87 protein-coding genes (1 of these 87 only partly in view) are annotated in these 115,343 nt (G+C 45.7%); 60 read left to right on the top strand and 27 right to left on the bottom strand.

The window, feature by feature from the left end; genetic code table 11:
- The 3 genes from KUA49_RS14360 to dusB all read left to right on the top strand — a co-directional run.
- Positions 1–1,160 carry the 3' portion of a DUF2851 family protein gene (locus tag KUA49_RS14360; RefSeq protein ID WP_218413224.1) on the top strand. 133 nt of this gene lie to the left of the window's left edge, so the window shows 1,160 of its 1,293 coding nt (coding positions 134–1,293); its start codon lies off the left edge, out of view; it ends in the stop codon at positions 1,158–1,160.
- Positions 1,161–1,179: 19 nt separating this feature from the next.
- Complete coding sequence (dprA, locus tag KUA49_RS14355) at positions 1,180–2,310, top strand: DNA-processing protein DprA (RefSeq protein WP_218413225.1); 1,131 nt, start codon at positions 1,180–1,182, stop codon at positions 2,308–2,310.
- 92 nt (positions 2,311–2,402) lie between these two features.
- Complete coding sequence (gene dusB, locus KUA49_RS14350; protein ID WP_118152516.1) at positions 2,403–3,389, top strand: tRNA dihydrouridine synthase DusB; 987 nt, start codon at positions 2,403–2,405, stop codon at positions 3,387–3,389.
- Between the two features lie 574 nt (positions 3,390–3,963).
- Here dusB and KUA49_RS14345 read toward each other — a convergent pair.
- From KUA49_RS14345 to ruvB, 6 genes are all read right to left on the bottom strand, one after another.
- Positions 3,964–4,644, bottom strand: a complete 681-nt coding sequence (locus KUA49_RS14345) for a hypothetical protein (protein WP_118081390.1) — start codon at positions 4,642–4,644, stop codon at positions 3,964–3,966.
- Between the two features lie 89 nt (positions 4,645–4,733).
- A complete protein-coding gene (locus tag KUA49_RS14340) occupies positions 4,734–5,363 on the bottom strand; it encodes a hypothetical protein (RefSeq protein ID WP_118081388.1) in 630 nt (209 codons plus the stop codon).
- 1,417 nt (positions 5,364–6,780) lie between these two features.
- Complete coding sequence (locus KUA49_RS14335; protein ID WP_022459668.1) at positions 6,781–8,004, bottom strand: site-specific integrase; 1,224 nt, start codon at positions 8,002–8,004, stop codon at positions 6,781–6,783.
- Positions 8,005–8,451: 447 nt separating this feature from the next.
- Positions 8,452–8,886, bottom strand: coding sequence for an rRNA maturation RNase YbeY (ybeY, locus tag KUA49_RS14330; RefSeq protein ID WP_006848933.1), 435 nt, complete (start codon positions 8,884–8,886; stop codon positions 8,452–8,454).
- 19 nt (positions 8,887–8,905) lie between these two features.
- Positions 8,906–9,391 carry a pantetheine-phosphate adenylyltransferase gene (gene coaD, locus KUA49_RS14325; protein ID WP_203051479.1) on the bottom strand — a complete coding sequence of 162 codons (486 nt, stop codon included), beginning with the start codon at positions 9,389–9,391 and terminating at the stop codon, positions 8,906–8,908.
- A gap of 48 nt (positions 9,392–9,439) precedes the next feature.
- Entirely contained in the window at positions 9,440–10,474 is a 1,035-nt protein-coding gene (gene ruvB, locus KUA49_RS14320) for a Holliday junction branch migration DNA helicase RuvB (RefSeq protein WP_203051480.1), read from the bottom strand.
- Between the two features lie 364 nt (positions 10,475–10,838).
- Here ruvB and KUA49_RS14315 point away from each other — a divergent pair, with 364 nt between their 5' ends.
- Entirely contained in the window at positions 10,839–11,810 is a 972-nt protein-coding gene (locus KUA49_RS14315; protein WP_203041686.1) for a bile acid:sodium symporter family protein, read from the top strand.
- Between the two features lie 127 nt (positions 11,811–11,937).
- Here KUA49_RS14315 and KUA49_RS14310 read toward each other — a convergent pair whose 3' ends face one another.
- The 3 genes from KUA49_RS14310 to KUA49_RS14300 form a co-directional block, all read right to left on the bottom strand.
- A complete protein-coding gene (locus tag KUA49_RS14310; RefSeq protein ID WP_218413494.1) occupies positions 11,938–13,521 on the bottom strand; it encodes a S41 family peptidase in 1,584 nt (527 codons plus the stop codon).
- 153 nt (positions 13,522–13,674) lie between these two features.
- A complete protein-coding gene (locus tag KUA49_RS14305; RefSeq protein ID WP_218413493.1) occupies positions 13,675–15,666 on the bottom strand; it encodes a DNA topoisomerase IV subunit B in 1,992 nt (663 codons plus the stop codon).
- Between the two features lie 158 nt (positions 15,667–15,824).
- Entirely contained in the window at positions 15,825–16,976 is a 1,152-nt protein-coding gene (locus tag KUA49_RS14300) for an N-acetyltransferase (RefSeq protein WP_218413492.1), read from the bottom strand.
- An 859-nt stretch (positions 16,977–17,835) separates the two neighbouring features.
- Here KUA49_RS14300 and KUA49_RS14295 point away from each other — a divergent pair.
- Complete coding sequence (locus KUA49_RS14295) at positions 17,836–18,552, top strand: sensor histidine kinase (protein ID WP_218413491.1); 717 nt, start codon at positions 17,836–17,838, stop codon at positions 18,550–18,552.
- 66 nt (positions 18,553–18,618) lie between these two features.
- On the opposite strand, the gene KUA49_RS14290 is transcribed toward KUA49_RS14295, so the two are convergent.
- Positions 18,619–19,491, bottom strand: coding sequence for a hypothetical protein (locus tag KUA49_RS14290; protein ID WP_203051485.1), 873 nt, complete (start codon positions 19,489–19,491; stop codon positions 18,619–18,621).
- 259 nt (positions 19,492–19,750) lie between these two features.
- On the opposite strand from KUA49_RS14290, the gene KUA49_RS14285 reads away from it, so the two are divergent.
- From KUA49_RS14285 to KUA49_RS14275, 3 genes are all read left to right on the top strand, one after another.
- The gene (locus KUA49_RS14285; RefSeq protein ID WP_218413490.1) at positions 19,751–20,740 is read left to right on the top strand and encodes a sensor histidine kinase; all 990 of its coding nucleotides are present in this window, start codon (positions 19,751–19,753) and stop codon (positions 20,738–20,740) included.
- A gap of 122 nt (positions 20,741–20,862) precedes the next feature.
- On the top strand, positions 20,863–22,086 hold the full coding sequence (locus KUA49_RS14280; RefSeq protein ID WP_153093847.1) for a transposase: 1,224 nt from the start codon (positions 20,863–20,865) through the stop codon (positions 22,084–22,086).
- A gap of 3 nt (positions 22,087–22,089) precedes the next feature.
- A complete protein-coding gene (locus tag KUA49_RS14275; RefSeq protein ID WP_318331695.1) occupies positions 22,090–22,545 on the top strand; it encodes an ATP-binding protein in 456 nt (151 codons plus the stop codon).
- Here the strand turns inward: KUA49_RS14275 and KUA49_RS14270 are convergent.
- Together KUA49_RS14270 and KUA49_RS14265 are read right to left on the bottom strand one after the other, a co-directional pair.
- Positions 22,480–23,184, bottom strand: coding sequence for a response regulator transcription factor (locus tag KUA49_RS14270; RefSeq protein ID WP_218413145.1), 705 nt, complete (start codon positions 23,182–23,184; stop codon positions 22,480–22,482). The two genes, KUA49_RS14275 and KUA49_RS14270, sit on opposite strands and share 66 nt — an antisense overlap.
- Positions 23,185–23,323: 139 nt before the next feature.
- The gene (locus KUA49_RS14265; RefSeq protein WP_218413146.1) at positions 23,324–24,661 is read right to left on the bottom strand and encodes an acetylxylan esterase; all 1,338 of its coding nucleotides are present in this window, start codon (positions 24,659–24,661) and stop codon (positions 23,324–23,326) included.
- Positions 24,662–25,093: 432 nt separating this feature from the next.
- On the opposite strand from KUA49_RS14265, the gene KUA49_RS14260 reads away from it, so the two are divergent.
- Entirely contained in the window at positions 25,094–26,635 is a 1,542-nt protein-coding gene (locus KUA49_RS14260; RefSeq protein WP_218413147.1) for a carboxylesterase/lipase family protein, read from the top strand.
- A 321-nt stretch (positions 26,636–26,956) separates the two neighbouring features.
- Positions 26,957–29,494, top strand: a complete 2,538-nt coding sequence (locus KUA49_RS14255; RefSeq protein ID WP_218413148.1) for a glycoside hydrolase family 31 protein — start codon at positions 26,957–26,959, stop codon at positions 29,492–29,494.
- An 867-nt stretch (positions 29,495–30,361) separates the two neighbouring features.
- Here KUA49_RS14255 and KUA49_RS14250 read toward each other — a convergent pair.
- The 4 genes from KUA49_RS14250 to KUA49_RS14235 form a co-directional block, all read right to left on the bottom strand.
- Positions 30,362–31,834: a class I SAM-dependent methyltransferase gene (locus KUA49_RS14250; protein WP_318331624.1), complete on the bottom strand. Its 1,473-nt coding sequence runs from the start codon at positions 31,832–31,834 to the stop codon at positions 30,362–30,364.
- 614 nt (positions 31,835–32,448) lie between these two features.
- On the bottom strand, positions 32,449–33,207 hold the full coding sequence (locus KUA49_RS14245; protein WP_089543082.1) for a succinate dehydrogenase/fumarate reductase iron-sulfur subunit: 759 nt from the start codon (positions 33,205–33,207) through the stop codon (positions 32,449–32,451).
- A 15-nt stretch (positions 33,208–33,222) separates the two neighbouring features.
- Positions 33,223–35,205: a fumarate reductase/succinate dehydrogenase flavoprotein subunit gene (locus KUA49_RS14240; RefSeq protein ID WP_117663575.1), complete on the bottom strand. Its 1,983-nt coding sequence runs from the start codon at positions 35,203–35,205 to the stop codon at positions 33,223–33,225.
- 32 nt (positions 35,206–35,237) lie between these two features.
- Entirely contained in the window at positions 35,238–35,921 is a 684-nt protein-coding gene (locus KUA49_RS14235) for a succinate dehydrogenase/fumarate reductase cytochrome b subunit (RefSeq protein ID WP_203051768.1), read from the bottom strand.
- 233 nt (positions 35,922–36,154) lie between these two features.
- On the opposite strand from KUA49_RS14235, the gene mnmG reads away from it, so the two are divergent.
- The 7 genes from mnmG to deoC all read left to right on the top strand — a co-directional run bounded on the left by mnmG (position 36,155) and on the right by deoC (position 42,822).
- On the top strand, positions 36,155–38,026 hold the full coding sequence (mnmG, locus tag KUA49_RS14230) for a tRNA uridine-5-carboxymethylaminomethyl(34) synthesis enzyme MnmG (RefSeq protein WP_203051767.1): 1,872 nt from the start codon (positions 36,155–36,157) through the stop codon (positions 38,024–38,026).
- Positions 38,027–38,241: 215 nt separating this feature from the next.
- A complete protein-coding gene (locus KUA49_RS14225) occupies positions 38,242–38,772 on the top strand; it encodes an adenine phosphoribosyltransferase (RefSeq protein WP_203051766.1) in 531 nt (176 codons plus the stop codon).
- Between the two features lie 69 nt (positions 38,773–38,841).
- On the top strand, positions 38,842–40,689 hold the full coding sequence (uvrC, locus tag KUA49_RS14220) for an excinuclease ABC subunit UvrC (RefSeq protein ID WP_218413149.1): 1,848 nt from the start codon (positions 38,842–38,844) through the stop codon (positions 40,687–40,689).
- 51 nt (positions 40,690–40,740) lie between these two features.
- Positions 40,741–41,193, top strand: a complete 453-nt coding sequence (gene dtd, locus KUA49_RS14215; protein WP_218413150.1) for a D-aminoacyl-tRNA deacylase — start codon at positions 40,741–40,743, stop codon at positions 41,191–41,193.
- A 21-nt stretch (positions 41,194–41,214) separates the two neighbouring features.
- Positions 41,215–41,475 (top strand): hypothetical protein, encoded by a 261-nt coding sequence (locus KUA49_RS14210; RefSeq protein WP_218413151.1) that lies wholly within the window; start codon positions 41,215–41,217, stop codon positions 41,473–41,475.
- Positions 41,472–41,798 (top strand): nucleotide pyrophosphohydrolase, encoded by a 327-nt coding sequence (locus tag KUA49_RS14205; RefSeq protein ID WP_203040370.1) that lies wholly within the window; start codon positions 41,472–41,474, stop codon positions 41,796–41,798. The genes KUA49_RS14210 and KUA49_RS14205 overlap by 4 nt, the downstream gene beginning before the upstream one ends.
- 88 nt (positions 41,799–41,886) lie before the next feature.
- Positions 41,887–42,822, top strand: coding sequence for a deoxyribose-phosphate aldolase (deoC, locus tag KUA49_RS14200; RefSeq protein ID WP_218413152.1), 936 nt, complete (start codon positions 41,887–41,889; stop codon positions 42,820–42,822).
- Between the two features lie 99 nt (positions 42,823–42,921).
- Here deoC and KUA49_RS14195 read toward each other — a convergent pair whose 3' ends face one another.
- Positions 42,922–43,899 carry a polyprenyl synthetase family protein gene (locus tag KUA49_RS14195; RefSeq protein WP_218413153.1) on the bottom strand — a complete coding sequence of 326 codons (978 nt, stop codon included), beginning with the start codon at positions 43,897–43,899 and terminating at the stop codon, positions 42,922–42,924.
- A gap of 107 nt (positions 43,900–44,006) precedes the next feature.
- On the opposite strand from KUA49_RS14195, the gene polA reads away from it, so the two are divergent.
- The 3 genes from polA to KUA49_RS14180 all read left to right on the top strand — a co-directional run bounded on the left by polA (position 44,007) and on the right by KUA49_RS14180 (position 49,767).
- Positions 44,007–46,769, top strand: coding sequence for a DNA polymerase I (gene polA / locus KUA49_RS14190; RefSeq protein WP_218413154.1), 2,763 nt, complete (start codon positions 44,007–44,009; stop codon positions 46,767–46,769).
- Between the two features lie 234 nt (positions 46,770–47,003).
- Complete coding sequence (locus KUA49_RS14185) at positions 47,004–47,690, top strand: hypothetical protein (RefSeq protein ID WP_203051760.1); 687 nt, start codon at positions 47,004–47,006, stop codon at positions 47,688–47,690.
- A gap of 7 nt (positions 47,691–47,697) precedes the next feature.
- Entirely contained in the window at positions 47,698–49,767 is a 2,070-nt protein-coding gene (locus KUA49_RS14180) for a WD40 repeat domain-containing protein (protein WP_218413155.1), read from the top strand.
- Positions 49,768–49,873: 106 nt separating this feature from the next.
- Here the strand turns inward: KUA49_RS14180 and KUA49_RS14175 are convergent, their stop codons facing one another.
- Positions 49,874–50,983, bottom strand: coding sequence for a transposase (locus tag KUA49_RS14175; protein ID WP_237474194.1), 1,110 nt, complete (start codon positions 50,981–50,983; stop codon positions 49,874–49,876).
- A gap of 386 nt (positions 50,984–51,369) precedes the next feature.
- On the opposite strand from KUA49_RS14175, the gene KUA49_RS14170 reads away from it, so the two are divergent.
- The 3 genes from KUA49_RS14170 to KUA49_RS14160 are packed head-to-tail and all read left to right on the top strand — an operon-like array spanning position 51,370 to position 56,057.
- Positions 51,370–52,533 (top strand): IS4 family transposase, encoded by a 1,164-nt coding sequence (locus tag KUA49_RS14170; protein ID WP_218413642.1) that lies wholly within the window; start codon positions 51,370–51,372, stop codon positions 52,531–52,533.
- Between the two features lie 54 nt (positions 52,534–52,587).
- Positions 52,588–55,143, top strand: a complete 2,556-nt coding sequence (locus tag KUA49_RS14165; protein WP_218412481.1) for a caspase family protein — start codon at positions 52,588–52,590, stop codon at positions 55,141–55,143.
- A gap of 41 nt (positions 55,144–55,184) precedes the next feature.
- Positions 55,185–56,057, top strand: coding sequence for a DUF4384 domain-containing protein (locus KUA49_RS14160; RefSeq protein WP_203040364.1), 873 nt, complete (start codon positions 55,185–55,187; stop codon positions 56,055–56,057).
- A 101-nt stretch (positions 56,058–56,158) separates the two neighbouring features.
- On the opposite strand, the gene KUA49_RS14155 is transcribed toward KUA49_RS14160, so the two are convergent.
- Positions 56,159–58,900 (bottom strand): transglutaminase-like domain-containing protein, encoded by a 2,742-nt coding sequence (locus KUA49_RS14155; protein WP_218412480.1) that lies wholly within the window; start codon positions 58,898–58,900, stop codon positions 56,159–56,161.
- A gap of 214 nt (positions 58,901–59,114) precedes the next feature.
- On the opposite strand from KUA49_RS14155, the gene KUA49_RS14150 reads away from it, so the two are divergent.
- Positions 59,115–59,885, top strand: coding sequence for a copper homeostasis protein CutC (locus KUA49_RS14150; RefSeq protein WP_218412479.1), 771 nt, complete (start codon positions 59,115–59,117; stop codon positions 59,883–59,885).
- Positions 59,886–59,992: 107 nt separating this feature from the next.
- On the opposite strand, the gene KUA49_RS14145 is transcribed toward KUA49_RS14150, so the two are convergent.
- On the bottom strand, positions 59,993–61,342 hold the full coding sequence (locus KUA49_RS14145; RefSeq protein ID WP_218412478.1) for an alpha-L-fucosidase: 1,350 nt from the start codon (positions 61,340–61,342) through the stop codon (positions 59,993–59,995).
- A gap of 325 nt (positions 61,343–61,667) precedes the next feature.
- Between KUA49_RS14145 and rd the strand changes: the two genes are divergently transcribed.
- The 26 genes from rd to KUA49_RS14015 all read left to right on the top strand — a co-directional run bounded on the left by rd (position 61,668) and on the right by KUA49_RS14015 (position 92,916).
- Positions 61,668–61,832: a rubredoxin gene (rd, locus tag KUA49_RS14140; protein WP_203040360.1), complete on the top strand. Its 165-nt coding sequence runs from the start codon at positions 61,668–61,670 to the stop codon at positions 61,830–61,832.
- Between the two features lie 69 nt (positions 61,833–61,901).
- A complete protein-coding gene (locus tag KUA49_RS14135) occupies positions 61,902–62,291 on the top strand; it encodes a desulfoferrodoxin (RefSeq protein WP_203040359.1) in 390 nt (129 codons plus the stop codon).
- 224 nt (positions 62,292–62,515) lie between these two features.
- Positions 62,516–63,535, top strand: coding sequence for a hypothetical protein (locus KUA49_RS14130; protein WP_318331623.1), 1,020 nt, complete (start codon positions 62,516–62,518; stop codon positions 63,533–63,535).
- A complete protein-coding gene (locus tag KUA49_RS14125) occupies positions 63,492–65,681 on the top strand; it encodes a hypothetical protein (protein WP_218412477.1) in 2,190 nt (729 codons plus the stop codon). Before KUA49_RS14130 ends, KUA49_RS14125 begins: the two co-directional genes overlap by 44 nt.
- Before the next feature lie 128 nt (positions 65,682–65,809).
- Positions 65,810–66,913 (top strand): redox-regulated ATPase YchF, encoded by a 1,104-nt coding sequence (gene ychF, locus KUA49_RS14120; protein ID WP_089543063.1) that lies wholly within the window; start codon positions 65,810–65,812, stop codon positions 66,911–66,913.
- 6 nt (positions 66,914–66,919) lie between these two features.
- Positions 66,920–67,780 carry a prolipoprotein diacylglyceryl transferase gene (gene lgt, locus KUA49_RS14115; protein WP_218412476.1) on the top strand — a complete coding sequence of 287 codons (861 nt, stop codon included), beginning with the start codon at positions 66,920–66,922 and terminating at the stop codon, positions 67,778–67,780.
- 161 nt (positions 67,781–67,941) lie between these two features.
- On the top strand, positions 67,942–69,054 hold the full coding sequence (locus KUA49_RS14110) for a C1 family peptidase (RefSeq protein WP_218412475.1): 1,113 nt from the start codon (positions 67,942–67,944) through the stop codon (positions 69,052–69,054).
- 779 nt (positions 69,055–69,833) lie between these two features.
- Positions 69,834–70,478: a hypothetical protein gene (locus tag KUA49_RS14105; RefSeq protein ID WP_218412474.1), complete on the top strand. Its 645-nt coding sequence runs from the start codon at positions 69,834–69,836 to the stop codon at positions 70,476–70,478.
- A gap of 6 nt (positions 70,479–70,484) precedes the next feature.
- The gene (gene rpoN, locus KUA49_RS14100; protein WP_217762860.1) at positions 70,485–72,023 is read left to right on the top strand and encodes an RNA polymerase factor sigma-54; all 1,539 of its coding nucleotides are present in this window, start codon (positions 70,485–70,487) and stop codon (positions 72,021–72,023) included.
- 73 nt (positions 72,024–72,096) lie between these two features.
- Positions 72,097–72,705, top strand: coding sequence for a phosphatase PAP2 family protein (locus tag KUA49_RS14095; RefSeq protein WP_203040353.1), 609 nt, complete (start codon positions 72,097–72,099; stop codon positions 72,703–72,705).
- 59 nt (positions 72,706–72,764) lie between these two features.
- A complete protein-coding gene (gene purE / locus KUA49_RS14090; RefSeq protein ID WP_006848250.1) occupies positions 72,765–73,271 on the top strand; it encodes a 5-(carboxyamino)imidazole ribonucleotide mutase in 507 nt (168 codons plus the stop codon).
- 52 nt (positions 73,272–73,323) lie between these two features.
- Positions 73,324–75,192 (top strand): 4-hydroxy-3-methylbut-2-en-1-yl diphosphate synthase, encoded by a 1,869-nt coding sequence (locus tag KUA49_RS14085; RefSeq protein ID WP_218412473.1) that lies wholly within the window; start codon positions 73,324–73,326, stop codon positions 75,190–75,192.
- 239 nt (positions 75,193–75,431) lie between these two features.
- On the top strand, positions 75,432–76,139 hold the full coding sequence (locus KUA49_RS14080; RefSeq protein WP_218412472.1) for a response regulator transcription factor: 708 nt from the start codon (positions 75,432–75,434) through the stop codon (positions 76,137–76,139).
- 91 nt (positions 76,140–76,230) lie between these two features.
- Positions 76,231–77,037 carry a hypothetical protein gene (locus tag KUA49_RS14075; RefSeq protein WP_218412471.1) on the top strand — a complete coding sequence of 269 codons (807 nt, stop codon included), beginning with the start codon at positions 76,231–76,233 and terminating at the stop codon, positions 77,035–77,037.
- A gap of 20 nt (positions 77,038–77,057) precedes the next feature.
- Positions 77,058–78,272 carry a sensor histidine kinase gene (locus tag KUA49_RS14070; protein WP_218412470.1) on the top strand — a complete coding sequence of 405 codons (1,215 nt, stop codon included), beginning with the start codon at positions 77,058–77,060 and terminating at the stop codon, positions 78,270–78,272.
- Positions 78,273–78,509: 237 nt separating this feature from the next.
- Positions 78,510–78,818, top strand: coding sequence for a DUF3874 domain-containing protein (locus KUA49_RS14065; protein ID WP_318331622.1), 309 nt, complete (start codon positions 78,510–78,512; stop codon positions 78,816–78,818).
- A gap of 498 nt (positions 78,819–79,316) precedes the next feature.
- On the top strand, positions 79,317–82,178 hold the full coding sequence (gene leuS, locus KUA49_RS14060) for a leucine--tRNA ligase (RefSeq protein WP_218412469.1): 2,862 nt from the start codon (positions 79,317–79,319) through the stop codon (positions 82,176–82,178).
- A gap of 78 nt (positions 82,179–82,256) precedes the next feature.
- Positions 82,257–83,213 (top strand): YitT family protein, encoded by a 957-nt coding sequence (locus KUA49_RS14055; RefSeq protein WP_203051118.1) that lies wholly within the window; start codon positions 82,257–82,259, stop codon positions 83,211–83,213.
- An 82-nt stretch (positions 83,214–83,295) separates the two neighbouring features.
- Positions 83,296–83,910, top strand: coding sequence for a non-canonical purine NTP diphosphatase (locus tag KUA49_RS14050; RefSeq protein WP_256624820.1), 615 nt, complete (start codon positions 83,296–83,298; stop codon positions 83,908–83,910).
- A gap of 36 nt (positions 83,911–83,946) precedes the next feature.
- Positions 83,947–85,626, top strand: coding sequence for a CotH kinase family protein (locus KUA49_RS14045; RefSeq protein ID WP_218412467.1), 1,680 nt, complete (start codon positions 83,947–83,949; stop codon positions 85,624–85,626).
- A 12-nt stretch (positions 85,627–85,638) separates the two neighbouring features.
- Complete coding sequence (locus KUA49_RS14040) at positions 85,639–86,556, top strand: glycosyltransferase family 2 protein (protein WP_218412466.1); 918 nt, start codon at positions 85,639–85,641, stop codon at positions 86,554–86,556.
- A complete protein-coding gene (locus tag KUA49_RS14035) occupies positions 86,553–88,553 on the top strand; it encodes a Por secretion system protein (protein ID WP_218412465.1) in 2,001 nt (666 codons plus the stop codon). Before KUA49_RS14040 ends, KUA49_RS14035 begins: the two co-directional genes overlap by 4 nt.
- Positions 88,554–88,571: 18 nt before the next feature.
- A complete protein-coding gene (locus KUA49_RS14030; protein ID WP_218412464.1) occupies positions 88,572–89,564 on the top strand; it encodes an acyltransferase family protein in 993 nt (330 codons plus the stop codon).
- 122 nt (positions 89,565–89,686) lie between these two features.
- A complete protein-coding gene (locus KUA49_RS14025; protein ID WP_218412463.1) occupies positions 89,687–90,784 on the top strand; it encodes a glycosyltransferase family 2 protein in 1,098 nt (365 codons plus the stop codon).
- On the top strand, positions 90,718–91,722 hold the full coding sequence (locus KUA49_RS14020; protein ID WP_218412462.1) for a glycosyltransferase family 2 protein: 1,005 nt from the start codon (positions 90,718–90,720) through the stop codon (positions 91,720–91,722). The genes KUA49_RS14025 and KUA49_RS14020 overlap by 67 nt, the downstream gene beginning before the upstream one ends.
- 48 nt (positions 91,723–91,770) lie before the next feature.
- Positions 91,771–92,916, top strand: coding sequence for a glycosyltransferase family 1 protein (locus KUA49_RS14015; protein ID WP_218412461.1), 1,146 nt, complete (start codon positions 91,771–91,773; stop codon positions 92,914–92,916).
- Positions 92,917–93,149: 233 nt separating this feature from the next.
- On the opposite strand, the gene nadA is transcribed toward KUA49_RS14015, so the two are convergent.
- The 3 genes from nadA to KUA49_RS14000 all read right to left on the bottom strand — a co-directional run bounded on the left by nadA (position 93,150) and on the right by KUA49_RS14000 (position 96,411).
- The gene (nadA, locus tag KUA49_RS14010) at positions 93,150–94,142 is read right to left on the bottom strand and encodes a quinolinate synthase NadA (RefSeq protein ID WP_203040339.1); all 993 of its coding nucleotides are present in this window, start codon (positions 94,140–94,142) and stop codon (positions 93,150–93,152) included.
- Positions 94,143–94,682: 540 nt separating this feature from the next.
- Positions 94,683–95,768 carry a glycosyltransferase family 9 protein gene (locus KUA49_RS14005; RefSeq protein ID WP_218412460.1) on the bottom strand — a complete coding sequence of 362 codons (1,086 nt, stop codon included), beginning with the start codon at positions 95,766–95,768 and terminating at the stop codon, positions 94,683–94,685.
- A 37-nt stretch (positions 95,769–95,805) separates the two neighbouring features.
- Positions 95,806–96,411, bottom strand: coding sequence for a DUF4254 domain-containing protein (locus tag KUA49_RS14000; RefSeq protein ID WP_203051111.1), 606 nt, complete (start codon positions 96,409–96,411; stop codon positions 95,806–95,808).
- Between the two features lie 249 nt (positions 96,412–96,660).
- Between KUA49_RS14000 and KUA49_RS13995 the strand changes: the two genes are divergently transcribed.
- From KUA49_RS13995 to KUA49_RS13965, 7 genes are all read left to right on the top strand, one after another.
- Entirely contained in the window at positions 96,661–96,897 is a 237-nt protein-coding gene (locus KUA49_RS13995; RefSeq protein WP_004342032.1) for an acyl carrier protein, read from the top strand.
- A gap of 22 nt (positions 96,898–96,919) precedes the next feature.
- Complete coding sequence (gene fabF, locus KUA49_RS13990; RefSeq protein ID WP_203051110.1) at positions 96,920–98,182, top strand: beta-ketoacyl-ACP synthase II; 1,263 nt, start codon at positions 96,920–96,922, stop codon at positions 98,180–98,182.
- Complete coding sequence (gene rnc, locus KUA49_RS13985; protein ID WP_218412459.1) at positions 98,172–99,269, top strand: ribonuclease III; 1,098 nt, start codon at positions 98,172–98,174, stop codon at positions 99,267–99,269. Before fabF ends, rnc begins: the two co-directional genes overlap by 11 nt.
- A gap of 194 nt (positions 99,270–99,463) precedes the next feature.
- Positions 99,464–100,972 (top strand): GH3 auxin-responsive promoter family protein, encoded by a 1,509-nt coding sequence (locus tag KUA49_RS13980; RefSeq protein WP_218412458.1) that lies wholly within the window; start codon positions 99,464–99,466, stop codon positions 100,970–100,972.
- 63 nt (positions 100,973–101,035) lie between these two features.
- Entirely contained in the window at positions 101,036–103,015 is a 1,980-nt protein-coding gene (locus KUA49_RS13975) for an Ig-like domain-containing domain (protein ID WP_218412457.1), read from the top strand.
- Positions 103,016–103,021: 6 nt separating this feature from the next.
- Positions 103,022–103,834, top strand: a complete 813-nt coding sequence (locus KUA49_RS13970) for a DUF3108 domain-containing protein (protein ID WP_203051106.1) — start codon at positions 103,022–103,024, stop codon at positions 103,832–103,834.
- 15 nt (positions 103,835–103,849) lie between these two features.
- A complete protein-coding gene (locus KUA49_RS13965) occupies positions 103,850–105,694 on the top strand; it encodes a calcineurin-like phosphoesterase C-terminal domain-containing protein (RefSeq protein WP_218412456.1) in 1,845 nt (614 codons plus the stop codon).
- Between the two features lie 127 nt (positions 105,695–105,821).
- Here KUA49_RS13965 and cysS read toward each other — a convergent pair whose 3' ends face one another.
- A complete protein-coding gene (gene cysS, locus KUA49_RS13960; RefSeq protein WP_218412455.1) occupies positions 105,822–107,312 on the bottom strand; it encodes a cysteine--tRNA ligase in 1,491 nt (496 codons plus the stop codon).
- 442 nt (positions 107,313–107,754) lie between these two features.
- On the opposite strand from cysS, the gene KUA49_RS13955 reads away from it, so the two are divergent.
- The 3 genes from KUA49_RS13955 (at position 107,755) to KUA49_RS13945 (ending at position 112,858) form a co-directional block, all read left to right on the top strand.
- On the top strand, positions 107,755–109,260 hold the full coding sequence (locus tag KUA49_RS13955) for an acetyl-CoA hydrolase/transferase C-terminal domain-containing protein (protein ID WP_218412454.1): 1,506 nt from the start codon (positions 107,755–107,757) through the stop codon (positions 109,258–109,260).
- Positions 109,261–109,907: 647 nt separating this feature from the next.
- On the top strand, positions 109,908–111,005 hold the full coding sequence (locus tag KUA49_RS13950; RefSeq protein WP_218412453.1) for a helix-turn-helix domain-containing protein: 1,098 nt from the start codon (positions 109,908–109,910) through the stop codon (positions 111,003–111,005).
- Between the two features lie 209 nt (positions 111,006–111,214).
- Entirely contained in the window at positions 111,215–112,858 is a 1,644-nt protein-coding gene (locus KUA49_RS13945) for a hypothetical protein (protein ID WP_203051100.1), read from the top strand.
- Positions 112,859–112,975: 117 nt separating this feature from the next.
- Here KUA49_RS13945 and KUA49_RS13940 read toward each other — a convergent pair whose 3' ends face one another.
- From KUA49_RS13940 to KUA49_RS13930, 3 genes are read right to left on the bottom strand one after another with little or no spacing between them, the layout of a single operon-like run.
- Positions 112,976–113,536, bottom strand: coding sequence for an RNA methyltransferase (locus KUA49_RS13940; RefSeq protein WP_203040326.1), 561 nt, complete (start codon positions 113,534–113,536; stop codon positions 112,976–112,978).
- A 39-nt stretch (positions 113,537–113,575) separates the two neighbouring features.
- Complete coding sequence (locus KUA49_RS13935; RefSeq protein ID WP_089543038.1) at positions 113,576–114,007, bottom strand: SufE family protein; 432 nt, start codon at positions 114,005–114,007, stop codon at positions 113,576–113,578.
- The gene (locus KUA49_RS13930) at positions 114,007–115,272 is read right to left on the bottom strand and encodes a peptidase U32 family protein (protein WP_218412452.1); all 1,266 of its coding nucleotides are present in this window, start codon (positions 115,270–115,272) and stop codon (positions 114,007–114,009) included. The genes KUA49_RS13935 and KUA49_RS13930 overlap by 1 nt, the downstream gene beginning before the upstream one ends.
- Between the last annotated feature and the right edge of the window lie 71 nt (positions 115,273–115,343).

Here is a 115,343-nt window from a genome sequence, read left to right as displayed (position 1 = left end):
ACGCTAAAATCAAGATTAACGGTACGCTGTGGGTGGGCAACGTGGAGATTCACGACAAGGCGAGCGACTGGTATCTTCATGCCCACGACAAGGATGAGAGATACGACAACGTGATTCTGCACGTCTGCGGCACCATCGACGTGGAAGCCCGGAACTCGAAGGGTGCCCTGCTGGTTCAGATGCAGCTCGATATTCCGGATCATGTGCTGAAGCACTATCAGGAGCTGCTCACCATCGACCAGTATCCTCCTTGCTATCAGATTATTCCATCGCTCTCGAAACTCACCGTGCATTCGTGGATGAGTGCTCTGCAAACCGAGCGCCTTTCGCAGAAGACGGAGGCGATAGAGGAGCGTGTGCGCCGCTGCAACGGCGACTGGGAGAATGCTTACTTCGTGACTCTGGCCAGAAACTATGGTTTCGGAATCAATGGCGATGCCTTTGAGCAGTGGGCGCTGAAACTGCCTCTGAGGGCGGTGGATCATCACCGGGATGACCTCTTCCAGATAGAGGCTATCTTCATGGGGCAAGCGGGATTGCTGGAGCTGAACACCATTCCCGAAAGATATCAGAAAGACGCCCTGAACGACGGGTATTTTGCGAGATTGAGAAATGAGTATCTTTATCTCTCGCACAAATTCTCGCTGCAGCCGATGGATTACAAGCTATGGCGTTTTCTGAGACTTCGCCCGCAGAACTTCCCGCATATCCGCATTTCGCAGCTGGCGAATCTTTATTATAACCGCCGTGCGGGATTAAGCCAGCTGCTGGAGGCTTCTACGGTGAAGGAGGCAAAGAAGGTGCTTGCCACCAGCGTTACGGGGTATTGGGAAACTCATTATACCTTCGGAAGCACGAGCATCCGCAACGAGAAGCACCTCTCCCCTTTCTCGCTCAATCTGCTCATCATCAACACCGTGGTTCCTATTCTCTTTGCTTACGGAAGGCACCGGGGTGAGGAGAAATACTGCGACCGTGCCTTCGATTTCCTGGAGGAGCTGAAGGCTGAGAATAACCATATAGTAAGGATGTGGCAGCAGTGCGGCCTGGAGGTGGAGAACGCCGGTGATAGCCAGGCGCTTATCCAGCTGAAGAAAGAATACTGCGACAAGAAGGAATGCCTTAGGTGCAGGATTGGGTATGAATACTTGAAAAGATAACTAATTATTTTTTAAGATTATGGGTGACCAACAGGAAATATTAAATACTATACTCTTAACAAGGCTGAATTACTTTAGCCTTGCGGGAATGCTGGAGCTATATAGAAAGGTGGGCTCCGCCACGCTCATCCTTGAGCATAAGAACGACCTGAGAGACATCCTGCCCGATGCCTCGGATAAACTCGTGAACGCTATCCAAAACTGCGACGAGGCTCGAAAACGGGCTGAAGAGGAACTGGAATACGATATCAGATACGGAATAGAACCGATAACGATGAACGACGAACGTTATCCGCAACGACTCAAGGATTGCGATGATGCGCCGCTCATGCTCTTCTATAAAGGCAATGCCAACCTGAACCAGCAGCGGGTTATCAATATCGTGGGCACACGCCGCTGCACTCCTTACGGCGAGGACCTTATCCGCCGCTTTATTACGGATTTGAAGCAGCTCTCACCTCGTGTGCTCATCGTGAGCGGCTTAGCCTATGGCGTGGATATCGTGGCGCACCGGCAGGCACTCGCCTGCGGCTACGAAACCGTGGGCGTACTGGCGCATGGCTTGGACGACCTCTACCCACGCCAGCACCGGGAAACGGCTGCCAGAATGATAGAGCAAGGCGGTTTGCTCACCGAATTCCTCACCCAAACAAATGCAGATAAAATCAACTTCGTGCGCCGCAACCGCATCGTGGCAGGAATGTCGGATGCCTGCATCCTGATAGAGAGCGCCGCCCATGGCGGAGGTCTCATCACCTGCGATATTTCACAATCCTACGGCAGGGATGTTTTTACCTTTCCTGGCCGTATCGGGGACGCATATAGCGAGGGGTGCAACAATCTGATAAGAAACAACGGGGCAGGTCTCATCACCAGTGCCGCCGACTTCATCAAGGATATGGGATGGCAGGATGATGCTACGCTGATGCGAGCCAAGCAGCAAGGCATCGAGCGCAGCCTCTTCCCGGAGTTATCGCCCGAGGAGCAACTCATCGTAGATGTCCTCTCCAAGACCAACGACCTGCAAGTGAATCTCATCTCCGTAAAGACGAATATCGACATTTCTCGCCTCACTTCCCTCCTCTTCACATTGGAGATGAAGGGAGTCATCAAGACCTTTGCAGGAGGAATGTATCATCTTTTGAAGTAGTATATTCTTTATTTTCAGAAAAAAGCAGTAACTTTGCAGCCGCAAAAAAGAAGATATACATCATAGGAATAAGAAGATTTCACTCGAAACTCATGAAAATAGGTAATATAGAATTTGGGCCTCAGCCCCTCTTCCTCGCTCCGATGGAAGACGTAACGGATATTGGCTTTCGCATGCTCTGCAAGCGATTCGGAGCTGCCATGGTTTATACTGAGTTCGTATCGGCGGAAGCCTTGGTGCGAAGCATCAAGAGCACAGTCAGCAAGCTTACGATAAGCGATGAGGAGCGCCCTGTGGGCATTCAGATTTACGGCAGAACCACCGAGGATATGGTGGAAGCTGCCAAGATTGTGGAACAGGCGAAGCCGGATGTGATTGATATTAACTTCGGTTGTCCGGTGAAAAAGGTTGCCGGAAAGGGTGCGGGAGCCGGAATGCTCCGGAATATTCCGCTGATGCTGGATATTACAAGAGAGGTGGTGAAGGCGGTAAACGTGCCCGTAACCGTGAAAACCCGATTGGGTTGGGATTGCGAGAACCTCATCATCACCGACCTTGCCGAGCAGCTGCAGGATTGCGGAATCCAGGCGCTCACCATCCACGGCAGAACCCGTAGCCAAATGTACACCGGAGAAGCCGACTGGAGCCTCATAGGTGAGGTGAAGAACAATCCCCGCATCCATATTCCTATCATCGGCAACGGCGACATTACGACCCCGGAAGAAGCCAAGCTTGCTTTTGAGCGTTATGGTGTGGATGCGGTGATGATAGGCAGAGCCACTTTTGGAAGACCTTGGATTTTCAAGGAAATACGTGATTATCTGGATAATACGGGTGCAGCCCCACTCACCGTAGATGAGAAGATTGACCTCCTGGAGGAGCAGCTTCGCATCAACGTGGAGCGCATCGACGAGTACAGAGGCATTCTCCACACCCGTCGCCACCTAGCCGCCTCCCCTATCTTCAAAGGCATTCCCGATTTCCGCCAGACGAGAATCGCCATGCTGAGAGCCACTACCGTGGAGGAATTGAAAGAAATATTGAAAGAATGCCGAGAGAGAATCAAGGCGATAGAATAAATTTTAGGCACGGATTATTTTTAGGCACGATTTATTTTTAGGCACGATTTATTTTTAGGCACGGATTACACGGATTACGCGGAGGCTTGCGCCATGTATTTTTTAGAAAAATTCTGCTAAAATATGCCGAATAGCTAAAAATGAGCGATTTACAAGTGTTTCACCTCAATAGAGGTAATGACTTGGTAATAGTTTTAACTTCTGTATTATACATAAGTTTGCATTACTTGTCAAACAACTCTTTTCGGTGACAAAGGTACAACATTTATGTGGATTGATGAAAATCATATCCATTTTTTAGATTTTATTTTCAGTTGCTGCCATATACGTACTACTCAACACCCCTTGGATGTGTCAAATCCGCAAAATATTGATGATTTTGGCTATATTTATGCTACAAAATAGGCTATTATGTCAAATGAGTACTTGAAATTCATTTTTAGGGGCTGAGTAGTAACAAGAACATCTGAGACCTACAGAGAATGAACCGCCAACCTGTGGGGAGGGATAAATTGAAAAATGCTTCCATACTGCGAAAGTACGGAAGCATTTGTATGGGGGAAAAGACAAAAGATTATTGCAGACTCTTGTCAAGGATTTCAAGAAGAATGGTAGGGTCCTCGTGGATTTGCTCAGCAGTGAGTCCTCTCTTTTCCACTTCTTCAGCGACGGCAGGATAGTCCTTGAATTTATCCTTTATCTTTTTCAACAGTTTCTTTTGAGAATATTTTTCTCTTTTGGAATTAATTTTTTTATCCTCAAATAACATCCAATAGTAAACATGCTTGCCGCTATCAACCATATAGTGATATCCCCTACAGCCCAAGTAAACGGTATTATTTGTCCATATACCAGTAAACGACCTGCTGTGGGTGGAACTTTCAAAAGCAAACGGCTGCATATAGCCCGTAACATGTTTACCCTTGTAAATTTCAGTTGCCATAAAAGGGAATGTAGGGTCATCTTCATTAAGAACGAAAGTTCGCTTCTTGCCGTCTTGCATAGCATTGTCCACCACAAGGGATTTAATGTCTACGATTTTGTATTTTACATCCTTACCATTTTGTGTTTCACTGAAATAGATGTTTTTTTTCATGAAGTGGATGTCGTTCTGCAAATAGCCGTTGAGCACAGTACCGTCTTTAAGAGTCAGCACTGCCTTAGGCCATGAAACTTTCTCTTTAGGTTTCTTTGCGTTTGCTATTGTCGCAAACGAGAACACCATTAAAAAGATGATAAAAAGTAACTTTTTCATATGTACGTTTATTTAATGTTTCGATAGATATTTTTAACACTACAAAAATTTGATTACAAAAACTTTGTCATAAATCATAATCAAGGAAGTTATTCCAAAACTTCATCAAGTTTTCTGACTAATATAGTAGGGTCTTTACGAATCTCTTTCATACTTAGACCTTTGAGTATTTCCTTTATCTGAGGATAACCTTTAAAATACATTTTTAGCACAGTCTTTTGACCAATTCCTCCAATGCTATTATCCTTCAAATAATAGGTTCTTGCAAAGTCCTCATTCTTGGCTTTGTAATAAAACATGATAGCCAATCTGTAAATACTTCCCGATTTCACATGGGTAGCTGTGTTTATATAGTGAATATAGGCAGAAATGTTTTTCCCCTCATAAACTGGCTGAAGGAATACCGGATTTTTGTAGAGTTTCGGATTCTCTTTATAAGACATGCTCATTCCCATCTGGGCAACCATCGGAATCCAGTTTTCCCATTCTCCAGCCTTCTTGTTATAGTATTTTATCTCTTTTACATCAGTAGATGCGAAGTCTGCCTTCTCACCATCAGTTTTTTTGATTCTGAACTCATGGTAATTGTCTACATTAAAGGAAAACTTCTTAATGTCACCTTTCACAAAGGTGCCGTTGTTCAAGGTTACTTCTGCATTCTGAGCTTGAACTATTCCACAAAGAAGAATAGCAAGAAACATAAAAATCAACTTTTTCATACGCATGACTATTTAATTTTGTTTCAATTTAAATTAATTGTTTTGCTTATAAAGATAGGATGCTTTTCTTTAACTGCCAAAGAAAAAGAATATTATTAACACAATTATATAGATATATAACAAAATTTAGCATATAATGGCAGTAATTGCAGTTGGTATACTCATTTTCTGCGACCATCGGGAGCAAAAATTCTCCACCCTCATGGTGGAGCGAGGAGTTTTGGGGTTCCCGAAACATAACCTCGCTCCCTCCTCTAAGAACAAAAGACGAGATATTTGCCTTTCGGCTTTCCATGCCCAAGGTTGCAGACCTTAATTCTCTCAATTTACGCCAAACATCAAAGCTGCCACATTGAAAGAACAAGGTCACAGACACAAGCTACTTTGTACATGGAGTTTGCAAAGGAAAAGGTGATATTTTCAGTGTGAAACTTGCCAAGTGTTTCAGTTGTGTGTTGTTGATTTCCTTTGTGAACTATGCCGAGTGTGCTGTGTGTCCTCGGTATAGTCTGCATAAATCTAATGCCATGCTAAAACACTGCGGAGGTTCGCCCAAGTGGCTGGAGGCGCAAAGCCTCCAAGGAACGTTGCTGCAACCATTTCGGAGAATAGAGCGGTTGCCAATTAATCCACAAGCACATTTTACAGCGTACCAAGTGAGGGCATGTAAAACGTTGAATTGTTGAAGATAGGTGTTATCTTTATGAGAACCAACCACTTATACCCTCAACAAACTCTCAACAAATAGCTCTACACAACAAATTACTGGGCAAAAAAGAAAGAAAGGAATGGTGTTCATGGTTTTCTCTTTTCAACATTATCTTTCTTTTGTTGAGAGATTTGTTGAGAATATGTTGAACCGTAAATGCCTGATGTTCAATACTTCTTTCATCATATTCAACAATTCAACAAAAATAAGGGGTGTTTTGTCCGTCATTTTTAGGAACAGAACTCATCCCCCTACAAGTAAGAATGTCATGCTTATGCTTCAGTACTTATTCACGACAGTACGACAGCGCCAAGCCAACAAACAAGCAAGAGGACATTCAACTAAAGGCGGTTGTTCTTCTATTGAGTTGTAGGATAATGACACTACTTTTCTCTTTTGCCCCGTACAATCTCTTGAAGATGGTGGCACGAAACCGAGCGGCCCCGTATGAGTTTATACGGAAGCAAAGGGCAACAATCATCGGAAAGCCATACAACGTTTGCCAAATGCCATTGGAAGTTTCCTGTTTCTGTTGGACTTCCGACACCGTCAATAAACCATCCTTGTATATTGACCTTATCACAGCATGGAGTTTCATGGCGGTGACATGAAGCATATCAACCAATTCACCCTCACTCATCCACAAGTCTTGCAAGTTGGACGGAATGGATAACATTCCATTTCCGTCCACGGTGATTACAGTCCTTTTCATGCCATTCCCCCCATTGTCGGCATATGCCCCTTGATTCGACTTTCAAAAGCTGATATGTCATGCTCCAATTTAGTACTTGTCACCTTTGCGTAAATTTGTGTTGTGGCGATGTCCGTATGTCCCAGTATCTTGCTTACACTCTCTATCGGCATACCGTAGTTTAAAGCCAAAACTGCGAACGAATGCCGGCTTACATGAAATGAAATTCGCTTCTTGATGCCACACATTTTTGCCACTTTCTTTATACGCTTGTTTACCATGTCAAGTGAGCCAATATTAAACAAGTGCATATCTTTTCTCAATGGCTTGTAACGTTCAATTATCTGTATGGCTGCATCTATCAGTTTAATTTTGAATGGTACGCCTGTCTTTTGACGCTGAGAAACTATCCATGGAGACCCACTTATAATGGCAACATTGTCCTCTGTAAGATTCTTGATGTCAACGAAAGAGATACCTGTCCAACAACCAAACATAAACAAGTCTCTCGCAAAAGCAAAGTTGGGATTTTCCAACTCTATTCCTGCAAATATGTCCAATTCTTCCTCTGTCAAGAACTCACGCTCCTTGTGGTCTGGGTCAACGTGGTACATGGCAAACGGATTTCTCTGTATCTTGCCGTTGTAGTGTGCTGCCGTGACGATATGCTTCAATGGTATGGAGTATATCCAAATGGTAGATTGCGTGAGTCCAATGACATTCTTCAAATACAGACAAAAATCACGGATGAACTCCTCGGTAAGCTCATTCATGGACATATCGCTGCGCTTGTACTGAAATTTGATGAACTCGGCAACGTACTTTCTTACCGTCAGATACTTGCGGTAGGTTCGGACAGCTCGGTCTTTTCCCACGCGTTGGGCAAAGGCTGCGTTCTCCTTGTCAAAAGCTCTGAGTAATGTCTCATACTCCGTACCTATGCCTTGATATGCGTTTCTCACCATTTCAGCGGTAACGAACGCCTCACGGTCGGAAAGCCGTTGGTAATGCTTAGCGATTTGAGCCTTGATGTTATCAAGCGCAAAGTTCACCTCATTGGCTTCCTTGCTTCTGCCTTTGGCTCTGTTGCCCTTGGCATCCCATATCGCCTTGGTCACGCTCAGCTTGCAACTGAACTGTGCGATAGTTCCGTTGATTGTCACACGTCCCATGATAGGGACAATTCCGTTTCTCTCCTTGCTTCCGTTTACATAGAAGACTGTCTTGAATGTACTTCTCATAATTCCTTGCTTTTTGTTCTGTGCAAAATTAAATCATGAGAGTTGCATGGCAAATTCACAACCTGTGCAGAATTGAGAAGTAAAAACCGAAGCCGTTAAAAATGCTTATTAGAGAGTTTCTTTGAGGTAATGACTTGAAAGCGTTTCTACTTCTCAAATCCGCCATTTTCGCATTTCCTCACGAACGTCACTTAAAGCCAACAACTGCCACAACCACTTGAAACTCAAAACAAAAGCCCAAATCTGCTATTTTTTGCTTTTTTAGTCATTCTTTTTCCGAAAAATCCGTGTAATCCGTGCCTAAAAATCTGACGAGAAACATCACCAAGACAAACAGCTCGCATCATTAACCACATGAAGGAGTTAACAGGTTAACAGTTAACAGCTGTATTTTCTATACTTTCCCAAGGATGAGAGGGGGATGACGCCTCACATTCTGAGGGGAATTTACTTCTTCAATATAGAAGCACCTTCGAGCAGGGCTAATGCCTTGTTCTCGTTCTCCTCCATGATTTCGCGCTCTCCCGGACCTTTGTCGTTAATTCCGCAGAGGTGCAGGATGCCGTGGATGATGACGCGGTGAAGCTCATCATCGTAGGTCTTGCCAAACTGCTCGGCATTGGTACGAACCGTATCCAGCGAAATCACGATGTCGCCATTAATCACATCATCCTCATCGTAATCGAAGGTGATGACATCGGTATAGTAATCATGACCCAGATACTCGTTGTTCACTTCGAGAATCTTCTCGTCATCTACAAACATATAGCCTATCTCTCCCACCTTGCGGCCATGAGAGGCAGCTACCTTGCGAATCCAGGCACTGGTGTCGCGCTTCTTGATCTTTGGCATTTTCACGCCATCTACATTGTATGTTATCATACGCTTCTTCCTCCTATTTTTATTTTATTTTTGGTAAAAATTCATCTACTTCTCTTCCGAAGAACCTCAATTCCCTAACCAGCGTTGAGCTGATGCTGCTGTATCTTGGGTCGGAAAACAGCAGGATGGTTTCTACGCCGCCCAACTGCTTGTTGATATCCGCCTGCTCTCGCTCGTACTCGAAATCCTTGGCAGAGCGGACGCCGCGAACCAGGAACTTGGCTCCCAGGCGATGCGCCAGGTCGATGGTGAGGTCATCATAGGCAACCACCTCCAGGCGATAGCCCTTGGATGCATCCTCTGCATCTACCAGCTCTGCACATTCCTTCGGGAAAACCTTTCTGATATCTTCTACACGCTTCGAGATTTCCTCGCTGGCGTGCTTCAGCTTGCTCATCGCTACTGCTATCACGAGCTTGTCGAACATGGGCAAGGCACGCTCGGCGATGTTCTGATGTCCTATCGTAAATGGGTCGAATGTACCCGTAAATATCCCTATTCTCATCAATCTCTAATCATTAATCACTAATAACTAATCACTAATAACTACTCATTATTCAAACAGGTCGCCCTGCATGATGTTGCTTCCATACGGATTCCTGCCCAGATGCTCATAGGCAAGCTTGGTGGCCATACGTCCACGAGGCGTGCGCTTGATGAAGCCTTCCATGATGAGGAATGGCTCGTAAACCTCCTCTACGGTGCCGCCATCTTCGCCGATAGCCGTGGCAATGGTGCTTACGCCCACCGGACCTCCACGGAACTTGTCGATGATGGTGGTGAGAATCTTGTTGTCTATCTCGTCCAAGCCATACTGGTCGATGTTCAGTGCCTTGAGTGCCACCTGAGCTATCTCGAAGGTGATGGTTCCGTTGCCCTTTACCTGGGCGAAATCACGCACTCTTCGCAATAAAGAGTTGGCAATACGAGGGGTTCCGCGAGAGCGGCGGGAGATTTCTACTGCCGCCTCATCTTCTATAGGCACATTCAGGAGCATCGCACTTCGCTTGATAATCTTCTGAAGCGTCTCAGGGTCGTAGTATTCCAGATGCAGATTGATTCCGAAACGGGCACGGAGCGGAGCCGTGAGAAGACCGCTGCGGGTGGTGGCTCCCACGAGGGTAAACGGATTCAGATCTATCTGGATGCTGCGTGCCGAAGGACCCTTGTCTATCATGATGTCGATGCGGTAATCCTCCATCGCCGAATAGAGATACTCCTCTACCACTGGCGAGAGGCGGTGAATCTCGTCGATGAAAAGTACATCGTTAGGCTCCAGGGAGGTAAGGATACCTGCCAGGTCGCCCGGCTTATCGAGCACAGGGCCTGATGTAATCTTGAAGCCCACGCCCAGTTCGTTGGCGATGATGTTACTCAATGTGGTCTTACCCAATCCCGGAGGACCGTGTAAGAGGGTATGGTCGAGCGGTTCGCCACGATACTTGGCAGCCTCTACGAAGACTTCGAGATTATCCACCACGCCATTCTGTCCGCTGAAGTCGGAGAACTTCAGTGGGCGCAGTGCTTTCTCGAATTCCTTTTCGGCAGGCGAAACCATCTGTTGTCTTATATCAAAATCTTCGTTCATTCTATGACTATTATCGATAATATGGTGCAAAGTTACACATTTGTTGCGGAATTAAAGAAGAAAAGCCTAATTATTTTGCTTGTATTTTTGCTTGTGATTTTGCACAATCCAAAAAGATTCGTGCAGAATTGCAAGCGTTATCTATTAAAAATGTTATAATTTGTCATTTTCTTGGCAAATAATTTGTTTATTCGATAGAAAAGATGTACTTTTGTACTCGATATTGAAAGAGAGGAAAGGAAAGAGAGGAAAGAAAGAGAGACAATAAATAACAATAAAAGAGAGGAACAGAAAGAAACAGAGAGAAATATTGAGAATAGAAAAAATATAGAGAAATATCAGGATTTTTTAAAAGAATAGAATTATGCTTAGATTTTTTCAAGGGCTCAGCCGTTGGCTGGCCAATTACACATCTATTTTTGTAATAGGTGTAGCAGTATTTACATTCTTCTTCCCACATACCTTCGACTGGGTGCGCGGAACTACCCAAACCGTGATTCTCGGTATCATCATGCTCACCATGGGCTTGACCCTGACCACCAACGACTTCAAGATTCTGGCTCAGCGCCCGCTGGATGTGTTCATCGGTGCCTGCGCCCAGTTCATCATCATGCCGGGCGTGGCTTATACCCTGGTGCATGTGTGGCATCTTGACCCAGCCCTGTCGCTCGGCATCCTGCTGGTGGGTTGCTGCCCCGGCGGCGTATCGAGCAACATCATGAGTTATCTGTGTCATGGTGACGTGGCTTTTTCTGTGGGAATGACCTGTGCCTCTACGATTCTTGCGCCAGTAATGACTCCGCTGCTGATGAAGATTACGGCAGGCGAGATTATCCATGTAGATGCTGTGGGAATGTTCATCAACATTCTGATAGTCACGATTATTCCTGTGGCCATCGGCTGCGCCTTGAATTATATCTATGGCAAGAAGGATTGCTTCCCTACCATCCAGAGTCTGATGCCGGGCATCAGCGTAACGTGTCTGGCGATCATCGTGGGAGGCGTGATTTCTACGGTTCACGATGATTTGGTGGCTCGTGGCTTATCGCTTTTCCTCTGGACTTTTGCCGTGGTTTTCTGCCACAACACCCTGGGTTATCTTCTGGGCTGGCTTGCCGGAAAACTGGCGGGCTTCAATACTGCCAAGAAGCGTACCATCAGTATTGAGGTGGGAATGCAGAATGCCGGCCTTGCCACGGTTCTTGCTGGCAATTTCTTTGCTGCCCAGCCTCTCGCCGTATTGCCTTGCGCCATCAGCTGTGCCTGGCACAGTATTTCGGGCACCATCCTTGCAGGAATCTATCTGAAATGGGATCGCATGCATGAGAAGAAGTAAATGAATCCGGAAAAAGATAAATGCACAATAAAAGGTCGTGAAGTTCTATCAGAAACCTCACGACCTTTTCTTATATCATTACCTCACGGGTTAACAGGTTAACAGTTAACAGCCGTTTTTTCTATAGTTACTTCCCTGTGGTCAGCAGCTTCACGGCACGCTGAACAATCTCGTTGGTCTCGTTCCAAACCTGGAAGTATTGGCTCATATCCCAAATATCTCTTGCCACAAGTGCCTTCAGCTGCACGGCCAGATATTTCTTCGTCTGAACCAATTCAGCCTCATCCTTCGGCTCTATCTTCTCCTTCTTGCCCTCGGCGATAATCGCATCGATGAGCGAAGAAGGAACCTCGTAGCTTGCCAGGAACTTATTAAAATCCTTATACTGATTCTTCAATTCCTTGCGATGCGCATCGATGAACTTCAAGCTCTGGTTGATGACGATGCTCTTGGCTGCCAACTGGCGATGCATCTTGGTGTACTTCGTTGTGTCCAGCGGCACAAAATAATCGGGCATGATTCCGCCGCCACCATAAACCACACGATGCTTGCGCAATGTGTAATACTTCAAGCTGTCAGAAAGGTGGATGCTGTCCTGATTGGTGAACTCGCCGTGCTTGTATCGCTTGTCGAGATCCATCGCATAATCCAGTCTATCACCTTTTTTATATGGCTTCTGGATGCATCTGCCGCTAGGCGTATAATAATGGGCGATGGTGAGGCGAATCTCGCTGCCATCATCGAAGGTGAGCGGACGCTGCACCAATCCCTTGCCGAAGGTTCTGCGACCAACCACTACACCACGGTCCTGATCCTGGATGGCTCCGGAAACAATCTCAGCGGCAGAAGCGGTAAACTCGTTGGTGAGCACCACCACCTTGCCCTTGCGCCATCTGCCGTTCGCCTGCGCCTTGTACTCCTGGCGTGGAGCCGCACGACCGCTGGTATAAACGATGAGATCTCCCTTTTCCAGGAACTCGTTGGCTATCTGAGCCGCCGTCTGAAGATAGCCGCCGCCATTATCCTCCAAGTCGAAAATCAAGTCTTTCATACCCTTCTTCTTCAGCGAATCCATCGCCATGGTCACCTCCTTATGACTGGTGAGGCCGAAGCTTCCCAATCGGATGTAACCGATGCCCGGACGAATCATGTAAGCCGCATCCATCGTGGTTACAGGAATCTTGTCGCGCTTCACCTTGAAGGTAAGCTTGTCCTTGATGCCACGGCGCACGATGGTAAGATTCACCGTGGTTCCCTTAGGACCGCGGAGGCGCCTCATGATTTCCTCCTTGCTCATCTTCACGCCCGAAATGGCGGTATCGTTTACGGCAACGATGCGGTCGCCGGCAATGATACCCACCTTCTCTGATGGTCCGTTGGTAACCGGCTGGATAACGAGCAGGGAGTCATCTACCATATTAAACTGAACGCCGATGCCGTCGAAACTTCCGTTCAGCGGTTCGTTCATCGCCTTGGTTTCCTTGGCTGTGGTGTAGGAAGAATGAGGGTCGAGCTTTTCGAGCATACCTCTGATGGCATCCTCCACAAGCTTGTTCTCATCCACACTATCCACATAGAGGTTGATGATGGCGATTTCCGCCCTACCCAACTTCTCTATCGGGCTATTCTTGCCCATCTTGATACGCAGCTGGGCACTGGCAGAAGTTACTGCCAGGAACGCCAGGAGCGCTATAAATAGATATTTCTTCATTTACTTTGAACTTATTGTTTAGAAAAGAGAGAATCCTTCAAGAGTTAACAGGTAACAGTTAAAAGTTAACAGGTTAACAGTTAACAGCGCTTTTTTCAATGGTTACCCCTTGAAAGCACTTGAATTCTTCACTCTTCGTTCTTCACTCTTCACTTAATCCAGCGGTGCTGAGTCTTCCTCCGGAATATCCTCCTCAATCACCAGGTTGTCGATGATGAAGTTCTGACGTTCCATCGTATTCTTACCCATGTAGTACTCCAGGAGCTTCTGCACCTGGTCGGTCTTGTGCAGCGTTACCTGCTCCAATCGCATATCCGGACCTATGAAATGGGCAAACTCTTCTGGCGAAATCTCTCCCAATCCCTTGAATCGGGTGATTTCCGGGTCAGGACCCAGCGCCTTGATGGCTTGCTGGCGCTCCTCATCACTGTAGCAGTAATGCGTAATGAAATCGCCCTTCTTCTCCTTAGGTCCCAGTTTGGCATCGGCATCAGCCACCGCCTGCTTGTTCTTGATTTTGGTTCGCTTGTTGCGCACTCGGAACAATGGAGTCTGAAGCACATACACGTGGCCCTTCTTGATGAGGTCAGGGAAGAACTGCAGGAAAAAGGTGATGATGAGCAGGCGGATGTGCATTCCATCTACATCGGCATCGGTAGCCACAATCACCTTATTATATCTCAATCCGTCCAATCCGTCCTCGATATCCAGGGCTGCCTGCAGCAGGTTGAACTCCTCGTTCTCGTAAACCACCTTCTTGGTCAGGCCATAGCAGTTTAACGGCTTGCCTCGCAGCGAGAACACCGCCTGAGTATTCACGTCACGGCTCTTGGTGATGCTTCCGCTGGCAGAATCACCCTCGGTGATGAAGATGGAACTTGCCTCCTTCAGCTCGTTCTTGGCATCGCTGAAGTGGATGCGGCAATCGCGCAGCTTGCGGTTGTGGAGGTTCGCCTTCTTGGCACGCTCACGAGCCAGTTTGGTAACGCCCGCCATCGCCTTGCGCTCACGCTCGCTCTCCTTGATTTTATTCTCCAGAATCTCAGCCACGTCCTTGTGGATATGCAGATAGTTATCCACCTCCTTCTTCAGGAAATCGCCCACATACTTGTTAATGGTTTCGCCGCCATTCGGAGTCATCGTGGTGCTACCCAACTTAATCTTCGTCTGACTCTCGAACACCGGTTCCTCTACGTTCAGGGCGATGGCAGCCACCAGTCCGTTACGGATATCGCCATACTCATACTTGCCAAAGAACTCCTTGATGGTCTTGGCTATATGCTCCTTAAAGGCACTCTGATGGGTTCCGCCCTGGGTGGTGTGCTGACCGTTCACGAAAGAATAGTATTCCTCACCATACTGGTTGGTATGGGTAAAGGCTATCTCGATGTCTTCGCCCTTCATGTGGATAATCTCATAGAGGCCCTCGTTGGTCATATTATCCGTAAGGAGATCCTTCAAACCGTGACGGCTGAGGATGCGGCGGCCATTGTGCATGATGGTAAGACCGGTGTTCAGATAAGTATAGTTGCGGAGCATGGTTTCCACGATGTCGTCGTGGAAGGAATAGTTCTTGAAGAGGGTGTTATCAGGCTCAAAATAGATGAAAGTACCATTCTCATCTTCAGTATCCTCGGTAACATCGCTCTGCAGAATACCTTTCTCAAACTTCAGATGGCGCACCTTTCCCTCACGGAACGACTTCACCTCGAAATGAGAGCTGAGGGCGTTCACCGCCTTCACACCCACTCCGTTCAAGCCCACACTCTTCTTGAACGCCTTGCTATCATACTTACCTCCGGTGTTCAGCACGCTCACCGCCTCAACGAGTTTTCCCTGCGGAATGCCTCGGCCATAGTCGCGCACGCTGACACGCAGATGGTCTTCGATGTCGATTTCGATGCGGGAACCGGCGTTCATCTTGAATTCGTCGATGGAGTTATCCACCACCTCCTTCAGGAGCACATAAATACCATCCTCCGGCAAGTTACCGTCGCCCAAACGACCGATGTACATACCCGGACGGGTTCGCACATGCTCCATATCGCTCAGATGTCGGATGTTGTCGTCGGTATAAGCCACCGGCTGCTGCTCCTGCTGTTGCTGCTCCTGCGGGGCATTCAATTCGTTATTATCTTCTGACATAGAATCCTCCTAGTTATAAAATTTAGGAGGAGTTAAGGAGCTATGATTCAAAAACATCTGTCTTAACTCCCTAACTCCTTGACTCCTTGTTATTTAATTATCTTCTTGATTACTATTTGATAATCTCCTTGATTACTATTCAATAATCTTTTCGATATCTATTTGATAATCTTCTTGTAGCATTTTCTGCGCTTGTGCATCACTGGGGTCAAAGCTCCCCACTGTCCCTGCACGCCGGCATTGGTTTCCAGCTCAACCTGGGTTTCACCCCATTCTATGCCGTACTTCTGGTACCAAGGAATCAGGTCGGCAAAGAGAAGCGCATTGGCACCCTTGGCACGATATTCAGGAAGAATACCGATGAGGAGGAGGTCAACGATGTTGGTCTTGTGCTGCTTGATGGCTCTCAGCACGTGGAACCAGCCGAAAGGCAGCAATCTGCCACGGCGGCACTTTCTCAGGGCATGAGCCAACGACGGCATGGTGATTCCCACACCAATGAGCTTATGCTCTCCGTCCGTCCAATCCTCGATGCAGGTGATGAGGTTGAAGTCGAGGAAACCGAGATACGACTTGATAAGCTGGTCTATCTGCTTCTGCGAGAGTTCGGAATATCCATAGAGATCCTTGTAGGTATCGTTGATGAGATCAAAGATTTTCTGACCCATTCCGCCCTGGAAAACATCCTTCTTGGTAAGCTTGCGCACATGCAGATTATAGCGTTTCTCAATCATCATCGCAATCTTGGCGTACTTCTCAGGCACCTCATCCGGCACCATAATCTTGAACTCCACGTATTTGTTGTCCACCTCGAAACCCTCCAGGGCCTCGATGTGCTCCGGATAGTAAGCGTAATTATAGATGGTAGGCATGGTGCCGAGCTGGTCGAATCCCCAGACGAGCATACCCTCAGGGTCCATATCGGTAAATCCAAGCGGACCTACCACATCCTCCATGCCTTTCTCGCGGCCATATTTCTCAACGGCATCCAGAAGAGCCTTCGAAACCTCACGGTCGTCGATGAAGTCAATCCATCCGAATCGGACGGATTTCTTTCCCCACTTGTTGTTTGCCTTATGGTTGATGATAGCAGCAACGCGACCTGCCAGCTTTCCATCCTTATAGGCAAGATAATACTCTGCCTCGCAGAACTCGAACGCAGCGTTCTTGTCCTTGCTCAGGGTATTCATTTCGTCGCTGAAAAGATTAGGCACATCGTATTCGTTGCCTTCGTAGAGGTCGTAGTGGAAGTCGATGAACGTCTTCAAATCCTTCTTGCTTTCGACCTTTTTAATTTCAATTAATGACATGATTTCAAACTAGTTTGCAATATTATAGGATGCAAAAATAGCAATATTTCGCCAAACGACCAAATATTGCTATCTTTATTTTCAGTTTTTTAGAGATTTAGACATTGAAAGACAAAGGCGAATTCAACAAGCAAGTGAAAAGGTATAGCTTTTCCGGCATTAGAAACGTTAGCCAATTGTTAGATTTATGTTAGATTTTTATTAATATGGCTAAAAATGTGGTATTTTAAGATAAAATGTGTAATTTTGCACTTAGAAATATCTAAAAGAAATGAAACAGAAGAATAATAAATATGTAATAACTGCTATCGTTGGATTATCCGCAGCATTTATGATGCAAATGCTGTGGATAGTTGGTGGCTTCCAGTATACTATATCTAAAATAAAATCAGATGTGAATGAAAAACTGGAGCAGGCGTTATTCACCGAGGCTGAACAGAGGGCTTGTTTGTATCTGAAAAGTATAGCTGTATCTCCTTCTAATTCCGATAAGCCAGATATTACATATTTTGAAACAGAGCTCAATAAGGAAACAAAATCTAACATATCTTTACCTAAACTGAAAGCTATTTTAGATAAAAGTTTACCATCTGATTACTCCATTATATTATATAATAATGATAAGGAGCATTATTATGGTGGTGATAATAGAGCTATTCAACTATCTGTAAAGTCTTCTGTTTTCTATACAAGAACGGACCAATCGCAAGCTATTCAGATTGAGTTAACCAATCCTTATTCTATTTTTTTTGAGGAATTAGGTCTTTTGGCACTTGCTTCTTTCCTGATGCTAACCATAACTTTACTATGTATATTCAAGCAAGTTGGTATTATCCGCTGGCAGCAGAACAATGCCAAGATGAAGAAGATAATGACCTATTCCATGATTCATGACATCAAGACTCCGCTCTCTACGATTCGCTTGGGATTGGGAGCCTTGGATCATGAGCGGATAGCCAATGACTCTGAGAAAAGAACCAAGTATCTACAAGTAATCAGCACGGAGACACAGCATGCTTATAGCTTGATAAATAGGATATTAACCATATCCAAGTCGCAGGCTGGAAAACTGGAGCTCAAGAAAGTACAGGTAGACATGACAAGCATGCTCTCAAAAATGGAAGAGAACTTCAAGGTGAACAGATTGAAGAATGTATCCTTTGAGAATCATATTAATTGTCAATATGCTTTTGCCGACGAGGAGTATCTTAAGGAAATATTCTATAACTTGATAGACAACTCTATCAAGTATTCTGATGGGGATGTCACGATTCGTATTTCTACAGATAAGGTAGATAAGGGCGTATCCATCCGAGTAAGGGATAATGGCATCGGAATCAGCAAAGCTGACCAAAAGGTGATTTTCGATAAGTATGAGCGTGCGTCAGCCGCCAAGCGCACCTTCAAGAAAAATGGTGCGCCTGGTTTCGGACTGGGATTAACCTATGTATTCCAAGTGATAGATGCTCATGAAGGCATGATAGGAGTAGAGAGTGAACTGGGCAGATATACCGAATTCTCTATATTCCTACCCGACCAGAAGACGGATAGTCTCGATGCTAACGAGCGGGTCTGATTTCAAGACCTTTCTGAGTTTTGTGATAATAGCTGATGTTCCTTCTTAACATAACGATAACATTCCTTAATTGCTGCTAGTTGCAATTTTCTTGTTCAGATTGGAAGGGTCATAAAATTGAAGCTTCTTCATCTCTACTTGTATTGTTGGTGATAGAGACGGCAATCTATTTTCTGAAATAAAGCCTTCTATTGATTGAGCTGCTTCCTGGGGTTGTAGTTTTTTGCCTGCCTCTTTCTTCTTATCATCTACATATTCTTGTTCTGTAATAAATAGTTCTGTTACAACATGAATGAGCTGTTTACGAGAATCCTTCTTGTGCCAATAGTTGTAGCTTTGATCCGTTTTCTGACTGAGCAAATTCTTGAAAGAATAGTAATTCTCATCGCTTAATCTATAAGCTTCCATGAAATAATCACTTTTCATTTCTTGCGTAAAGCCAAAAATGTTATGCGTTAGCTTGTCGTATGTTGGTATCATATTCATTTCTATCATACAGCTTTTGTTGATAGAATCAGTTGTCACTCTACCTAGTATTTGGCTTGCCTTTTTGATATAGCCAACATTAGCCGAATCTTGAATAGCATACTTCTTACGGCATTCCTCTATGAATGTCTTTCCTTCTGGCCAAGGTCGAAATGTAGCTTGGTCGCTAAGCATAAAGGCTCTTTTCTTATCCTTGCTGATAAGCTCTTCATTTCTAAGATGTCTGCTACTATACATTCTTATATCTACTTTTTCATTCTTTAGGTTGATATAGTATTCCACAATGCCATCCACATAATATTTGAGTACAGAGTCATTGTGCTGATAGCTACGATAATATCCTTTAAGTCTCACAAACTTGGGACGCTGGCTACTAATCGTAACATCCTGAAGTTTTATTTGCCCTAATGCTTGGAGGGGTAAAAAGAGTAATAAAAAATACAAATATTTCATATTTATGAAGTTTAATTATAGTATAGGATGGGAATCAGAGCCTAGAACTTTTATGTTTATTTTAGCAATTTCCCATAAATGTTTCGATACTCTTCTTCTGTTAATTGTTTCATTGTTTTTACGTTTTATGTAAATCTGGGTGCAAAAGTACTGGTTTTTCTGTAATAGAAATGTTAGGCAATTGTTAGATTTATGTTAGATTTTTATTAATATGGCTAAAAATGTGGTATTTTAAGATAAAATGTGTAATTTTGCAGGCATGAAAACAAAGAATTATATATATATTTCTATAATAGGTGTCTTATTCATAATAGTTTTGCAAACTATATGGATGTGTAAGACATATCTATATGCCGAAGCACGAGTAAGTGAGAAAATAGATGAAATTTTAGTGAAGTCTATGTTTCAAGAGGTATATAGTAGGTTTAAGTATGTACCTACAGGAACACAGATAGCAGGTGCTCCTGATACTTCTTACCCTAAGTTTCATGGCATAGAATATGTAGAAGAAGGTGTTTTTAAGGCTTCACACAAAGGTATTGACTTTTCTTTTCTAAGCAAATGCATTAGTGACAATTTAAAGATAGAAGGTTGGAACTATAGTTTTGCTATATATCAGATTTGTGGTAATAAGTTAAAACTTTTGAAAGAAACAGGAAAGAAGCCTTATGTTGTATATAACAAAATTTCATCACATGATGTACCTATTAGAATTGATGGCTCTAGGAGAATACAAATCACATTGTTTAATCCAACTGATTTATTGTTTGAACAATTAGGTTTAGTTTTAATAAGTAGTCTTTTAGCTGGTATTTTGATTTCATTGTGCATTGCAAAATTGCTTGGAATTATCCGCTGGCAGCAGAACAATGCCAAGATGAAGAAGATAATGACCTATTCCATGATTCATGACATCAAGACTCCGCTCTCTACGATTCGTTTGGGATTGGGGGCCTTGGATCATGAGAAGATAGTTAACGACCCAGAGAAAAGAACCAAGTATCTGCAAGTAATCAGCACGGAGACACAGCATGCTTATAGCTTGATAAATAGGATATTAACCATATCCAAGTCGCAGGCTGGAAAACTGGAGCTCAAGAAAGTACAGGTAGACATGACAAGCATGCTCTCAAAAATGGAAGAAAACTTCAGGGTGAACAGATTGAAGAATGTATCCTTTGAGAATCATATTAATTGTCAATATGCTTTTGCCGACGAGGAGTATCTTAACAATACTGCGTTAAATTAATATTTAATCGTCTGTAAATCAATAACTTATATTAAGAAATGCTTATGAAAACTTAACTATAGAAAGTTGGTCAAGTCGCTGATTTTCAGTAACTTTGCAAATCACGACAAACGCAAAATTATATGAATACAGGACTTGACCAATATATGGATATCTTTAAAGATGCAGTTGAAGATTCGGCTGCAAAGTTAACAAAAAGTTTCGAGAAAATACTCATCGAGGTGATAATTTTGTTCATGGTAATACCAAGAAAGATAAATTTCACCCAAATGGGGAGGTATGGCTCGCATGTTGAGCAAACCTATCGCAACGCATTCGGCTTAAAAAAGTCGAAAAGCATTGACTGGCTCAAACTTAATGTCTCACTTGCCAAGCGCTTCTTTGGTAAACAGGGAAGATGGGCTATTGCCATTGATCCCAGCTACATCAGCAAAGCTGGCAAGAAGACTCCACATATCGGTCGTTTTTGGTCGGGATGTGCACAGTCTGTTAAACATGGTCTCGAAATCATGGGTATTGGCCTCATTGATATTGATGCCAAAGACTGCATGATGTTAAAAGCACACCAGTCGCTAAGTAATAAAGAACTGAGTCTTAGAAACAAGACTATGGTAGATTTCTATATCAGCGTCATTAAGCGTTACCGCAAGGAACTTCTTAAACTCTCAACCCTCATAGTTGCAGATGCTTACTTCTCTACAAGTACATTTGTTAATGGGATAAAGAAAGAAGGGTTCTCTTTGATAAGCCGCTTTCGTGACAATGCTTGTCTCTTTTATGTCTATGCTGGTCCACGTACTGGAAAACGTGGTCGCCCCAAGACCAAGGATGGCAAGATTGATATGAAGAATCTTGACCTCACTCGAATGGAGAAGATGGAGATGAAAGATATAGAAGGAACAGCTTATACTTTGATAGCCTATTCCAAGGCACTCAGGTGTAAAGTTAGACTTGTCATCTGGCAGATGCCGAATGGCAAGAAGAAACTATTCTTCTCTACAGACACCTCACTTTCGGGTGAAGAAGTACTTCTTTATTATAGAACCAGGTTCCAGATCGAATTTTGCTTTCGTGACGCCAAAGGCTATACTGGTCTTATGGACTGCCAGGCTCGCGATAAGTGGAAACTCGATTTTGCTTTCAATGCTTCGTTCACATCACTAAATGTTGCCAAGGTAACTATGAAGGAGATGGGAATGGAATATTCTATGTCTTCATTCAAGTCACTGATGACCAATATTTATCTGGTGAAACGAATTTTTAAAGCAAGCGGGTACACCCCGAACCGAACTTTAATTAGCAAGATTTTCAAAGATCTCTCGTGCTTACAGCGTATAGCTGCTTAGCACATTATTGAATTATTAACGAACTATTGTCTTAAGGAAATATTCTATAACTTGATAGACAACTCTATCAAGTATTCTGATGGGGATGTCACGATTCGTATTTCTACAGATAAGGTAGATAAGGGCGTATCCATCCGAGTAAGGGATAATGGTATCGGAATCAGCAAGGCTGACCAAAAGGTGATTTTCGATAAGTATGAGCGTGCGTCAGCCGCCAAGCGCACCTTCAAGAAAAAAGGTGCGCCTGGTTTCGGACTGGGATTGACCTATGTGTTCCAAGTGATAGATGCTCATGAAGGCATGATAGGAGTAGAGAGTGAACTGGGCAAATATACCGAATTCTCTATATTCCTACCCGACCAGAAGACGAGTTCTGGAGGAGGCGATGAAGAGCTAGCAACACTCTGCCAGCTTGAAACCGACGCCTCGGATAGTCTCGATGCTGACGAGAGGGTCTGATTTCAAGACCTTTCTGAGTTTTGTGATAACAGTATCAAGACAGCGGGAAATGAAAAAGTCTTTCTCCGCAGTATTCCAGATACGCTCTTGTATGGCTTCACGTTTCACTATCTCATTCTTGTTTTTGGCAAGAATTTCCAGTATCTTGGCATCTCTGGCTGTCAAGGTATAGCTGATGTTGCCTTCTTCATCCTTGATGCAGGCATGTTCTGGGTCCAATATATGCTTTCCAATCTTGATGCAAGAAGACACATTTCTGCTCTTCTGCCCATTCTTCAGGCGAAGAAGGCTCTGGATATGCGCATCAAGTTCTTCGGGAACAAAGGGCTTTTTGATGTAATTGTTAGCACCTGCAGCATATCCCTCCTCTAGTTTTTTAGGAGAAGTGAGATTGGTGGTGAAGAGAATGAGCGTATCGCCATCCGTCTCTCTGATGTGTTTTACCATCTCTATGCCGTTCATAATAGGCATGTCTATATCCGAGATGATAACATCTGGCGTGAATTCCTCCCAAGCCTTGATACCATCTTTTCCATTGCTGGCTGTCATTACCTCATAACCTCCAACTATATCTTCCAACGTGCTTTTTTCAATAAAAGCTAGGTTCGTATCATCTTCAACTAATAGCAACTTTATCATGTCATTAATGTTTATCTATTTTTTGTTTGCAAAGATACATCTTTTTCTGAAAATATTGCGATTATCTTCTCTTATTAACATAACGATAACATTCCTTAATTGCTGCTAGTTGCAATATCTTCCAAGAACATCAAAAAGGTTACTTCACCAGATGCTTCTTAATCCACTCCATCTGCTTGCGATTGGTGTCGGTGGTTGTCCAATGCTCGTTGATTGGTGTAAGCAGCGATTCCTTCTCGCATTTCAGGGTATTCCACACAGCGTAGCTGGTGGTTGGCGGACAGGTATTGTCGTTGTATCCCCAGGTGAGATAAGTTGGCGCCTTCACCTTCCGGGCAAAGTTCACCACATCGTAATAAGCCAGGGTATTGAGGCAATCCTTGTTCTTCAATATCCCATGGTATTTATTGAAGTGAGGATATCCGCCCGTTCTTCCCTTCTCTGCATAACCAGCCATATCGCTGAGCGCCGGATGATTAGCCACGCACTGGGTTACTCTGCTATCCAAGCCTGCTGCGACAATCGCCAAAGCACCGCCCTGGCTTCCGCCCTGCACAGCCACATTCTTTCCGTCCCACTCTGGTAGAGAGGTCAGGAAGTCGATGCAGCGCACCAATCCCTGATACACATGGCGCATGTAGTAGCGGTCCTTATCTTCCAATCCATTGGCAAGATAACCGCCGTTTGCATCGTTGAATCCCTTGCTTATCTCCTGGAAGGTTTCGGCAGAAAGACGTGGGTCGAGGCCATGGATTTCTATCTCGAAGCGGATGAATCCGTTCTCAGCATAATACTTGTTGCGCAGGGGTTCCTTGATGGTCTTGATGCCGGCTCCCGGAGGGGTGAGAACCACGGGATGGCTTCCCTGGCTGGCATTCTTGGGATAGAAGAGATAGCCATACATCGCATGTCCCATCTTATCTATCTGAAGTTTTACGAGATAGCAATCTATCTTATCTGTACAATATTCCTTGGCGAGTTCCTTGGTGTAACTCAAGGGAACATTCTTCAGTTCATCCTTCGCCTTCTGCCAGAAACTGTCGAAATCCTTAGGTTCCTGGGTATAAGGCTGAATCTTATCCACCGAGAATCCCACTTTTATATGATGCTGGTAGGTTTTGCCATCGAGCTTATAGAATAATCTCAAATCTCGGAAGCCCGGAGTCTTTCGGGTTCCCATGTTCACGATGGCGCGCCCGTTCTTCAGCTTAAAGCTTCCCTGCTTGTCTGCCTTCAGCATGTCATCGCCAATTTCATAGTTCACCTCGCCGTCACGGGGAATTCCATACTTATAGAAACTCACTTCCACCTTAGACTGCTCGCCCGTCTTATAGAGCCAGTCGGCATGATCGGGCACAGTAAGCCAAAGATAGTCACTACGATAGGGATAGTTCTCCGCCATCGCACTTAACACACTCGTCATGTTCATCGCCAGGATAAACATAAACGAAAGATAGATTGTTCTTAATCTGTTCATTATTTTATAGTTTGTTTTAATTTATAATATTCAACTATCATATATGAGTGCAAAAGTACAACATTCCATTGAGATAACAAAACGATTTCAAGGATATTTTTGTTCAAGATACCCTCAATAGGCGTCTTGAACAAACAAATATCCTTCCCTTCACCAAATGAGTAGTGACATTCTGAGGGTTGAGTCGATTACAGAAGACAATATGGAGTCAAATTGCTCCAGGACCCGAAAATATTCTTCCAAAAGGAGTGAGTTTCTCAGAATTAATTTGTATCTTTGCCATGTCATATCAGAGTTTTGCTTGTTTTCTTTTCGCAACACTAAGATAAGTAAAAATTCTGACATAGCAAAATCCGGAGTAACTTTCTGTTGCTCAGGCGCTTAAAAAGTTTAACTGATAATAGTGTTGCGGAATTAATGAAATAACCAGAAATGAGATTGAAAAGACATCTACTGACAGCCGCTCTGGCACTCTTTTGCCTATCGGCAGCTAACGCCCAACTGCTAAGAACAACGGTGGAGCAAGGAGAAATTGAAGGTGTGGAACATGAAGGATTCGCTCTATACAAGGGAATCCCATACGCAGAAGCACCAGTGGGCAACCTCAGATGGAAAGCCCCAGTGAGCAAGAAGCCTTGGAAGGGAGTATTCAAAGCAGATAAATGGGGAGACCGTCCACCACAGCCCATCGACCCTAACCAAAATGGTGGAGAGCTGGGCATGAGCGAGGACTGCCTATACCTCAGTGTGGAAACGCCAGCCAAGAGCAAGAATGACAAACTCCCTGTATTTGTGATGATTCATGGAGGAGCCTTTCTTACTGGCTCCTACAGTGGAACTCAGGAAAGCTTTGTCAAGGAAGGCATCATCTATTGCAGCATAGAATACCGCTTGGGAGCCTTGGGATTCATGGCACATCCAGAGCTTGGTAAGGAATCAGGCAAGAACATATCTGGTAACTATGGCATCCTTGATCAAGTGATGGCCTTAAAATGGATTCACGACAATATCGCTGCCTTCGGTGGAGACCCTGACAAGATTACCATTGCAGGAGAATCTGCCGGTGGTATCTCGGTAAGTATACTATGCGCCTCTCCCCTTGCCAAGGGACTCTTCCGAGGAGCCATCAGCGAAAGTGGTAGCTCCTTCTGGCCTGTGGGTGAAAGCAGAAATGGTAACACTGCCATGCTCACCACCAAAGCGGCAGAAGCAAGTGGACTTATCCTTCAAAAGAGACTCAAGGCTAAGAACTTGAAGCAGCTAAGAAAAGTTCCGGCTATGGACATCGTGAAGAATACCGACTTTGAGTCCTTCTGGCCGAACGTTGACGGCTACTCCATCACCGATGACCAGTATAAGCTCTATGAAAAGGGAAACTACAATGATGTAAATGTCATCATAGGAACCAACAGCGACGAAGGAAGTATGTTTAGCCGCCCTGTCAGTGTAAGTGACTATGAGAAAAGAATCCATGAGATATATGGAAGCTGGGCAGACCAGGTTCTCAGTCTCTATCCTGCCAAGACAGAGGAAGAAACCTACTTCGCCCAATCCGACATTTTCCGTGATGGCTCCTTTGCATGGGGAACGTATGCCTGGGCTAACCTGCAGAGCAAGACCGGCAAGGGCAAGGTGTATATGTATTACTTTGACCAAGACTCAGAAAACACCATCGTGAAAAGCCGCAAGGGAGGAGCCAGCCATGTGGCAGAGATGCCATTCATCTATGGCTATAAGTTTGGCTCTGGAAAGATGACCGAGACGGAGCAGCACATGGAACAAATCATGTCACGCTATTGGATTAACTTTACCAAGACTGGCAATCCAAACGAGAATAGCCTTCCTTTCTGGACTACCTACCAGGAAGGTAAACCAACGGTGATGATTATGAAGGAAGGACTGCATTTGGGGCCTGTTCAAAATCAAAAGCAAATGGACTTCTTCGAGAAGTTCTTCAAGGAAAAAAGAAAATAAAAAGAAAATAATACGTCAAGTTCCAAGTGGCATTTCTCCCACTTGGAACTTTTTCATTAAAGAGATCTCAGGGCACCTGCATAAACCTGTGTTTAGGTATAGATGGTAGTAAGTCTAAACAGGTATTTTACTCTTCACCTTGAAGAAAGGCTGGTTTTTATACAAGTTATCGTGCAAAACTTGTTTATTTTACAAATAATCGATGATTTTTCTTTGAATTATTCTTATTTGTCATTAAAATCATATATCTTTGCACGATGAAAGAATGCTATATTTTTGCAAAGAATAAGCAAAATAGCAGCAATGAAAATAAACAAAAGTATGCTAAAGAATTTATCTCTCATTGCCCTTTTGGGCATCGCAGCCGTTGGCGTTCCAAGTGAACTCTGCGCCAAGAGCGTAAAGGTGGCAGGCACACTGAAAGGTGCGGCAACCAAGTCTATCACCCGTCAGGTAGCTCAGCAGAATGTAACCATCGAATTCTATTCTCCATCCATCGTCCGCATCTTGAAATCAGATGCCGGACTTGCTGCTCCCGTTCAGAAGAAAAGCTATTCTGTCATCTTGAAGCCTCAGCAGCTGAAGGATGTTCAGATACAGGAAAATGGAGATGTTGTAAACATTAAATCTAAATTCATTTGCGTCGAACTGAACCAGCAGACTGGCGAAATCCGCTTCCTTTCGAAGGATGGAAAGCTGCTGCTTACTGATACGAAGACCCGTCTGGAAGCCCGCAAGGATGAAGCCAACAAAGGCAAGTACCGCATTGAGCAGGACTTCCGTCTTGCCGAAAATGAGGCCATCTATGGTCTGGGACAGTTGCGTGATGTTCATATGAATCAGCGTGGCCGTCAGAACATCGTGCTCTGGAACAATAACACTTATATCGCCATCCCTTATTTCACCAGCGAGAAAGGCTATGGTCTTTACTGGGACAATGCGGGAAAAACCTATTTCAATGATATCATAGCATCTAAGGATGATGATAGTCAGTCTTCCCGTACTTCCTTCACCAGTGAAGTAGGAACCTGTGCCGACTACTATTTTATGTACAAGGATGGTACACAGGATGGAGTCATCGCCAGCATCCGCGAACTGACCGGACAGGCTACGATGTTCCCGAAATGGGCGATGGGCTTCTGGCAATGCCGCGAGCGCTATAAGACCAGCGATGAACTGGCGGGCGTATTGGACAAGTATCGCGAACTGAAGATTCCTACCGATGCCATCGTGCAGGACTGGCAGTATTGGGGATGCGACTCCAACTGGAATGCGATGAAATTCCAGAACCCATACTATATAAATAAGGTAGGCGACCCAGCCTTTGCCAAGTATCTTCCTACAGATATGAAGCAGATGAAGGCACAGGGAGAGCCTCGTCTGAAGAGTCCGGAGGAAATGGTGAAGTATGTTCACAAGAACGATGCCCATCTGATGATTTCCATCTGGGCAAGTTTCGGTCCTTGGACAGATCAGTATCGTGAACTGAAGAAGATGAATGCGCTCCTTCCTTTCGAAACCTGGCCAAGAAACAGTGGCGTGATGCCATACGATGTCTTCAATCCAAAGGCGCGCAACCTCTACTGGAAGTATCTTACTCATCTCTACCAGATGGGCTTCGATGCCTGGTGGACCGATTCTACGGAGCCAGACCATTTTGAGAAGCCGGGCGACGAAAACTATCAGACCTTCGATGGTTCATGGTTGGGTGTGAAGAACGCCTTCCCATTGTTGCACAACAAGAGCATCTACGAGCACCAGAGAGCGATGAAGGGCAACACAAAGCGTTCGCTCCAGATGACCCGAAGCGGTAGTTTCGGTATTCAGCATTATGGCACCATCTGCTGGAGCGGTGACGTAGTGGCTTCCTGGAACGAGATGAAGAATCAGATTCCATCGGGCTTGAACTTCTCCCTCTGTGGTATCCCATTCTGGAACACCGACCTGGGAGGTTTCTTCTACTGGGAGTTTGAACAGAATCCAAAGAATCCTGCCATTCAGGAATTGCAGACCCGCTGGATGCAGTGGGGAACCTTCATGCCATTGATGCGCAACCACTGTTCTTCGCCGATGGTAAGCGAACTGTATGAGTTCGGAAAACAGGGCGACTGGGCTTATGATGCCATGATCAGGACCATCAAGCTGCGCTATCGCCTTTTGCCTTATATCTACAGTACGGCTGGCGACTGTGTACAGAATAGCGGAAGCATGATGCGTGCCCTGGTAATGGATTATGCGGCAGACAAGAAGGCTTCTCGCCTGAACGATGAGTATCTCTTCGGCCGCAACATCCTGGTGAAGCCGGTAACCGATCCTTTATATACCTGGAAGGATAAGGCTAAGAAAGGCCATACCATCTATCCTGATGTAAGGAAGGCAGCTGCGCCTGTAAATGTTTACTTGCCAAAGGGTAATAAATGGTATGATTTCTGGAGCAATGCCCAGTATGAGGGCGGTCAGGATATCCAGCGCCTTTGTCCTATCGACATCATGCCTGTGTTCATCAAGGCTGGTACCATTCTGCCATTCGGTCCTGAAGTTCAGTATAGTTCAGAGAAACCTTGGGATGAGCTGGAAATCCGTGTTTATCCAGGTGCAGACGGCTCGTTTACACTCTATGAGGACGAGGGCGACAACTACAACTATGAGAAGGGAAAATTCTCTGAAATCCAGTTTGTATGGAATGAAGCAGACAGAACCCTGAACATCGCGCCACGTAAGGGCAGTTATAAGGGAATGCTCCAGCATCGCAGATTCCACATCGTGCTGGTGGGTGCTGATAGCGGAATAGGCGATCAGCCTATGCAGGCAAGCAAGAGCGTGGAATATGACGGAAAGGCCGTCAAGATACAGCTGTAGAGTTGAATACAGCTGTAAATTTGAAAATGGAAAATACAAAGCACCATTGGCTATGAATGTATAACCAATGGTGCTTCAAGAATCGTTATAGAATTTTAGTTTCAAAGAAATTCTTAATCCTGTATATACCTATATCATGCTTATAGCGTCCGAACTAATGATGTGATTATTTCAATTAATTCTGCTTCGGTAATGATAACAGTTCCAACAAAGTCTCGTCTTCACTTGTTATATTCATCGCCAGGATAAACAGAAGCGATAGATAGATAGTTTTTAATATGTTCATTGCTGTACTGTTTGCTTTATGTTTGTAATTGATGATATGTTTTATTTGCCTTTTCTCGCAGACTTTGAATTCGACTAAGCAGGCTTGGACTTGATTTGTTACTTCTTTACTTTTTGGTATAAGAATTAATTTAGTATAGACATCATAGATTTGGTTATCAAAGAAAGACGTTTAACGGGTTCAACAACCTAGGACATTAAGTGCCGGGAGACTGTTTCTAGAAGATTCCCACTAGGCTCGACAGAGCTGCTGAGCCTAGTCAGCAGGTCTGCCCACTGCAGTCAGCAAGTCTGCTGAGCCTAGTGGCAACACCCTTTAACCGTACAACTATAAACCCTTTAGCTGTACGACTATAACCTCTTTAATCGTACGACTATACACCCTTTGGTTGTACGACTATAACCCCTTTAATCGTACAACTACACACCCTTTAGTTGTACAACTACACAACCATTGATTGTACACCTCGCCTATTTTGCTCTCTATCAAGCTATTGCTGATATATTTTTCTTTTCAAACCTTTATAATTTACACATTTTCGAGGTTTTCGAAACTGCTTTTTTACACATTTTCGAGGTTTTCTAAGCTTTCTCCGTTATTACCAGCACATGACTTTCGTCGCTCAGTGTGGTGGCAAAAATATAAGTTTCGCCGCCATCCTTCAGCTTCAATCGCTTGCGCAATTCTGCTACGGAAAGAGGGAAGTTGCGGGTAGCGATGTTCGCCTTGGTGATTCCTGACAGATGACGCTTCAACTCCTTTTTATTAAAGGAGGATACGGCGATAATGCGGAAACTTCTGCCCGGGAAGACGGCGATAGGCTCACGGCTCACGAAAAGATGACTGTTCTTGGAAAGCATCCTTGCATCATATCGCTCGGAAAGAACACCGAAACAGCCAGCTTTCATCAACGAGGCATTCGGCTCGTAAAGATACTGCATCTCTTCAAGGGTGGATGGGGCTATCTTCACCTGAGAAGCCTCCATATCCAATTCTTCGCAGACGAAGGATTGCGCATCGTTGATACAATAAATGCGAAGATTCCCGACATGTTTTACTTCTCCATCTGCCGATGAAGCCTCCATTTCGCCCATATTTCGCGCTGACAGCACTAAAAGAAGCTCCTTGCACTCATTGTTCACGGAGATGATATGAACCTCTCTTACGTGGCTTAATTCGCTTATGGCACGGTGCCAGTCGAGCATCGGAGAGAGTTTGATGATAACGTAATCTGCCTTCAAAAGCATCTCTTCCTGCAAAACGGTGACATCGGGTGTGCAATCCTTCAAGGATACCACCTTGTTGCCCGCATCGTCTCTACGGGCGGGATCTATGAAGATTAACTTTAATTCCTTTAACGAATGAAGCACTTCTATTCCATCCTCATTCTTCACGATGGCGTTCTTCAAGCCCAAGCGCTCGAAGTTCTCCTTTGCCGCCTCGCAGAGATGAGCCTGACGCTCCACATACATCGAACTCATTCCCAATCGGGAAGCGATGTAAGAGAAATCTACCCCAAAGCCGCCTGTCAGGTCTACAAACTCTATTTCTTCAGAAAAATCTTCCTGACCAGTTTCGTTTTTTACTTCATTAACATTATCTTCTGATTCCGTTAATATCTGTTTCTTTTCAAAAGTGCCTTCATTTTTGGCGTATTCTGAATCAACCGCCCTTTCGCTCACAAATTCGCAAATTTTAGAAAAGTGAGAATCTGAAGCGTTTCCTGCTGCATTTTCATTTTCTGATGAAGAAACTGGCAAGCCGAGCAGTCTCGCTGCCAATTCAGCCTTATAAAGTGCAGTGGATTCTGAGGAGCATTGCTCCATCGAAATATGAGGGGGATAGATGATGCCATCTATGTTCGCCCAAAGGGGCAACTTGGCACGAGCCATCTTTCGCCCGCGAATCTGGTCGAGGGCGAAAGGCATATCTACTTCCGGATTCTTGCTTCCGAGAAAAGCCAACTGGCGGACATCCTCGTCCTGGTGCTGGCGAATAAAATCTTGTGTTGCCTGGTTCATCATTTCCGTAACTTCACTTTTCTGTAACTTCACTTTTCTGTAACTTCACTTTTCTTTAACTACTATTCAATAATAACCGCAAAATTACGATATTCTGATGAAAATACAAAATAAATAAGGAAATATCTTACCCAAGATCCTGTTTTAAAGCACCACACACTGCTTTTTGCCTCACTATGGCAAAAGATTGCCCTTGCCAGGGCAATAATTTGCCATCCAAAGGCACAAATCAAAAAGAGAACGAAAATCAAAAAGAACAAAGAAAAATTTAAAAGGGACGAACGAAAAAGCAGAAGCGTATAGAAAGGATTGAGTAAATAGACTACACACTACACTCTTCTTCCATAACATCTTGATTATCAACAAATAAAAGGAGTGCAATACTCATCTGCACACTACACTCACACTACACACACACTTCACTCGCTAAAAATTTCAGAAGTGTAGTGTGCCCTTAAAAAGTGAAGAGTGAGTGAAGTGTCAAAGGGCACACTACACTCACTCAACTTCTTATACTTCAACCACTTACTCCCTAAAGAGTGTAGTGTGAAGTAGTTTTGGGAAAATTCTCCCGCACTCAGCAAAACCTGCAAGAAAAGCAGAATGAATGCGGAAGAATATTCAGAATTCTAAATCTATGCGATGGATTAGTCAGCCAACTTAGCCTTCAAGAACTCACGGTTCAAGCGGGCGATGTTAGCAATAGACTCGTTCTTAGGACAAACAGCCTCGCAAGCACGAGTGTTTGTACAGTTACCGAATCCAAGCTCATCCATGCGTGCAATCATCTTCTTAGCACGGGTAGCAGCCTCTACACGACCCTGTGGGAGAAGTGCCAACTGGCTAACCTTTGAGCTGACGAAGAGCATGGCAGAACCATTCTTACATGCTGCAACACAAGCACCACAACCGATACATGTAGCGCAATCCATTGCCTCGTCTGCATTCTCCTTAGGAATCAGGATAGCGTTGGCATCCTGAGCCTGACCTGTACGGATGCTGGTGTAACCACCTGCCTGGATGATCTTGTCGAATGCTGAACGGTCAACCATACAGTCCTTGATGATAGGGAAACCAGCAGAACGCCAAGGCTCAACGGTGATAACGTCACCATCGTTGAAACGACGCATGTAGAGCTGACATGTTGTAGCACCACGCTCAGTCTTACCATGAGGTGTACCATTAATATAGAGAGAGCACATACCGCAGATACCCTCGCGGCAGTCGTGGTCGAAGACGAAAGGCTCCTGACCTGACTCGATGAGCTCCTCGTTCAAGATGTCGAGCATCTCGAGGAATGAAGTATCATCTGGGATGTTCTTCATCTCGTGTGTATCGAAGTGACCCTGTGCTGTAGGACCGTCCTGCTTCCAATACTTAACTGTGAAACTTATATTTCTTGCCATTGTCTTGTTCGCTTTTTAATTCTTGTAATTTCTTGTCTGTACCTTAATTGCCTCATACTCGAGAGGTTCCTTGTTGAGCACTGGAGCAGTTGTATCGTTGCCCTGATACTCCCAGCAGCCTACGTAGAAGAAGTTCTCGTCATCACGCTTAGCCTCGCCTTCCTCTGTCTGGTACTCCTCACGGAAGTGACCACCACAGCTCTCGTTGCGGTGCAATGCATCGTAAGCGATCAACTCGCCCATCAAGATGAAGTCACGCAAGTGGATAGCCTTATCCAACTCTACGTTCAAGCCTTCCTTCTTGCCAGGGATGAAGAGGTTCTTGTTGAATTCCTCGCGCAGAGCCTTCATCTTCTTCAAGCCTTCCTCAAGACCTTCCTTGGTACGACCCATACCTACATGCTCCCAAAGGATGTGACCCAACTCCTTGTGGATAGAATCTACAGAGCGCTTGCCCTGGATACCCATCAGGCGGTCGATTTCCTTCTGAACACCTGCCTCTGCCTCTGCGAACTCTGGGAGATCGGTAGAGAGCTTTGGCCACAATGCCTGGTCGGCCAAGTAGTTCTGGATGGTGTATGGCAATACGAAGTAACCGTCAGCCAAACCCTGCATCAAAGCAGATGCACCAAGACGGTTAGCACCGTGGTCAGAGAAGTTACACTCACCAATAGCGAAGAGACCTGGGATTGTGGTCATCAACTCGTAGTCAACCCAGATACCACCCATTGTATAGTGGATAGCAGGGAAGATCATCATTGGGTTGTAGTACTTCACGCCGTTAATCTCGTTAGCCAACTCACCTGGGTTAACGTCGGTAATCTCCTCATACATATCGAAGAGGTTGCCATAACGCTGCAGGATAACGTCGATACCGAGACGGTTGATAGACTCAGAGAAGTCGAGGAATACGGCAAGACCTGTGTTGTTGACACCGAAGCCCTTGTCGCAACGCTCCTTAGCTGCACGAGAAGCCACGTCACGAGGAACCAGGTTACCGAATGCTGGGTAACGGCGCTCCAAGTAGTAGTCGCGGTCTTCCTCAGGAATATCAGAACCCTTCTTTGTACCTGCCTGCAATGCCTTGGCATCCTCAATCTTCTTAGGAACCCAGATACGACCATCGTTACGGAGTGACTCTGACATCAAAGTCAACTTACTCTGGTTTGTACCGTGAACAGGGATACATGTAGGGTGAATCTGAACGTAAGATGGGTTAGCGAAGTCAGCACCCTTGCGGTAGCACTGGATAGCTGCTGTACAGTTACAACCCATAGCGTTTGTAGAAAGGAAGTAAGCGTTACCATAACCACCGGTAGCGATAACTACGGCGTTGGCAGAGAAACGCTCCAACTTACCTGTGATCAAATTCTTGGCGATGATACCACGAGCGTGACCGTCAACGATAACTACATCCTCCATCTCGTAACGGGTGAAGAGCTTTACCTTACCAGCCTCAACCATGCGGCTCAAAGAAGAGTAAGCACCGAGGAGGAGCTGCTGACCTGTCTGACCCTTAGCATAGAATGTACGAGATACCTGAGCACCACCGAAAGAACGGTTAGCCAACATACCACCGTACTCACGAGCGAAAGGAACGCCCTGAGCTACGCACTGGTCGATGATGTCGTTGCTCACCTCAGCCAAACGGTAAACGTTAGCCTCACGAGCACGGTAGTCACCACCCTTTACTGTATCGTAGAACAGACGGTAAACAGAGTCACCATCATTCTGATAATTCTTAGCTGCATTGATACCACCCTGTGCTGCGATAGAGTGAGCACGACGTGGAGAGTCCTGGATGCAGAAGTTCAAGATGTTGAAGCCCATCTCGCCAAGAGAAGCAGCTGCAGAAGCACCTGCCAAACCTGTACCTACGACGATAACGTCGAGCTTTAACTTATTCTTTGGGTTAACCAAACGCTGGTGAGCCTTATAGTTGGTCCATTTCTCAGCTACTGGTCCTTCAGGTATTCTAGAATTTAATGTTTTTGCCATAATCTTTTTTAATACTTAAATGATTACACGAATTATGCGCAGCACAAAGATGGAGCGCAACCGAAAGCGAATGCCAATACGACAACGATGAAGAGGAGAAGCAGGATGGTAGAGTAAATCATACCAATAGTCTTCCAACGGCAGAACCAAGTCTTACCGTTCCAACCGAGAGTCTGAATAGCACTCCAGAAACCGTGAGTGAGGTGGAACCAAAGAGCTACCAACCAGATGATGTAGAGAACTACGAACACAGGGTTAGCGAAGGTGTCCTGGATGTAAGCGAAGCCGTCTGCTGGGCTGTGACCGAAGCTTGTACCCAAAAGCTCAGCGAACATCATGTTGTACCAGAAGTTGAAGAGGTGAAGCAACAAACCGAGAACGATGATGATACCAAGCACCAACATGTTCTGGCTAGCCCACTCTACCTTCTCTGGCTTTGAAGTTACCTCGTAACGCTGATTTCCGCGAGCACGACGGTTCTGTGCTGTCAGAATGAAAGCGTAAACGATGTGACAAACTGCCAAAGCTGCCAAACCTAATGTTGCAACTACGGCGTACCAGTTAGCACCCAACAACTCGCAGATTGTGTTGTAAGCTTCTCCAGAGAAAAGCGCAACCACATTCATGCAACCGTGGAATGTCAAGAATAGAATAAGTGCGATACCAGTTACTGACATCACTACCTTTCTACCAATAGATGAATTGATTAACCACATAAATGATTGAATTTAAATTATTTAACTGTTTGAAACTATTTAATATTTCCTTCATCAAGTGCCTGCGATACCTACTTTTAGGCATTCTGCAATCCTCATTTTTAGGTATATTTCCGCAAGTCAGCTGCAAAATTACTATATTTTAATGATTTATCAAAGTATTTTTGCTAAAATTTCAATTTAATTTCTTACTTTTGCCGAAAATTAGAAAAAATATAGATTAAATAGAGATTATGAACTTCAATTATGACGTAATCGTTATAGGTGGAGGACACGCCGGATGCGAGGCCGCTGCGGCCGCTGCAAACATGGGTGCCGACACCTGTTTGATAACGATGGACATGAACAAGATTGGTCAGATGAGTTGCAATCCTGCCATCGGAGGAATTGCAAAGGGACAGATTGTACGGGAGATTGACGCACTGGGCGGACAGATGGGTATAGTGACCGACAAGACCGCCATACAGTTTAGAATGCTCAACATCGGTAAGGGACCTGCCGTATGGAGCCCACGTGCCCAATGCGACCGCGGCAAGTTTATCTGGGAATGGAGATCCATCCTCGACCACACCGACCATCTCGACATCTGGCAAGACCAGGCCGACGAACTGCTCGTTGCCAACGGCGAGGCCATCGGCGTGCGCACCATCTGGGGAGCCGAGTTCTACGCCAAGAGCATCATCATCACTGCCGGCACTTTCCTGAACGGACTGATGCACGTGGGAAGAAAGATGGTGGAAGGTGGAAGATGTGCAGAACCAGCCGTGCACCACTTCACCGAGAGCATCACCCGATGGGGAATCACATCGGCAAGAATGAAAACGGGAACACCGGTGCGCATCGACAAGCGAAGCGTTCACTTCGAAGACATGGAGGAGCAGCCGGGCGACATCGACTTCCATCAGTTCTCATACATGGGCAACCATCGTGTGCTGAAGCAACTTCCTTGCTGGACTTGCTACACCAATAATAAAGTACACGAGATTCTGAAAAGCGGGCTCGACGATTCACCTTTATATAATGGCCAGATCCAGAGCACCGGTCCCCGCTACTGCCCGAGCATAGAAACCAAGCTCGTCACCTTCCCCGACAAGCAGCAGCATCCGCTCTTCCTGGAGCCGGAAGGCGAAGATACGAACGAGATGTACCTGAACGGATTTTCTTCGAGCATGCCGATGGACATCCAGCTGAAGGCGCTGCACGAAATCCCGGCTCTGAGAGATGCGAAGATCTACCGACCAGGTTACGCCATCGAGTACGATTACTTCGACCCTACCCAACTGAAGCATACGCTGGAGTCGAAAATCATCAAGGGTCTCTTCTTTGCCGGACAGGTGAACGGAACCACCGGTTACGAGGAGGCAGGCGGTCAGGGCACCGTAGCCGGAATCAACGCCGCCCTCCACTGCACGGGCGACAAGACTTTCGAGATGAAACGAGACGAGAGCTACATCGGCGTGCTCATCGATGACCTCACCACAAAGGGCGTGGATGAACCTTACCGAATGTTCACCTCAAGAGCCGAGTATCGCATCCTGCTGAGACAAGACGATGCTGATGCCCGACTCACCGAGAAGGCATACGAGCTGGGCATTGCCAAGCGCGACCGTTACGACTGGTGGTTGGAGAAGAAGGAAGCCATCGAAAGAATCATCGACTTCTGCGCCAACTATCCTATCAAGAAGGAAGAGATCAATCCGAAGCTCGAAGCGCTCGGCACCACTCCGCTGCGTGCCGGCTGCAAGCTCATCGACCTCGTAGCCCGTCCACATCTGAACCTTCAGAACCTCTCGGAGATTATCCCCGACCTGAAGGCTGCGATGGAAGCGCCGGCTAACCGCAAGGAAGAGATTGCAGAGGCGGCGGAAATCAAGATGAAGTACAAGGGTTACATCGACCGCGAGCGACTCATCGCCGACAAGATGCACCGTCTGGAGAACATCAGAATCAAGGGAAGATTCAAGTACTCGGAGATTCACGAAATCTCTACCGAGGGACGCCAAAAGCTCGAACGCATCGACCCTGAGACTTTGGCCCAGGCAAGCCGCATTCCGGGCGTTTCGCCAAGCGACATCAACGTGATGCTCGTGCTGATGGGAAGATAAGCCGGAAACATCGGCTGTTTCACCGCAAAAGACTGCGAAACAAAGGATATTGCAGAATGTTTCACGTGAAACCCGCAAAACATAAAACATTTGATATTAAAGAACTTAGATTCTTTTACATCAAGTAAATTGTGGCTAAAGTAAAACTTCAGCATTTTCGTGGAACAAAAGCGAAGAAAGAAGAAATATAGTATTAATTTTATAGTAAATAAGTAATGAACAATCAGCTATTATTAGACAATCTGCGTTGCATTCCAGATTGGCCTATCAAGGGTGTAAACTTCCGTGACGTGAGTACCCTTTTCAAGAATCCTGCATCTCTCAAGGAGATCTGTGACGAGATGTATGAGATCTACAAAGACAAGGGAATTACCAAGATTGTGGGCATCGAATCTCGCGGTTTCGTAATGTCTTCGGCACTCGCCATTCGCCTCGGAGCAGGCGTAGTTTTGTGCCGCAAGCCAGGTAAGCTTCCATGCAAAACCGTGCAGGCTAGCTACGCCAAAGAGTATGGCATCGACACCATCGAAATCCACGAAGATGCCATCAACGAGAACGACGTAATCCTCCTCCACGACGACCTTCTCGCCACCGGCGGAACCATGAAGGCTGCATGCGATCTGGTGAAGAAATTCCACCCGAAGAAGGTGTATGCCAACTTCATTATCGAGCTCGTAAACGAGAATTTCGAAGGTAGAAAAATCTTCGATGACGACGTAGAAGTATCAACTTTATTGCAGTTGTAATCCCATTTAGCGTTGCGGTTTCACGTGAAACCACAACGCTATTTTACCCTATTTTTAACCCATAACAAGATGACGAAACAAGAAAATGAGGAGCGATTGGCAAGGCTGAAAAACATAGTTTTGAGCATGCCGGAGAAGCCAGGAAGCTATCAATACTACGACGAAAACCATACGATTATATACGTGGGAAAGGCGAAAAATCTGAAGAGAAGAGTGTCTTCTTACTTCCATAAAGAGGTGGATAGATACAAGACTAAGGTGCTTGTTTCTAAAATTTTCGACATCTCTTATACCGTTGTAAACACCGAGGAAGATGCCCTTTTGCTGGAAAACAGCCTCATTAAAAAGTATAATCCAAGATATAATGTCTTGCTGAAAGACGGCAAAACCTACCCTTCTATATGCGTTACGAACGAGTATTTTCCCCGCATTTTCAAGACCCGAAACATCAATAAAAAGGTGGGAACTTTCTTCGGTCCTTACCCTCATGTGGGCAGCATGTATGCCGTTCTGGAGGTCATCAAGAAGCTGTATAAACCCCGCACCTGCCGGTTTCCTATCACCAAAGAAGGCGTGGCGGAAGGCAAATACAAGCCCTGTCTGGAGTACCATATTCACAACTGTGGTGCCCCTTGTATCAACAAGCAGAGCTACGAGGAGTACCAGGAAAACATGCGCCAGGCACGTGAAATTCTGAAGGGAAACACCCGCGAAGTGAGCAAATATCTCTATGATTTGATGATGAAAAATGCCGAACTTCTGCGCTTCGAAATAGCCGAAGAATACAAGAAGAAGTACCAGTTGCTGGACGAATTTGAGGCAAAAAGCGAGGTGGTAAGCCATACCATTACCGACGTTGACGTCTTCACCATCGTGAATGATGACGCCATGAAGAATGCCTTCATCAACTATATTCACGTAAAAAACGGCACTATCAACCAGAGCTTCACCTACGAGTATAAGCGCAAGCTGGAGGAGAGCGACGAGGAACTTCTGATTACCGCCATACCGGAAATCAGAGAGCGTTTCCACTCTACTTCGAAAGAGATTATCGTGCCTTTCGAGATGGAATGGAAACTGAAAGATGCCACCTTCTTCGTGCCGCAGAGAGGCGACAAGAAGCACCTTCTGGAGCTCTCGGAAATGAACTGCAAGCAGTATAAATTCGACCGTCTGAAGCAGGCTGAAAAGCTCAATCCGGAGCAGAAACAAACCCGATTGATGAAGGAATTGCAGACGAAACTGAAGCTTCCAAAGATGCCTTACCAGATAGAATGCTTCGATAATTCCAACATATCGGGTACCGATGCCGTGGCTGGATGTATCGTATATAAAGGTATGAAACCATCAAGAAAGGACTATAGGAAATACAACATCAAAACGGTGGAAGGACCGGATGATTATGCTTCGATGCAGGAGGTGGTAAGACGAAGATACAGTCGCATGATAGAGGAAGAAACTCCCCTGCCAGACCTTATCATCACCGATGGTGGAAAGGGCCAGATGGAGGTGGTAAGAGAGGTGATAGAAGACGAACTGCACCTGGAAATTCCTATCGCAGGTCTTGCCAAGGACGACCGCCACCGCACCAACGAACTCCTCTACGGCTTCCCGCCACAAACCATCGCTCTACCACCAGAAAGCGAGCTTTTTAAGGTATTGACGCAGATACAGGACGAAGTACATAGATACGCCATCACCTTCCATCGTGACAAGCGCAGCAAGCACGCCCTGCATTCGGAATTAGACGATATCAAAGGCATCGGTCCTAAGGCAAAAGAGGCACTCCTGAGCAAGTTTAAGAGCGTGAAAAAGATAAAAGAAGCATCGCAGGAACAGCTTGCCGAGGTATTAGGCCCTCATAAAGCCAAAATTCTTGCGAAATATTTCGCCGAAAAAGACGAGAATATGAAATAAAAGTCGTATATTTGCAGTTGAAACTATGTAATAATAATAAAATTCAAACAGATGAGAATAGTAATACAGCGTGTAGGCCATGCCTCTGTAACCATTGAAGGAGAAGTGAAATCTGCCATCAAGCAGGGCTATCTGATCCTTCTCGGCGTTGAGGAAAGCGACACTTCAGAAGACGTAGATTGGTTGGTTAGAAAGGTTATCGGCCTTCGTGTTTTCGACGACGAGAATCACGTAATGAACCGCTCCATTATGGATATAAACGGCGAGATTCTGGTGATTAGCCAGTTCACCCTATTCGCCAGCTACAAGAAGGGCAATCGCCCTAGCTGGCTCAGAGCAGCCAAGCACGAAATCAGCGTTCCGCTCTATGAAGAGTTCTGCAAGAAGCTATCCGATGCACTCGGAAAGCCAGTAGGAACGGGCGAATTTGGTGCCGACATGAAGGTAGAATTACTGAATGATGGTCCTGTTACCATCATGATGGACACCCATAATAAGGAGTAAAAACCAAACATTCGAGAACAGATGGAAAAGATTTTAAAATATAAAAGTTGGTTCCTGGCTATAGGAATAATCATAACGTTTACCTTTTCTCAAAGGTTCTTAAACAATCCATGGGCAGAATATGTTGGTGAAACCCTCGTTGCCATTGGCGTGAATATGGAGTTCATCAGCGACAAAATGGAGAATGGAAAAATCGGTATCTACAACACCATTGCCGCTATATTCATGACTGGATTATGGCTATGTTTGACTTATTTCATAATTAAAGATCATCTATTATGACTATAAAAGAAGCACAGGAAGCAGTAGATAAGTGGATTAAGGAATATGGCGTTCGCTATTTCAGCGAGCTTACCAATATGGCTTGTCTTACGGAAGAAGTAGGAGAACTGGCTCGTGTCATCGCCCGAACATACGGCGACCAGAGCTTCAAAAAAGGCGAAAAGCCTAACCTAGGAGAGGAAATGGCTGACGTTCTCTGGGTTCTCATTTGTCTGGCTAACCAAACGGGTATCGATCTTACCGAAGAGCTCCAGAAAAGCATCGACAAGAAGACCCAAAGGGATGCTGAAAGACATAAGAACAATCCGAAATTGAAGGAATAAAACACCGAAATTGAGGAAGTAAAATACCCGAAATTGAGGGAATCATATAAATAACTAAACTTTAATAATAAAAAAAGTAACATTAAGTATGAGCAGTATTAAAGAACAGGTTCTTGCACAGCAGGGACAGTATAGCGAGTCGGACGACAAGTATTTGTCTGTATTGAAACAGTATAATTGCGACCTCAACGACGAGGAAATCGCAGCAGAAGTGAAGAAGATTCTCGATGAGAAGGTAGCAGAGAATGAGACTATGGAGGTGAAGAAGTTCCTCTTCGGTAGCATCGAGCTTACATCTCTTCATACAGAGGATACAGAGGAAAGCATCCTGAAGATGATTGAAAAGGTAAACCAGTTTGCCCACGATTATCCTGAGCTTCCTCATGTAGCAACCGTATGCACCTACCCTAACTTCGCTGGTCTTATCAGTCAGAGTCTGGAGGTTGATGGCGTAGAAATCGCCGTTGTAAGCGGTAATTTCCCATCTTCTCAGACATTTATCGAGGTAAAGATTGCCGAGACAGCCATGGCTATCAAGGATGGTGCTACAGAGGTAGATATCGTAATGCCTGTAGGCAAGTTCTTCAGCGAGGATTACGAGGGTCTCTGCGACGATATCCAGGAGTTGAAGGCAACCTGCGGCGAGCATAAGATGAAGTGTATCCTGGAAACAGGCGACTTGAAGAACTGCAGCAACATCATGAAGGCTTCTGTTCTTGCCATGTATGCAGGTTCTGATTACATCAAGACTTCTACAGGTAAGGAGAAGGTTTCAGCTACTCCAGAGGCAGCTTACGTAATGTGCCAGGCCATCAAGGCTTACTACGAGAAGACTGGTATTCAGATAGGTTTCAAGCCTGCCGGCGGCATCAATACCGTTCACGACGCAGTGGTTTACTACACCATCGTGAAGGAAGTTTTGGGCGAAAAGTGGCTTACCAACCAGTGGTTGCGCCTCGGCACATCGCGCCTTACCAACCTCCTCTTGAGCGAAATCCTGGGTAAGGAAATCAAGTATTTCTAAAAGAAATAAGTTATAATCAATAGGATACAGAAGCAAAAAGGGTTGATTCTCTCGGAGAATCAACCCTTTTTTATTCATTATGCTTTTCGTTTCGTAATATTACGCTTTTCGTTCTATTACGAAGTCCAAATACGCCTTCAAGGCATTATATACATCCTTATCCTCCACGTATGTATCGAGGAAAATCATCGCCTCGGCATGGAAATCCCACATACGCTTATCAGCATATTCTATACCGCCATTCTCCTTGGTAAATGCCACCAGCTGAGCGATTTCCTCTGAAGAAATCTCACGGGATTTCACCTTTCTCGCCAGCTTCATCATCTCCTCATCGCCCGTTGACTTAAGTGCATAGATAACAGGCAGGGTCAGTTTACCCTCCGTCATATCGTTGCCCGTTGGCTTACCAATCTCCTTGGAATCATAATAATCAAAGATATCATCACGAATCTGGAAAATGATGCCGAGATTCTGGCCAAATCGCTTGGCAGCAGTAACCTCTACGGCAGAAGCATTGGCCGATAACGCACCAATACCTGCACAAGCCTCGAAGAGTGCGGCAGTTTTCTGGTTAATTACTTCATAATAAATCTCTTCTGATATTTCTTCATTGCTGATACTATTCAACTGGAGAATCTCACCATTCGACAAGGTACGACCCAACTCTGCCAGATAGCGAACAATCTCTTCTGAATGAGAATAAGATACATGAAGAAGAGCGGTTGATAAAATATAGTCGCCCACAAGTACGGCTACCTTATTATTATAGGTAGCATTCACACTAGCCTGTCCACGACGCTCGCCACTCTCATCAACCACATCATCATGAACCAGCGAAGCGGTATGAAGAAGCTCCAAACCAACAGCAGAATGTTGAGTTACGCTAGAAACCTTTCCAAAATTACGAGCCATCAGCAGGATGAGCATAGGGCGCATGCGCTTTCCAGCGCGCTGACGGATGTGGTCGAGCACCTGGGAAAGGAGGCCGTCACTGTGCATCAAAGACTTGTTGAACAAATCTACGAAATCTGCCAAATCTGCCTCAATTGGTTGTTTGATAAGTGATAAATAGTCCATTATTTTCGTTTAAACCTACTTAATTTCTGAAATTTGATACAAAATTAATGAATTATTCGTGAAATATCGCATTTTTTTAGTAATTTTACACCATAAAAATGAATATTATGGATAAATTGTTCCTTTTAGACGCTTATGCGCTCATTTATAGGTCGTATTACGCCTTTATGAAAGCCCCTCGAATCAATTCGAAGGGTCTTAATACTTCATGTGTCATGGGTTTCTGCAATACCCTTAACGAGATACTTACCAAGGAGAAGCCAACCCACATAGCGGTGGCTTTCGACCATGGCAAAACCTTCCGCCATGAGGCTTTTCCTGCTTACAAAGCTCAGCGAGAAGAGACTCCGGAAGACATCAAACTCTCGGTGCCTATCATCAAAAGTATCCTCGAAGCATACCATATTCCCATCCTTCAGGTAGATGGTTTCGAGGCAGATGACATCATCGGAACCGTTGCCTTGAAAGCTGGAGAAAAGGGTGTCGAAACCTATATGCTTACTCCTGACAAGGACTATGCGCAGCTGGTTCGTGACAATGTTTTCATGTTCCGACCTCGCCATGGAGGTGGGTACGAAAAGCTCGGAGTTGAAGAGATTGAAGAAAAATACAGCATCGCTTCCCCACTCCAGGTCATCGACCTCTTGGCACTGATGGGTGACTCTGCCGACAACTTTCCTGGATGCCCAGGCGTTGGAGAGAAAACTGCCATCAAACTGATTAGCGAGTTTGGAAGTGTTGAGGGATTGATTGAGAACTCATCAAAAGTGAAAGGCAAACTTCGCGAAAAGGTAGAAGGTGCCGTGGAAGATATCAAGATGTCGAAATTCCTGGCAACCATCAGAACCGATGTTCCTGTGGATTTGAAGATGGACGACTTGAAGTTGACTGAGCCAGACAACGCCAAACTAGACGAAATCTTCACCGAACTGGAGTTTAAGTCGTTCGCCAAGCGAGTTCTTAAAAAACCTCAAAAGGTGCAAACAAACCCTACAGGAGAGCTCGATTTATTTGGCGCACAGCCAAGCGATGGGCAGGAAGAGCAAAAAAACACGAGTTTTGAGACCATTAAGACGACTCATCATACATACAAACTCGTTGAAACAGAAGAAGATGCACGCAATCTTTATGATTTTTTGATTACAAAGAAGATTCTCAGTTTAGATACAGAGACCACTTCTACTTCTGCCATCGATGCAGAATTGGTGGGTTTGAGCTTTGCAGTTGAGGAGAAGGAGGCATTCTACGTAGCAATTCCAGCAAATCGTGAAGAAGCTTTAAAATTCGTAAACATATTCAAACCGCTCTACGAGAACCCTGAAATCCTGAAAGTGGGACAAAACATCAAGTACGATTACGAGGTGTTGATGAACTACGGTGTGGAGATACAGGGAAAGATGTTTGATACGATGCTCGCGCACTACATCATCCAGCCAGAACTCTATCACAACATGGACTATCTCGCTGAAGTCTTCCTCAACTACCAGACAGTTCACATCGAGGAGCTGATAGGCCCGAAGGGCAAAAACCAGAAGTCGATGCGCGACCTTGCTCCATCTGAAGTTTACGAATATGCAGCCGAGGATGCCGACATCACATTGAGATTGAAGAATGTGCTCGAACCGAAGCTCAAGGAGATAGAATGCGAGGATCTGTTCTGGAATGTAGAGATGCCATTGGTTCCGGTGCTTGCCCACATGGAGATGAATGGCGTGTGCATTGATACAGAAACATTGAAGGAGACATCCAATAATCTTACCAATCGTCTTGCAGAAATCGAACATCATATCTATGAGTTGGCAGGCGAATCTTTCAACATCTCTTCTCCCCGACAAGTAGGAGAAATTCTCTTCGGAAAGATGAAGATTGTGGAAAAGCCGAAGAAGACGAAGACGGGACAGTATGTAACCAGCGAAGAGGTTTTACAGCAGTTGCGCAGCAAGAGTCCTATCATCGATGAGATATTGAACTACAGAGGATTGAAGAAACTTCTGGGCACCTATATCGATGCTCTTCCCAAGCTTATCAACCCTCGAACCGGTCATATCCACGCATCGTTCAACCAAGCCATCACAGCCACAGGTCGTCTCTCTTCAAGCGATCCGAACCTGCAGAACATCCCTGTGAGAGATGACGATGGCAAGGAGATAAGAAGATGCTTCATCCCGGAGCCAGGATGTCTATTCTTTTCTGCGGATTACTCGCAGATAGAGCTGCGCATCATGGCACATCTGAGTGAAGATGCCAACATGGTAGAGGCTTTCCGCGAAGGTTCAGATATCCACGCCGCCACAGCAGCCAAGATTTGGCACGAAGACATCAAGGACGTGACCGATGCCCAGAGAAAGAAGGCAAAGACAGCCAACTTCGGTATCATCTACGGTATCACCACCTTCGGTCTTGCCCAACGCATGAACATCGAGAACAAGGAAGCGAAGCAAATCATAGAAGATTACTTCCGCACCTTCCCTGGCGTTCAGGCTTATATGGAAAAGTCGAAGGAGATGGCAAGAGCCAAGGGATACGCCGAAACCCTCTTCCACCGCCGCCGCTATCTGCCGGATATCAACAGCAAGAACGGCACCGTGAGAGGATTCGCCGAGCGCAATGCCATCAATGCCCCTATCCAGGGTTCAGAGGCCGACATCATCAAGGTGGCGATGGTACGCATCTTCAACCGCTTCAGAAAAGAAGGCATCAAGAGCAAGATGATTATTCAGGTGCACGACGAGCTCAACTTCTCCGTCTATCCAGAAGAGAAAGAACAGGTGGAGAAGATTGTGGTAGAAGAAATGCAGAATGCCTACAAGCTCAGCGTGCCACTGGTGGCAGATGCCGGTTGGGGCAAAAACTGGCTTGAAGCGCATTAATTTAATACAAAATAAACACAAAAATGCTGCAAAAGGTATATTTTTTATCCTTTGGCAGCATTTTTTTACGTAAAAGGTTCCTCCTTTCTTATTTTTTTTGTAAATTTGTCGCAAGAATCTATCAGGCAGAGGCATCAAAGAGAAAAAAGGACCTCAATACATCAAGTATACCAGATTCATATTCTCTGCCTTTGGACAGAAAGTAATATAATAATAATGATAAATTTCAAGCTTATGAAACATCTATTTTTCTCAGTAGGTTTGCTTTGCCTCATGGCAGCACCTATCAGTGTATCTGCTCAAGCACAGAGCACTAAGGACTTACTTAAAGAGCGTAAAGAACTTGTAAAGGCATCTAAGGCTGAACTTAACGCAAAGGCAACAAAAGCCGCACAGAAAGAGGCTAAGAAATTGAAGAAGGAAGGTTGGCAATCAGCTCCAGGAGCACTCCCATTGGAGAAGCAGCTCGACAAGTCATACCTCATGCAGATGGAGTATGATGAGTCTATGTACCCAAAGTACCTGATGGGCGAGGCAATGAGCATTGGCGAGAACTATGATGGTGCCAAGATGCAGGCCACAGAATTGGCTAAGCAGAACCTGGCTGCACAGATTCAGACAGAGGTTTCTGCACTCGTAGACAACTCTGTCGCTACACAGCAGCTCGCTATGGAAGAAGCTGTTACCGTGACCAAGAGTATCATGGCCAGCAAGAGCCTCATCGTTCAGAGCATCGGTAGAACCATCACCGTGGTAGAGTGCTTCCGCACCTTGAAGAACAAGAACAAGGAGGTGCTGGTACGCATCGCTTACAACGGAGAGATGGCTAAGGCTGCAGCTAAGCAGGCTATCCGCCAGAGCCTCGAAAACGAGAGCAGCGAGCTGCACAAGAAACTTGATAACGTTTTGGGAACCAAATAAGTAGATAATGAAAAAAACAACATTTGCAATAGCATGGTTGTTAGGATGTACACTCGGCCTCTCTGCACAGGAGGCCGAGACTCCTAAACCCCATGATACAAAAGTAAAATTGAGCAAAACAGCCGACGGTTTTGCCAACTATTATAGCGGCTACTACTATTACCATGGTGGAGAAATCTTCAACATGCGTAACTACCCAATGTTTGCCGGTAATAAGATCAGCTCACTTCGCATCAATCCTTCAGGCACATCTTACGCCTTCATCGACAACAAGAAAGATAAGAACAGCGTAGATGTATACAGCCTCATCTATAAGGATACAAGACAGGGAAAAGTAGGAACCACCAAGTTATTCAAACCGCTTGCCATCTGCTATTCTCCAGATGCCAAATTCCTCTATGTGATGGGATCCGACAAGAAGATTCATATCTATACCACCCGCAAGACACAGGAGGTTAAGAACTTCGATGTAAACGAGACAGCATCTCGCCTTGATGCAAGCCCTAACGGATTCTTCCTCATAGCTAGCTCCGCAAACAAAATACAGGTCATCAACATGGAGAACCAGAGCGTGAGAACCACCATCGACCTGAAGGCAGAACTGAAGGACATTGCCTTCTCTTCCAACAGCAAGCAGATGGCTGTACTCACAGCAGATGGAACCTGCGATGTATATGATACCAAGACTTTCAAGGTGAGCAAGCATTTTGATGCCATGGGCATCGCTGAAAAGTGCTACTTCCACCCAGAAAACAAATACCTGGCTATCGTTACCGGTGAACAGCGCGTGGCACTCCTCAACCTGCTCAATGACGATGATCGCCAATATATTGACGCCAAAGATGCCGACATCAAGTATATCAACTTCACAAAGAATGTGAAGAACGAGTTCTATCTTGTTTATGCCACCAGCAACGGTATCACTTTTACCCCTGTGGGCTTCCTCTCTCCTAACCGTCAGGAAAAACTGAAGGATGAGTTGAACAGCCGCATGGACGAGTGGATGAAGCAGATGGACGGTGAGTCGCTCGACGACTACAAGGTACGTGTCAACGAGCAGACCCGTCTCAACCAGATGCGCCTCTTCGAGACAGAAATCGCTACCAACATGGCTGAGAATCTGTTGACATCATCAGACGTGAAACTCGGTAACTACAACGCCGACATGAACATGTTGACCCTCGATTTCAACAACATGCCAAGTATTTACCTGACCGTGCCTGCAAGCGAATTGGAAGGCATGGACGTAAGCAACCTGGAATTCACCAACACCAAGTACGGCTTGAATGATAAGGACGAATTCGAGCTTGTCTATACCGAGGTTGTGAACAAGAAGACTGGAAAGAAGTACGTGTTCGACAATACCGAGCGTAAGTCGTTGGCTTTCCTGGAGTCTGACGATAACTTTGTTCCATTCGAACAGTTGCAAGGTGCCAAGATGGAAGAGCTGAAGCTGGAAGAAATCAAGAACAAGATCTTGAAGAACGCCCAGGAGCAGAACGTCATCTCCGACCATACCAAGATTGATGTACATACCAAGGTGGTAAACGGCACAGATGCATCGGGTAAGAACATCTTCAACTATGATGTGGATGTATCTTATACTGTTGACGAGGCATTCTCTGCAAAGGATGACTTTGCACCAGGCAAATTCAAGGCAGAAGAATCTAACGCCGCACAGGCTATGCTCGCCATTGTGAAGAAGGCTCTCGAAGAGGACTTCTCCAAGTATATGGTAGCAGGGAAGCAGGTGAAGGTGCAGATTACCGGTATGGCTGACGCCTTGCCATTCAGCCGCACGGTGGCATACGATGGCTGCTACGGCGACTTTGATCAGGAGCCTGTTCACAAGAATGGTGAGTTGAGCAATATCACCGTGACCAAGGCTACCGGTATCAGCCAGAACGAGCAGTTGGCTTACTTGCGCGCCATGGGCGTGAAGAACTACATGGAGCAGAACATTCCTGAACTCCAGAAGATGAAAGCCGACTACGACACTTACATTGAGGTTTCTGAGAACAAGGGTGGCGAATACCGCCGCATCGGTGTGAAGTTCACCTTCATCAACGCATTCTAGGAACATTGCCATAAGCCTTTTTCCAAGAATGGGGTTGAAACCTAATTAAAATGCAATTAATGCATTCTTAATGATATCAATAGTTCGTTAAAATTTGAGATAATGGCTAAGCAGCTTTACGTTGCCAGCCAAAGAGTTCTTTGATAGTATGACTAATTAACTTTCGGTTCGGTATTCTCCGACACTTGTTGAAAATTAATTTAGCGATGTATGTGCTTGCCATAATCTCCTTGAAAGAAGCCATGGAATACGGCAATTCATTTTCCTTCATCATCACTTTCGCAACATTCTGTGATGCGAATGATGCATTATAGGAAAAGTCCAACTGGTTCTTGTGTCTTGCTTGGCAATGCGTAAGACCAGTATATTGCTTTGCATCGCGAAAACAAAACTCTATTTGGAATCTTGAGCGGTATGTGCGCAACACTTCCTCACCCGACATGGATGTCTTTGTTGAGAAGAAAAGCTTGTGTTTTCCGTTCGGCATAACCCAAATGACAAGGCGCACTTTCTGCTTCAATGCCTTTGAATAGGCTATGAGTGTGTAGGCTGTGCCTTCAAGTCCTTCAATATGCAACTCTGCCATACGTGTGAGGTCAAGTTTCTTGTAGTTGATTTTTCCGTCAAGTGTCTTGGGACGTCCAGGCTTATTGGAACGAGGTCCCGTATACACATAATATAGGCTCGCAGTATCCCTGAAGCGGCTGACAAGATGGAAACCGCACTCTTTGATTCCGTCCACAAACGGACGGATAGAGAAGAAAGCGTCAGCGACAACAATATCGGTGACCTTCAACAAATCCTTCTTATAACGCTTGATGACCGCTATGTAATGTTGCACGAGAGTCATGTTACGCATTTTCAATTCTCCAGTAGATGGAGTCTGATGGGCGCGCAGCATCATGCAACTGTTGGCATGGACATCGACAAGTGCAAGCCCCATGATTTCAAGCCCATGCTTCATGGAACTTGCACAACCGGACCAGAAAGTACCGATATGCGGAGTCTTCTTACCCGACTTGCTGATGTAGCTCGGATCGATGGCTATAGCCAATAGACCATCCATATTCAAGTAACGTCGGCATAGGGCAAGGTTGAACTTCACCCAGTCTATGCATTTAGCACGACCACGGTTGAAGTTCGTTCTGTAGGTCTGCTCACAATGGGTGCCGTAACGCTCCATTTGAGTGAAATTTATCTTTCTTTGTATCGTCATGTACAATAAAAGTATTTCCAAGAGTAGACTCTCGAAAGTTTTGCTTAACTTTGCAGATGAACTTTTGATAGCATCTCTGCATATTTCCGTATATTGGTTGAGTGGTTCTGATGTCATATAACTTTGAGCTTAGAGAACTATAAAGTTACTGATAATCAGCCACTTAACCAAATTTTATTAGTTATATTACGTTAATTAACTCTCTCATTTTCAATCGATTACATAAGAATTAACAGAGTATTGTGATATTATACATATTATCACTACTGTCCAATAAAAAAGGGCAATTCGATCTTTGAAACAGTTGAATTATAGTCTTTTATGCAGTATTTTGCAATGAAACGGACTTGATTTTGTAACTTTGCAGCCAAAAAGAATTGGCTACTATGTTTCAAGACAAATATGTTTTCGCTCAACTTACTGCATTTCTGAATAGAACTCAGTTCAACAACTACGTACGCAAGTATGATGGCAACCGATACGTGAAACACTTCACTTGCTGGAACCAGCTTCTTGCAATGATGTTTGGGCAACTGAGCAATCGTGAGAGTTTACGTGACTTGATAGTTGCGTTGGAAGCTCATCGAGCTAAGCAATATCATCTGCGGCTTGGACGTAATACTATCGTAAAAGCAACTCTTGCTTATGCCAATCAGACTCGTGATTACAGGATTTTCGAAGACTTTGCATTCTATATGATGAAGGAAGCTTGCAAAAAGCGAGAAACCAACATTTTGAATATACCAGGAAAGAAGTATGCTTTTGATTCGACAACTATTCCGTTGTGTCTTGCAACTTTTCCATGGGCAAAGTTCAGAAGTAAGAAAGGAGGAGTCAAAGCACATGTCTTATATGACGTAGAAGCACAAGTTCCAGCTTTCTATACTGTGACCACAGCATCAAAGCATGATTCTACAGCAATGTCTTCAATTACGTATGAACCAAATAGTTACTACATTTTCGATAGGGCTTATGATACTTTCAAGGAACTTTATAAGATTCATCTTACAGGTTCCTACTATGTAGTCAGAGCCAAAACGAACTTGAAGTACAAAATGGTAAAATGGAAGCGAAGAATGCCAAAGAATGTACTAACTGATGCAGAAGTAAAACTAACAGGATATCTTTCCGAAAAGAAGTATCCTGAATCATTCAGATTCATTCGATACTACGATGAAGAAGATGATCGTGAGTTTACTTTTCTGACGAATGCAAAGCATCTTTCTGCGTTGGATGTCGCGAATCTATATAAAAAAAGATGGTTGGTTGAACTATTTTTCAAATGGCTAAAGCAGCATCTTAAGATAAAGAGATTCTGGGGCACAACGAAGAATGCTGTACGCATACAGATTAGTGTTTCCATTATCACTTATTGTCTCGTGGCTATTGTGCACCATGATATGCAATTGAAACGCTCGACATATGAAGTTTTGCAGATTCTAAGCATTTCATTGACGGACAAAACCCGTCTAAGAGATCTATTTGATAAGACTATTTTCAACGATGTCAAAGAACTCGATTATCCCCTTTTTAAGGGACTATTTGATTAATTAATTAACGTGTCCAATTTTTATTGGACACTAATGACATATTATATAATTATAATGAAGAAAATATTTATTGCAATATCTATATTACTCTTATCGTCGGGCAGCAAACTGGCTGCCCAGACGATAACTGAATCTAATGAGGCGTACAGAGAGTTTGTGCAGATAGCCAACAAGGATGGCGACAAGACTCAGATGTACGACGCACTTTACCGTTGCTATACAGCAACTTATGCCATAGTCACTCACTCAGAGAAGACTAGCGCCGAATATACACAGGCGATATACAACATGAAGAATCTCATCCCATTCCTGCCTAATGCGGCTGCTTACAACAGCAACAACCAAAGCGTGGGAAATGCCATCAAGTTTGCGCGTGCCTACGTAGATGTAGTCAGCTTGCCAGACTTTGCTGATGGGGGATACACTACTCAAAACGCATATTCACAGCTCTCATACTTCGCTGCTGCCAACCTGGTAAACCGCCGACAGTATGAGGAAGCCATACCATATCTGCAAGCCTATCTCCGCTCAGGCGACGAAAAGTATCGCAAGTCGGTATTCATGAACCTGATCAAGGCATGCGCCCAGTCAAACAAATACCAGCTTGCCGTCATCACATTGGAGCAGGCATCAGATAACTATCCTACCGACTATGACATCGTATCGTCGGCAGTGAACCTGTGCATTGACCACAAGGACAATGCCAACCTGCAGAAGTTCGTAGGCAAGGGTCTTGCCCTTCGTCCTGATGATGAAACCCTGCTCAATATCCAAGGAAAGCTTTATGAAGAAGGACACAACTTCGAACAGGCACTGGATATCTACAAGAAACTGCAAGTGGTTCATCCAAAGGCACTTGATGTGTTGAAACATCTCGCCATCAACAACTACAACATTGGTGTACAGAACTACAACAAGACCCTGGAGTTGAAGGAGAAAGATCCACATATCAAGAGTTTGCAGGAAACGTCTAAGGAATACTTCACCTATGCCGTGGGCCATCTCAAGAATATCATCATCAGCGACCCGCTGTCGCTGAAATATACCCAGGCACTCGCCGTGGCATACAACTGTATCGGCGACAAGGAAAACTTCAACATCATCAACAACAAGTTGGCATCATTGGGTGGAGGCAAGATTGAATCAAACTTCATTCCTCAACTCATAGAGTTCAATGGCGAAGTGAAACCATCCATTGCAGCCGTTGCCACACAACAACAGAGCACAGACGGCGACTCACAGGCCAAAGAAGATGAAAAGGGAATCCCGGCATATTCGGCATTCGCCATTCCATTCATCGAGAACCGCATCGACAAGTGGCAGCAGAAAGACAGCTACGAAACCCTGGATGAATATCGTGCCCGCATGACCGAAAAGAACCGCGACGCCAAGATTCAGGAGATGCAGAAACTGGCTCAGCAGGAATACATCAGCAAGTATGAATCGAGAGTGAACCTGCGCCATCTGGAATTGAAGCCATACGATGCAGATCACGAAGTGTTCCTGGTAACATCACCAGACGTTGGTGAAATGGTGGTTCCGGTGCCAAGAAGCAACAACGAGGCACGCATCTTCGCTTCCAACTGGAACGGAATGCAGTTTAAGAATCCTAAGTACTTCATTGACAAGGATCATCTGGCACTCGCCCAGCTCACCATCATCACCCCATCGGGCAAGGAATATCACTACGATAACGCAGCTGCGCTCAACTACACAGCCACCAACGTAGAAGTACACTTCGACCCTATCAATGCAGGAATGTTGGCAGCCAATACCAGCAATGCCAATAAGCAGACCATACAGCAGCAGAACGTGAAGTTGGGAACATCGGATGTGGATGAGAACATTCCAGAGAATCCTACAACCAACAACAAGACCTTTGCCGTGGTTATCGCCAACCAGAACTACACCAACGTAGCCGGCGTACCATTGGCACTGAACGATGGTCTTGCCTTCTCCAAGTATTGCGAGAAGACGTTGGGAATGCCTGCCGAAAATGTGCGCTACTATGCCGATGCCTCTTACGGAACCATGCTCCGCGCCATCCGTGACATCAAGAACATCGCAAGCGCCTTCAATGGCGACATCAACATCGTGTTCTACTATGCCGGACATGGTATTCCAAACGAAGCAACCAAGGATGCATACCTCCTGCCTACCGATGCCGATGGCACACAGACAGAAGGCTGCTACTCACTCAACAAGCTCTATACAGAGTTAGGCTCAACCAAGGCAAAGGAAATCGTAGTATTCCTCGATGCCTGCTTCAGCGGTTCCAAGCGCGAGGAAGGCATGCTGGCTTCAGCCCGTGGTGTAGCCCTGAAGGCAAAGCAGGAAGACCCTCGTGGCAACATGGTGGTATTCAGTGCTGCATCAGGCGACGAGACCGCCTTTCCATATTCAGCCAAGGGACATGGCCTCTTCACCTACTATCTCCTGAAGAAACTGCAGGAGAGCAAGGGAGATGTGAACCTCGGCGAACTGAGCGACTACATCTCGGAGAATGTGAAGCAGCAGTCGGTGGTTATCAACCGCAAGGTGCAAACCCCAACAGCTACCCCTTCTACCTGGATTGCTACAGGATGGAAAGAGATGACTCTGAAGAAATAGTGACTGGTAATCATAGCAGATAATATCTAAAATCAGCAATTATGAGACATTATATTTTCTTGATGATATGGATGCTCTTGGGCGTGGCTTCATCCGGCTATGCCCAGAAGACTAAAAAGGTGCATGGCGAGTACATCTACCACGCACCTGAAAACGTCTCTATAGAGCAAGCCAGACAAACGGCATTAAGCCGTGCGCAAATTCAGGCACTGGGCGATGAATTCGGCACCGTGGTGGCACAGCATAATGCCACCTTGATGAACAACACCAACGGTTCTACCCATACCGACTTCACCTCGCTGAGCAGCAGCGACGTAAAGGGAGAATGGCTCGAAACCATCGGTGAGCCCAAGTATGAGATAAGCTATGAGCAAGGTATGCTGGTAGTGAAATGCTCCGTAACCGGCAAGGCACGTGCCATTGTGGCAAAGCAAAACAACTATGTGGCAAAGATTCTCTGCAACGGCATAGAAGACCGCAACGAGGGTGAAAACTTCAAGAGCGGAGATGATCTCTATCTGGCTTACCAGAGTGCCACCAAGGGCTATCTCGCCGTCTATCTGATAGATGACAACAAGAATGCCTATTGCCTGCTGCCATACCAATCATCAAAAGATGGAAAGGTGGAGGTAGATGCCAACACCCGTTACGTATTCTTCAACCAGAAAACGGCTCAGCCGCTGTTTAATTCTTCTGATGTTGACGAATATACCATGACCTGCGATAAGGCGTCTGAAACGAATTATATCTACATTATCAGCTCTCCTAATCCTTTTATCAAGGCGATAGATAATGCCGTGGAAGGATTGCCAAGAGAATTGAAGTATGATGATTTCCAGAAATGGCTCTCCAAGAACCGCACAGCCGACAAGGATATGCAGGTGGAGATTAAGACGATTGTCGTAAAGAAATAAGTGGATTTACCGATAAGACTCAGGAATAGGAACATAATAAAAAAGCCCGGGACATTTGCCCCGGGCTTTTTTATTTTATGATTTCAAGTACGATGAATGCATTACAGTTTTCTGATTACAGATTCCAACTGCTCACCCAACCCGATGGTATAGCCCTGAGAAAGGAATACCACTCTATTGAAGGTATCAGAGATGGTGAAGATAGGCAACAGGTTCTTGTTCTGAAGCTTCATGTTCTCTACCATTTCCTTGCGGCAAGAGCCATCCTTGTCAATACCGAAAATGATGTTCTTTGGCAAGCCAGGGAACTCTGATATTCTGAACTTCTTGGCTGAAGCCTCATCCTCGAACAGGAGAACGATAGGACGATTCCACTTATCAAATACCTGTGCCACCTTGGCGATGTCCTTCAAGGCATGGTTGGTTGGCTCCTGTCCTACTCCAATCAATCCCATCACAAAGTAACCACGACCTGTCTGGCTCAAGAGACTTACTTCCTGGTTGCTTGGCAAGAGGATGAACTTCGACTCAGAATTGAAATTGCCCTTCACGGTAATCTCGGTCTCAGAGCTGCGCAAATGCATCTCTACCTTGGTGGTAGCCCCCTGCTTTACGTGGAACATCTGCATTTCTGCAAGCACGCCACCATTAGCCAATCTGGTGCCTGATACCAGCGCATAGTCGCCTTCATCCAAGTCAACACCATTCTTAAATGTATTGCTCCAGGTGCATCCTTCCTCAGGATATTCCAGGAGAGATGTTGAACCATCGGCATTGATGCGATGGATGGTAAAGTGACTGTAGTACTTAGGATCATCCACGGCACCATTATCCGCATATCCCATCACGAACTTGCCCTTGGCAGAAGCCTCCTGCGCAGCATTCTCGAAATCTACATCAATCCACTCACCACCCTTGTGGTTCTTGTATTGAGTCTTCTTGGTCACAGCATCCACCTGAGCCTCGATGCCCAAGCTTCTGGCCACATCCACAAAGAATACCTTGCGGGAACGGTCGTCTGTAAGACGAGAGCGATATACGCCGATAGGAGTCTGAGCTATCTGCAACGCCTTCTTATCAGGATTAATCCTGATGTTCTTCTTCACCCACTCTACCAGGAGACTAGGATTGTTCTTGAACGCCACCTGCTTCTTGGCAAATTCCTTCTCGAAGAACTGCTTGAAAGGAGTGATAATCATCTCGTTTTCCACACGTGGTGATAACTCATCGCTCTTGGCATTGAAGTTATCCTCCAGAATATCCATCTGCATATCTCGCAAGTCCTTGGCACTCAATGTAGAGAGCAAGTTGATGGCTCTATCCAGACGATCCTGATGCTGCACCAGGAAACTGAGGATAACCTTGTGATTTCCACTAGATGCCACCAGGAAATCTATCATCTTCTGAGCCTTGGCTGAGATTTCCCCGTTTGCATCCGATGCAGTAAGCTTCTCGCCCTTAGCAGCCAGGAAAGTTACACCATTTCTGGTAATATTCTGCTCCTCTATCAATCCGTAGGCCTTCAAGGTTGCCAATGCACTCTCCTTATTATAGAAGGTGGCAAGATAAGCGTGGCGGATAGAATCCTCGTAGGCAAAACGCTCCAGGTTCTTGGCTCTTGCCTCTGGCGAAACTTCAGGAATATTGGCACGCTCTGGAGGAGGAACGATATCAAATGAATCGCGGAAGAATACTTCCTTCTGCATGGCATCTGCTCCAACCTCATGGTTCAAGCGGATAACGATGTTCTTATCCTTACCGAAGGATGCCTTGGCAAAGCCATACTTGCCACCCTTGGAAGCCCAGATCATCATGTCGCCCTTACCTGCCGAAAGGAAAGTCTTTCCATCTGCCACGGTATATTTGGTTACCACGGTGCAGAACTCCGCATAGTTGTATATCTTGAAATCCACTCTTGCACCATCCACAGGGTTGCCTGCTTCATCTTCGATAGAGAAATCGATGCGGGCAGAAGAACCATAGTTGTCGATGAGATTGATTTCGGTATAGTTAGAGGTGCGGAGCATCACTTCCTCAGGACCATTATAATCGCCGAATGCCTTGGTATGCATCAGCATGGCACGAGAGGCAGGAGCATTAAACCAAGCTAGATTCAACACAGCTTCCGGCTCACAGGCACCCAGGAAATACCAGGTACCATCTGCCCAAGCCTCAACCCAGGCATGGTTATCGTCGGTATGTGCCCAACGAGGGGTATAAACCTGGCGTGCAGGAATGCCGATGGCTCTCAAGGCTGCCACGGTGAAAGTACTCTGCTCGCCACATCGTCCGTAAGCCGAACGGATGGTAGAAAGCGGTGCTGAGGTTCGACCGTCAGATGGCTGATAAGTTACCAGCTCGTGGCACCAGTGGTTCACTTCGAGGATGGCTTCCTTCATGCCCAATCCCTTTACACGCTCCTTCAATTCCTTGAAGAACACCATGCGGGAATTATCCAGGTTCTCATTGTTGATGCGGACAGGCAGAACGAAATGACGGAAGAGCAGCTCTGGTACCTTATTACCCCAAGCCATCTGGTTGCGTGCCTCGAAACTGGTGCGCACATTCTCCAGGAAGAAGCTGGTTGGATAGTCGGTGACATCAGCCACAGGCATGTAAGCATAGAGGAACTGCAAGGCACCCTGCTCGTCGCCAGTAGCTTTCTGCTGCTTAAGCATCTTCTGGTCGTAAAACTGCTTACCTACCAGGTTAACCTTCTGCTTAAAGGCCGTTTCCACCTTCGTGCGATAAGCTGCATCGGTAATGAAATGGTCATTTGCCGCCATCATTGTCTGCCAAGAGGCAAGAAACACAACAGCGAACATTACTAAAAATTTTCTCATTGTTAGTTAGCTTTTTAATTTCTATTACTATAATCCAGTTAATATATTGATATTTCGATTTAAACTTTCTGCAAAAATAATGTTTTTTTTCGAAATAATGGCTATCACAAAAGAAAAAATGTTATCTTTGCAGAAAAATTCGAGAAATCGAGTAAAAAAGAGAAAAGAATTAGAAAGAAATCAAGTAACTAAATGGAAAGAAGAATTAAAGACCATGAACAGAGACGATTTTAAGTTTGAAATATGCGCCAACAGCGTAGAGAGCTGTCTGGCAGCACAGGAAGGAGGCGCCAACCGTGTAGAACTATGCGCAGGCATACCTGAAGGCGGAACTACCCCTTCGTATGGCGAAATAAAAGTGGCGCGCAAGTTATTGAACGAGACCAAGCTCCATGTCATCATCCGTCCTCGCGGTGGTGATTTCCTCTATACTCCTTTGGAGATAGAACGCATGGAAGAAGATATCCGCCTTTGCCGGGAACTCGGCGTGGATGGTGTTGTCATCGGATGCCTTACAGAAGATGGCGAAGTGGATATGGAGGCGAATCGCCGTCTCGTGGAATTGGCAAAAGGTGATAGCGAATTAAAGCCGATGAGTGTAACCTTCCATCGTGCATTCGACCGTGCAGCCAATCCTCAGAAGGCTTTGGAAGATATCATCTCCCTGGGTTGCGACCGCATCCTTACATCGGGTCAGCAGCCAAAGGCTGTAGAAGGTGTAGCTCTTCTTGCAGAACTCAAGAAGATAGCAGCAGGCCGCATCATCCTCCTTGCCGGTTGTGGTGTGAACGAGGATAACATCCGCACCATCTTCGATGCCACCGATATTCACGAATATCACTTCTCGGCAAGAGTGAATGTACCTAGCAAGATGAAACAACTCAATGCCAATGTTTATATGGGTGCTGAGGGAGCCGATGAAGCCAACTCGCTGGTTACCTCGGCAGAAAGAGTGAAGCAAACCATCGCCAACCTTTTGGACTAAAGTTAGCCAATCTTTTGGGTTAAAGTTTTCCAACCCATAAAAAAGTGTCGCAATCTCTTGAAAACATAGAGATTACGACACTTTTCCAATATGTTATTCACACAAGCTTAGAGTGCGATTTCCACAACCTTATCCATTTCTGTAGGAACCTCACCAAGATTCAAAACCACACCACCTTCGCACTTCTGAATCTTCACAGGTTTCTTGCTGGCAAAATCGAAAGCCTTCTTCACCTTCTGGTTTCCAAGAGGCAAGAAGAGACTCTTATCCTTCAGGTTCAGAATATGAACAAAGAGTCGGTTTCCCTTCTGGGTGGTAACACCCCAATCGTGAGGAGCCACGATGCCGCCACGGGTACCATAGATGGTCTCGCCGTAAGTCTTCATCCACTCTCCCATCTCTGCCAAACGCTCCAAGGCAACAGCAGGAAGCTCACCATCTGGCTGAGGACCGATGTTCATCAGCAGGTTGGCATTCTTGCCAGCTGCATTCACCAGGTAATGTACCAGCGTCTTGGTAGATTTATAATTCTGGTCGGTAATCTTGTAACCCCACATACCATTCATCGTCTCACAAGTTTCGAGAGGCAGACGGCTGATGTCCTGACCCGACAATCCTGCCTTATTCTCTCCAGGAAGATCACGCTCGAAAGCCTGAACATCCTCGCCCTCGAAAGGAGAAGAATGATGGTTGTTGACTATCAAGCAGCCTGGCTGCAGGCGATGAATCAACTCATACTGCTCTGGCAACTGCCAGTCGAAGTTAGGATTCTGATCCTGATCCCACCATCCATCAAACCAGATACATCTCACCTTACCGTAGTTGGTAAGAAGTTCAGTAAGCTGATTGTTCATAAACTGATAATAGCTCTTCCAGTTACCCTCAGGGTTAGGGCGACCAGTGCCTCTACCCGTTCTTCCCCAAACAGCATCCTCGCGATACCAGTCAATATGAGAGTAATAAAGATGCAAAGCGATGCCCTGCTTGTGGCACTCATCCGCCAATTCCTTCACGATGTCGCGACGGAAAGGAGTAGCATCTACAATATTATAATCAGAATACTTGGTCTTGAACATAGAGAAACCCTCGTGATGGCGAGTGGTGAAGCAGATGTACTTGGCACCCGAAGCCTTGATGGCAGCCACCCATTTGGCTGCATCAAACTTAGAAGGATAGAAACCACCAGCCAGCTTGGCATACTCCTTATAGTTCAAATCCTTGTTGGTCATTGTCCATTCGCCGGTGGCGAGCATGCTGTACAATCCCCAATGCAGGAAGATACCGAACTTATCATCCTGGAACTGCTTTCTAGATTCCAAGTTCTCTGGAGAAGGCTGATAATGCTGAGCCTGTGCCTTGTTTTCCTTGGCAGCATCTTTAGTAACGATAGCGTTAGCCGTCAGGCAAGAGCAACCCAAAGTAAGGATTGCAGCACACAATTGTGACTTAAAATTCATTTTAATTCCCATAATTAAATTGTTACAGTTAGTTATTATGGTGCAAATATACAACTTTTTTTTCAGAGCAAAGAGATAAAATCCGAAAAAGTCTATTTTCAGATAAAAAAAACTCCGTAATGATGGCTCTCCTTTGTCCTTGAAGAAGCATTCTATGTTATAAGACTTTAAATTAGATAATAAAATTGTAATTTTTTCAATTTTATTTGGAGATAAGAAAAAATAGTTGTATCTTTGCAGTAGTTATCAGACGAATAGGCAGAAAAGCCTTCTGATAGAGAGTGAAAGAACAAGATTATTAATATCAAAGAAAGAAAGGAACATTATGAAGAAATATATTTGCGACGTATGTGGTTGGATTTATGATCCAGAAGTAGGAGATCCAGAGGGCGGCATCGCTCCAGGTACAGCATTTGAAGATATCCCGGATGATTGGGTTTGCCCTCTTTGCGGAGTAGGCAAGGAAGACTTTAGCCCGGTAGAGGAATAATAAAGCCTCATAGAGGATTCAAGAACTCCTATCAGAAATAGGAGAAACAAAATTATAGGAGGAACAAATATGACTAAGATTAGAGAAATCTACCGCTGCCAGATTTGTGGCAACGTGGTAGAAGTAGTAAACAAGGGAGCCGTGCTCAGCTGCTGCGGTGAGCCGATGAAGCTCATGAAGGAGAACACCAGCGATGGTGCCAGGGAGAAGCATGTGCCAGTGATAGAACCTATAGAAGGCGGCTATCGTGTAACCGTAGGAAGCGTGGAGCATCCTATGCTTCCAGAGCATTACATCCAGTGGATAGAGTTGCTCACCCCTACCGATGTGCTTCGTCACGAGTTGAAGCCAGGCGAAAAGCCTGAAGCTATCTTCCTGACAAACGCAGAAGCCAAGGATGTTACGGCTCGAGAATACTGCAACCTTCACGGGTTGTGGAAAGGAGTAATCGAAGGATAAATACCATCATGCAATATCATGACGGAAAAGTATATTCATATACAATAAAAGGTCTCGTTTTATTTTCCCAATACAGGGAATATGATTCGAGACCTTTTATGTTAGAGAAAGAATTCTGTTTCCTTAAGGAAACACCGAGTTTCACTTAAGGGAACATAAATTTTCCCTTAAGGAAACAAAAAAGGGGTATTAGGGGAATAATAAGAAGAAAACGGAAATCATCAATGATGAGGAGAATATGGAATCATATAACACTGGCATTCTTGCTACTTGCCTTAGCTACAACCATCGGTTTCACTTCCTGCTCACAAGATAAAGCAGAGAAAAGCCTCCGTTCCGTCTACTATTGGAGCACAACATGGCAATTGGACAGCAACAAGATGAACTTCATCCGAAAACACCACATTGAGCGACTCTACGTGAGATACTTCGACGTGGTAAAGGATGCAGAAGGGGAAATCATGCCCAACGCCACCCTGCATTTCAATAACCTTGAAGAAGATGGAAACAGAAACAAGAATGGATCTCTGATACCGGAAGACATAGAAATCATCCCCGTAGTCTATATCGTCAACAGTTGCCTGAAAACTCTCCCTAAAGAAGGATTGGAAAACCTAGCCGATAAAATTCTTCTTCGCATCCTTCAGATGAACGAAGCCAATGACATCGAGAATGTGAAAGAGATTCAGATTGACTGCGACTGGACGGCATCAACCCAAAAGGCTTACTTCAATTTTCTCGAAAAACTAAGAGTGAAAGCCAAAGCCAAGCAGATAAAGCTGTCTGCTACCATCCGGTTACACCAGCTCTCTATGACTCCACCCCCTGTGGATAGAGGCATCCTGATGATGTATAATACGGGCGACGTAAAACAGCTTAGTTGCCAAAAGCCGATACTCGATATGAAGGATGTGGCTCCCTATATCCAGCATCTGACCAGTTATCCGTTGCCGCTTTCTGCCGCTTATCCACTCTTCAGTTGGCGTATCCTCTTCAGAGAAGGAAAATTTGTAGGCATCATGCATGCTGATGATGATTTCCCTGTATTGCCAAGCGACAGCATCGTGATAAGAAAGCCCGAAATGAGCGACATCATGGAAGCCGTAAGAAGCATCAATCACCAGGATGAAGACATCAACAGCGAGGTTATTCTCTTCGACCTCAATACCGATAATATCAAACGATTTAAATCAGAAGATTATGAAAAGATTTTTAATCATAGGAGTGATGGCAGCAGCATTTAGCACCCACGCCAACGCCTGCGTTGCCGAATACTCTGATCATAACTACTATATGTTCAGCGTGTTCAACCGCGACCAGACTTCGCCAGCATATCTCTACGATATCGCCAGTTACTGGCAGAAATATGCCGGCAATACATCCTCCATCAACTTATCTTTCTACAGATGGAACAAGGAGGATATTAAGAAAGTAGCCCAAAGCAAGAAGGATGCAGGAATGCTTTCTTACCTGAGAAACCTGAATGCCTACCTGGATGCCTGCGAGAAACTGAATCCCAATGCCTGGAACTACGCCTCGAAGCAAGAACGGCTACAGATTCAGCAATCGCTGACCCGGCTCAACAATGCCTCCAAAATTTATAAAGGCACCCAACTCAAGAGCCAGTATGCCCTGCTCCGTATGCGTACCAACATGATGAAAGGATTCCACCAGCAGAACATCACCTATTGGAATGCCATCGCCTCCCGACTTCCGAAATCACCATGGCGGGAGGCGATGCGCAACATTTATGCCCGGGCTTTGTGGAAAACGGGACGACACCAGCAGGCACTCGATATCTATGCCGAGCAGGGAGATATGGCAAGCATCAGAGTGCTCGCCCGAAACTATCGCAATCTTGCTGGCATTCAGAGCACTTATCTCAAGAATCCGAACTCGGCAATGCTCACCTATCTGGTGCAGGATTTCGTAAACAACTGTCAGCAGACGATAGACAGCCGCAACCAGAACCCAATAAACAAGGAATGGATTGAGGAGATTGGCGCCAAGGTAATCTACCAGAAAGAAGCCCTCAACTTCATCACCTTTGCCAATAAGGTCATTGCTGAAGGCAAGACGCAGAATCCTTGCCTGTGGCGTTCTGCCACTGCCATGCTCCATTATCTCTATGGATATCAGCAGGAAGCATGGAAGGAGATTAGTGAAGCAGTAGCCCTGGATGGAACACAACGAATGAAGGATAATGCAAGAGCCATCCACCTTCTGGTTTCTACCCGAAATACACAGGTAGATAACGATTATCCGCAATATCTGGTCGGCGAATTCAAATGGCTCAACGAAATGGCAAAGGGAGGAAGCCTGAAAAAAGGTGATTTCATCAATCCCGACATTCACTATGTAGAGGTGAAGGAGCGTGTGGCTTACCGCGCCCTGTACAACCGGTTCAAGACGATGGCAGATAAGGCGAAAAAGGAAAACCGGCAGGAAGCCGGCAGAGATTACGAAAGCATGGCCACGGCGATGTATGGCATGATGGATGCCTACATGCGAACCTTCTACAAGGAGCAACAGAATGAAGAATACATCGGCCGCTATCTTTATTCATCAGAATACGCCATTCGTCTCGATTCGCTCTCTGCGCAGCAGCTGGCTGATTACTATCGCTTCATCACATCTCCTCATCAGGATGCCTTCGAGCAATACGTCTGCCAGTCACTCTATCGCAATGCCGATTTCTTCAAGGATATGATAGGCACCAAGTATCTTGCCGAGGGTAACTTTGGCGAAGCTGCTCGCTGGCAGAAGGATGTTTCTTTGGATTTCATCAACAACCAGACCATCAGTTTCTACGCCGAAAAGCGCAGCTACGCTGTGCCTTACTGGTTCAACCACCAGAAAGTAAATGATTCGGATATGTGGAGCATTCAGGGCAGTTATGCCCACCTAAAGGAGAACCCGAAGTGGAAATTCTGCCAGGAAATGAACCAGCTCATCGGCCAATACAATGTGACTCGTGAAGGTGAATCCAGAGAGAAACTTGCCTACGAACTTGCCACCCGCTATTATCAGGCATCCTGCTATGGCGACTGCTGGTATCTTACCCATTATGGCAAAAGCGTAACTGATAGTGCCCGCACAGGCGAAGCCGATTTCGCAGCAATCGCTCAGAAATATTTAAAGGTAAGCAAGCAAAGCAGCAATCTTACGCTTCGCTATCATTCGCTCTATGCCCTCTCATCCATCGGCATCGACCCATGGTTTAAGATTACCTATGATGCCAACTGGAAAGAGCAGAAGCTTCTACAACCACAATCCGCTCAATATCAGGCGATGATGGAATGGAGCCAGTTCAGCCATCAGCATCCGGAAATCGTGGATCAATACACCACCCGATGCGATGTATTGAAGCAATTCGAAAAGAATCTCTAAAAAATGCTATCATAAAGGCATCCACGGGGGCTGTGGATGCCTTTTTTAGTTAATTTTCCACGATTTCTTTGTATCTTTCATTTATAATGTGTACCTTTGCACCAAATATTTAAACGTTTAAAAATAAAATGGCATTAAAATGTGGTATTGTAGGCCTCCCAAACGTGGGTAAGTCTACACTGTTCAACTGTCTGTCTAGTGCAAAGGCACAGGCAGCTAACTTCCCTTTCTGTACTATCGAACCAAACTTGGGCGTCATCACCGTACCTGATGAGCGACTCAACAAATTGGCAGAGATTGTTCACCCAGGACGCATCGTCCCAGCTACTTGCGAAATCGTAGATATCGCAGGCCTCGTAAAGGGTGCCAGCAAGGGCGAAGGTCTTGGTAATAAATTCTTGGGAAATATCCGTGAGTGCGATGCAATCATCCACGTAATCCGCTGCTTCGACGATGACAACATCGTGCGCGAAGGTGGCGCCAAGGTTGACCCATTGGAGGATAAGAGCGTCATCGATACAGAGTTGCAGCTCAAGGACCTGGAAACCATCGAATCTCAGCTCGCCAAGCAGCAGAAGACTGCAGCTGCCGGCAACAAGGATGCCAAGCTGATGGTTACCGTGCTCGAGGCTTACAAGGCTGTTCTGGAGCAGGGAAAGAACGCCCGTGGCGTTACTTTCGAAACCAAGGAAGAGCAGAAAGTGGCTCACGACCTCTTCCTCCTCACTACCAAGCCAGTACTCTACGTAGCCAATGTAGATGAAGCTTCTGCCAAGACCGGCAACGAGTATAGCAAGAAGGTAGAGGAAATCGCCAAGGAAGAAGGTGCTGAGTGCATGGTCATCGCAGCCAAGACTGAGGAAGACATCGCATCGCTCGAAACCTACGAAGACAAGCTGATGTTCCTCGAAGAGCTCGGCCTGGAAGAGAGCGGCGTAAACCGACTCATCAAGAAGGCATACGCCCTGCTGAACCTTGAAACATTCATCACCGCAGGTGAGATGGAGGTAAAGGCATGGACCTATCACAAGGGCTGGAAGGCTCCTCAGTGTGCCGGCGTCATCCACACCGACTTCGAGAAAGGATTCATCCGTGCAGAGGTTATCAAGTATGATGACTATATCAAGTATGGCTCTGAAGCAGCAGTACGCGAGGCTGGTAAGCTCGGCATCGAGGGCAAGGAGTACATCGTGCAGGATGGCGACATCATGCACTTCCGTTTCAACGTATAAACGATTATGACAGCAAATTTGCTAAACTATATCGTATGGGACCCAGACCCAATCCTGGCTCACCTGGGTCCTATCTCCATCCGATACTACGCCACCTGCTGGATGGTGGGGCTGTTATTGGGTTATTTGCTCATGCACCGTCTCTACAAGGAGCAGAAGTTGGGCGAGGATAAGTTTGAACCGCTCTTCATCTACCTCTTCGTAGGCATCCTGGCAGGTGCCCGCCTGGGACACTGCATCTTCTATCAGCCGGAGTATTTCCTCACCCAGTGGGATCACATCATCGAGATGTTCATCCCGATGCACCACATGGCAGATGGCAGCTGGAAATTCACGGGTTACGAAGGATTGGCAAGTCATGGAGGCGTTTTGGGACTGTTCGTTGCCATCTGGCTCTACTGCCGCAAGACCAAGGTGGGCGGCTGGACTTTGCTTGACAACATGGGCATCGTATCAGGCATCACCGCCTGCTTCATCCGCCTGGGCAACCTGATGAACTCCGAAATCATCGGCAAGGTAACCAATGTGCCTTGGGCATTCATCTTCGTCAAGGAAGATCAGTACCCACGCCATCCCGGTCAGCTCTACGAGGCGATAGCCTATCTCTGCTTCTTCCTCCTCATCTTCTTCATCTACAAGAAGAAAGGACCCAAGAGTGTGGGTAGCGGACTCTATTTCGGTCTTTGCCTTACCCTCATCTTCGTCTTCCGCTTCTTCATCGAATACACGAAGGAGATTCAGGTGGCTTTCGAAGCAGGATTGCCTGTAGATATGGGACAGATTCTGAGCCTTCCACTCATCGCCCTTGGCGTATGGAGCATCGCTACCAGCGGCAAGAGAGCGAAGAAGACGGAAAGCAAAGCATAAGATTATCATAAGAATACAGATAGCCAAGGAGAGGAATCTCCCAGGCTATGCCAAGGAAAAGTTCCGCTCCGTGAAACGGAACGGAACTTTTTTCAGTTACAAGCAATCATTCATCCTAGTAATAACCAACATATATAATATAATATAATATAATATAATGTATGAATAGAAATATCATTATAAGCCTTCTCGCCACACTTCTCCTAGCAAGTTGCGGATACCAGAAGAAGCCGGAAGCTGCTTCCCCTTCCCGCCAGGGAGCGGGCAAGGACAACCTGCCCCTGAACGCACAGATTATCGGCTCCACCCCTGTCAAGAACCAGGGAAAGAGCGAACTCTGCTGGGCATACGGCATGCTTGCTACCATCGAGAGCGAGCATATCATGAAGGGCGACTCCGTAAACCTATCCGTGGCTTACGTTGCACGAATGATGCTTCAGGAGAAAGCCCTGGAATATTATTTCGCACAAGGCAAGAAACCCATCAGCATGCGAGGCATGGCTTCGATGCTCATACATTATATAGATAAGTATGGCGCACAACCATACGACAGCTATGAAGATCCAAAGGATGTGAACTATAAGATTCTCTGTCGAAAGGTGGAGAAACTCTGCGATGGAGCCATTGCCCAGAAGTCGGGCATCGAGAAACTGAAGGATGAACTCAGCAATCTCTTCGATAAGGAAATCGGCTACATGCCTGCCAAGCAGGTACACATGCTCGGTGCCGAATACACCCCATTGGAGTTTGCCCACAGCGTATGCTATCCCGAGGAGTACGTATCACTCACCAGTTTTACCCATCACCCTTACCGCGAGTACTTTGCCCTGGAAGTGCCGGATAACGCGATGCACGACCAGTTTCTCAATCTTCCGCTAGATGAGTTGATGCTTCATATTCAGAAAGCCGTAGAGAACGGCCATCCGGTTTGCTGGGAAGGCGACATCAGCGAAGAGGGCTTTACCCATGCCCAGGACAACTATGTGGAGGTTCAGAAGATGGAACTCCCCGTAACCCCAACTTCCCGCCAGAGAGAGTTTGAACAGCTCCGCACCACCGACGACCACGTGATGGAAATCATCGGCACCTTTCTGAAAGACAAGAAGCGCTACTACGTATGCCGCAATTCCTGGGGCAGGAACTGGGCAAACCAGGGCAGAATCTATCTTTCAGAAGACTATCTGCGCCTCAAAACCATCGCCGTGTTCATGAGTGAGGCAGCTTTCCTCTACGACCAAAGCCCCAAGCCAGCCCCTCAAAAACCTTATATATAAGGTATAGAAGAGGCAGAAACTGGCTAGGAAACCTGGAAGAGCCAAAAATGGTTGATATAGGTCAAATATGTGCTTCATAACACTTGTGTGCGCACACATATAGTTGATTTATGTCAAAAATAAGGGCTTTTTTGCGATTTTTCCCTCTAAAGATTTGGTTAGTTGCGGAAATCGTCGTACCTTTGCATCGTCATTAAGACAAAAGGTTATTAGGTTTTTAGGTTAAGATTGTTAGTTGTTTAAAAGGTTATTAGTTCAAAGGTAAAAAAAGATTGTTTATTCAAGGACGACAAAAAGAAATTTGTTTAGGTTATTAGGTTTTTAGGTTTAAGATTGTTAGTTGTTTAGTTAGGTTATTAGTTAGTAAGGTAATTTTAAAAAAAGATTGTTTATTCAAGGACAATAGGATAATGATTCATTAGGTTAAGCGTAACTTAAGGTAAAAAAGACAAATGTATCGGATAACAAAAAGATGACGCCTGAGCAGGACAATGACTGCTTCGGGCACTGCAACGGAGGGAAAAAGCTTGTGAAAGCCATCCTCCATTGAGTTATGAAACATTTGGGAATAAAGTATTAAAAGTGCGCAATTTCGAGTGACTCGAAGTTGCGCACTTCTTTTATATACAGAATCTTAAGCCCCATAAACACTTTTACACGCCGCTTTTCAAGCCCAATATGCACTTTTATGGATAGCTTTATAATAATATACACTAAATTATTTTGTTTTACCAACTAAAAATTGTAATTTTGCAGAAGATTATAAGATTAAAAAGAATATGGCAAAACATCCTCTTTGGAACGACGATTACTGGCTCTTGCTTCTCCAACTCTATCAGAAGAAGCCAATGGGCGTAAAGCCGCTATACTCCAAGGGTATAGTAGATTTAAGCCTGGAGCTACACATACAACCTGAGTATTTGCACGAGCAAATGTTCAAGTTGCAACGAGTTACGCCTCGTATCAAACGACTTTGGGATAAGTATGCCGACAATCCTCGACTACTTTCCCACGACATCAGCATCCTGCGCAAGATGAACGGATGCGGCAATGCAAAGGATTTCTTTGCAGGAGTAGAAGTGCGCGAATCGTTTGAGAAAGATTGGGAACCGCTGGCAGAAGAGCCATCGCTCACACCTATCAAGCTCATCATCATTCTCGACCTCTACTTCCAGCTCACACCTATCACCATGGTGCCGGAAACTCCCGAAATCATTGATCTGGGAAAACTGATGAAGATTTCGCCCAAACTGATTGCGGAAGTAATGACTGACTATCAGTACTGTGACCCTTACCTCAACAGGCAGAAAGCGCCAGACAGCAAGATACTTCAGGCATGCAAGACCATCTGGCACAGATATGGAAACGGAAATCCAGATAAATTGAATCAACTTGCCATCAAACTGCAAGAATACTTTAAATAAATAGATATGGCTCAAAAACTCATTCAGACACAGGCACAGAAGCTGCAACAGCTGCAAAGACTCTCCGCCCAGCAAATGCTGCAGGTGAAGCTCTTGGAGATGCCCCTCACCGAACTGGAGGATAGCATCAATGCCGAACTGGACGACAATCCTGCCCTGGAAAGTGAGAACCCTGACGATATGCTCAACGAAAGCTACGACGGAGACTCGCCTCTGGAGCATGATGCAGAAAACAGTAATGACGACAACGAAATGAACGACGATGATGCCTACGAGGCACAGTCGGAGAAAGAAGAGAGAAAAGATGAACTCGACCAGGCGCTGGAAAGCATCGGACAGGATGACCAGATGCCTGATTATAACACGGATAGATACAACAACCAGGACAACGCCGACTATGAGGAAATGGTCTACGGCGACACCACCTCCTTCTACGACAAGCTGAAGGAGCAGATGGACATGCAGAACCTTACCGACAAGGAGAAGGAAATCATGGAATACCTCATCGGTTCGCTCGATGACGACGGTCTGCTGCGCAAAGACCTGGACGGCATCTGCGATGAGCTTGCCATCTATCACAACATGGACGTATCGGAGAAGGAACTGGAACATGTGCTCCACATTCTCCAGACCTTCGACCCTGCGGGCGTAGGCGGCAGAAGTCTTCAGGAATGCCTTCTGCTACAGGCAAAGCGCCTGCCACGAGGCGTGCTCCGCAAAACGATGGAAGAAGTGTTCAGCGACTACTTCGAGGAGTTCACCAAGAAGCATTGGGACAAGATCAAGACTGGATTGGAACTCAACGATACCCAGCTTGCCACCCTGCAAGAGGAAATCAAGAAACTGAACCCGAAGCCAGGCGCATCGATGGGCGAAACCGAGGGCAGAAACATGCAGCAGATTACCCCGGATTTCATCGTAGATACCAACGACGACGGCTCCATCACCTTCAGCCTCAACCGAGGCAACATTCCAGAGCTAACCGTGTCGCCATCGTTCACCGACATGATCGACACCTACAGGAAGCATAAGGACAAGATGAGCCGCTCTGACAAGGAAGCCCTGCTCTATGCCAAGGAAAAGGTGGATAAGGCGCAGGGATTCATAGAAGCCATCAAGCAGCGCCGCCACACACTCATCGTCACGATGAAAGCCATCATCGACATTCAGCGACAGTTCTTCCTAGATGGAGACGAAGCCGACCTGAAGCCGATGATTCTCAAGGATGTGGCAGACAGAACGGGCTTGGATATCAGTACCATATCAAGAGTGAGCAACGTGAAGTATGCACAAACCAAGTGGGGCATGTTCCCGCTGAAGTTCTTCTTCACGGATGGCTACACCACCGAGGACGGCGAGGAGATGTCAACCCGCAAGATCAAGATAGCCCTGCAAGAGCTCATCAATCAGGAAGACAAGAAGAAACCGCTGAGCGACGAAGCATTGGCCAAGGCACTGAAGGAGAAGGGATTCCCTATCGCCCGCCGCACCGTGGCAAAATATCGCGAACAATTCAATATCCCAGTTGCACGATTAAGAAAATAAACTCCAGAAAGAGATTCCCGTAAGAAAGAACTCTTCTGAGAAAGAGAGAAAGAATACAGATTACGTTAGATTTATGAAAGAGAAGAATATCATATTGACTGCGCGAATCATGAGCATGGTCTTCACCCCCTTCTATCTGCCGATAGTGGGACTCATAGCCCTGTTCATCTTCAGCTATATGTCGTTGCTGCCGATGACATACAAGTTGGTGATGCTTGCCATGGTTTATTTGCTTACCGTGGTGGCACCCTCGCTGCTTATCCACCTCTACAGACTCTGTCAGGGCTGGACCTCCCACGAGTTGGGAAAGAAGGAGCGCCGCATCGTGCCCTACATCATCTCCATCCTGTGCTATTTCATCTGCTTCTTCTGGATGGAGTATCGCAACACGCCGCGCGTCATCAGCATCATCGTAGTGGTAGCACTCGCCATCCAGATGGCCTGTGCCTTCATCAACGTATGGTGGAAAATCAGCACCCACACGGCAGCCATCGGCGGTGTGGCAGGTTCGCTGGTTTCCTACGCCATCGCCTTCTCTTTCAATCCCCTGTGGTGGCTCTGCCTGGTATTGCTATTGGCAGGCGCCGTGGGAACCTCTCGCATGATCTTGCGACAGCATTCGCTATCCCAGGTGGTCACGGGATTCCTTATAGGCGTATCCTGCGCCATCCTGGTAATATAGCAACCTGAAGGTAATATAAGGCATCATATAAAAAAATTATAATTATAATATAAGAAGAAATGAAACCATTAGTAAGCATTATCATGGGCAGTACAAGCGATCTGCCTGTTATGGAAAAAGCATGTAAGTGGTTGAACGACAACCAGATTCCTTTCGAGGTGAATGCCCTCTCTGCTCATCGCACTCCAGATGCAGTAGAATCATTCGCCAAGGGAGCTAAGGAGCGTGGCGTAAAGGTAATCATCGCCGCTGCCGGTATGGCTGCCGCCCTTCCTGGTGTTATCGCAGCATCTACCCCACTGCCAGTTATCGGTGTACCTATCAAGGGTATGCTCGATGGTCTTGATGCCATGCTCAGCATCATCCAGATGCCTCCTGGCATTCCTGTGGCTACTGTTGGTGTGAATGCGGCTCAGAACGCTGCCATCCTCGCTGCCGAGATGATTGCCCTTGCCGATGAGGAAGTGGCTCAGAAGGTAGAAGCTTGGAAGGCGGGTCTCGGTGCCAAGATAGAGAAGGCCAACAAGGATTTAGCTGAGGTGAAATACGACTTCAAGTGTAATTAATCTAATATGTGATATGCCCCATCCTTTGGGGCATATTCTATTCTTATACATTATGGTAGATTTATTCAATTATACCCGCCGTGCCTCTTCTGTGGCACATATCGGAGCTATCGACCTGGGTGGCGATAATCCTATCCGCATCCAGTCGATGACCACCACCAACACCAATGATACCGAGGCTTGCGTTCGCCAGGCAGAGGAAATCATCATGGCTGGTGGCGAGCTGGTGCGCTTCACCACTCAGGGTTCCCGCGAGGCAGAGAACATGAAAAACATCAATGCCGGCATCCGTGCCGACGGCTATCAGACTCCGCTCGTAGCCGATGTTCACTTCAATCCTAACGTTGCCGACGTGGCTGCTCTCTATTGTGAGAAAGTACGCGTAAATCCAGGCAACTACGTGGATCCTGCCCGCAAGTTCATCAAGCAGGAATACACTGATGAAGAGTATGCTCACGAACTCAAGAAGATTGAGGAACGCTTCGTGCCTTTCCTCAACATCTGCAAGGAGAACCATACTGCCATCCGCATCGGCGTGAACCACGGTTCCCTCTCCGACCGCATCCGCAACCGCTACGGCGATACGCCAGAGGGCATCGTAGAGAGCTGCCTTGAATTCCTGCGCATCTGCAAGAAGGAGAACTTCCACGATGTGGTTATCAGCATCAAGTCATCCAATACCGTTGTGATGGTCCGCTCCATGCGCCTCCTGGTAGAAGAAATGGAGAAGGAAGGCATGAACTACCCACTCCACCTCGGCGTAACCGAAGCTGGCGAAGGCGAGGATGGCAGAATCAAGAGTGCCGTAGGTATCGGTGCCCTGCTGGCTGACGGCATCGGCGATACAGTCCGTGTAAGCCTCAGCGAGGAGCCTGCTGCAGAGATTCCGGTGGCTCGCCATCTGGTGGATTACATCGGCAAGAAGAAGGGACATCTTCTGATTCCTGCCGCAGCTTGTCCTAGCTTCGACTGGCTGCGCCCTACCCGCCGCGAAACCGTGGCCGTAGGCAATATCGGCGGCAACAACGTTCCGGTGGTTATCAGCAACCGAATCAAAGGCGAGAGCACCATTTGTGAGAACAAGGATGCTACGCCTGATTATATCTATATAGGCGGCAAGATGCCTAAGCAGTTTGTGCCTGGTCAGAGCTACATCGTAGATTACAATGTTTACGAGACGCTGAACAGCAAGCCTGAGACTACTGGTGCCAAGCTCTACCCTATCTTCCCTGCCATGGCAATGCCGCTCATCGCCAGCATCAAGGCAGACGTCAAGTTCCTCACCCTGCAGTTTGGTACTCCTGCCGAGGAATACATCGCCTGCCTGAAGGCTCATCCAGAGGTGGTGGTTATCTGCGTAAGCAATCATCAGAACCGTCTGGGCGACCAGCGTGCATTGGTTCACGAGATGATGAATGCCGGGTTGAAGAACCCTGTGGTTTTCGCCGAGATGTACCAGCACAGTAAGGAGGAGAAGAGCGACTTCCAGCTGGAGGCTGCTGCCGATATGGGTGCCTTGATGATTGATGGTCTTACCGATGGTATCTGGCTGATGAACGATGGTGACATCCCTGCCCAGACAGTAGATGAAACCGCTTTCGGCATTCTTCAGGCAGCCCGTCTGCGCACCAGCAAGACCGAGTATATCAGTTGTCCTGGTTGCGGCAGAACCCTCTACGATCTTCGTGAAACCATCGCCAAGATTAAGGAGGCAACCAAGCACTTGAAGGGCTTGAAGATTGGTATCATGGGCTGCATCGTGAATGGTCCTGGCGAAATGGCAGATGCCGATTACGGCTACGTAGGCGCCGGTCCTAACCGAGTAAGCCTCTACCGCAAGCAGGTTTGCGTAGAAAAGAACATTCCGCAGGAGGTGGCAGTAGAGCATCTGCTCGCCCTCATCGACTCGGATAAGCAATAATGATTTAGGCACGGATTACACAGATTACACGTTTTTTTTAAGATATTATAAACATGGTTTATTGGAAATAGAACCATAAATCCGTGTAATCCGCGTAATCCGTGCCTAATTTTAATGTTATCTTTAAGTTAATCTCCACCTCTTTATATGGTTCTTTCGTAAAAAAGACGTATCTTTGCAGCAGAAAAGGAGGCAAAATCTAATCTTTGCTCCCGTAATCATCAAAAACAGAAAATATTATGGCTGATACTAAGTTGCTCCTGGTAGAGGATGACGAAAACCTCGCCTATATGGAGAAGAGTTGCTTCGAGGATATCATCGGAGGATATGAGGTGAAAACCGCCGTTAACGGCAAGGAAGGACTGAAGGTTTGGCAAGACTTTCAGCCCGATGTCATCGTATCGGATATCGACATGCCTATCATGGACGGCATCGAAATGGTGAAGAACATCCGAGAGGTGGATGGAGAAACCATCATTCTGTTTACCACCGGCCTCACCGCACCCAAGGATTTGAAGGCAGGTTATGCCGCCGGAGCCAACAACTATATCAAGAAGCCTTTTATTCCCGAAGAGCTTGATGCCCATATACATAGCCTCATCCAGCTGAAAGCCGGAAAACGCAGCGAAAACGCCAGCAACCAGATAAAACTGGGCAAATACCTGCTGGATGCCAACCACGCCACCCTGAAAGATACGCAGGAAGGCAGCGAAAAGAAGCTTACGGCACGAGAGGCTAAGATCCTCGAACTGCTGGCGGTAAACAAGAACGAGGTGGTGCGCCGCGAAGCCGTGTTGAGCCGTTTCTGGGGAGTGGAAGACAAGGATTACTTTGCTTCCAGAAGCCTCGATGTTTTCATCAAGAAAATCCGTACGGCGCTGGAAGACGAACCAAGTGTAGAGTTAAGGACCATCCGGGGCGTAGGCTTCAAACTCATTGTAGAATAACTGCAAGCCCGTTGTCGAAGCATCGGTATGAAGACCTTTGCATAAAAACATTATACAGAGAAAGAAAAAAACAACAATAAAGCAAAGCATTATGTTTAAGTCGATACTTTACTATATATTAATGATAGCGGAAATCTGTAGCACCATGTTTGTTGGTGGTATAGTAATGGGCATCTATTTTGCCTCCTCTGGCAAACTGGAAGAGGTAAATGCCAACGACCAGGCTTCCTTCCTCAAGGCAGGAACTCCCATTATTTATGTTTTCTGCATTCTTGCTATGCTTATATTATGGTTCACCTTCAGCATGGCAAAGTTTTCCAAGTTTACGCTGGGCAGAGTGAATCCAGCCTACAAGTGGAAGGCTATGTTCTGGTACACCCTTCCCCTGTTTGGAATTACCTTGATGTTTATCGCCCTCTTCAATTTTTTGGGCATCGATATATACAACAAGGACTTCATGGCTTTCAGTTATATGGAGCGACTTCCGATGATTCTTATAAGCTCTTTTATCTCAGCCTATATTATCTTCGGCGCGATATACGAAGAACTGATCAAATGCGGAAAGAAGACATGGGTTTCTTACCTTACCGTTCTTGTATTCAGCATCATACCATTTTTCGCCTCTACCCTGGGCCAGTCATTGACATGGATTATCATGATGATGATATGGAGCATCGTGCAGACATCAATCCTTTTTTATATCTACAAAATCACAAGGAGTACCATCGTGGCATTTGTGGCCTGTATCATCTGTAATCTGATTCCTACCGATATTTCCAATATTCCTCTGTGTACTGCCATGGGAAGCTTTGGATCCGCATTGACAGCAAGCTGCATCGGCAGTTATTTAGGAGCAAAGAAGGAAGGCAGAGAAACCGAATACCTCTTGGATGAATAAAGAAGAAAGGAGAAGATGATATGAATGCCAACCGCACCAAGATACTCAGCACCGCTGCCCTAATAGCCATCCTCCTTATCCAAATGTTCTGGATGTGGAACACCTATAACATCAACGCGCGGCAATTAGGAAAGGAATATGATGAGATATTGAAGAAAACCATCGCCTTAGAGTTGGATAAAACAAATAGGTGCGATTCTTTTTTTGAGTCGGGAGATACCGTTGCTAACAGTAATATCTATAATTCTACACTATCCCTTTATGATGCCATCTACAAAAAATCGCATCAAGATGCCAACATCGATACCTTAACAATTATTGCCGACTCCATAATCAAAGCAGAGAAGTTGCCTTTCCGCATTGACATCAACAAGGTGAACATGAAAACAGGAAAGGTGATAGAAGGCAAAAATATCAACAGCAATATTTTCCCCTTCCTGGAGGAAGTGAAAACCAACATTCTGCCTGTAAGACTGGACTACAGCGTAGGCTTCCAGATGACTATCACCAACGGAAGTATCTACATCATCAGACATAACTGGGTGCTGCTCCTCATCTCTATCCTTATTTCCATCGTCATCATCCTGAGCCTCATCGACCAGATTAACTACATCGATGAGCAGGAAAGGGTGCGCCTGCTGCGCGAGGACTTCTCCTATGCGATGGTTCACGACATGAAGTCGCCCCTTACCTCCATCATCATGGGAACCAAGTATCTGCATAGCGGCGTACTGGAAAAGAAGCCGGAAATGAAGGAGAAATATTTCTGCATCGTAGAAGACGAGGCGCAGCATCTGCTTGCCCTCATCAACCGCCTGCTCACCATCTCGAAACTGGAGCACGGCAAGCTGCATATTCAGAAAGCAGAGGTAAATTTGGAAACGATGATAGATGATGTAGCGGATAAATACAAGGCAAAATCGGCGAAACCGATTCATATCACCACCCACATAAGAGCCACCACCGCCCTGGCCGACGAGGAATATCTGAAGGAAGCCATCAGCAACCTGGTGGATAACGCCACCAAATACTCTAAGGAAGAAATCAATATCCAGATTTCCACCCTAGAGAATGATAAGAACGTATATATCAATGTATTCGACGAGGGTATCGGCATAGCCAAGAGCGAACTGAAAAACATCTTCAACCGCTTTGAGCGTGCTGCAGAGCACGAAAGGGATGCCCGGAAAACCCGTGGGGCTTCGGCATCGGTCTCAACTACGTGCTGCAGGTAATCAACGCCCATGGCGGAAGGATAAGCGTAAAGAGCGAAAAAGACAAATGGTCGGAGTTCACCATCTCGCTGCCGAAATACTAGCCCATGAAGGAGTAGCCCCAGATGCTTTTCATCATCTGGAAGCCGCCGTTTCATCTGCATCAGAATCCCGGCAGACAAATACATCGACAACGGTTCGCCTATCGATTATGAGCAACTGTACGCCCAGGTTGTCTATGAACTGACCGAGCAGAAGGTGCCCTACTGGTTCTACAACGAAGAGGTGGCCCGCATCCAGGAGCGCAACTATCCCTTCTTTAAATCAGATGACGTAGAAGGCATGCTGAAAGCCTGCTTCCGTACGCCCAAGAATCAGGAAGAAGGAAGATGGATGACCATAGCCGAAATCTTCAAGGTTTTGCAGGAGCAGTATCCGATGCTCATCGCCGACCACAGAACCAAGATCCGTATCGGACAGGCCATGAAATTCCTGAATTGCGAGAGAAAGCGAACCAACAAGGGACCTGCTTATTATCTCTGTTCAAAAATGGCGAAAACATGCTGAAAAGTATGTGGAAAACCATTTTAAAAAGGGTCTTGTCGCAGCAAAGCGTGTAGTGTGGTGTAGTGTGAGTGTAGTGTCAACGCCCACACTACACGCCACTAAACTAATTAATAATCAACGGTTTAAGCATCGCAGAGTGTAGTGTGCAATAGAAATCGACAATTGGTTATCCACGATGTGGAAAACGGTTGTTTATAATTTTGTCGCACCATGCGTCGTTTTGTGCCTGGCGATGGCAAAAAGTTGCCCTAGTAGAGGGCAATATTGTATAAAGGATAATTGGCAAGTCAATACTGCTCTCTATAAGGTGACATGGATGAATTGTTTGTTTAAAGAAATAAAAAACTTGCATTTTATTTTGTTATGTGCTAAAATAAATGTAATTTTGCAGCATGAATGGGGTTACACCTTATTAAAATAAAGAAAATATTTCTAAAACGACAAGGATGCAAACCCTCTATCAAGAAGAAAAAGAAATAAAATAATAATATAAAAACAATGGAATACAACTTCAGAGAAATCGAGAAGAAATGGCACCAGAAATGGGTCGAGAACAAGACCTATAAGGTTGTCGAGGATGAAAACAAGAAGAAATTCTATGTGCTCAACATGTTCCCTTATCCATCAGGAGCTGGTTTGCACGTAGGTCACCCACTTGGTTATATCGCGAGCGATATCTATGCACGCTACAAGCGTTTGAACGGATTCAACGTATTGGACCCTATGGGTTACGATGCTTACGGTTTGCCTGCAGAGCAGTATGCTATCCAGACCGGTCAGCACCCAGAGGTTACTACCGTAGCCAACATCAACCGCTACCGCGAGCAGCTCGACAAGATTGGCTTCTGCTTCGATTGGGACCGTGAGGTTCGTACCTGCGACCCTAAGTATTACCATTGGACTCAGTGGGCTTTCCAGAAGATGTTCAACTCATTCTTCTGCAACAGCTGCCAGAAGGCTCAGCCTATCGAAAAGCTCATCAAGCACTTCGAGGAGAAGGGTTCTGCTGACTTGAACGTGGCTCAGAACGAGCAGATTGACTTCACAGCCGAGGAGTGGAACAGCTTCGACGACGTGAAGAAGCAGCAGATTCTGATGAACTACCGCATCGCTTACCTCGGAGAAACGATGGTAAACTGGTGCCCAGGTCTGGGTACTGTGCTTGCCAACGACGAGGTAGTAAACGGCGTAAGTGAGCGTGGCGGTTATCCTGTAATCCAGAAGAAGATGCAGCAGTGGTGTTTGAGAACATCTGCTTACTCTCAGCGTCTGCTCGACGGTTTGGAGACCATCCAGTGGAGCGACAGTATCAAGGAAACCCAGAAGAACTGGATTGGCCGTTCTGAGGGTACAGAGGTAGTATTCTCTGTAAAGGACAGCGACGTGAAGTTCACCATCTTCACTACCCGTGCCGATACCATGTTTGGCGTAACCTTCATGGTTCTGGCTCCAGAGAGCGAGTATGTTCAGCAGGTAACTACTGCCGAGCAGAAGGAAGAGGTAGAGAAGTATCTGGACTACGTGAAGAAGCGCACCGAGTTGGACCGTATGGCTAACCACAGCGTAACAGGTGTATTCTCAGGAAGCTACGCCATCAATCCATTCACCGGCGAGGCTATCCCTGTATGGATTTCAGAATATGTATTGGCAGGATATGGTACAGGTGCCATCATGGCTGTGCCTGCTCACGATAGCCGTGACTACGCCTTTGCCAAGCACTTCAACCTGCCTATCATTCCTCTTATCGAGGGTGCTGATGTTTCAGAGGAGAGCTTCGATGCCAAGGAAGGCATCGTAACTAACTCACCTGTAGCAGGCAAGAGCAGCATGGATGGCTTCTCTCTGAACGGACTCACCGTGAAGGAGGCTATCGCAGCTACCAAGAAGTTTGTTACCGAGAAGGGCATCGGCCGAGTAAAGGTAAACTATCGTCTCCGCGACGCCATCTTCTCTCGTCAGCGCTACTGGGGTGAGCCATTCCCTGTATATTACAAGGATGGAATGCCACAGATGGTTCCAGAGGAGTGCCTGCCACTCGAATTGCCAGAGATTGAGACCTACAAGCCAACAGAAACTGGCGAGCCACCATTGGGCAGAGCCAAGAAGTGGGCTTGGGATACTGAGAAGAAAGAGGTGGTTGACAAGAGCCTCGTAGATAACAAGACCGTATTCCCACTGGAGCTCAACACTATGCCAGGTTTCGCAGGTTCATCTGCTTACTACCTGCGCTACATGGATCCTCACAACGATGAGGCACTCGTAGGCAAGAAGGCTGATGAGTACTGGCAGAACGTGGACCTCTACGTAGGTGGTTGCGAGCATGCTACCGGTCACTTGATTTACTCTCGTTTCTGGAACAAGTTCCTCTTCGACCTCGGCGTAAGTTGCAAGGAAGAGCCATTCCAGAAGCTGGTGAACCAGGGTATGATCCAGGGCCGCTCTAACTTCGTTTACCGCATCAACAGCGATGACCACGACAAGGCTCCTGTATTCGTAAGCCTGAACCTGAAGAAGGATTACGACGTAACTCCTATCCACGTAGATGTAAACATCGTAAGCAACGATGTATTGGATATCGAGGCATTCAAGGCTTGGCGCCCTGAATATCAGAACGCTGAGTTCATCCTGGAGGATGGCAAGTACATCTGCGGATGGGCTATCGAGAAGATGTCTAAGAGTATGTTCAACGTGGTGAATCCAGATATGATTGTCGAGAAGTATGGTGCTGATACCCTGCGTCTCTACGAAATGTTCCTGGGTCCTGTAGAGGCAAGCAAGCCTTGGGATACCAACGGTATCGACGGTTGCCACCGCTTCCTGAAGAAGTTCTGGGGCTTGTTCTATGAGAACCGCTCTGACAACTTCCTTCCATCAGCCGACGAGGCAGCGAAGCCAGAGAGCCTGAAGAGCGTTCACAAGCTCATCAAGAAGGTAAGCGAGGACATTGAGAAGTTCTCTTACAACACTTCTATCTCAGCCTTCATGATTGCCGTGAACGAACTCGGTCAGCAGAAGTGCCACAACAAGGAACTCCTGAAGGATCTCGTCATCCTCATCGCTCCATTCGCTCCACACATCGCAGAAGAGTTGTGGGCAGCACTTGGCGAGCAGGGCAGCGTTTGCGATGCAGCATGGCCTAAGTATGATGAGCAGTATCTGAAGGAGAACGACATGCAGCTCACCATTTCCTTCAACGGTAAAGCTCGTTTCCAGATGACTTTCCCTGTGGATACTCCTAACGAGGAAATCCAGAAGCAGGTATTGGCAGACGAGAAGAGCCAGAAGTACTTGGAGGGATTCAACGTATTGAAGGTAATCATCGTACCGAAGAAGATTGTCAACGTAGTGTTGAAAAAGTAATTTATTGATAATATACAGAAGGTCGTCTCATCTAAAAATGGGCGACCTTCTGTGCTTTAAAAATACGAGGAAAATATTATGCAAATAGCAATCAGTCAATCAATTAAGAATGAGTGCAAGGATTATTTCTACATTACCCTTGGACTCTTGCTTTACACATTTGGATGGACCATCTTTCTGCTTCCATACCAGATAGTAACGGGTGGCGTAACGGGTATCGCAGCCGTGATTTACTACGGCACGGGGATACCTATCTATTTGTCATATTTTCTCATCAATGCAGCCTTGCTGCTTGCCGCACTGAAGATACTGGGATTCAAGTTCATGGTGAAAACCATCTACGCCATCATCATGCTATCCGTGTTCCTGGCTGTGGCGCAAGACTGGATGATAGGTGAAGATGGAAAGATGATACAGGTGCTGGGCGTGGGACAGGACTTCATGTCGCTCATCATCGGCTGTCTGTTTACGGGATTATCGCTCGCCGTCGTCTTTCTGCACAATGGAAGTACGGGTGGAACGGATATCATCGCCGCCATCGTGAACAAATATCACAACATCTCGCTGGGCCGGGTGCTCATCTTTGTGGATCTCCTCATCGTGGGCAGTTCGTTCTTCGTCTTCAATGCGAAGCCCGACTTTACTACGATAGACGCCGTTAGAAAGGTGGTATTCGGTCTCTGTACGATGGTGATAGAGAACCTGGTACTCGACTATGTGATGAACGCCAAGCGAGAGAGTGTGCAGTTCATGATATTCAGCAAGAAATATCAGGAGATAGCCAACGCCATCGGTACGCAGATGGACCATGGTGTAACCATTCTTGACGGTCATGGCTGGTACACGGGCGACGAGATGAAGGTGCTCTGTATCCTGGCAAAGAAGAACGAGAGCGTCACCATCTTCCGCATCGTCAAGATTATCGACCCGAATGCCTTTGTAAGTCAGAGTGCCGTTATCGGTGTGTATGGCGAGGGATTTGATGAGATGAAAGTGAAAATCAAGGAAAAAGACATTAAAATAATTAAAAGTTAAAAGTTTATAGCGGCTTCGCCGTATAGCAAGAAGCACTATTGCAAGAATGCCCTATAAACTATTAACTATAAATTATAAACTTATGAAAAGGATAGTATTTGCAACAAACAACCAGCATAAGCTCCAGGAGATTCGCGACATCCTGGGCAGCGACTACGAGGTAGTATCGCTGAAGGAAATAGGATGCAACGTGGATATTCCGGAAACGGGTAATACATTGGAAGAGAATGCCTTACAGAAGGCACAGTATGTTTATGACCATTACCACGTAAGTTGCTTTGCCGATGATACCGGTCTGGAGGTAGAGGCACTGGATGGTGCCCCTGGCGTTCACAGTGCCCGCTATGCCGAGGGAACCGACCACGACAGCGAGGCAAACATGGCTAAGCTGCTTAGAGAACTGGATGGCAAGGAAAACCGCCAGGCTCGCTTTCGCACCGTCATCTGCTACATCGAAAAGCAGGATGTATGCCCTTGCGGCTGCACCAGCATCAAGAAGATTCATCAGTTTGACGGCATCGTGAATGGTCACATCGCCACCGAGAAGCACGGCACCGAAGGCTTCGGCTACGACCCAATCTTCGTACCCGAAGGCTATGATAAGAGCTTTGCCGAGCTGGGTGAGGAAATCAAGAACGGCATCAGCCACAGAGCCAGAGCCGTGGTCAAACTGGCAGAATACTTGAGAAAGAAGTAAGGAAGTAAAGAAAAAGAAGTAGATATAGAAATAGATATGAAACGGCTATATTGTCTATTTATCATCATATTATACCTTGCCATAAGCATCCCATCCTATGCCCAGTTTACGATCAACGGAAAGCATATCATCTATGATAAGCAAAACGACACGTATATGGCTTGCATCCCGGAGGATGCTTTTGGTAAGGATTATGAAGCAATCATCCTGTTGGATATTGCCTCAGATTGGAGCGACCTCAGCATTGATGGCACCCAGATAGCTTACAGCTATACTTTCAAGCAAGTGGAAGGCAACAAGCTTTACTCCATTCATGCCCGAAAAGGTAATAAGGAAATCAATACCAAGATTACCTTCACCTTCTTGCCTCTGCTGGTGCTGCAAGGCTCATTCGGCTATGATTATGCCCAAGGAAGCATGTCATTGTATTCTCCTGATGCCACAGAGCCAACCATCTCCTTAATCAAAGCCAAATGGAGAGGAGGTTCCACCAATACGGCGGATAAGCACAAGAGAAACTACAAGATAAAATCTATCAACTTCAAAGGCAAGAGCCAGGACATCTCGCTCCTGGGGATGAGAGAAGACAATAACTGGATTATGGATGCAGGACAAATTGACCTGTTCCGCCTGAGAAACCGCATTGCCACAGAGATTTGGAACGACTTTGCCACCAAGCCATACTATGCCTCGAAGGAGCCTAAGGCCAAGAGTGGCGTAACGGGAAAAGTGGTAGAGGTTATCCTCAACAACGAATATCGCGGCATCTATTCGCTGACCGAAGCCATGGATAGAAAGGAGTTGAAACTCAAGAAATACGATGATAAGAATCAGGAGTTTCACGGCCAGCTTTGGAAGGTAAGTTCGTGGGACAAGGCAACCTTCTGGGACATCGATAAAGACTACAATAACACCCAGGAAACCTGGCATGCATTCGAGACTAAATATCCTGATATAGACGATGTAAACCCTACTGATTACAGTCCGCTTTATGAAGCCATTGATTTTGTTGCCAACAGCAATGACGAGGCATTCAAGAAAGAAGTGGGCGATTACTTCGATATTCCTGTACTCATTGACTATCAGCTATTCCTGGAAACTCTGAAGCCTGTGGATAATAATGGCAAAAACATGTATTGGGGAATCTATGATGTGGCAAAAAGCAAGAAGCTAACCCTTGCCATCTGGGACTTAGATGCCAGCGTAGGACAAGATTGGCATTGCTCCACCCCACTTCATCCAGATTATATATTGCCAAATACAGACTTGGGAGTGAAGGATGGTTTCAACCTATATCATAGGCTCAGCTCCTTGAATGTAGATAACTATAATGAAAAGGTGGCTAACAGATATCAGGAATTAAGAAAGACTTATTTCAGCGAGGAAAATCTCATCTCCAGATATCAGGGCTATTATGATATGCTGGTGAAAAGTGGTGCAGCCAGCAGAGAAGAGTGCAAATGGTCGAAAGACTCAGATATTGGCGGCTATCCCCTGAACTTCAAGTCAGAAATAGAATACATCAAGAATTGGATTATCAACAGATTGAACTATCTGGATACCAACCAATTCCCGATTTCAACCAATATCTATGATGTGTATCGGTCTGAGGGTTCAAAGCAAAAGTCTGTTTATAACATGCTGGGACAAAAGGTAGGCAGCTCTTATAAAGGGCTTAAAATAATGAATGGAAAGAAATATTATACAACCCAATAAAGAACAAAAGATATGATTAATACCCTCTCGATATTAATCCCTACATATAATAATGTATGCTTTGAGCTTGTAAGGAGTTTACAAGCTCAGGCATCATTATTGTCTGTTTCTGCATCTGATTTCAAGTACGAAATCATCGTTGCCGACGATGGTTCCACCGACAAGACAACCATAGAGGGCAACCGCATCATCAACACCCTGCCCCATTGTCGCTACATAGAAAGAGAAAAGAACGTAGGCAGAGCCGCCATCCGCAACTTCCTGGCAAAGGAGGCACAATATCCCTGGCTGCTGTTTATCGATAGTAATATGAATGTTATTAATAATGAATATCTCGCCAATTACCAGAAAGAAGAAGAAGAAGAAAGCGACGTAATCTATGGTGGTTATCAGATAAAAAGGGATGCTGACACGCAAGAACGTCTGAAATATAATCTGCGCTATATCTTCGAACTGGCGGGTGTCCAGAATGGAGATTACCGCCTGCGTCAAATAAATCCATACGGAGATTTCCATACCTCCAACTTTATTGCCAAGCGCAGCATCATGCTGAAATATCCCTTCGACGAACGCTTTTTCCACTATGGATACGAAGACGTTCTTTGGGGTAAAACACTAAAAGACAATCAAATATCCATCCATCATGTGGATAATCCACTCGGTTATGAACATTTCATTGGAAACATGTCGTTTATCAACAAGACAGAAGAAAGCCTGCATACCCTCTACCAGTTTAGAAAAGAGCTGCAAGAATACTCAAAAATCATCAGTTATGCCAACAAAGTGAAAGGCTGGCATCTCTATGCACCCTGCCAACGACTCTTCCCATTACTCAGCTTACCAATAAAAGCAAGGCTTACAGGCAATAAACCAAGCATTTTCTTGTTTAATATATATAAGTTGTTATATTATATACATTTAGATACATGAGTAAGAAAATATTAATACTCCTCTCGTTCCTGCTCCTGCAGGTTACATCATACAGAGCAATCGCTGCAATCGGCGACTGGAAAGCCTACATGGCATATAGTGAAGTGCAAGAGTTAGAACAAGCCGGAAACCTGATATTTGTTCAGGCTTCCAACAATCTCTATGTCTATAACCAAAACGACCAGAGCATCCAAACATTCAGCAAGATGGATTATCTGAGCGATTGTGGCATTCAGCACATTGCTTATAACAAGGCAGCAAAACGCCTGCTCATCTTCTATAGCAATGCCAACATGGACTTGATGAACATCAGCAACTATGATGTTCAGAATCTCTCTGATTATTATTCAGCCTCTACCACAGGTGAAAAAACTGTAAACGACATCTACATGTATGGCAAATATGCCTACATGAGTAATGGTTTCGGCATTATAAAAGTAAATGTTGCAGATGGCGAAATCAGCGATACTTATAATCTCGGATTCAAGGTAAACTGGTGCGAGATTAAAGATAGTCATATCTATGCATATAGTCAAACAAACGGACAATATCGTGCCTTGCTTAACAGCAATTTACTCGATAAGAATAATTGGAGCAAAGTGGGAGGCTATGTTGCCAAGAAGCAGGAAGATAAAAGCGCTTTGAAACAGATTATTAGCACATTACAGCCAGGAGGCCCGAAATACAACAACTTCTATGGAATGCGCTTTGTTAATAATTTACTTTATACTTGCGGAGGACTTTGGGGACATTTAATTGACGCTGGCCGCCCTGGTACTATACAAGTATTAGATAAGGACAACTGGACAATTTATGATGATAGTATAGCAGCAAAAACAGGAATAAAATATGTTGATGTCAATTCTGTCGACGTAGATCCATTAGACCCTAATCATGTTTTCGCAGGTGCAAAAAGTGGACTTTATGAATTTCAGAACGGCAAATTCATCAAGCATTATAATTCAGAAAACAGCTTGATTACTTCATTTAATAACACAAGCAAGAATTACCAGCTTATCACGAGTGTAAAATTTGATACAGACGGAAATCTATGGATGTTAAACAGTCAATCTCCATCCAATCAATCACTTATAGAATATACAAAAGATGGAAAGTGGGTTTCTCACCATAAACCAGAATTATATAATTTAGGTTCTTTAGAATGCCTCATGCAGGACAGCCGTGGATTACTATGGTTTGTCAACAACCACCATGAATTACCATCAATATATTGTTATCAGGCATCAACTGACCAACTAAACAAATATTCTTCTTTTGTAAACGAAGATGGAGCTACACTATCCCCTGTATTTGTAAGATATGTAACTGAAGACAAAAACCAGGATATATGGATAGGAACCAATATTGGTCCCCTACTCCTATACAAAAAAGATATTACATCAGATACACCTATATTCACCCAAGTGAAAGTTCCACGTAATGATGGAACCAATTATGCCGATTATCTTCTTAGCGGAGTGGATATTTCATGTATAGCTATTGATGGTAGCAACAGAAAATGGTTTGGAACAAATGGCAATGGCATCTATGTAATCAGCAATGATTGCTTGACTCAAATTTACCATTTTACGACCAATAACAGTAACTTACTGTCTAATAATATAGAGGCTATTGCCATAAATGAGCAGACAGGAGAAGTCTTCGCCGGAACCGATAAGGGACTCTGTTCTTACCTGAGTGATGCCAGCTCCCCAAATAACGAAATGACGAAAGATAATGTCTGGGCTTATCCTAATCCAGTAAAGCCAGATTACACGGGTCTTATCACCATCACCGGCCTATCTTTCGATGCAGATATAAAAATAGTTACAACCAATGGCATCCTTATAAACCAGGGCAGAAGCAACGGCGGTACCTACACTTGGAACGGCAAGGACCTGAAAGGTCAAAAGGTGGCAAGTGGCATCTATATGGTAGAAACAGCTACTAGCGACGGCAGCAAAGGTACTGTCTGCAAAATAGCAATCGTCAAATAAAACAAGAAAAGTGCATCCATGACTCGACAAAGAAAACATTGGATAGACTTACTGCGAGGCATTTGCATGCTTGCAATCCTCCTCGACCATACAGAGATTTACTACACAGGCATTAATATCATTGATTACAATGCCTATGTAGTAAACGCTCTCACCATTTTCTTTATGCTTTCAGGCTATCTAATGTATAAGGAAAATGGTTTTGATATCAGAAAAAAGATGAAATCTATCGCCCAAACGTTATTGCTCCCCTATTTCATCTTTTCTGCCCTCATCTCGCTTCCCAAGGACCTTGTACATGGCAACGAAATCAACATCATGAATATCTGCGAGCAAATCATTCTTGGGCAGGCTTCCTGGTTCATAGCAGCCCTTTGCCTATCCGAAACTATCTTTGCCGTAACAATCTGGATAGCTAGAGGAAAAGACCTGGCTTTGTTCTGCGTCGGCATCATGGGATTTGGCTTTTCCATCTACTTATCCCAAGGGCAACAACCTTATCCTTGGCAACTAGACAACAGCATGCAAGCTTTGCTATTTCTCTTGATAGGATACACTTACCACAAACATGAAAAAGAAGTTTATATCATCAATCGCATAACATACATACCGATATGTACCATTCTTCTTATCTGCATCAAAATATATGAAAACATGAACAATGTCAATATGCTGATATGGCCGATATCCATCAACAACTATCCGATATTCTTACTGGATATACTCTTATGCAGTGTGCTGATGGTACAAATATTTAAAAGACTTCCACCTTGCAAATGGCTGGAATGGACAGGTTCGCATTCCCTGGTTTACTATTTTCTATGTGGAGGCGTGCCACTCATTATAAGCAGAATATTCGAAAAGATAGGACTAAGCTATCATGGCAACTATCTATACGTAATAGCAGCATTCATCACCGTATATATAATAACAACCATCCTAACATGGTTCATTTACAGATATTTACCTTTTACAATAGGAAAGAAATATGAAAATAGCTCCTATAGTTAAACTCCCTGGCCCTTTTATGCCTTTCATTTTTATGATGGCAGCTGTAGCCATATCTGCTATCAAATTAAATAAAAAGGTCTGATTGCTTTGATATCTCATTATATTTTTGTACTTTTGTAGGCATGAAACTAAGCATTATCATACCAGTCTATCGCACCCAGGATACACTCTCCAGATGCTTGGAGAGTATCTTGTGCCAATCATTCACCGACTACGAGATGATTCTCGTTGACGATGGATCGCCCGACGAGTGCCCCCGCCTCTGCGATGAATATGCTGCAAGAAATAAGAATATCCTCGTTATTCACAAAGAAAACGGAGGATTGAGCGATGCTCGCAACAGGGGTATAAAACAAGCACAAGGAGATTACATCACCTTTGTGGATAGCGATGATACGATTGTGGATAATACCTTGGAAAAACTGATGAAAGAACTACAGGAACATCCACACGTAGATATTCTGGAATATCCTGTTCTGGAAAGATATGGCAACAAGAACAGGCAAACGGAACTGAACTTCACGCCACGTGAATATACCCATCCCCTGGAATACTGGTTAGAAGAAAAAGGATATCACCATACCTATGCCTGGAACAAAATCTATAAGCGCCATCTCTTTGACCATATAGAATTTCCTAAAGGCAGAACCTTCGAGGATGTATGGACCACCCCATTACTGATAGGATTAGTTCGCAAAACCGAGGACAATGCTATTTGCCAACAGGAAATGAACAAAGCCAATGATTATCCCATCATCAGAATGACAAATGTGGGAAAATACATCTATCATTGGAATAACCAAGGTATTACCGCCAAGGCAAAATACAAGGATCTGAAATCATTATATGATGGACATATCCGAGTATGGAATAGCATGATGAAAAGTATCAGGGAAAATACCAGATTTCAGGAAAAATACGATTATCAGATTCTGGAATATATGGCACAAATACTCAACATCATGCTCGATCTCTACGAAACCTCGGGGAAATATGAATCCAACCCACCACTCGTAGAATATCTGAAAATCATTCATAATAAACATAAAAGAAGCAAGAGACATCAGGAAAACAGGTACACCCCAAACACGGGGAATACTATTGCTATCCCTTTGAAACTCAAGCTTCTCAACATATTAGGTTATCAGCAATTATGCAAACTCAACAAATTCATACATCAAATAATCCGTTTGAGCAAAACGCTCAAGCTCCATTGGTAAGCTTCATCATCACAACTTACAACTTGCCTTCGGAGTATCTGGAACTTTGCTTAAGAAGTATTCTGAAACTCTCGCTCAACCCAAAGGAGAGAGAAATCATCATGATTGATGACGGTAGCGAACTGTCACCTATCCAGGACTTGATGGATTACCAAGACGACATCATCTATTTGCGCCAGCGCAACCAGGGGCTGTCTATGGCAAGAAACAAAGGCATACAGATAGCCACCGGCAAATACATCCAGTTTATAGATGGTGATGATTATCTGCTTCAAACGGCATACGAACACTGTCTGGATCTCGTAAGATACCACAACCCAGACATTGTATATTTCGAACTCACAGACCAAGAGGTAAAGGCCGTACCATATTCATATACAGAGCCCGTAAGCGGAAGCACCTTCCTACACAACAACAACTTACGAGGCTCTGCCTGCAGCTATATCTTTAAGCAGGATATCCTGCATGAGCAGCGCTTTACACCAGGCATTCTGCATGAGGACGAAGAGTTCACCCCACTCTTGTTTTTAAAGGCTGAGAGAATCATCACCACCGATGCCAAGGCTTACTTCTATCGCACCAGGAAAGACTCCATCATGCATCAGAGAGAAAACAAACGTCACAGTTTGAAAAGACTTGCCGATACAGAACTGGTCATCTTCCACTTGCAGGAGAAAGCAGCCCTGCTATCTGATACAGAAAGAGTGGCTCTGAATAGAAGAATAGCCCAACTGACAATGGACTACCTCTATAATACAATCCTGTTGACACGCAGTACCCGGCATTTGGAAGATGCCATCAAGCGACTGCATGACAAGGGACTCTATCCACTGCCAGACAAAAAATATACCAAGAAATATCAGTTGTTCTGTAAAGCCATCAGAAGCAAGGTAGGCAGAAGACTCATGGTGATGACTTTACCACAAATCAAGGCATAGCCATTATGCTTTTCTTGCAATTTATTATACAAATATCCTGATAAAGATATGAAGATACTACTCATGGGAGAATACAGTAACGTGCATGCCACACTTGCCGAAGGACTTCGCAAGCTGGGGCATCACGTTACCGTGCTCTCCAACGGCGACTTTTGGAAGAATTATCCACGAGATATAGACCTGGTAAGGAAGCCTGGAAAACTGGGCGGAATCATGTATATGATAAAGTTATACACAATTGTGCATAAGTTGAGAGGATACGACATCGTACAACTCATCAACCCAATGTTTCTGGAGCTGAAGGCAGAACGCATCTTCCCTATTTACCAATATCTGAGAAAGCATAACAAGAAGGTAATTCTGGGTGGATTCGGAATGGATTACTATTGGGTAAACGTTTGCTGCAAAGATAAACCTTTGAGATACAGCGATTTCAATATAGGAGACAAATTAAGAACCAATACCGATGCCTTGAAGGAAAGAAAGGATTGGCTGGGAACAGAAAAAGGAAGACTCAACCAGATGATTGCCGAAGATTGCGACGGCATCATAACGGGACTTTATGAATACTGGGCATGTTATCAACCAAGTTTTCCACAGAAAACAACCTTTATCCCCTTCCCTATCAAACCGCAGTTGATAACTCCTGGAAATGGCAACTCATATATTCATGTGGAAAACCATCAAGTTATCCCATTGGATATCCCCAGGAAGGTAAAGCTATTCATCGGAATCAACAAAAGCAGAAGCGAATACAAGGGTACCGATATCATGCTGAAGGCAGCACAAGCCATAGCTGAGAAATATCCAGACAAGACGGAACTCCGGATAGCCGAAAACATCCCTTTTGCAGAATATGTAAAAATGATGAATGGAAGCGATGCCATACTCGATCAGCTCTACAGTTATACGCCATCCATGAATCCGCTGGAGGCGATGGCGAGAGGAATCATCTGCATAGGTGGCGGCGAACCCGAGAATTACGAGATCATACACGAGGATAAGCTACGCCCTATCATCAACGTGCTTCCTAACTACGAAAGTGTTTACCAGGAACTGGAGCACCTCGTATTGCATCCTGAGCTTGTTCCTTTGCTCAAGCAGCAAAGCATCGAATACATCAGCAAGCATCACGACTACATCAAGGTGGCTGAAAGATATGAGGCATTCTATCAAAAACTGCTTATCCAATAAATGAAAATACGATACCAGCAAGGAAAATACGACAACATTAAGGGAAAACAACAACATCATTAAGGGAAAATGTTGCTGATATTAACTAAAATCTCCGTTCAATAGTTTTGAACGTACATTCAAAACAACTGAACGTACGTTCAAAACTATTGAACGGAGATTCAAAAGTACTGAACGAAGAATCGAAAGTACTGAATATAATCTTTCATATAGGCTTATAATCTTTTACCGCCTTATGAAAGCGAAAGCATCTTCTCGATAGGCTTCACAGCATCCTTGGCAATATCCTCTGCCACTTCCACTGTAGGCCAACCGAACTTCAAGCTATTATAAATCTTCTTCAAAGAGTTCATCTTCATGTACTCGCACTCATTGCAGCTGCAGCCTACTCCACCCTCGCTTACCTCTGGTGGCACAGGATAGAAGATGACATCAGGGCAATTGCGCTCCAACTCATGCAGGATACCAGCCTCTGTGGCGATGATATACTCCTTGATTTCCGGATGCTCCTGGGCATAATGCAGCATGGTGGCTGTAGAACCCTTCACGTCGGCTACGGCAAGCACAGGTGCCTTGCACTCCAAGTGAGCCATCACAACAGCCTCAGGATGCTCCTGCTTCAACTTAACGATGGCCTCTACAGAGAATTTCTCGTGTACATGGCAGCCACCGTTCCAGAGCAGCATATTTCTGCCCGTTACGCTGTTGATATAGTTGCCGAGGTTGTAATCAGGACCAAAGATAATCTTCTCGTCCTGTGGGAAGCTGTCAATCACCTTTTTGGCATTACCGCTGGTCACTACGCAATCGGTAAGCGCCTTCACGGCAGCCGTGGTATTCACATAGCTCACCACCTTGTAACCAGGATGCTCCTCCTTATATTTCTTCAAATCCTCAGCCTTGCAGCTGTCGGCGAGCGAGCAGCCGGCATTCAGGTCAGGGCAGAGCACGGTTTTGTCAGGGCTCAGGAGCTTGCAAGTCTCAGCCATGAAGTGCACACCGCACATAACCATCACCTTAGCATCGGTTTCAGCAGCCTTGCGAGCCAGTGCCAAAGAATCACCCACAAAGTCGGCAATATCCTGAATCTCACCAACCGTGTAGTAGTGGGCGAGGATAATCGCATCTTTCTCCTTGCAAAGCTTTCTGATTTCAGCCTTCAAGTCCAAGGTCTCGTCGATAGGTTCATCCACGTAACCTTTCTTTATCCAATCGTTTTTCACCATAACATTAATATTATATTTCTTTATTTCTTATTTTTTAAAAAAGAATATAAGGATGATGATATGACGTGGAAAAGTGGATAAAAAACATCGTAATTATTTGCTTTTTTCATTATCCAAGTCTTGTCTCAGGTTATCAGCATAGGGCTTGGAAATCTTTTTCTTGGCTCTTAATGCTTTAACCTTTTTATCAACATTTCCCCAATTCGCTGCAAAGTTAATAAGTTTATATCTTTTTTCAGTCAAAAACTGCGAAAAAGTTTCTAAAAACTTATTAATAACCCTGTGGATATCCATAATCACGGGTGTTGGGATAGGGGGATGTGGATATTCCGCAAGTTATTAAAAAGTTATTAAGAGGGTTTTCCGTACACTTATCCACGTTTTTGTGGATAATCTGAAATGATACTGTTTTTTAAAAGATAATCAGCTGATAATCAATAGGATTCCTGTAAGTATCAACTGTGAATCCATAGTGAAGAAGCAAAAAAGCAGATTTCCCGTGGCTGATAGGCCTCAGGAAATCTGCTTCTTTTATCATTGTTATCTCTTCTTTAAGATTCTATCTAGTTTTTCCACCACCATTTCTGGCGATATGTTCTTCATGCAGGCAAAGTCGCCTCGCATACAGGGTTTGTTGCCGTAAATGCTGCAAGGCCGACAAGGCATGTCGAGCTGTACGGCATTTTCTGGGCTTTGGTGCCATCCCATAAAGCCTGCGTAAGGGTGGGTAGCACCCCAGATGCTCACCACTGGCGTGTTGACAAGCGATGCCAGATGCATATTGCCGCTATCCATGCTCAGCATAACGCGGAGATGACTCATGAGAATCAGCTCGTCTGAGATGCCATGGAGCTTGGCAGATGCATTCACCACCTGCGGGAACTTCTCAGCCCAGGCATCCATCACAGGAGTTTCATCTTTACCGCCGCCAAAAAGGAAGATGTGACTATGTGGATAATGGCTGATAAGTTGCTGAATAACTTTTTCCATCAGGGGTTGTGGATAAATTTTCCCGGCATGTGCCGCAAAAGGAGCTATACCTATCCAAGGAGCTTCTAAGTTGTTGTCATCCAGAGAAATGAGATTTCCTCCTTCTGCTTGGAAAACTTCTTGTGGAAGCGTGGATAAGTCGCCTTTTCCCTCACCAAACATGCTTTGGAAATCCAGTTTTACCGGATAACCCAACTGTTCAAAAACATCGGCATAGTTTTGGAAAGATGATGGCTGCTTTACCAGTTTCTTGTTGGTGCTTGCCACGAGCATGCGTTTTCCCTTGCGATGCTTGTCAATGTGTGCCACATTGAAGTTGTCCAGGTTGAAGCGCATGCGCAGATAGCTGGAGCGGAGCACGCTGTGAAGATCGGCTATCGCCGTAAACTGCTTGGCGATGAGCCTGCGATAGAGGGCATTCAGTCCTTTTACACCTTTATACTCACCCTTGAGGTCAGCTTCCATGAATCCGACGTTAGGGGAGAGGTTTTCGAAGAAAGGACGGGCGAATGGACGGCTCAGCACGGTGATTCTCACATGAGGATATTGCTTTGCCAGGGAATATACCACGGGCACAGTCATGGCAACGTCGCCCATGGCTGAGAATCTTATTACGAGAATATGCTCTGTCTTCATACGTCAATTTCTTCTTTATATATATAATAAGGTGTATTTACTTCTGATTGTAGAGTACAGGATTGGTTGATGGATCGTTGTACATCTTCATCTGTCGATACACCTTCATGTACTTTCTTCCTGCCTCGATGTCTTCCAGGAGTTGGTCGATGGCTGTAGAGAGGTCTACCTGCTGTTCGAGCAGCACGTTGAGCTTAGCCTGGCATTTTGCCTTGTGCTCTGCTGATGCCTCAGGGCGATTCACCTGTTCCTTCATGTGATAAATCTTGAGGGCGAGGATGCTCAGGCGGTCTACTGCCCATGCCGGACTCTCGGTGTTGATGCGTGCATCATCCTGCACCTTCACGTCTTTGTAAACCTCACGGAAGTAAGAGTCAATCTGCTCCACGAGGTCTGTGCGATCTTGATTACTCTTGTCGATTCGGCGTTTCAATACGAGTGCTTCGGCAGGGTCAATCTGCGGATCACGGATGATATCCTCGAAGTGCCACTGCACGGTATCAATCCAACATTTGAGGTAGAGACGATTCTCGATGGTACCCTCAGCGAAAGGATTATTGATAGGAGTATCAATGTTGTCTTTGATATGATAATCGGCTATCGCCTGATTAAATATCTTATTCGCGTTTTCTGTAAATGTCATGCTGTTTATTATGTTTGATTAAATACAGTTTATTACGTTTGATTAAATACAGTACAAAAGTAACAAAATAATCTCAAATCACCAACAAAAAAGGCAAAAAAGGCAAAAAGTATGCACAACTTAGGGGTATTTGTGCACAGAAAAGTACTTTTTTTGCTAAAATATTTGTTTATATCAAAAAAAAAGTGTTCCTTTGCACCCAGATTTTTAATTAGAAATTGATTTATAAACATTTTAAAAGTTACAATTATGTCAGAAATTGAAAGCAAAGTAAAGGCAATTATCGTTGATAAGCTCGGTGTTGATGAGGCAGAAGTTAAGCCAGAGGCAAGCTTCACAAACGACCTCGGTGCAGACTCTTTGGATACTGTAGAGTTGATTATGGAGTTCGAGAAGGAGTTCTCTATCTCTATCCCAGACGATAAGGCTGAGAAGATTGCTACTGTAGGTGACGCTATCGCTTACATCGAGGAGAACGCTAAGTAATTTAGCAACTAAAATTTTATAAATGGAATTAAAGAGAGTTGTAGTAACAGGTCTTGGTGCTGTAACTCCAGTAGGTAATACTCCTGAGGAAACTTGGGAGAACCTCCTCGCTGGAAAGAGTGGTGCTGCGCCTATTACTCATTTCGATACAACTAATTTCAAGACAAAGTTCGCTTGCGAGGTGAAAGACCTGAACATCAATGAATGGATTGACCGTAAGGAGGCTCGCAAGCTCGACCGTTATACCCAGTTGGCTATGATTGCCGCTATGCAGGGTGTAAAGGATGCAAACATTGATCTTGAAACAGAAGATTTGAACAACGTTGGTGTTGTATTCGGTGTAGGTATCGGTGGTATCAAGACATTCGAGGATGAAGTGTCGTATTTCGCTACTCACGAGGAGAATGGTCCTAAGTTCAACCCATTCTTCATCCCTAAGATGATTGCTGATATCGCATCTGGTCAGATTTCAATCCATTTCGGATTCCACGGACCAAACTTTACCACAACATCTGCCTGCGCATCTTCTAGCAATGCATTGGCTGATGCCTTCAACCTGATTCGCTTGGGCAAGGCAAACATCATTGTTAGCGGTGGTGCCGAGGCTGCTATCTGCGCTTGTGGCGTAGGTGGTTTCAATGCCATGCATGCGTTGTCAACACGTAATGATGATCCTGAGCATGCTTCACGTCCATTCAGCGCTAGCCGCGATGGATTTATCATGGGCGAGGGTGCTGGCTGCTTGATTCTCGAGGAGCTGGAGCACGCTAAGGCTCGTGGTGCGAAGATTTATGCTGAGATGGTAGGTGAGGGCGAGAGTGCCGACGCTTATCATATCACAGCTTCTCATCCAGAAGGTCTCGGTGCCAAGCTCGTTATGGAGCGCGCACTTGCTGATGCCAATCTGAAGCCAGAGGACATTGACTACATCAATGTTCACGGTACATCTACTCACGTGGGTGATATCTCTGAGGCTAAGGCTATCAAGGCAGTCTTCGGTGATGCAGCTTACAAGCTCAACATCAGTTCTACCAAGTCAATGACTGGTCACCTCCTCGGTGCTGCTGGTGCAGTAGAGGCTATGGCCTGTGTTCTTAGTGTGAAGAACGATATCGTTCCTCCTACTATCAACCACGAAGAGGGTGACAACGATCCAGAGCTCGATTACAACCTGAACTTCACATTCAACAAAGCTCAGAAGCGTGAGGTTCGTGCAGCATTGAGCAATACTTTCGGATTCGGTGGTCACAACTGCTGTGTAGTATTCAAGAAGTATGCTGAATAATTTTATAGATAGAATAAAGCTCTCTTTCCGCAAGGATAAAGAGCTTTATTTTTCTTTGTACGAAATCCTAGGTTTTTATCCCCACGACATCAGTTATTACAAGATGGCGCTGATGCACAAGAGCATCATGCACCGCAACGCCAAGGGCAAGCCCGTAAACAACGAGCGCCTGGAGTTCTTGGGTGATGCTGTTCTGGATGCCGTGGTGGGCGACATCGTGTACCAGCACTTCCCTGGCAAGCGTGAGGGATTCCTGACCAATACCCGAAGCAAGCTAGTGCAGCGCGACACGCTCAACAAGTTGGCCCAGGAGATGGGCATCAACCAACTCGTATTATCCAATGGTCACAGTTCTTCTCATAACAGTTACATGGGAGGAAATGCTTTCGAGGCGTTGGTTGGAGCTATCTATCTGGACCGCGGTTACGATGCCTGCATGCAATTCATGCAGAAGCGCATCCTGGCAAAAATGATAAACATCGACAAGGTGGCTTACAAGGAGGTTAACTTCAAGAGCAAACTCATCGAATGGAGCCAGAAGAACCGTGTGAAGTTGGACTTCGTGATGCTGGGACAGGAGAAGGATAAGAACGGCAGCCCTGTGTTCACCTATCAGGTGGTGATGGAAGGTGTGAAGGGTGGAGAAGGCAAGGGTTACTCCAAGAAGGAGAGCCAGCAGCTTGCATCTAAGCTCACCCTGGAGCGCTTGCGCAAGGAACCGCAGTATATTGAATCTGTGTTTACTGCCAAGGCCAACCGTACGAAGATGGAAGAGGAACCTGTGGAAGGTGTGCCTTCTACCGAGGTGAAGGAAGATTTCATCATCTCGCAGGAGGCAGAGAAGCAGGAGCCTGAAGTGAAGCACGTGAATGTTTTCAAGGAAGAGGTTTATTCCGAAAAGTCTTCTGCCGTTACAGAGAAGGCCGAGGAGATTGCTATCTCTGAAGAGCAGGTTGCTGTTCAGCAAACAGCCGGTGGAAACGACGAGTTTGACTTGAGCGACATCACGGCAGAACCAAAGGAGATGACCCGAGAGGACATCATCGCTGCTGCCGAGGCAGCAGCGTTTGGAGAAGAACATGAATAAGCAGGATAGTCGGTAGCTTATCGGCTGGGGCTTATATTGGGCTTACATAATTAAAATACTCCCATGAGAAGGCATCATTGATGCGGCTCATGGGAGTATTTTTTCTTATTTGTATTAAAAAACAGTAAAAACTTTCTCTATATCAAAAGATTGAATTACTTTTGCATCTACTTTAAAGGTATATATATCTAGATATGAGTTTAACAACGATAGTAAGTAATGTTTTCAAGCCTCGCCAGAAGAGCTTGGAGAAGTATGTACATGATGCAGAGACATTGCAGCATGATGTACTGATGCGCCTTTTGGCATCGGGAAAAAACACCGAGTATGGTGTGAAGCATTTGCTCAATACAACAAACAGTTACGAGAAGTTTGCCCAGAATGTGCCGGTCAACACCTACGAGGAATTGAAGGGGGATATCGACCGTATGCGACATGGTGAAAAGGATATCCTTTGGCCGGGACAGGTGAAGTGGTTTGCCAAATCTTCGGGTACCACCAACGACAAGAGTAAGTTTATTCCTGTTTCGCAGGATGGATTGCAGAACATCCATTACAAAGGTGGCTTTGATGCCGTGGCATATTATCTGCGCAATAATCCTAAGAGCAAGATTTTCGATGGCAAGAGCCTGATTCTCGGCGGTAGCCATTCGCCTAATTATAATGTGTCGGGTAGTCTGGTGGGCGACTTGAGCGCCATCCTCATCGAGAACATCAATCCGCTTGCCAACATGGTGCGCGTGCCAAAGAAGGAGACGGCTCTGCTCAGCGACTTCGAGGTGAAGCGCGACCGCATTGCTCATGAAACCCTGTACAAGAACGTGACCAATATCTCGGGTGTTCCTAGCTGGATGCTCAGCGTGCTGGTGCGTGTGATGGAGCTTTCCGGCAAGAAGCATCTGGAGGAAGTGTGGCCAAACCTGGAGGTGTTTTTCCATGGCGGCATCGCCTTCACGCCTTATCGCAAGCAGTATGAGCAGCTCATTACTTCTCCTAACATGCATTATATGGAGACCTACAATGCCAGCGAGGGCTTCTTCGGCTTGCAGGACGACCCTGCAGACCCTGCCATGTCGCTCATGATAGATTACGATGTGTTCTACGAGTTCATCCCGATGGATGAGTTTGGCAGCGATAATCCTACCGTTGTTCCGCTCTGGGGTGTAGAAGTGGGCAAGAACTATGCCATGGTCATCACCACATCCTGCGGCTTGTGGCGCTATATGATAGGCGATACGGTGCAGTTTACCAGCGTGAACCCATATAAGTTTGTCATCACGGGCCGTACCAAGTACTTTATCAATGCCTTTGGTGAAGAACTGATCATGGATAATGCCGAAAAGGGATTGGCTTATGCCTGCGAAAAGACGGGAGCCCAGGTGGCAGAATATACCGCCGCTCCGGTTTATATGGACAGCAATGCCAAGTGCCGCCACCAGTGGCTCATCGAGTTCTCTCAGGAACCAGCCAGCCTGGATGAGTTCGCCCGATTGCTCGACCAGAAGTTGCAGGAAATCAACAGCGATTACGAGGCGAAGCGATTCCACGACGTCACCCTGCAGCATCTGGAGATAGTCAAGGCTAAGCCGGGACTCTTCAACGAGTGGCTCAAGAGCAAGGGCAAGCTGGGTGGCCAGCACAAGATTCCTCGCCTGAGCAACAGTCGCAAGAACATAGATGAGATGCTCATCATGAACCAGTAATACCTTTCTCTTCTTTCTGGCAGCAGATAGGAGAGGGGGGATACCTTAGAAATACAGATAATAATGATGAATAAGAACGCTATAAAGAACCTGTTGGTGCATCGGATGAAGGCAAACTCCCTGTTTTTGCCCTTCTATCTGCTGGTCCTCCTGCTGTTGGCTTCCTGTGCCAAGATGGGACAGCCCGATGGCGGATGGTTTGACGAGACTCCTCCCAAGGTGGTAGGAGCCACGCCGGGCGATGGTGCCACGAAAGTGAATCAGAAGAAAATCAATATCTACTTCGATGAGTTCATCAAGCTGGATAATCCTTCTGAGAAGGTAGTGGTGTCGCCTCCGCAGCTGGAAGTGCCTGAAATCAAGGGAGGCGGAAAGCGAATCTCCATTTCGCTCGTCGATTCCCTCAAGCCCAACACCACCTACACCATCGACTTCTCGGATGCCATCAGCGATAATAACGAGGGCAATCCGATGGGAAACTATACCTACAGTTTCTCTACGGGCGAGGTGATTGATACCATGGAGGTGTCGGGATGTGTGCTCGAAGCCGAGAATCTGGAGCCTATCAAGGGCATCCTGGTGGGCTTGTATGCCGACCATGCCGACTCTGCCTTCCGCACCAAACCGATGCTTCGAGTGAGCCGCACCGACAGCCGTGGCCGCTTCGTCATCAAGGGTGTGGCACCGGGTTCTTATCGCATCTATGCCCTGCAGGATATGGATGGCAACTACATGTTCAATCAGAAGAGCGAGAAGATTGCTTTCTCACACGACATTATCGTGCCATCCAGCAAACCGGATATAAGGCAGGATACCACCTGGATAGATTCACTCCACATCAAGTCGATTGACCCTGTGAAATATACCCACTTCCTGCCAGACAACATCGTGCTGAAGGCTTTCACAGAGCCGCTTACAGACAGATATTTCCTGAAGGCAGAGCGGCAGAAGGCAAACAGTTTCTCGTTGTTCTTCAGTTATGGAGATTCCATCCTGCCACAGATCAAGGGACTTAACTTCGATGCCCAGGATGCTTTCCTGATAGAAGCATCCGAGAAGAAGGATACGATAACCTATTGGCTCAAGGATACGGCATTGGTGAACCAGGACACTCTGCTCATGGACATCACCTATCGCATGACTGACAGTACGGGAGTGCTGGTCAACAAAACCGATTCCACCCAGGAAATCCTCTCCAAGGAACCATACGCCAAGCGAATGAAGGCTCTGGAGAAGGAACTGGCTGCATGGACCAAGAAGCAGGAGAAAAAGAAGAAGAAGGGCGAACCATACGATTCGGTGATGCAGGTAAAGCCGCTCGATGTGCAACTGAGCGTGTCATCGCAGCTGGATCCCGACAGGAACATCTTCTTCACCTTCCCAACTCCTCTGGCAAAGGCAGATACTGCCGCCATCCATCTTTATGCCAAGCATGATACCCTCTGGTATCGGGCACCGATGGAATTCCTGCCTGCAGGAAACAGAAGATATGAACTGCGGGGCGAGTGGCGCCCGGATATAGAATATAGTCTGGAAGTAGATTCTGCAGCTTTTGAGGATATCTATGGATTGGCTTCCAAGCCTATCAAGCAGGGCTTCAAGGTCAACTCGCTGGATACCTACGGCACCCTGCTGGTTAACATCACTTCGCTCCACGACCAGCCACTCCTGGTACAGCTTCTTGATTCCCAGGATAAGATGGTGAAGCAGGTGAAGGCGGTGAATGGCGTGGCGGAGTTCTATTATCTGAAACCGCAGAAGTATTACATGCGTCTCATCGTAGATAGAAATGATAATGGCGTGTGGGATACGGGCAATTACGATAAGGACCAGCAAGCCGAAGAGGTGTATTACTATCCGGAAGAGATAGAATGCAAGGCTAAGTGGGACCTTACCGAAAGCTGGGATCCTACGGCTAGTGAACTCTCCCGACAGAAGCCGGGAGCCATCACCAAGCAGAAGCCAGACAAAGAGAAGAAAGTTAAAAACCAGAATGCACAGCGTGCCGCTAAACTCGGCATCCAGTACATTCCTAAAATGTAAGAGGATATGAAGTTACTAAAGTCTGTTATAGTAGCCATGTTGCTACTTTTGGTCAATACTTCTGTATCGGCCCAGTGTACTTTCCGTAATACGGCTTTTAAGTCGGGAGAATTCCTGACTTACAATCTCTATTACAACTGGAAGTTTGTATGGGTAAAGGCGGGCACAGCCAGCATGTCGGTGGTACAGACCACCCACAAGGGCAAGCCAGCCTATCGCGGTTCGCTTGTAACCCGTGGTAATAAGAAGGTGGACGATTTCTTCGTTCTCCGCGATACCCTGCTCTGCTATACAGGCACCGATATGGCTCCTATGTATTTCCGCAAGGGTGCCCGCGAAGGCAAGCGATATACGGTGGATGAGGTTTTCTACAACTATGCGGGCGGCAAGTGCAATGTAAATTTGCATTATCAGAACAAGCACGGTGAGCATAAGCACAAGAAGGCTTCTTACGACGACTGCGTATTCGACATGATGAACATCTTCCTGCGTGCCCGCAGCTTCGATCCAGCCAACTGGAAGAAGGGACACAGCGTAAGATTCCCTATCTGTGATGGTAACGGACGCACTCCTGCGCAGTTGAAGTTTGGCGGCAAGGTAACCGTGAAGGCGGATAATGGCATCAAGTATCGCTGCCTGCGCCTGGAATATATGGAACTGAAGGACGAGAAATGGAAGAAGATAGTTGATTTCTACATCACCGATGATGAGAACCATGTGCCAGTACGTCTCGACATGTTCCTGAAGTTCGGTAGTGCCAAGGCATTCCTGGTGGGTGCCAAGGGAACCCGCAATCCGTTCAGTTCTATCGTGAAGTAAAAATCTCGAAGGTAAATGAAAAGAAATCAGATTTATACAGGTATCATCGTCTTCGTTTGCTGCGTTCTCGTGGCAATAGGAGTTACCTTGCGTCTTCTCAAACATGCAGATAAGCTTCCTGTCAAGGTTCCCGTGCTGGTGAACAGGCAGAAGCCGCAGGTGGCTGATACGCTGAAGAAGAAGCCTGTAGCAAAGCCGGATTTCAGAATATCAGGTACCTTGAAAGATACCGAGGGAAGGGGAGTGGCTGGAGTCATCGTGAGCGATGGATTCAACTGCGTAAAGACCGATTCCCACGGAAGATATAAGATGAAGCGAGACAGTTTGGCTCGCTTCATCTATTATTCCGTGCCTGCCGATTGCGAGGTACCTACCCATTCGGCAACCGACCGCACGGCTTATTTCTACCAAACTGTATCCAAGAAGAAGAAAATCTATAATTTTACGCTGCGCAGATTGCCTGGCGGCAAGGAGACGCATTATAAGATGATAGTCATCGGCGACCCGCAGGTTACCAATGCCTACAGCCCCTACTATACTTCTCCGAATGATAATCCCATCAAGAAGAGCGATGTAGAAAGATTCACCACCCAAACCATGGCAGATATCAAACAGACCATCAAGAGTCTTCCTGCCGGTACTCCCGTCTATGGACTCAGCATGGGTGATGACGTGCAGTATTATGGCGGCTACAACGCCAAGCTGGAGCGTCAGATACGCCAGGCATTGGGTTCTTCCGAGATGCGCCTTTTCTCCGTTATCGGCAATCACGACCAGGATGGCAAGGCACTCTACCGCCGCAAATGGGAAGAGAATTTCGGACCCACCGATTTTTCCTTCAATCGTGGCGATGTGCATTACGTCTGTATCAACAACTGCTTTTTCCATCGTGGAATGGCCTATTATTCGCCGGGCGAACTGCGTGAGCGCCAGGTGAAATGGCTGAAGCAGGATTTGGCCCTCACGCCAAAGGATATGAAGGTGGTGCTCTGCTATCATATCCCGTTCACCTTCGGCAATGCGCCTTTCAGCAAGGCGAAGCCGCTGACCAATGCCAATGAGCAGGGGCATTATTCCTCTTCCCGTCTCTCGCTGCTGTTATCTCTTTTGAAGCCATTCAAGGGGGGATATGAGCTCTTCTGCGGCCATACTCATTTTGCCTGCAACCACGAGATCAATTATCAGGGCGAGGATGTGATGGAGCATTGTCATGCTGCTGCCTGTGGCAATATCTGGCAGTCGAACATCAACATCTGCGGTACCCCGAACGGATATTATGTCTATAGCTTTGTGGGTACCAGCATCAGCAACTGCTATTACAAGGGAACCTTCTGGGATAAGAGCAAGCAGATGACCATCTTCCGTGCCCAGACCGATTTCAACGGCGAGAAATATGCCAAGGACTGGCAGTTGGCAAACAACAGGAATATCCTGGTAGCCAATGTCTTCAATGCCACCAGTCACTGGCGTGTGGTAGCCGTAGAGGATGGCAAGGAATATCTGATGCGCCGCATCAGCAGCAAGGGGCAGGATGCCTTTGCAGCCGGCTATCATCATAAATACAGCGAGAGTGTATCCTATCGGTTCGTGAGCAAGGGAAATGGTTATCTCATCATGAACCACCTTTATTATTATACTCCTAGGAATCCGAATGCCAGAATCATCATCAAAGCATCCGATCCATATGGAAATACCTATACGGCATCGAGCGACGAGGCGATAACCGAGCCTTTCGCCAATTATGCCCATTATTACGAAAAAGAGTATAAGGAGTATAAGAGTAAGAAAGATAAGATGTTGCGGGATTCCTTGTTGAACAGGCAGAAAGATTCACTTGCTGCAAAGAAGAAAGATAATTAAGGCACGAAAAGTTGTAATTTAGGCACGGATTACACGGATTACACGGATTTATGGCGCTAATGCCAATAAACCATATTTATACTATGGTAGAAAATCCGTGTAATCCGTGTAATCCGTGCCTAAAAAATTATTTGTTCAATTTCCAGGTAACACCATCCTTGGTGTCCTTTACCTCGAAGCCAGCTTCTGCCAGGGCATCGCGAATTTGGTCGCTGGTAGCCCAATCCTTGGCCGCCTTTGCCTTGGCACGCAGGTCGAGAACCATATCTACTACCTTGCCATAAGCCTCTTCACGAGCATCATTGTTGGCTCCCTTCTCGCTCTTCAAGCCGAGAAGGTCGAAGGTGAAGAGCTGCATGGTATCTGAAAGCTCCTTCAGGTCTTCGGCAGAGATGTTTGCCTTGTGGTCGAGGGCTGTGTTTATTACGTGGCAAGCCTCGAAGAGATAGCTGATGACGAGCTGAGTCTGGAAGTCATCGTTCATCGCATCGTAGCAGCGCTGGCGCAACTCGCTTACCAACTTCTTCACCTGCTCATCGCTCTGCTTAGCCACAGGTACACGCTCCAGGTCGTTCAAACCATTCATCAGGCGCTCCAATCCCTTCTGGCTAGCCTTCAAGGCATCGTTAGAGAAGTCTACGGTGCTGCGGTAGTGGGCAGAGAGGATGAAGAAACGGATGGTCATTGGCGAATAAGCCTGCTCCAGACTGTCGTGATTGCCAGTGAAGAACTGCTCCAAAGTGATGAAGTTGCCAAGACTCTTACCCATCTTCTGACCGTTGATGGTAATCATATTGTTGTGCATCCAGTAATGAACCATCTGGTCGCCCTGAGAAGCCACAGCCTGCGCAATCTCGCACTCATGGTGAGGGAAAATCAAATCCATGCCGCCACCATGAATATCGAAGTGGCTACCCAAGTACTTTCTGCCCATCGCTGTACACTCGCAGTGCCAGCCAGGGAATCCATCGCTCCAAGGACTAGGCCAGCGCATGATGTGCTCAGGTGAAGCCTTCTTCCAGAGGGCGAAGTCAGCCTGGTTCTTCTTCTCGCCGATACCAGCCAGCTCGCGGCTCTCGTTGATCACGTTCTCCAGGTTACGTCCGGAGAGGATACCGTACTTATGATCCTTGTTATACTTCTCGATGTCGAAGTAGATAGAGCCGTTGCTCTCGTAGGCATAGCCATTGTCCAGGATTTCCTGAACCAGTTTTTCCTGCTCGATGATATGGCCTGTGGCATGAGGCTCAATGCTAGGAGGGAGCACGTTCAGCGCCTCCATGGCATCGTGGTAGCGGTTGGTGTAGTACTGCGCAATCTCCATTGGCTCCAACTGCTCCAGGCGAGCCTTCTTCTCAATCTTGTCGTCGCCCTCATCAGCATCGTGCTCCAGGTGGCCCACGTCAGTGATGTTTCTAACGTAGCGAACCTTATAGCCCAGGTGCTTGAGATAGCGGAAGAGTATATCGAATGTAATGGCTGGTCGTGCATGACCGAGATGCGGATCGCCATACACGGTAGGGCCACAAACATACATGCCCACGTTAGGAGCGTGGAGCGGAGTGAATCTCTCTTTCGTACGAGTGAGAGTGTTATAGATCAATAATTTCTGTTCCATTTTGTATGAACCTTATTTTTATATTATTTATATTTTGAGTGCAAAGTTAACTCATTTTTCTGATATATCCGACAAATCATTCGCAAAATGTTATTAAATTCCTCGAAAATACTAAAGGAACAGATTTTCCATGGTCAATTCTCTCTGTATGATGCTGCTATATTAGAGCCACTTTAAGCGCACAGATTGGGCATGGCATAACAGAAAAAGGGATTTGGGAAGTATTGGAAGTCTTCTTGATTCCGCTATCTTTTTGCATAAAGTAAGCAGTTTCTGTATATCTATTCACTATTCGTAAGTTTTTTGCCTGGTATTTGCATAAAATTATCAAATTATTAGCGTATATCGAAAATAATGTGTAACTTTGCAACCGCAAACAGTTATCAATTATTTAGCATGCGGCTATCAATTCCGCTAATGAGTATTAAAAGTAAGTTAGAAAATGGCATATACAAGATTGAGTGCTGCCGAAGCGGCAGCGATGATTAACGATCAAGATACAATCGGATTGAGTGGTTTCACACCAAACGGCGTGCCTAAGGCAACCTTCCGCGAACTCTCCAAGAGAGCCGTGGCTGAGCACGAGGCAGGCAGACCATTCCAGGTGGGCATCCTCACGGGTGCTTCTACCTCGCAGAGTATCGAAGGTGACATGGCAGCAGCCCATGCCATCAAGTTCCGTGCGCCATTTTCTACCAACAAGGATTTCCGCACCCATACCAATCTCGGTGAAATCGATTACGAGGATATGCACCTCGGTCACATGGCTGAGCGCCTGCGCCGTGGTTTCTATGGCGAGATAGACCTTGCCATCATCGAGGTTTCTGATTTGGAAGAAGGCGAAACCACCTGCAAGGCATTCCTTACCTCTGCCGGCGGCATCGTTCCTACCATCGTCCGCCTTGCCAAGAAGGTGCTCATTGAGAAGAATACTTTCCACAGTCCTGCTTCCCGCTATCTGCACGATGTGTATGAGATAGCAGAATGCCCATTCCGCACACCTATTCCTATATTGAATGTGGGCGATAGAATAGGTAAGGAATACGTGGAGATTGATGCACATAAGATTATCGGTGTAGTGGAATGCAACATCCCGGAGGAGGCGCGTGCCTTCAAGCCACTCGACCCTGTGACGGAACAGATGGGACATAATGTGGCTGATTTCTTGGTCAGCGACTTGAAGAAGGGACATATTCCTCCTCAGTTCCTGCCTTTGCAGAGCGGAGTGGGCGTAACTTCCAATGCCGTTCTTGAGGCTTTGGGACAGAATCCTAACGTGCCAGTATTCAGCGTCTATACCGAGGTGGTTCAGGATGCCGTGGTGAAATACATGCGCGAGGGAAGAATCAAGGATGCTTCCTGCTCTTCGCTCACCGTAACCAACGATACATTGAAAGAAGTGTATGATGATATTGATTACTTCAAGAAGCATCTCACCATCCGCCAGAGCGAGATTTCGAACTCTCCTGAGGTCATCCGCCGACTGGGTGTTATCGCCATGAACACCGCCATCGAGTGCGATATCTATGGCAACGAGAACTCCAGCCATATCTGCGGCAGCAAGCTGATGAATGGTATCGGCGGCTCCTGCGACTACGAGCGCAATGGCTACATCTCTATCTTCACCACGCAGAGTACCACCAAGAACGGTTGCATCTCTGCCATTGTTCCGATGTGCAGTCACGTGGACAGCACCGAACACGATGTGGATGTGATCGTTACTGAGCAGGGAGTAGCCGATCTTCGTGGCAAGGGTCCTTTGCGCCGTGCCAAGGAGATTATCGAAAACTGTGCGCATCCGGATTATCGCCCTATGCTCCGTGAGTATCTGAAGTTTGCCGAGAAGGGACACGAGCCACAGAGCATGCGTGCCGCCCTCGCCATGCACGATACCTTCCTGAAGAAGGGCGATATGAGATTGACTGATTTCGGAGAATATCTGAAATAAAAGATAGGGCTTTTAGCCAGATTCACCAGCTTGAGCGAATATAAACGAAGAAAACATGTCGTTTTCTTCGTTTATGCCCCTTATCTCATTTCCTTATACCTTTCTCCTTTATCTCCTTTCTCTCTTTTCTTCCCTCCTTTTCTCTCCTTTCTCCCTCCTTCCTGTATTATTTTTGTGTTAATCTTAGGAAAAGTCTTGGTTGTTATTAGGAAAAAATGTGCTTTTGCCTAATAGAAAGTTTCGTTCAGCGTCGTTGAATGTGCGTTCAACGTCGCTGAACCTGCATTCAACGTCGCTGAATGTAGATTCAACGTCGTTGAACGAAACTTTCTTCTAGGATTAGAAACAATTATCAATCGTAATAACATCAATTACTATTGTACTTCTTTAAGTTTTAGGGGAAATTACAGATGACAATATGGAGTCAAATTGCTCCATGATTGAAAATATTCCTCCAAAAGGAGTGAGTTTCTCAGATTTTATTGCTATCTTTGCCATGTCTATCGTTGGATTTTCTTGTTTTCTTTTTGCAACACTAAGATAAGTGAATTCTTCGACATGGCAAAATTCTGGACAACTTTTTGTAGCTCAGGATATTAAAAAACAATATAAACTATAGTGTTGCGGAATTAAAGATATATATAATCATGGATACTTGTTTAGATCTTATAGCTCTTCAATATACCTGCATGATTGTGATGGGCATGCTTATGTTTTTTGTGTTTGTTTCGCGCTGCTATATAACTTGCCGTAACATGCAGTTTGAGCAGTCGCGTTGGATGATTATTGTGGCATTACTATTGTTTGTCGTACACTACGTGTGTCAGATGCGGTTTGGTTGGCGACAACGGGGAGACGATGTGGGCGTTCTGTTCAATCTGCTGTTTTATTCGCCTTCGGCTATATTGTTGTCGTGGTCGCAGCTCAATATTCTGCGCGCTGGGCATGGACGTTGGAGTTTTATGCGCTATGGTGTTGCAGGGTATGCTCTTATGGTGTTGTGCATAGTAGCGGGTGTTATCTCAAATGGCAGTCTGCATATTGGTACTATGCTTTATGTTGCTGATGCTATTTTTTTCTTTACTTTGTTTTATTATATATGGGCATCGTTTAAGGTTCTTGGTTATGTTCAACATCGGCTCGATAGTGAACTTGGTAATCCTGTAGATGCTTACTTGAGCACTATGCGCATTGGGCTTTTTATGGTGTGTGCTTTTGCTATAATTTCGCCTCTATATATATTGTCGCGACCGTTACTCTTTGTCTTTGGACCTTTGGGACTGATTTCGCTTTCGCTGTTTATTGTTAGTTTTACGGCACTTGGATTCAGTATGTCCGAGGGGGTAACAGAGATTGTTGCCGAGACTAACGAGGAGATGGCTGCTGCTAAAGTCTTTAGTGAGATAGTGCCTGAGCGTGTTGCCGAAATAGATATGGCAGTAAGCAAATGGCGAAGCGAGGGTGGTTTTAGGGATAGCGACTTGACGTTATCCTCGTTTGCTCGTCGCATAAAGGTTAATCGTGCCGATGTAGTCTCGTATCTAACTTCCATATATGGTAAGAGTTTCCGTACATGGCTTTCGGGTATTCGTGTGGAGGAGGCAAAGGCACTCATTGTAGCACACCCCGAATATAGTAACGAGGTTGTTTCTATGGAGTGTGGTTTCTCATCGCGTGTGTATTTTCAGCGTCTGTTCAAGGAAAGGACAGGTTTGACTCCTGCCGAGTGGCGTCGCCAACGATAATGTGTTGGTTATGTGTATGTTTGCTACTGAGGGTAAGATGTAACTTTTGTACAAAGGTTACATAATGGGCTATGTGTAACCTTTCTTATAGTTACGTCTCTTTTCTACAAGAGTGACACATAAGTGATGTCTTTTGAGGTTTTGATGGTTGATTTTTTTATATCTTTGCATAAGGAATTTCAAACATAAACTTTCAAAAACAATTCACAATGAAAAAATCTTATCTTTATTTAATGGCGTGTGCCATGGGTGCTATGTCTTTGACTTCGTGTTCCGAAGATTCTACTCCTGCCGGTGGCGGTGGCGATAGCACAATAGAAGTGCCTTTGGCACAAGTTTCAAAACCTAAGCCTAACCCTTGGCTTGCACAGGAAGAGTATAGTATTACGCACTTCAATTCGGCTCAGACGGATGCCTTCTCGTATGAAGTCAAGGATGGAACTTTCAATATCGATCTTTCCAAGTGTCAGATGACATGGAGCGGTCCCGTGAATTTGATGACACTTGCTTCTACTTCGCCCAAGTATATGTGGGGCATGAGTAGCGATCGCGTGTCGTATCTTGATATCAGCGACGGCAAGCTTGAAAGGGTTGCAGAGGCTGGCTTGCCAGGGATTACAATGAAGACTCAGGAGCAGCTTACAAATATGACTGCTGACTATGCTACTTACGACGAACTTTCTAAGACGATTACCGATATATTGGGCCCAGCGCCACAAATGTCTATGGCTAACGGTAATTATGTCTTGTGCGACAAGGATAACTATGCTTACACCAATGCAGGTCAGGTAATGGTACGTTATCGCCTTGCCAATCCTAATAATCCCAAGGAAGGTATCGTGCTGGATCATCAAATTAGACTTACCGACTTTACCTTCAACTCTTTTACTCTCGTAGGTGCTACTATGACCTATGACGGCCACCTTGTCGTGGCTGCACAGAACGGAATTCTTGTGCTGAATCGTGCTCTTACTACCATCGAGGATTCATACGCTCTTCCATCAGACCAGATTCTCACCAATTCTATCTGTATCGACGAAAATGGCGGTCTTTATGTAGCAAGTAACAGTCGCACACCTGGCGGAAAAGGCCTTATGCAGAAACTTATCTGCAAGGACGGAAAATTCTCTACATCTCCGGCTGATGGTGCATGGCAAGCCTATTACGATGGTGGCCCGAAGGCTCCATGTATCAAACTCGGATATGGCACAGGTTCAACGCCTACACTTATGGGCTTTGGTCAAGACGAGGACAAGTTGGTAGTTATTACCGATGGCTCTAAGCGTATGAAACTGGTGGCTTTCTGGCGTGACGAAATCCCTTCAGGCGCACAGCAAGTGGCAGGGTACGACAAGCGTATAGCCGGAGTGCATGAGGTTACGTGCGGTCTGCCTGCATCAACAGAGTGGATACAGTCTGAGCAGTCAGTTGTAGTAGGTGGCTATGATGCCTTTGTTGTAAACAACATCAATGTTACTGATCAGGAAATAAACGACAAGATTATTGGTGTAATTGCTATTGGTCCTATTGTTAAAGGCCCTCAAGGTACCGAGTGTGTACGTTGGAATACAAAGGAGAACAAGTGGGAGAGTAAGTGGGCGCGCAGCGATGTAAGTTCTGTAAGTATGATTCCTGCCGTAAGTACCAAGTCGGAGATGGTATTTGTATGTGGCTGGAACGATGCTTCGGGCTGGGAAGTTACAGGACTTGACTGGAAGAGTGGTGCCACACGTCATCGCACCATCTTGGGCAAGAGCAATCGGGCCAATGGTGCCTACGCCATCATTCAGTATCTTGCTAATGGCGACCTTTTATTCAACTCTGTTGCCGGACCAATCCGCGTAAAATATTGAGAAAATTTAATCATCATATAACTTTAAGGTTTATTGATATACAAAAATCCCCAGCCTGCTTGAGAAAAGTAGGTTGGGGATTAACGTTTAACCAACAAAGTTCGTTATGAACAGGTGCTACAACTTCAGCAGTTTGGCAAACTCCCAAACCACAATGCCGGCTGTTACGCTGACATTCAGGGAATGCTTGGTACCAAACTGTGGGATTTCCAAGCAACCATCACTCATATCCACAATGTTCTGCTTTACGCCCTTCACCTCGTTGCCGAAGATAACAGCATAACCATTTGGTGTAGAAGCGTCTTGAGAGAAAAGCTTGGCATGCGCCTCCGGCAGGTTCTGAAGCTTGGTAGAACCTTCTACCTGCTCAATGCTATACACAAAGTAGCCTTTCTGCTTCAGTTTCTCCACAGCCTCTTCGGTGGTCTTGAAGTACTCCCAATCTACGCTGTCTTCGCCGCCCAGAGCCGTCTTGTGGATTTCGGCATTGGGAGGAGTGGCGGTGATACCGCAAAGATACACCGCCTCTACACGGAAGGCATCGCAAGAGCGGAACACACTTCCTACATTATATAATGAACGCACATCATCCAGGACTACTATCAGGGGCAGCTTCTCGGCTTCCTTGAATTCCTCCAGGGTGAGGCGGTTCATCTCTATCGTTCTTAATTTACGCATTATAATATACCTTATTATATATCATGTGACCAGAGGCGGTTAAGCCTCTGCCTCCTTGGTCTTGTAAGCCAGGGCGTACATGCGAATCTGCTTGATCATCGCCAGAAGACCGTTGCTGCGGGTAGGACTCAGGTGATCTTTCAAGCCAATTTTCTCTACGAAATAGAGGTCGGCATCCATAATCTCGGTTGGGGTATGACCGCTCAACACACGGATGAGGAGGGCGATGATACCCTTTACGATGAGCGCATCGCTATCGGCAGTGAATACGAGCTTGCCATCTACATAATCGCATTGCAACCATACGCGGCTCTGGCAGCCGTCGATGAGGTTCTGCTCGTTCTTGTATTTCTCGTCGAGAGGAGCCAACTCGTTGCCCAAGTCGATGAGCATCTGATACTTATCCATCCAGTCGGAGAAGTCCTGGAACTCCTCTACCACTTCATCCTGCAATTCATTAATTGTTGCCATTATTTAATTTCTTTAATTTCGTTTACTGTAATCAACTTATAGAGCTTATCGTTAGGGCGCACCTTATCCGGCACAGGGATAGAAACTCTCCAGCCCTGCTGCGCTGTTTCTACAGGCTTCAGGTCGTAGCGAATTTCATCGGCATTGAGATACATTACGCCGGTGGTGTTACCCGTAATCAGAAGTTTCTCGCCCTTATCAAAGGTAGAAGCCTCTACGGCAACCTCTGCCACGCCCAGCTTGGAGAAGTATTTCATCACCTTGCCCACGAGCACCTTCTTCTCGGTAGCCACAGAACCATAGTGCTTGTTCCATTCGCCGAGGGTCTGACCCTGGTAGTAACCATCCCAGAAACCGCGGTTGAATACGGTGGCAAGTCTTTCATCCCAGGCATCCTTTTTCTCTTCGGTAAAGGTACCGTCCAGCACGGCGGCTATCGCCTCCTTGTAGCACTTCACTACGGTATATACGTATTCAGGTCCACGGGCACGACCCTCAATCTTGAAGACGCGAACGCCGGCATCCATCATGCGGTCGATGAAGCGGATGGTCTTCAAGTCCTTCGGACTCATTACATACTTGTTGTCTATTTCCAGCTGGTTGCCGGTTTCGTTATCCGTAACGGTATAGCTGCGGCGGCAAATCTGAACGCACTCGCCACGGTTGGCAGAGCGGTTGGCATTGGCGAGGCTCATGTAGCACTTGCCTGATACCGCCATGCACAGGGCGCCATGGCAGAACATCTCGATGCGAATCTGCTTGCCCATAGGGCCGCAGATGTTCTGCTTCTCTATCTGTTCGTGGATGTGCTTCACCTGGTCCATGTTTAATTCACGTGCCAGAACAGAAACATCCGCAAAGCGTGCATAAAACTTCAAAGCCTCTGTGTTTGAGATATTTAACTGTGTGGATAAGTGAACTTCTTCACCCACTTCGTTGCAATAGCTCATTACAGCCACATCGCTGGCGATGACGGCAGAGATGCCTGCCTCCTTGGCAGCATCAATGATTTCCTTCATCGTAGGGATGTCGTTGTCGTAAATCACTGTATTGACGGTGAGGTAAGTCTTGATGCCATGCTCGTTGCAGGTGGCAGCAATCTCACGCAGGTCGTCAATAGTAAAATGATTGGCAGAATGTGAACGCATGTTCAACTTGCCGATTCCGAAATATACGGAGTCGGCACCAGCCTGGATAGCGGCAGCCAAAGACTCGCGCGAGCCCACAGGTGCCATCACCTCAAATTCGTTTATCTTTGTATCCATGAATGCAAATTTCTATTTTGGGTGCAAAGGTACACATTTTCAGCGAGAAAACACCATGATGCAATCATTAT

This window comes from Segatella copri (assembly GCF_019249655.2).
GTDB lineage: Bacteria > Bacteroidota > Bacteroidia > Bacteroidales > Bacteroidaceae > Prevotella.
This window is presented reverse-complemented; position numbering and strand designations above follow the sequence as displayed.

Excerpts from the sequence above, each read along its gene's own strand:
- dprA (WP_218413225.1), top strand. The coding sequence starts at position 1,180 with ATGGGTGACCAACAGGAAATATTAAATACTATACTCTTAACAAGGCTG.
- dusB (WP_118152516.1), top strand. The coding sequence starts at position 2,403 with ATGAAAATAGGTAATATAGAATTTGGGCCTCAGCCCCTCTTCCTCGCT.
- KUA49_RS14345 (WP_118081390.1), bottom strand. The coding sequence starts at position 4,644 with ATGAAAAAGTTACTTTTTATCATCTTTTTAATGGTGTTCTCGTTTGCG.
- KUA49_RS14340 (WP_118081388.1), bottom strand. The coding sequence starts at position 5,363 with ATGAAAAAGTTGATTTTTATGTTTCTTGCTATTCTTCTTTGTGGAATA.
- KUA49_RS14335 (WP_022459668.1), bottom strand. The coding sequence starts at position 8,004 with ATGAGAAGTACATTCAAGACAGTCTTCTATGTAAACGGAAGCAAGGAG.
- ybeY (WP_006848933.1), bottom strand. The coding sequence starts at position 8,886 with ATGATAACATACAATGTAGATGGCGTGAAAATGCCAAAGATCAAGAAG.
- coaD (WP_203051479.1), bottom strand. The coding sequence starts at position 9,391 with ATGAGAATAGGGATATTTACGGGTACATTCGACCCATTTACGATAGGA.
- ruvB (WP_203051480.1), bottom strand. The coding sequence starts at position 10,474 with ATGAACGAAGATTTTGATATAAGACAACAGATGGTTTCGCCTGCCGAA.
- KUA49_RS14315 (WP_203041686.1), top strand. The coding sequence starts at position 10,839 with ATGCTTAGATTTTTTCAAGGGCTCAGCCGTTGGCTGGCCAATTACACA.
- KUA49_RS14310 (WP_218413494.1), bottom strand. The coding sequence starts at position 13,521 with ATGAAGAAATATCTATTTATAGCGCTCCTGGCGTTCCTGGCAGTAACT.
- KUA49_RS14305 (WP_218413493.1), bottom strand. The coding sequence starts at position 15,666 with ATGTCAGAAGATAATAACGAATTGAATGCCCCGCAGGAGCAGCAACAG.
- KUA49_RS14300 (WP_218413492.1), bottom strand. The coding sequence starts at position 16,976 with ATGTCATTAATTGAAATTAAAAAGGTCGAAAGCAAGAAGGATTTGAAG.
- KUA49_RS14295 (WP_218413491.1), top strand. The coding sequence starts at position 17,836 with ATGAAGAAGATAATGACCTATTCCATGATTCATGACATCAAGACTCCG.
- KUA49_RS14290 (WP_203051485.1), bottom strand. The coding sequence starts at position 19,491 with ATGAAATATTTGTATTTTTTATTACTCTTTTTACCCCTCCAAGCATTA.
- KUA49_RS14285 (WP_218413490.1), top strand. The coding sequence starts at position 19,751 with ATGAAAACAAAGAATTATATATATATTTCTATAATAGGTGTCTTATTC.
- KUA49_RS14280 (WP_153093847.1), top strand. The coding sequence starts at position 20,863 with ATGAATACAGGACTTGACCAATATATGGATATCTTTAAAGATGCAGTT.
- KUA49_RS14270 (WP_218413145.1), bottom strand. The coding sequence starts at position 23,184 with ATGATAAAGTTGCTATTAGTTGAAGATGATACGAACCTAGCTTTTATT.
- KUA49_RS14265 (WP_218413146.1), bottom strand. The coding sequence starts at position 24,661 with ATGAACAGATTAAGAACAATCTATCTTTCGTTTATGTTTATCCTGGCG.
- KUA49_RS14260 (WP_218413147.1), top strand. The coding sequence starts at position 25,094 with ATGAGATTGAAAAGACATCTACTGACAGCCGCTCTGGCACTCTTTTGC.
- KUA49_RS14255 (WP_218413148.1), top strand. The coding sequence starts at position 26,957 with ATGCTAAAGAATTTATCTCTCATTGCCCTTTTGGGCATCGCAGCCGTT.
- KUA49_RS14245 (WP_089543082.1), bottom strand. The coding sequence starts at position 33,207 with ATGGCAAGAAATATAAGTTTCACAGTTAAGTATTGGAAGCAGGACGGT.
- KUA49_RS14240 (WP_117663575.1), bottom strand. The coding sequence starts at position 35,205 with ATGGCAAAAACATTAAATTCTAGAATACCTGAAGGACCAGTAGCTGAG.
- KUA49_RS14235 (WP_203051768.1), bottom strand. The coding sequence starts at position 35,921 with ATGTGGTTAATCAATTCATCTATTGGTAGAAAGGTAGTGATGTCAGTA.
- mnmG (WP_203051767.1), top strand. The coding sequence starts at position 36,155 with ATGAACTTCAATTATGACGTAATCGTTATAGGTGGAGGACACGCCGGA.
- KUA49_RS14225 (WP_203051766.1), top strand. The coding sequence starts at position 38,242 with ATGAACAATCAGCTATTATTAGACAATCTGCGTTGCATTCCAGATTGG.
- uvrC (WP_218413149.1), top strand. The coding sequence starts at position 38,842 with ATGACGAAACAAGAAAATGAGGAGCGATTGGCAAGGCTGAAAAACATA.
- dtd (WP_218413150.1), top strand. The coding sequence starts at position 40,741 with ATGAGAATAGTAATACAGCGTGTAGGCCATGCCTCTGTAACCATTGAA.
- KUA49_RS14210 (WP_218413151.1), top strand. The coding sequence starts at position 41,215 with ATGGAAAAGATTTTAAAATATAAAAGTTGGTTCCTGGCTATAGGAATA.
- KUA49_RS14205 (WP_203040370.1), top strand. The coding sequence starts at position 41,472 with ATGACTATAAAAGAAGCACAGGAAGCAGTAGATAAGTGGATTAAGGAA.
- deoC (WP_218413152.1), top strand. The coding sequence starts at position 41,887 with ATGAGCAGTATTAAAGAACAGGTTCTTGCACAGCAGGGACAGTATAGC.
- KUA49_RS14195 (WP_218413153.1), bottom strand. The coding sequence starts at position 43,899 with ATGGACTATTTATCACTTATCAAACAACCAATTGAGGCAGATTTGGCA.
- polA (WP_218413154.1), top strand. The coding sequence starts at position 44,007 with ATGGATAAATTGTTCCTTTTAGACGCTTATGCGCTCATTTATAGGTCG.
- KUA49_RS14185 (WP_203051760.1), top strand. The coding sequence starts at position 47,004 with ATGAAACATCTATTTTTCTCAGTAGGTTTGCTTTGCCTCATGGCAGCA.
- KUA49_RS14180 (WP_218413155.1), top strand. The coding sequence starts at position 47,698 with ATGAAAAAAACAACATTTGCAATAGCATGGTTGTTAGGATGTACACTC.
- KUA49_RS14175 (WP_237474194.1), bottom strand. The coding sequence starts at position 50,983 with ATGACGATACAAAGAAAGATAAATTTCACTCAAATGGAGCGTTACGGC.
- KUA49_RS14170 (WP_218413642.1), top strand. The coding sequence starts at position 51,370 with ATGTTTCAAGACAAATATGTTTTCGCTCAACTTACTGCATTTCTGAAT.
- KUA49_RS14165 (WP_218412481.1), top strand. The coding sequence starts at position 52,588 with ATGAAGAAAATATTTATTGCAATATCTATATTACTCTTATCGTCGGGC.
- KUA49_RS14160 (WP_203040364.1), top strand. The coding sequence starts at position 55,185 with ATGAGACATTATATTTTCTTGATGATATGGATGCTCTTGGGCGTGGCT.
- KUA49_RS14155 (WP_218412480.1), bottom strand. The coding sequence starts at position 58,900 with ATGAGAAAATTTTTAGTAATGTTCGCTGTTGTGTTTCTTGCCTCTTGG.
- KUA49_RS14150 (WP_218412479.1), top strand. The coding sequence starts at position 59,115 with ATGAACAGAGACGATTTTAAGTTTGAAATATGCGCCAACAGCGTAGAG.
- KUA49_RS14145 (WP_218412478.1), bottom strand. The coding sequence starts at position 61,342 with ATGAATTTTAAGTCACAATTGTGTGCTGCAATCCTTACTTTGGGTTGC.
- rd (WP_203040360.1), top strand. The coding sequence starts at position 61,668 with ATGAAGAAATATATTTGCGACGTATGTGGTTGGATTTATGATCCAGAA.
- KUA49_RS14135 (WP_203040359.1), top strand. The coding sequence starts at position 61,902 with ATGACTAAGATTAGAGAAATCTACCGCTGCCAGATTTGTGGCAACGTG.
- KUA49_RS14130 (WP_318331623.1), top strand. The coding sequence starts at position 62,516 with ATGATGAGGAGAATATGGAATCATATAACACTGGCATTCTTGCTACTT.
- KUA49_RS14125 (WP_218412477.1), top strand. The coding sequence starts at position 63,492 with ATGAAAAGATTTTTAATCATAGGAGTGATGGCAGCAGCATTTAGCACC.
- ychF (WP_089543063.1), top strand. The coding sequence starts at position 65,810 with ATGGCATTAAAATGTGGTATTGTAGGCCTCCCAAACGTGGGTAAGTCT.
- lgt (WP_218412476.1), top strand. The coding sequence starts at position 66,920 with ATGACAGCAAATTTGCTAAACTATATCGTATGGGACCCAGACCCAATC.
- KUA49_RS14110 (WP_218412475.1), top strand. The coding sequence starts at position 67,942 with ATGAATAGAAATATCATTATAAGCCTTCTCGCCACACTTCTCCTAGCA.
- KUA49_RS14105 (WP_218412474.1), top strand. The coding sequence starts at position 69,834 with ATGGCAAAACATCCTCTTTGGAACGACGATTACTGGCTCTTGCTTCTC.
- rpoN (WP_217762860.1), top strand. The coding sequence starts at position 70,485 with ATGGCTCAAAAACTCATTCAGACACAGGCACAGAAGCTGCAACAGCTG.
- KUA49_RS14095 (WP_203040353.1), top strand. The coding sequence starts at position 72,097 with ATGAAAGAGAAGAATATCATATTGACTGCGCGAATCATGAGCATGGTC.
- purE (WP_006848250.1), top strand. The coding sequence starts at position 72,765 with ATGAAACCATTAGTAAGCATTATCATGGGCAGTACAAGCGATCTGCCT.
- KUA49_RS14085 (WP_218412473.1), top strand. The coding sequence starts at position 73,324 with ATGGTAGATTTATTCAATTATACCCGCCGTGCCTCTTCTGTGGCACAT.
- KUA49_RS14080 (WP_218412472.1), top strand. The coding sequence starts at position 75,432 with ATGGCTGATACTAAGTTGCTCCTGGTAGAGGATGACGAAAACCTCGCC.
- KUA49_RS14075 (WP_218412471.1), top strand. The coding sequence starts at position 76,231 with ATGTTTAAGTCGATACTTTACTATATATTAATGATAGCGGAAATCTGT.
- KUA49_RS14070 (WP_218412470.1), top strand. The coding sequence starts at position 77,058 with ATGAATGCCAACCGCACCAAGATACTCAGCACCGCTGCCCTAATAGCC.
- leuS (WP_218412469.1), top strand. The coding sequence starts at position 79,317 with ATGGAATACAACTTCAGAGAAATCGAGAAGAAATGGCACCAGAAATGG.
- KUA49_RS14055 (WP_203051118.1), top strand. The coding sequence starts at position 82,257 with ATGCAAATAGCAATCAGTCAATCAATTAAGAATGAGTGCAAGGATTAT.
- KUA49_RS14050 (WP_256624820.1), top strand. The coding sequence starts at position 83,296 with ATGAAAAGGATAGTATTTGCAACAAACAACCAGCATAAGCTCCAGGAG.
- KUA49_RS14045 (WP_218412467.1), top strand. The coding sequence starts at position 83,947 with ATGAAACGGCTATATTGTCTATTTATCATCATATTATACCTTGCCATA.
- KUA49_RS14040 (WP_218412466.1), top strand. The coding sequence starts at position 85,639 with ATGATTAATACCCTCTCGATATTAATCCCTACATATAATAATGTATGC.
- KUA49_RS14035 (WP_218412465.1), top strand. The coding sequence starts at position 86,553 with ATGAGTAAGAAAATATTAATACTCCTCTCGTTCCTGCTCCTGCAGGTT.
- KUA49_RS14030 (WP_218412464.1), top strand. The coding sequence starts at position 88,572 with ATGACTCGACAAAGAAAACATTGGATAGACTTACTGCGAGGCATTTGC.
- KUA49_RS14025 (WP_218412463.1), top strand. The coding sequence starts at position 89,687 with ATGAAACTAAGCATTATCATACCAGTCTATCGCACCCAGGATACACTC.
- KUA49_RS14020 (WP_218412462.1), top strand. The coding sequence starts at position 90,718 with ATGCAAACTCAACAAATTCATACATCAAATAATCCGTTTGAGCAAAAC.
- KUA49_RS14015 (WP_218412461.1), top strand. The coding sequence starts at position 91,771 with ATGAAGATACTACTCATGGGAGAATACAGTAACGTGCATGCCACACTT.
- nadA (WP_203040339.1), bottom strand. The coding sequence starts at position 94,142 with ATGGTGAAAAACGATTGGATAAAGAAAGGTTACGTGGATGAACCTATC.
- KUA49_RS14005 (WP_218412460.1), bottom strand. The coding sequence starts at position 95,768 with ATGAAGACAGAGCATATTCTCGTAATAAGATTCTCAGCCATGGGCGAC.
- KUA49_RS14000 (WP_203051111.1), bottom strand. The coding sequence starts at position 96,411 with ATGACATTTACAGAAAACGCGAATAAGATATTTAATCAGGCGATAGCC.
- KUA49_RS13995 (WP_004342032.1), top strand. The coding sequence starts at position 96,661 with ATGTCAGAAATTGAAAGCAAAGTAAAGGCAATTATCGTTGATAAGCTC.
- fabF (WP_203051110.1), top strand. The coding sequence starts at position 96,920 with ATGGAATTAAAGAGAGTTGTAGTAACAGGTCTTGGTGCTGTAACTCCA.
- rnc (WP_218412459.1), top strand. The coding sequence starts at position 98,172 with ATGCTGAATAATTTTATAGATAGAATAAAGCTCTCTTTCCGCAAGGAT.
- KUA49_RS13980 (WP_218412458.1), top strand. The coding sequence starts at position 99,464 with ATGAGTTTAACAACGATAGTAAGTAATGTTTTCAAGCCTCGCCAGAAG.
- KUA49_RS13975 (WP_218412457.1), top strand. The coding sequence starts at position 101,036 with ATGATGAATAAGAACGCTATAAAGAACCTGTTGGTGCATCGGATGAAG.
- KUA49_RS13970 (WP_203051106.1), top strand. The coding sequence starts at position 103,022 with ATGAAGTTACTAAAGTCTGTTATAGTAGCCATGTTGCTACTTTTGGTC.
- KUA49_RS13965 (WP_218412456.1), top strand. The coding sequence starts at position 103,850 with ATGAAAAGAAATCAGATTTATACAGGTATCATCGTCTTCGTTTGCTGC.
- cysS (WP_218412455.1), bottom strand. The coding sequence starts at position 107,312 with ATGGAACAGAAATTATTGATCTATAACACTCTCACTCGTACGAAAGAG.
- KUA49_RS13955 (WP_218412454.1), top strand. The coding sequence starts at position 107,755 with ATGGCATATACAAGATTGAGTGCTGCCGAAGCGGCAGCGATGATTAAC.
- KUA49_RS13950 (WP_218412453.1), top strand. The coding sequence starts at position 109,908 with ATGGATACTTGTTTAGATCTTATAGCTCTTCAATATACCTGCATGATT.
- KUA49_RS13945 (WP_203051100.1), top strand. The coding sequence starts at position 111,215 with ATGAAAAAATCTTATCTTTATTTAATGGCGTGTGCCATGGGTGCTATG.
- KUA49_RS13940 (WP_203040326.1), bottom strand. The coding sequence starts at position 113,536 with ATGCGTAAATTAAGAACGATAGAGATGAACCGCCTCACCCTGGAGGAA.
- KUA49_RS13935 (WP_089543038.1), bottom strand. The coding sequence starts at position 114,007 with ATGGCAACAATTAATGAATTGCAGGATGAAGTGGTAGAGGAGTTCCAG.
- KUA49_RS13930 (WP_218412452.1), bottom strand. The coding sequence starts at position 115,272 with ATGGATACAAAGATAAACGAATTTGAGGTGATGGCACCTGTGGGCTCG.